The organism is Flavobacterium panacagri (genome assembly GCF_030378165.1).
In the GTDB taxonomy this organism is placed as follows: domain Bacteria; phylum Bacteroidota; class Bacteroidia; order Flavobacteriales; family Flavobacteriaceae; genus Flavobacterium; species Flavobacterium panacagri.
Genome location: NZ_CP119766.1, coordinates 4,152,349 through 4,267,691 on the forward strand (window position 1 = coordinate 4,152,349; position 115,343 = coordinate 4,267,691).

Annotated in this window: 89 protein-coding genes (1 of these 89 running past the window's edge); 50 read left to right on the forward strand and 39 right to left on the reverse strand. The window is 33.7% G+C overall.

Annotated elements, in window-relative coordinates:
* Positions 1-803 carry the 5' portion of an aminotransferase class V-fold PLP-dependent enzyme gene (locus P2W65_RS18355; RefSeq protein WP_289659867.1) on the reverse strand. It extends 685 nt beyond the left edge of the window, so the window shows 803 of its 1,488 coding nt (coding positions 1-803); the start codon lies at positions 801-803; its stop codon lies beyond the left edge, outside the window.
* A 182-nt stretch (positions 804-985) separates the two neighbouring features.
* On the opposite strand from P2W65_RS18355, the gene msrA reads away from it, so the two are divergent.
* Both msrA and P2W65_RS18365 read left to right on the forward strand, forming a co-directional pair.
* Positions 986-1,519 carry a peptide-methionine (S)-S-oxide reductase MsrA gene (gene msrA, locus P2W65_RS18360; RefSeq protein WP_289659868.1) on the forward strand — a complete coding sequence of 178 codons (534 nt, stop codon included), beginning with the start codon at positions 986-988 and terminating at the stop codon, positions 1,517-1,519.
* Positions 1,520-1,720: 201 nt separating this feature from the next.
* Complete coding sequence (locus tag P2W65_RS18365; protein WP_289659869.1) at positions 1,721-3,289, forward strand: protein adenylyltransferase SelO; 1,569 nt, start codon at positions 1,721-1,723, stop codon at positions 3,287-3,289.
* Positions 3,290-3,368: 79 nt separating this feature from the next.
* Here P2W65_RS18365 and P2W65_RS18370 read toward each other — a convergent pair whose 3' ends face one another.
* Entirely contained in the window at positions 3,369-4,340 is a 972-nt protein-coding gene (locus tag P2W65_RS18370) for a YpdA family putative bacillithiol disulfide reductase (protein WP_289659870.1), read from the reverse strand.
* Between the two features lies 1 nt (position 4,341).
* Complete coding sequence (locus tag P2W65_RS18375; RefSeq protein ID WP_289659872.1) at positions 4,342-4,815, reverse strand: CYTH domain-containing protein; 474 nt, start codon at positions 4,813-4,815, stop codon at positions 4,342-4,344.
* A 185-nt stretch (positions 4,816-5,000) separates the two neighbouring features.
* Here P2W65_RS18375 and P2W65_RS18380 point away from each other — a divergent pair, with 185 nt between their 5' ends.
* Positions 5,001-5,918 (forward strand): OmpA family protein, encoded by a 918-nt coding sequence (locus tag P2W65_RS18380; protein WP_289659873.1) that lies wholly within the window; start codon positions 5,001-5,003, stop codon positions 5,916-5,918.
* 19 nt (positions 5,919-5,937) lie between these two features.
* On the forward strand, positions 5,938-6,486 hold the full coding sequence (locus tag P2W65_RS18385) for a helix-hairpin-helix domain-containing protein (RefSeq protein ID WP_289659874.1): 549 nt from the start codon (positions 5,938-5,940) through the stop codon (positions 6,484-6,486).
* A gap of 173 nt (positions 6,487-6,659) precedes the next feature.
* Here P2W65_RS18385 and P2W65_RS18390 read toward each other — a convergent pair whose 3' ends face one another.
* The 6 genes from P2W65_RS18390 to P2W65_RS18415 all read right to left on the reverse strand — a co-directional run bounded on the left by P2W65_RS18390 (position 6,660) and on the right by P2W65_RS18415 (position 13,407).
* Entirely contained in the window at positions 6,660-7,697 is a 1,038-nt protein-coding gene (locus P2W65_RS18390) for an o-succinylbenzoate synthase (protein ID WP_289659875.1), read from the reverse strand.
* A gap of 87 nt (positions 7,698-7,784) precedes the next feature.
* Positions 7,785-9,023: a tetratricopeptide repeat protein gene (locus P2W65_RS18395; RefSeq protein ID WP_289659876.1), complete on the reverse strand. Its 1,239-nt coding sequence runs from the start codon at positions 9,021-9,023 to the stop codon at positions 7,785-7,787.
* A gap of 137 nt (positions 9,024-9,160) precedes the next feature.
* The gene (locus P2W65_RS18400; RefSeq protein WP_289659877.1) at positions 9,161-9,838 is read right to left on the reverse strand and encodes a metal-dependent hydrolase; all 678 of its coding nucleotides are present in this window, start codon (positions 9,836-9,838) and stop codon (positions 9,161-9,163) included.
* Between the two features lie 29 nt (positions 9,839-9,867).
* Positions 9,868-10,830, reverse strand: coding sequence for a 1,4-dihydroxy-2-naphthoate octaprenyltransferase (gene menA, locus P2W65_RS18405; protein ID WP_289659878.1), 963 nt, complete (start codon positions 10,828-10,830; stop codon positions 9,868-9,870).
* Positions 10,831-10,931: 101 nt separating this feature from the next.
* Positions 10,932-11,765 (reverse strand): 1,4-dihydroxy-2-naphthoyl-CoA synthase, encoded by an 834-nt coding sequence (locus P2W65_RS18410; RefSeq protein ID WP_111376371.1) that lies wholly within the window; start codon positions 11,763-11,765, stop codon positions 10,932-10,934.
* A 790-nt stretch (positions 11,766-12,555) separates the two neighbouring features.
* Positions 12,556-13,407, reverse strand: a complete 852-nt coding sequence (locus tag P2W65_RS18415) for a CvfB family protein (RefSeq protein ID WP_289659879.1) — start codon at positions 13,405-13,407, stop codon at positions 12,556-12,558.
* Between the two features lie 159 nt (positions 13,408-13,566).
* Here P2W65_RS18415 and P2W65_RS18420 point away from each other — a divergent pair, with 159 nt between their 5' ends.
* A complete protein-coding gene (locus tag P2W65_RS18420) occupies positions 13,567-14,916 on the forward strand; it encodes a M20/M25/M40 family metallo-hydrolase (protein WP_289659880.1) in 1,350 nt (449 codons plus the stop codon).
* Between the two features lie 32 nt (positions 14,917-14,948).
* On the opposite strand, the gene menD is transcribed toward P2W65_RS18420, so the two are convergent.
* Positions 14,949-16,610, reverse strand: coding sequence for a 2-succinyl-5-enolpyruvyl-6-hydroxy-3-cyclohexene-1-carboxylic-acid synthase (gene menD / locus P2W65_RS18425; protein WP_289659881.1), 1,662 nt, complete (start codon positions 16,608-16,610; stop codon positions 14,949-14,951).
* A gap of 178 nt (positions 16,611-16,788) precedes the next feature.
* On the opposite strand from menD, the gene P2W65_RS18430 reads away from it, so the two are divergent.
* Both P2W65_RS18430 and P2W65_RS18435 read left to right on the forward strand, forming a co-directional pair.
* Entirely contained in the window at positions 16,789-17,964 is a 1,176-nt protein-coding gene (locus P2W65_RS18430; RefSeq protein WP_289659882.1) for a thioredoxin family protein, read from the forward strand.
* A gap of 13 nt (positions 17,965-17,977) precedes the next feature.
* Positions 17,978-18,475 carry a GNAT family N-acetyltransferase gene (locus P2W65_RS18435; RefSeq protein ID WP_289659883.1) on the forward strand — a complete coding sequence of 166 codons (498 nt, stop codon included), beginning with the start codon at positions 17,978-17,980 and terminating at the stop codon, positions 18,473-18,475.
* A gap of 131 nt (positions 18,476-18,606) precedes the next feature.
* Here the strand turns inward: P2W65_RS18435 and P2W65_RS18440 are convergent, their stop codons facing one another.
* The gene (locus tag P2W65_RS18440) at positions 18,607-19,185 is read right to left on the reverse strand and encodes a glutathione peroxidase (RefSeq protein WP_289659884.1); all 579 of its coding nucleotides are present in this window, start codon (positions 19,183-19,185) and stop codon (positions 18,607-18,609) included.
* A gap of 908 nt (positions 19,186-20,093) precedes the next feature.
* On the opposite strand from P2W65_RS18440, the gene P2W65_RS18445 reads away from it, so the two are divergent.
* Positions 20,094-20,624, forward strand: a complete 531-nt coding sequence (locus tag P2W65_RS18445) for an RNA polymerase sigma factor (RefSeq protein ID WP_289659885.1) — start codon at positions 20,094-20,096, stop codon at positions 20,622-20,624.
* Positions 20,624-21,412 carry an anti-sigma factor gene (locus P2W65_RS18450; RefSeq protein WP_289659886.1) on the forward strand — a complete coding sequence of 263 codons (789 nt, stop codon included), beginning with the start codon at positions 20,624-20,626 and terminating at the stop codon, positions 21,410-21,412. Before P2W65_RS18445 ends, P2W65_RS18450 begins: the two co-directional genes overlap by 1 nt.
* A gap of 360 nt (positions 21,413-21,772) precedes the next feature.
* Here P2W65_RS18450 and P2W65_RS18455 read toward each other — a convergent pair whose 3' ends face one another.
* Complete coding sequence (locus P2W65_RS18455) at positions 21,773-24,988, reverse strand: cytochrome c biogenesis protein (RefSeq protein WP_289659887.1); 3,216 nt, start codon at positions 24,986-24,988, stop codon at positions 21,773-21,775.
* A 334-nt stretch (positions 24,989-25,322) separates the two neighbouring features.
* Here P2W65_RS18455 and P2W65_RS18460 point away from each other — a divergent pair, with 334 nt between their 5' ends.
* The 15 genes from P2W65_RS18460 (at position 25,323) to P2W65_RS18525 (ending at position 41,740) form a co-directional block, all read left to right on the forward strand.
* Entirely contained in the window at positions 25,323-26,084 is a 762-nt protein-coding gene (locus P2W65_RS18460; RefSeq protein ID WP_289659888.1) for a Rossmann-like and DUF2520 domain-containing protein, read from the forward strand.
* Positions 26,068-26,595, forward strand: a complete 528-nt coding sequence (locus P2W65_RS18465; protein WP_289659889.1) for a KdsC family phosphatase — start codon at positions 26,068-26,070, stop codon at positions 26,593-26,595. The genes P2W65_RS18460 and P2W65_RS18465 overlap by 17 nt, the downstream gene beginning before the upstream one ends.
* Positions 26,596-26,741: 146 nt before the next feature.
* On the forward strand, positions 26,742-27,668 hold the full coding sequence (locus tag P2W65_RS18470) for a geranylgeranylglycerol-phosphate geranylgeranyltransferase (RefSeq protein ID WP_289659890.1): 927 nt from the start codon (positions 26,742-26,744) through the stop codon (positions 27,666-27,668).
* Entirely contained in the window at positions 27,661-28,245 is a 585-nt protein-coding gene (locus tag P2W65_RS18475; RefSeq protein ID WP_289659891.1) for a Maf-like protein, read from the forward strand. Before P2W65_RS18470 ends, P2W65_RS18475 begins: the two co-directional genes overlap by 8 nt.
* Positions 28,246-28,256: 11 nt before the next feature.
* Positions 28,257-28,787, forward strand: coding sequence for a mechanosensitive ion channel domain-containing protein (locus P2W65_RS18480; protein WP_289659893.1), 531 nt, complete (start codon positions 28,257-28,259; stop codon positions 28,785-28,787).
* Positions 28,788-28,892: 105 nt separating this feature from the next.
* On the forward strand, positions 28,893-29,993 hold the full coding sequence (locus P2W65_RS18485) for an AI-2E family transporter (protein ID WP_289659894.1): 1,101 nt from the start codon (positions 28,893-28,895) through the stop codon (positions 29,991-29,993).
* A 78-nt stretch (positions 29,994-30,071) separates the two neighbouring features.
* The gene (locus tag P2W65_RS18490; protein WP_289659896.1) at positions 30,072-31,904 is read left to right on the forward strand and encodes a hypothetical protein; all 1,833 of its coding nucleotides are present in this window, start codon (positions 30,072-30,074) and stop codon (positions 31,902-31,904) included.
* 190 nt (positions 31,905-32,094) lie between these two features.
* Complete coding sequence (locus P2W65_RS18495) at positions 32,095-32,607, forward strand: hypothetical protein (RefSeq protein WP_289659898.1); 513 nt, start codon at positions 32,095-32,097, stop codon at positions 32,605-32,607.
* 218 nt (positions 32,608-32,825) lie between these two features.
* On the forward strand, positions 32,826-34,451 hold the full coding sequence (locus tag P2W65_RS18500; RefSeq protein ID WP_289659899.1) for an LVIVD repeat-containing protein: 1,626 nt from the start codon (positions 32,826-32,828) through the stop codon (positions 34,449-34,451).
* Between the two features lie 180 nt (positions 34,452-34,631).
* Positions 34,632-37,163: a PIG-L family deacetylase gene (locus P2W65_RS18505; RefSeq protein WP_289659900.1), complete on the forward strand. Its 2,532-nt coding sequence runs from the start codon at positions 34,632-34,634 to the stop codon at positions 37,161-37,163.
* A 114-nt stretch (positions 37,164-37,277) separates the two neighbouring features.
* Positions 37,278-39,002 (forward strand): sodium:solute symporter family protein, encoded by a 1,725-nt coding sequence (locus tag P2W65_RS18510; protein WP_289659901.1) that lies wholly within the window; start codon positions 37,278-37,280, stop codon positions 39,000-39,002.
* 9 nt (positions 39,003-39,011) lie between these two features.
* Positions 39,012-39,356 carry a DUF805 domain-containing protein gene (locus P2W65_RS25420; protein WP_434783343.1) on the forward strand — a complete coding sequence of 115 codons (345 nt, stop codon included), beginning with the start codon at positions 39,012-39,014 and terminating at the stop codon, positions 39,354-39,356.
* Between the two features lie 246 nt (positions 39,357-39,602).
* Positions 39,603-40,205 carry a hypothetical protein gene (locus P2W65_RS18515; protein ID WP_289659902.1) on the forward strand — a complete coding sequence of 201 codons (603 nt, stop codon included), beginning with the start codon at positions 39,603-39,605 and terminating at the stop codon, positions 40,203-40,205.
* Positions 40,206-40,272: 67 nt separating this feature from the next.
* The gene (locus tag P2W65_RS18520) at positions 40,273-40,899 is read left to right on the forward strand and encodes an MCP four helix bundle domain-containing protein (RefSeq protein WP_289659903.1); all 627 of its coding nucleotides are present in this window, start codon (positions 40,273-40,275) and stop codon (positions 40,897-40,899) included.
* 211 nt (positions 40,900-41,110) lie between these two features.
* The gene (locus tag P2W65_RS18525) at positions 41,111-41,740 is read left to right on the forward strand and encodes a DsbA family oxidoreductase (protein WP_289659904.1); all 630 of its coding nucleotides are present in this window, start codon (positions 41,111-41,113) and stop codon (positions 41,738-41,740) included.
* Between the two features lie 89 nt (positions 41,741-41,829).
* On the opposite strand, the gene P2W65_RS18530 is transcribed toward P2W65_RS18525, so the two are convergent.
* Positions 41,830-41,961 carry a hypothetical protein gene (locus P2W65_RS18530; RefSeq protein WP_289659905.1) on the reverse strand — a complete coding sequence of 44 codons (132 nt, stop codon included), beginning with the start codon at positions 41,959-41,961 and terminating at the stop codon, positions 41,830-41,832.
* Positions 41,962-42,164: 203 nt separating this feature from the next.
* Between P2W65_RS18530 and P2W65_RS18535 the strand changes: the two genes are divergently transcribed.
* The 6 genes from P2W65_RS18535 to P2W65_RS18560 all read left to right on the forward strand — a co-directional run bounded on the left by P2W65_RS18535 (position 42,165) and on the right by P2W65_RS18560 (position 50,460).
* Positions 42,165-42,488, forward strand: coding sequence for a hypothetical protein (locus tag P2W65_RS18535; protein WP_289659906.1), 324 nt, complete (start codon positions 42,165-42,167; stop codon positions 42,486-42,488).
* Between the two features lie 150 nt (positions 42,489-42,638).
* Entirely contained in the window at positions 42,639-43,649 is a 1,011-nt protein-coding gene (locus tag P2W65_RS18540) for a ligase-associated DNA damage response exonuclease (RefSeq protein WP_289659907.1), read from the forward strand.
* A 31-nt stretch (positions 43,650-43,680) separates the two neighbouring features.
* On the forward strand, positions 43,681-45,282 hold the full coding sequence (locus P2W65_RS18545) for an ATP-dependent DNA ligase (RefSeq protein ID WP_289659908.1): 1,602 nt from the start codon (positions 43,681-43,683) through the stop codon (positions 45,280-45,282).
* Complete coding sequence (locus tag P2W65_RS18550; RefSeq protein WP_289659910.1) at positions 45,283-47,742, forward strand: ligase-associated DNA damage response DEXH box helicase; 2,460 nt, start codon at positions 45,283-45,285, stop codon at positions 47,740-47,742.
* A gap of 6 nt (positions 47,743-47,748) precedes the next feature.
* Complete coding sequence (pdeM, locus tag P2W65_RS18555) at positions 47,749-48,384, forward strand: ligase-associated DNA damage response endonuclease PdeM (RefSeq protein ID WP_289659911.1); 636 nt, start codon at positions 47,749-47,751, stop codon at positions 48,382-48,384.
* Between the two features lie 135 nt (positions 48,385-48,519).
* On the forward strand, positions 48,520-50,460 hold the full coding sequence (locus P2W65_RS18560) for an oleate hydratase (RefSeq protein WP_289659912.1): 1,941 nt from the start codon (positions 48,520-48,522) through the stop codon (positions 50,458-50,460).
* 374 nt (positions 50,461-50,834) lie between these two features.
* Here P2W65_RS18560 and P2W65_RS18565 read toward each other — a convergent pair whose 3' ends face one another.
* The 7 genes from P2W65_RS18565 to P2W65_RS18595 form a co-directional block, all read right to left on the reverse strand.
* Positions 50,835-51,965 (reverse strand): efflux RND transporter periplasmic adaptor subunit, encoded by a 1,131-nt coding sequence (locus tag P2W65_RS18565; protein ID WP_289659913.1) that lies wholly within the window; start codon positions 51,963-51,965, stop codon positions 50,835-50,837.
* Between the two features lies 1 nt (position 51,966).
* Positions 51,967-56,343, reverse strand: coding sequence for a CusA/CzcA family heavy metal efflux RND transporter (locus tag P2W65_RS18570; RefSeq protein ID WP_289659915.1), 4,377 nt, complete (start codon positions 56,341-56,343; stop codon positions 51,967-51,969).
* A gap of 81 nt (positions 56,344-56,424) precedes the next feature.
* Positions 56,425-56,802, reverse strand: coding sequence for a hypothetical protein (locus P2W65_RS18575; protein WP_289659916.1), 378 nt, complete (start codon positions 56,800-56,802; stop codon positions 56,425-56,427).
* Positions 56,803-57,106: 304 nt separating this feature from the next.
* The gene (locus tag P2W65_RS18580; protein ID WP_289659917.1) at positions 57,107-57,526 is read right to left on the reverse strand and encodes a hypothetical protein; all 420 of its coding nucleotides are present in this window, start codon (positions 57,524-57,526) and stop codon (positions 57,107-57,109) included.
* Positions 57,527-57,547: 21 nt separating this feature from the next.
* Positions 57,548-58,069, reverse strand: a complete 522-nt coding sequence (locus P2W65_RS18585; protein WP_289659919.1) for a hypothetical protein — start codon at positions 58,067-58,069, stop codon at positions 57,548-57,550.
* Complete coding sequence (locus P2W65_RS18590; RefSeq protein WP_289659920.1) at positions 58,047-58,514, reverse strand: hypothetical protein; 468 nt, start codon at positions 58,512-58,514, stop codon at positions 58,047-58,049. The genes P2W65_RS18585 and P2W65_RS18590 overlap by 23 nt, the downstream gene beginning before the upstream one ends.
* 1 nt (position 58,515) lies before the next feature.
* Positions 58,516-58,965, reverse strand: a complete 450-nt coding sequence (locus P2W65_RS18595; protein ID WP_289659921.1) for a hypothetical protein — start codon at positions 58,963-58,965, stop codon at positions 58,516-58,518.
* A 272-nt stretch (positions 58,966-59,237) separates the two neighbouring features.
* Between P2W65_RS18595 and P2W65_RS18600 the strand changes: the two genes are divergently transcribed.
* The 3 genes from P2W65_RS18600 (at position 59,238) to P2W65_RS18610 (ending at position 62,498) form a co-directional block, all read left to right on the forward strand.
* Positions 59,238-61,229, forward strand: coding sequence for a sensor histidine kinase (locus P2W65_RS18600; RefSeq protein ID WP_289659923.1), 1,992 nt, complete (start codon positions 59,238-59,240; stop codon positions 61,227-61,229).
* A gap of 2 nt (positions 61,230-61,231) precedes the next feature.
* Positions 61,232-61,972 (forward strand): LytR/AlgR family response regulator transcription factor, encoded by a 741-nt coding sequence (locus P2W65_RS18605; RefSeq protein WP_289659925.1) that lies wholly within the window; start codon positions 61,232-61,234, stop codon positions 61,970-61,972.
* Between the two features lie 196 nt (positions 61,973-62,168).
* On the forward strand, positions 62,169-62,498 hold the full coding sequence (locus P2W65_RS18610; protein ID WP_289659926.1) for a DUF4870 domain-containing protein: 330 nt from the start codon (positions 62,169-62,171) through the stop codon (positions 62,496-62,498).
* Positions 62,499-62,673: 175 nt separating this feature from the next.
* Here P2W65_RS18610 and P2W65_RS18615 read toward each other — a convergent pair whose 3' ends face one another.
* Positions 62,674-62,967: a winged helix-turn-helix transcriptional regulator gene (locus tag P2W65_RS18615; RefSeq protein ID WP_289659927.1), complete on the reverse strand. Its 294-nt coding sequence runs from the start codon at positions 62,965-62,967 to the stop codon at positions 62,674-62,676.
* A 367-nt stretch (positions 62,968-63,334) separates the two neighbouring features.
* Between P2W65_RS18615 and P2W65_RS18620 the strand changes: the two genes are divergently transcribed.
* From P2W65_RS18620 to P2W65_RS18655, 8 genes are all read left to right on the forward strand, one after another.
* Complete coding sequence (locus tag P2W65_RS18620; RefSeq protein WP_289659928.1) at positions 63,335-65,689, forward strand: mechanosensitive ion channel family protein; 2,355 nt, start codon at positions 63,335-63,337, stop codon at positions 65,687-65,689.
* Positions 65,690-65,935: 246 nt separating this feature from the next.
* Positions 65,936-66,868, forward strand: coding sequence for a quinolinate synthase NadA (nadA, locus tag P2W65_RS18625; RefSeq protein ID WP_289659930.1), 933 nt, complete (start codon positions 65,936-65,938; stop codon positions 66,866-66,868).
* Positions 66,869-66,900: 32 nt separating this feature from the next.
* On the forward strand, positions 66,901-68,412 hold the full coding sequence (gene nadB, locus P2W65_RS18630) for an L-aspartate oxidase (RefSeq protein ID WP_289659931.1): 1,512 nt from the start codon (positions 66,901-66,903) through the stop codon (positions 68,410-68,412).
* 22 nt (positions 68,413-68,434) lie between these two features.
* Positions 68,435-69,166 carry an iron-sulfur cluster repair di-iron protein gene (gene ric, locus P2W65_RS18635; RefSeq protein ID WP_289659933.1) on the forward strand — a complete coding sequence of 244 codons (732 nt, stop codon included), beginning with the start codon at positions 68,435-68,437 and terminating at the stop codon, positions 69,164-69,166.
* A 208-nt stretch (positions 69,167-69,374) separates the two neighbouring features.
* Complete coding sequence (locus P2W65_RS18640) at positions 69,375-71,498, forward strand: ribonucleoside triphosphate reductase (protein ID WP_289659935.1); 2,124 nt, start codon at positions 69,375-69,377, stop codon at positions 71,496-71,498.
* Complete coding sequence (nrdD, locus tag P2W65_RS25425) at positions 71,479-71,646, forward strand: anaerobic ribonucleoside-triphosphate reductase (protein WP_353511544.1); 168 nt, start codon at positions 71,479-71,481, stop codon at positions 71,644-71,646. The genes P2W65_RS18640 and nrdD overlap by 20 nt, the downstream gene beginning before the upstream one ends.
* Positions 71,600-72,316 (forward strand): anaerobic ribonucleoside-triphosphate reductase activating protein, encoded by a 717-nt coding sequence (locus P2W65_RS18650; RefSeq protein ID WP_353511545.1) that lies wholly within the window; start codon positions 71,600-71,602, stop codon positions 72,314-72,316. The genes nrdD and P2W65_RS18650 overlap by 47 nt, the downstream gene beginning before the upstream one ends.
* 28 nt (positions 72,317-72,344) lie before the next feature.
* Positions 72,345-72,791: a copper resistance protein CopD gene (locus P2W65_RS18655; RefSeq protein ID WP_289659936.1), complete on the forward strand. Its 447-nt coding sequence runs from the start codon at positions 72,345-72,347 to the stop codon at positions 72,789-72,791.
* A gap of 1 nt (position 72,792) precedes the next feature.
* On the opposite strand, the gene P2W65_RS18660 is transcribed toward P2W65_RS18655, so the two are convergent.
* From P2W65_RS18660 to P2W65_RS18675, 4 genes are all read right to left on the reverse strand, one after another.
* Entirely contained in the window at positions 72,793-73,185 is a 393-nt protein-coding gene (locus P2W65_RS18660; RefSeq protein ID WP_289659938.1) for a hypothetical protein, read from the reverse strand.
* Between the two features lie 55 nt (positions 73,186-73,240).
* Entirely contained in the window at positions 73,241-73,621 is a 381-nt protein-coding gene (locus P2W65_RS18665; RefSeq protein ID WP_289659940.1) for a hypothetical protein, read from the reverse strand.
* Positions 73,596-73,799 (reverse strand): hypothetical protein, encoded by a 204-nt coding sequence (locus P2W65_RS18670; RefSeq protein WP_289659941.1) that lies wholly within the window; start codon positions 73,797-73,799, stop codon positions 73,596-73,598. Before P2W65_RS18670 ends, P2W65_RS18665 begins: the two co-directional genes overlap by 26 nt.
* 65 nt (positions 73,800-73,864) lie before the next feature.
* On the reverse strand, positions 73,865-74,584 hold the full coding sequence (locus tag P2W65_RS18675; RefSeq protein ID WP_289659942.1) for a beta/alpha barrel domain-containing protein: 720 nt from the start codon (positions 74,582-74,584) through the stop codon (positions 73,865-73,867).
* A 226-nt stretch (positions 74,585-74,810) separates the two neighbouring features.
* Between P2W65_RS18675 and P2W65_RS18680 the strand changes: the two genes are divergently transcribed.
* The 8 genes from P2W65_RS18680 (at position 74,811) to P2W65_RS18715 (ending at position 85,431) form a co-directional block, all read left to right on the forward strand.
* Positions 74,811-75,350, forward strand: coding sequence for a hydrolase (locus P2W65_RS18680; protein WP_289659943.1), 540 nt, complete (start codon positions 74,811-74,813; stop codon positions 75,348-75,350).
* A gap of 82 nt (positions 75,351-75,432) precedes the next feature.
* Complete coding sequence (locus tag P2W65_RS18685; protein ID WP_289659944.1) at positions 75,433-77,376, forward strand: glycoside hydrolase family 97 protein; 1,944 nt, start codon at positions 75,433-75,435, stop codon at positions 77,374-77,376.
* A 237-nt stretch (positions 77,377-77,613) separates the two neighbouring features.
* Positions 77,614-78,513 (forward strand): carbohydrate kinase family protein, encoded by a 900-nt coding sequence (locus P2W65_RS18690; protein ID WP_289659946.1) that lies wholly within the window; start codon positions 77,614-77,616, stop codon positions 78,511-78,513.
* Between the two features lie 365 nt (positions 78,514-78,878).
* Entirely contained in the window at positions 78,879-81,059 is a 2,181-nt protein-coding gene (locus P2W65_RS18695; RefSeq protein WP_289659947.1) for an HAD-IIB family hydrolase, read from the forward strand.
* A gap of 319 nt (positions 81,060-81,378) precedes the next feature.
* Positions 81,379-82,890, forward strand: coding sequence for a glycoside hydrolase family protein (locus P2W65_RS18700; RefSeq protein ID WP_289659948.1), 1,512 nt, complete (start codon positions 81,379-81,381; stop codon positions 82,888-82,890).
* Positions 82,891-83,233: 343 nt separating this feature from the next.
* On the forward strand, positions 83,234-83,755 hold the full coding sequence (locus P2W65_RS18705) for a PPC domain-containing DNA-binding protein (protein WP_289659950.1): 522 nt from the start codon (positions 83,234-83,236) through the stop codon (positions 83,753-83,755).
* Between the two features lie 314 nt (positions 83,756-84,069).
* Positions 84,070-84,660, forward strand: coding sequence for a Crp/Fnr family transcriptional regulator (locus P2W65_RS18710; RefSeq protein ID WP_289659952.1), 591 nt, complete (start codon positions 84,070-84,072; stop codon positions 84,658-84,660).
* A 75-nt stretch (positions 84,661-84,735) separates the two neighbouring features.
* Positions 84,736-85,431: a CPBP family intramembrane glutamic endopeptidase gene (locus P2W65_RS18715; RefSeq protein WP_289659954.1), complete on the forward strand. Its 696-nt coding sequence runs from the start codon at positions 84,736-84,738 to the stop codon at positions 85,429-85,431.
* A 330-nt stretch (positions 85,432-85,761) separates the two neighbouring features.
* On the opposite strand, the gene P2W65_RS18720 is transcribed toward P2W65_RS18715, so the two are convergent.
* A complete protein-coding gene (locus tag P2W65_RS18720) occupies positions 85,762-86,121 on the reverse strand; it encodes a hypothetical protein (protein ID WP_289659955.1) in 360 nt (119 codons plus the stop codon).
* Between the two features lie 63 nt (positions 86,122-86,184).
* Positions 86,185-87,075 carry a LysR family transcriptional regulator gene (locus P2W65_RS18725; RefSeq protein WP_289659956.1) on the reverse strand — a complete coding sequence of 297 codons (891 nt, stop codon included), beginning with the start codon at positions 87,073-87,075 and terminating at the stop codon, positions 86,185-86,187.
* A 129-nt stretch (positions 87,076-87,204) separates the two neighbouring features.
* Between P2W65_RS18725 and P2W65_RS18730 the strand changes: the two genes are divergently transcribed.
* Positions 87,205-87,762 carry a hypothetical protein gene (locus P2W65_RS18730; protein WP_289659957.1) on the forward strand — a complete coding sequence of 186 codons (558 nt, stop codon included), beginning with the start codon at positions 87,205-87,207 and terminating at the stop codon, positions 87,760-87,762.
* A 300-nt stretch (positions 87,763-88,062) separates the two neighbouring features.
* On the opposite strand, the gene P2W65_RS18735 is transcribed toward P2W65_RS18730, so the two are convergent.
* From P2W65_RS18735 to P2W65_RS18790, 12 genes are all read right to left on the reverse strand, one after another.
* Entirely contained in the window at positions 88,063-88,713 is a 651-nt protein-coding gene (locus P2W65_RS18735; RefSeq protein WP_289659958.1) for a hypothetical protein, read from the reverse strand.
* Between the two features lie 89 nt (positions 88,714-88,802).
* A complete protein-coding gene (locus P2W65_RS18740) occupies positions 88,803-96,089 on the reverse strand; it encodes a pectinesterase family protein (protein ID WP_289659959.1) in 7,287 nt (2,428 codons plus the stop codon).
* A gap of 251 nt (positions 96,090-96,340) precedes the next feature.
* Positions 96,341-97,138: a rhamnogalacturonan acetylesterase gene (locus P2W65_RS18745; RefSeq protein WP_289659960.1), complete on the reverse strand. Its 798-nt coding sequence runs from the start codon at positions 97,136-97,138 to the stop codon at positions 96,341-96,343.
* 7 nt (positions 97,139-97,145) lie between these two features.
* Positions 97,146-98,141: an alpha/beta hydrolase gene (locus P2W65_RS18750; protein WP_289659961.1), complete on the reverse strand. Its 996-nt coding sequence runs from the start codon at positions 98,139-98,141 to the stop codon at positions 97,146-97,148.
* 264 nt (positions 98,142-98,405) lie between these two features.
* The gene (locus P2W65_RS18755) at positions 98,406-99,407 is read right to left on the reverse strand and encodes a pectinesterase family protein (protein ID WP_289659962.1); all 1,002 of its coding nucleotides are present in this window, start codon (positions 99,405-99,407) and stop codon (positions 98,406-98,408) included.
* A 189-nt stretch (positions 99,408-99,596) separates the two neighbouring features.
* Positions 99,597-101,291 (reverse strand): glycoside hydrolase family 28 protein, encoded by a 1,695-nt coding sequence (locus P2W65_RS18760; RefSeq protein WP_289659963.1) that lies wholly within the window; start codon positions 101,289-101,291, stop codon positions 99,597-99,599.
* A gap of 22 nt (positions 101,292-101,313) precedes the next feature.
* A complete protein-coding gene (locus P2W65_RS18765; RefSeq protein ID WP_289659964.1) occupies positions 101,314-102,516 on the reverse strand; it encodes a glycoside hydrolase family 88/105 protein in 1,203 nt (400 codons plus the stop codon).
* A 142-nt stretch (positions 102,517-102,658) separates the two neighbouring features.
* Complete coding sequence (locus tag P2W65_RS18770; protein WP_289659965.1) at positions 102,659-104,308, reverse strand: DUF5123 domain-containing protein; 1,650 nt, start codon at positions 104,306-104,308, stop codon at positions 102,659-102,661.
* 11 nt (positions 104,309-104,319) lie between these two features.
* Entirely contained in the window at positions 104,320-106,212 is a 1,893-nt protein-coding gene (locus P2W65_RS18775) for a RagB/SusD family nutrient uptake outer membrane protein (RefSeq protein ID WP_289659966.1), read from the reverse strand.
* Between the two features lie 24 nt (positions 106,213-106,236).
* The gene (locus P2W65_RS18780) at positions 106,237-109,458 is read right to left on the reverse strand and encodes a SusC/RagA family TonB-linked outer membrane protein (protein ID WP_289659967.1); all 3,222 of its coding nucleotides are present in this window, start codon (positions 109,456-109,458) and stop codon (positions 106,237-106,239) included.
* A gap of 160 nt (positions 109,459-109,618) precedes the next feature.
* Positions 109,619-110,368 carry a hypothetical protein gene (locus tag P2W65_RS18785; RefSeq protein ID WP_289659968.1) on the reverse strand — a complete coding sequence of 250 codons (750 nt, stop codon included), beginning with the start codon at positions 110,366-110,368 and terminating at the stop codon, positions 109,619-109,621.
* 546 nt (positions 110,369-110,914) lie between these two features.
* A complete protein-coding gene (locus tag P2W65_RS18790; protein ID WP_289659969.1) occupies positions 110,915-115,249 on the reverse strand; it encodes a hybrid sensor histidine kinase/response regulator transcription factor in 4,335 nt (1,444 codons plus the stop codon).
* Between the last annotated feature and the right edge of the window lie 94 nt (positions 115,250-115,343).

Below are 115,343 nucleotides of genomic sequence, written 5' to 3' on the forward strand. Positions count from 1 at the left end.
AAAATTAACACACCAGAAGTTCCAGGACCACCTAAAAATTTATGAGGAGACATAAAAACAGCGTCCAGATAAGACTCAGGATCAACAGGATGCATATCTACTTCCACATAAGGTCCTGAACAAGCAAAATCTACAAAACAAACACCGTTATATTGGTGCATTAATTTTGCTGCTTCATGAAAAGGAGTTCTTAATCCCGTAACATTGGAGCAAGCCGTAATCGAAGCAATTTTAATGGTTCTATCGCTATATTTTTCTAACAAAGCTTCAAGACTTTCCAAACTAAAAAGTCCTTTTTCACAAGACGGAATAATTTCAACATCTGCAATAGTTTCTAGCCATGAAGTTTGATTAGAATGATGTTCCATATGCGAAATAAAAACGATTGGTTTCTTTTCGGCAGGAACATTTGTAAAGCTTTTCAAATTTTCAGGAATTTTTAAACCTAAAATACGCTGAAATTTATTAATAACTCCAGTCATACCCGTTCCGTCAGTAATTAAAACATCGTCACTATTTGCATTGGCATGACGTTTAATAATATGTCTGGCATGATGATAGGCTTTTGTCATAGCAGTACCAGAAACAGTAGTCTCAGTATGTGTATTGGCTACAAAAGGGCCAAATTCGTTCAATAATTTTTCTTCAATTGGACGATACAATCTTCCACTGGCAGTCCAGTCAGTATAAACGATTGATTTTCTGCCATAAGGTGACGTAAATTCCTGATTTATACCGACAATATTCTGTCTAAATTCCTGAAAATAAGTTTCAAGTGTGATGGTACTATTTTTGCTATTCATTAGTTGTGCCTTGTGTTTGACTGCAAATATATCGTTTTTTTATAAAATTGCGAATTTATCAATAGCAAACTTCAAACATTACATTCCTGTTGGATATATTTAGCTAAAAGAACTATTTTTTAACAAATTATCATAATATCCTATCGAATTAATAGGCAATAAACAAACAGAAAGTATTATTTATGGGAAATTTATCAGTAGCTACCTTTGGTGGTGGTTGTTTTTGGTGTATTGAAGCTGTAATTCAGCGTTTAAAAGGAATAGAATCAATAAAATCAGGTTATTCAGATGGGTTTATAAAAAATCCTGCGTATCGCGAAGTTTGCACTGGCAGAACTGGACATGCAGAAGTTATCCAAGTTACTTTTAATCCTGACATAATTTCATATCATGACTTAATTTTTATCTTTATGACAAGTCATGATCCAACAACATTAAATCGTCAGGGAGGAGATAGCGGAACGCAATATCGTTCTATCATCTTATATCATAATGAAGAACAAAAAGAAACTGCAGAAAAAGTTTTTGAAGAAGTACAGCCAGCTTATGCTGATCCAATTGTAACACAATTGAAACCTTTTGAAGTGTTTTATGAAGCAGAAGATTATCATCAAAATTATTATAATGAAAATCAAGAAGCTGGATATTGTCAAGTAGTAATTGACCCAAAAATTCAAAAACTTAAAAAAATGTACGCTGATATGTTAGTGGATTAATTTTTAGGTTAGTCATTGATTTAAGGGAGTAAAAAGATTTTCTTTCTTTTGCCACGACTCGAGCGATAGCGAACAGGCGAAGCAATTACACAAATTTCCACAAATTATTTTTTCTAATTCAACTAAAAAAAATTAGTGCAAATTTGTGTAATTCGTGGCCGTAAAAAAACTTTATAATCTGTGGCAAAATAAAAAAGTAAAATGAAAAATTTAAAAATAAACAATCGATTTACAGCTGAATTACCTGCGGATCCAGAATTAACAAATGAAATTCGTCAGGTAAAAAATACTTTGTTCTCGTATGTAAATCCAACAAAACCTTCTAATCCTGAACTAATACATGCTTCTGAAGAAGTGGCGGAATTAGTAGGGATTTCAAAAGAAGAAATTCGATCAGAAGAATTCGTAAATGTATTTTCGGGTAAAGATATTTTAGATAACACACAACCTTATGCATTGTGTTATGCAGGACATCAGTTTGGTAATTGGGCCGGGCAATTAGGAGATGGACGTGCTATTAATTTAACGGAAGTCGAAAACAATAATCAGTTTTATACATTACAATTAAAAGGAGCAGGAAAAACGCCTTATTCTAGAACTGCAGATGGTTTGGCAGTTTTACGTTCTTCTATCAGAGAATATCTTTGTGCTGAAGCTATGCATTATTTGGGAGTTCCTACTACTAGATCGCTTTCTTTGATTCTTTCTGGAGATCAAGTTTTACGTGACATCTTATACAACGGAAACCCTGCCTATGAAAAAGGCGCTGTGGTTTGTCGTGTCGCTCCATCATTTATTCGTTTCGGAAGTTACGAGATGCTGACTGCTAGAAACGAACTTAAAAATCTAAAACAATTTGTAGAGTATAGCATCAAATATTATTTTCCCGAAATTAAAGGTGAACCAAAAGAACAATATATTCAATTCTTTCAAAAAGTTGCGGATACTACTCGCGAAATGATCTTGCACTGGCAAAGAGTTGGTTTCGTACACGGTGTTATGAATACCGATAATATGTCCATTCATGGAATCACGATTGATTATGGCCCTTACGGCTGGTTAGAAAATTATGATCCAGATTGGACGCCGAATACAACAGATAGCCAAAATAGAAGATATCGTTTTGGAAATCAACCTCAAGTGGCACAATGGAATTTGTTTCAATTGGCAAATGCACTCTATCCTCTTGTGAATGAAGCCGCGCCTTTAGAAAAGATTCTAGATTCTTTTATTACTAATTTTGAAGAAGATTACAAGCTAATGTTTTTAAGTAAATTAGGTATATTTACTTCAAGTGATGCTGATGATAAAATTGTAAAAGGTCTTGAAGAAATTTTACAGTTATCAGAAACGGATATGACTATCTTTTTTAGAAATCTTAGCCAAATTAAGAAGTATGATTCCGTAGAACAAGCATTTGAAAAAATTGAATATGCATTTTATCTACCACAAGAAATAAAAGATACCATTTTAGATGCATGGCAGAAATGGCTTTCTGTTTATCTAAAAAGACTAAGTGTAGAAACGCTTTCAGATGAAGAACGTGCTTTAAAAATGAATCAAATAAATCCAAAATATGTGCTTCGAAATTATATGGCTCAATTGGTGATAGATGCGGCAGATAAAGGAGATTATTCTTTAGTTGAGGAATTATTCCAGCTACTGAAAAAACCTTATGATGAGCAGCCTGAATCTGAAAAATGGTTCGCCAAACGTCCAGATTGGGCAAGAACAAAAGTTGGCTGCTCAATGCTTTCTTGCAGTTCTTAATTTTTTTTTCGCCACGAATTCACGAATTTTTTTTTGACAATCTACTGAGTGAAAATTTGTGAATTCGTGGCGGAAAAAACTATTTAGAAGTAATGTAATCCAAAATCATACTAGCGTGGATTCTTGAATTTTCTATAAACCATTTGTGTGTCTGCATACCGCCGCAGACAACACCAGCCAAAAATAAACCTTCTACATTGGTTTCCATTGTTTCTGAATTATAGACTGGAATTTTTAGTTCATCATTAGAAAGCTGAATTCCCATTTTTTCTAAGAAATTCAAATCAGGTTTATAGCCTGTTAATGCTAGAACGAAATCATTCTCAATCGTTATTTTACCGTTTGGCGTTTCAATTTCAACTTCATTTTCACGTATTTCAGTAATATTCGATTGAAAATAGGCTTTGATACTTCCTTCCTCTATACGATTTTCTATATCTGGTTTTACCCAATACTTTACACGGTTATTGATTTCGTTTTTACGAATCACCATCGTAACCTCTGCTCCTTTTCTCCAGCACTCTAACGCTGCATCTACAGAAGAGTTGTTCGCTCCTACTACCAAAACTTTTCTAAAAGCATATTCATGTGCTTCTTTGTAGTAATGACGAACTTTAGGAAGGGTTTCTCCTAAAACATTCATCTCAATTGGAATGTCATAAAAACCAGTTGCAATGATGACATTTTTAGATTGATATTCTTGTTTATCTGTTTTTATATGGAAAATAGAATTGCTGTCTTTTTGTACATTATTAACTTTTTCAAAAAGATTAATATTGAATTTAAAATAACGATGAATGTTTCTGTAGTATTCTAAAGCTTCCTGGCGTCCTGGTTTTGGTGCCAAACAATTAAAAGGAATATCTCCAATTTCCAATCTTTCGGCAGTTGAGAAAAAAGTCATATAAAGAGGATAGTTGAAAATACTGTTTACTATCGCACCTTTTTCTATAATTAAATATCTCAGGTTTTTCTTTTCGGCTTCAATGGCGCAGGCAAGTCCAATTGGGCCACCGCCTACTATTATAAGGTCGTATATTGATTCTGTCATTTTATTTCTGCCAGTCTTTAAAAGGATTTTTACTTAAATAAGCATTGTAATATCTTTCATCATTGGTCACTTCTTCGCCAAGCCATTCTGGTTGTTCAAAAGATTCTGTTTCAGAGTTTAACTCGATTTCGGCCATTATCAAACCTTCATTTTCTCCATAAAACTCATCGACTTCATAAACATGATTTCCTGATTTTATTTCATAACGTGTTTTTTCAATTTTACCTTTTTCACATAATTTCAAAAGTTCTGTTGCCTCATCCAACGGAATTTCATTTTCCCATTCAAAACGAGACATACCGCCGCTCTGGCTTATTCCTTTAATAGTGATAAACCCTTTATTGCCTTTTATTCTGACTCTAACAGTTCGTTCTGGAGCAGAACTCAAATATCCTTGAGCAATTTTATTCTGAGTAAAAGCTTGATTCTTGAAGTCGTCAGATTTGACAAGAAATTTTCTTTCTATTTCGACCATTTTAAAATGTAAAATTATTTTAATGCAAGTTACTCATTTTAATCAAGTCCTTAAAAAGATAAAAAACGAAAATTATGTTAATTTGAATCTTTTACTTTAAAACAAAAACATTAAAATAACTGATTATTAATATATTACGTGTTATTTTTTTAGTTAAATTTGATAGAATCTTAACTTCATCATCTATGTCTAAAAAAGCACTTTATCTATTAGGCATTGCAATAACCATTATTTTAGGTACTTTTTTATACCTTAAATTCTGCTGCAACTGCTCTGAGAAAATTACAACGGATGATACTCCAAAAACAGTTTCAACACCTGTTCAAGAGCCTAATTTTGTTCCGTTTGTATTAAATGGTCCTGGAATTGAATATCAGACAAATGATAATCTCAAGTTCCTTAAAAACAGCGCAACTTTAATAATACCTATTAGTGATTCTGTCATAAGTGGTATTCAAAAATTAAAGACATTCTTGGTTTCAAACCCTCAGCAGAAAGTAACTATAACTGGCTATGCAACATCTGATGAAACAAATTCCACCACTTTTGAGAATTTAGGTCTGGCAAGAGCAAATGAAGTTAAAAACTATTTTGTCTCTGAAGGACTATCAGAAAAACAATTCAACACAAAAGGAGAAATTATAGACAAATGGAAAATGCGCGCCGACACACTTCTAGGGCCTGCAAATTATACCTTTGATACTATAGACTCTACTTCTACAACTGCAGCAACTGATGAATGGACTACTTTAAAGGATAAAATTAATGCAGATCCTTTAATTCTTCATTTCAATACGAATCAGTCCAAAGAAACTTTAACGACTCTTGAAAAACAGAAAGTTGCCGATATTGTGAAATATACTGAACACGTAAAAGATGCGGTAGTTTTAGCTGTTGGACATTCTGATAATGTTGGGAACCGTGATTCAAACATTGTTTTGGGACAAAAAAGAGCAGCATTTTCCAAAAATTATCTTTCTAAAAATGGTATTGCTCCCACAAGGATTGAAACACAATCCAAAGGACCAGATGAACCAATTGGAGATAACAATACTTCTGAAGGAAAAGCATCAAACAGAAGAACCGTAATTACTATCAAATAATTAATCAAAACATACGATCATGAATATACCTTGTATCTTAATACCTGTGCTAGTGGGATTAATCTGTGGAATTTTAGGTTACTTACTAGGAAAAATGAATTCGAAAAATGACGATTCTCTTGAATTGTCGCTGCAAGCAGATTTGGATGCGTGTAAAGCTAATACCCGAAATCTCAATGCAAGAATTACTACTTTAGAGGCTGATTTAGCAGCAGCAAAAGCCAATCCAGCTCCTCAATCATTTGCCGGAACCGCTCCAGCTGTGATTCCATTTAATAGCGAATTGGCTGCGACCGTTCTCGGTAAAAAAATAAAAGAAAATGATTTGAAAGTGGTAGAAGGAATCGGGCCAAAAATAGAAGCTTTGTTTAACGATGCCGGAATAAAAACGTGGTATGATCTTTCTCAAGCATCAACTGATAAATTACAATCTATTCTAGATGCAGGAGGTGAAAATTATGCCATACATAATCCAAGTACATGGGCCAAACAAGCATTATTCGCTTATCAAGGAAAATGGCAGGAATTGAAAGACTGGCAGGATAGTCTTTTAGGTGGAAAAGAGTGATTCTGTTAAGGTTCAGAGTGACAAAGTAACAAAGTTGCAAAGGTTTTAGCTTTTGTGCAGAAGCTTTGTCTTAGTTTACTTTTTTCTTTAATTAATTATACAAAAAAAGGTGCAAAGTTTTTACTCTGTACCTTTTTTGCTTTGTTACTTTGCTACTTTGTACCTCTGTCACTTTAAAAAAAATCCTTTTGCCATTCTTTTGTGGTGTTATACCACAACTTACCATTTTTAACTTCTAGGGGACAATCTATATTATTAGTATATAAAGCTCCAGTTCCTAAACCTTGTGGCATTTCTGAGTTTTGAATAAAAGTCCATTGTGCAATGGCATTCAAACCAATATTACTCTCTAAAGCTGAAGTAATCCACCAGCCAATATTATACTTTTCTGCGAGTGTAATCCATTCTTGAGTTCCTCTAAAGCCTCCAATAAAACTTGGTTTTAAAATAATATATTGGGGTTTTATTTCCTTCAGTAATTTTTCTTTTTCTTGAAATGTAAATACACCAATAAGCTCTTCATCTAAAGCAATTGGAAATGGTGTTTCTTTACAAAGTTTTTCCATTTCTGTTATATTACCTTTTTTAATTGGCTGTTCAATGCTATGTAATTGAAATTTATTTAATTGATCTAACTTATCTAAAGCTTCAGTTAAAGAAAAAGCACCGTTTGCATCTACGCGAATTTCTATCTCTTCAGGAGAAAAATGACTTCTAATGAATGCTAATAATTCCAATTCTTTCTCAAAATCAATAGCTCCGATTTTAAGTTTTATACAATTAAAACCATCGGCTAATTTATCTTCAATCTGCTGTTTCATAAAGTCAGGTTCTCCCATCCAAACCAAACCATTTATATTGATTGAACTCAAATTTTCAGTAAAATCAGACGGAAATAAAAGGTAGGGATCTTCATTATTTAATGATAAAAAAGCCATTTCAATTCCAAACTGGATTGATGGAAATTCTAACAAGGCTTCCCAAAGTGCTTTTTCTCCTAAATGAATATTATCACAGGTCCATTTTAGTTTTTCTTCGTAATCTTCACGATCATCAGCACTTAATCCGCGAAGAATGCCGCATTCTCCTATTCCTTTTCTGCCATTTTCTTCTAAGATTATAAACCAAGTTTCTTTTTCGGTCATAACTCCTCTAGAAGTCCCTGATGGTCTTTTAAATTCTAATAAATACTTGTGATAAGATGCGTTCATTTTTTTTAGATGCTAAGATACTAAGCTACTGAGATGCTAAGTTTTTTTTTAAACCGACTTTAAGAAGCAACTTTATATCTAAGAAACTTAATTGTATAATTTTAATATTTTTTCAAAATCTTTTGAAGGTAAACCTGCTTTTTCAAAAGCCTGAAAATCGAGTTTTGTTTTCTCAATCCAGCTCAAACTGTCTGTAACGTTCTGAGTTTGGTATTTTTTATAAATAGCTTTAGCTGCGCTGTAATCGTTACTCACTAAATAGGTATGTGCTAAATTCAATTTTACCAATAATTCTGTGTCATCTAGTTTTTCGCCATCTTGAAGCGCTTTTAGTGCTTTTGCATATTGTTTGGTCAAAAGATAACAATAACCAAGCGAGCTGTAATCTAAAGCTGTTGCTTTTCCTTCGTTAACAATAGTGTTTAATTTCGGAATTGCTTCGTTGTATTTCTGTGCTTTGATTAAAGATGATACTTCTTTTCTTAAATCATTAAAAACATTTTTAGAAATATCTGCATCTTTGTAACAAGCGTTTCCAAAATCTTTGTAAACTTTTGTTTTCTCAACAGCTAATAATTTCTGAAACTCATCATAACGATATTGTTTCATGATTTTATTTAAAATACAAACGCAAAAATCATCTGAATTGGCCATTTTTTGTGCCATTGTGGAAGTTTTACACAAACTGATTATTTCGTTCTTGTTGTCTTGGTTCCAACCACGGTTTAGTTTGATGTCAACCCAAGGCACAACTTCCAAAACTACTTTCTGGCTTAAAATCCAGTTTTTGCTTTCGAAACCAAACCAAATGGTGCTGATATTTTCTTTTAAGCAAGACGATCTATTAACAGATAATCGTTTAGCATCTTTACTTACAGGTTCTGCTTGAGAATAACAGGCATCATTTATTTTTCCATCTGCCACATATTTTTTAGCATTTTCATTTGAAGTAAAAATTGAATAAGTACATTCGTCGTCTCCAGAAATTTTTGACATCAAGAAAACAGCTCCTGCAGATCCCTGGCTTACTCCTGTTGGATCTGGAATAGTTTTAAGTAAAGAAACCAAGCTATTTGTCAGTTCTTGATTTTTATCTAAAAGTGTAATTCGGTAAACGATTTCTGTAGTTCCAACGGGAAGATCTTCTGTTGCAATAGAGATTCTATCGCGTGCCGGAACCAAAATTTCTTTTGTAGTTGCTCGTTCTTTATCCCAATAACCGTCTTTTTGAGCAAAAACGCTATAAGAAATTACAATAAAAAGAGCTAATAATAATTTTTTGAAAGTTGAATTTTGTGAGGATGTTTTAATTGCCACAGATTTCACAGATTAAAATGATTTTTTATTTTAAAAACTCCAGTATTTCAATAACATAGATTGTGCCAAATAACAATTTCTTTTTGCCTTTAAAAAATATAGCCGAATCAGGAATTATCTCCTTTCTTCGGCTATACTTAGGATATTTATAATTCTATCGATTCTCCGATTTCTAAAAGCATTAAATCTTTTCCTTTATCGAAAAATTTACGAATAGCTTCTTCGTGATTGATTTCAATGTAACCAAAAGTATCAAAATGATATCCTAAGATTTTGTCGCATTCTACAAAGTCTGAAGCAATGATAGCATCTTCAACATCCATTGTGAAATTATCTCCAATTGGAAGAATTACTAAATCTAATTCTGTACGAAGCGGAATCAACTTCATGTCATAAGTCAAAGCAGTATCTCCAGCGATATAAATATTTTTGTGTTCGCCTTCAATTACAAATCCGCCAGGATTTCCTCCGTAGGTTCCGTCAGGAAAACTACTTGAATGAATTGCATTTACATATTTTACTTTTCCAAAATCAAATTTCCAGCTTCCACCGTGGTTCATTGGATGCGAATTGAATCCTTTGCTTCCGTAATAAGTTGCGATTTCAGCATTTGAAACAATCACAGCATTTGTATTTTTTGCAATGGTTTCAACATCCAAAACATGATCTCCATGAGCATGCGTAACCAAAATATAATCGGCTTTTAAAGAGTTGATATCAATTCCTGAAGCTTTTGGATTTCCAGTGATAAATGGATCCACAATAATATTCTTTCCTCCTACTTCAATAGCTAAAGACGCGTGTCCGTAATATGTAATTTTCATTTTTGTCTAATTTTAAATTTATAGTATCCTTATCTTCCTCCTAAAAACAAGTTTACAATAATGTCTGAAATCAAAGAAATCATGCAAACTGTCAATAAAATAGAAAGTAAAAAAGTACTTAATGCTAATTTTTTTAATTCTGGATCTAACAGTTTAGGATCCTGATTTTTATAAACTGTAATTAAATGTTTAGTTAAAGGAATATATGCCAGTAAAAACAAATATTGGTCAAAGTTATAATCACTTAGAATAGCAAAAATTACAACCAAAAGCATTGCAGTAATAATTAAAGTATAATGATACACTTTTGCGTTTGCAGCGCCAATTTGTACTACAATAGTATTTTTTCCTGCTTTTTTATCTGATTCCTGATCGCGCATATTATTTAAATTCAAAACTCCTACACTCAATAAACCAATTGAAATGGCTGGAAGAATTAAAAGCGGATCTACTTCTTTAGCATATAAAAAGTTTACTCCTAAAGTACTTACTAATCCGAAGAAAATAAATACGAATACATCTCCAAATCCTCTGTAACCATAAGCAGCATTACCTACAGTATATTTTATTGCGGCAACAATCGCAGCAATTCCTAGTAATAAAAAGAAAATTGAATAGCCAAAATTATCTTTACCAAAGGCAAAATAAATCAAGATTATTGCAACTAATAAAGTTAAGATAGAAGTAATTATAATGGCCTTTTTCATTGCCTGCGGCGTAATTACACCACTCTGAATAGCACGTTGTGGGCCTACTCGATCTGCGTTATCGGTACCTTTTACTCCATCACCATAATCATTGGCAAAATTGGATAAAACCTGTAAACCTAATGTTGTTAAAAGTGCGAAACCAAAAATCTTCCAGCTGAATACTTCAGTTGGTGTATTAATAGTTTCTGTTGGATTTGATAAAGCATAAATACTTCCAACTATAATTCCAGAAACTGATAAAGGTAATGTGCGCAATCTTGCGGCTTCAATCCAATGTTTCATATTGTAATTTTAGATTTTAGAATGTAGATTTTAGATTATTGTATTCTGATTAAAAATAATAGATTGAGAATCTAAAATCTAAAATCAGAAATCTAAAATTATTATGGCAACCATTTATTTTCTCCGAAATTTGGTTTTCTTTTTTCTAAGAAAGCATTTCTTCCTTCTTTGGCTTCTTCGGTCATGTATGCCAAACGAGTTGCTTCACCAGCAAAAACCTGCTGTCCAACCATTCCGTCGTCTGTTAAGTTCATGGCGAATTTCAGCATTTTAATAGAAGTTGGAGATTTCTGAAGAATTTCCTGGGCCCATTCGTATGCAGTCGCTTCCAATTCATCATGAGGAATTACAGCATTTACCATTCCCATTTCAAAAGCTTCTTGAGCAGAATAATTTCTTCCTAAAAAGAAAATTTCTCGAGCTTTTTTCTGTCCAACCATTTTAGCTAAATAAGCAGATCCATAACCCCCATCAAAACTTGTTACATCAGCATCTGTTTGTTTGAAAATAGCGTGTTCTTTACTTGCAAGTGTCATGTCGCAAACTACGTGCAAACTATGTCCGCCGCCAACCGCCCATCCGGGAACAACAGCAATTACCACTTTTGGCATAAAACGAATTAAACGCTGTACTTCTAGTATATTTAAACGATGCTGTCCGTCGTCACCAACATAGCCTTGATGTCCACGTGCGTTCTGATCCCCACCGCTGCAGAAAGAATAAATTCCATCTTTTGTTGAAGGTCCCTCAGCAGAAAGTAAAACCACTCCAATCGAAGTGTCTTCTTGTGCATCATAAAAAGCTTGGTATAATTCTGAAGTGGTTTTAGGACGAAAAGCATTTCTAACATTTGGTCTGTTAAAGGCTATTCTCGCTACTCCGTTGCATTTTTTATAAGTTATATCTTCAAATTCTCTGGCTGTAATCCAATCCATTTTGATTTTTGTATTAAAATATTATAGTGTAAAAATAAGTCATTTTTACAATTTTACCTACTCAATTTGGGTTAAGTCTTGACGAAATCGATACGCAATGTTAACAATTGGTATTTACTTACAAAAAATAACATTTTTTAACATTAGTTTAGAAAAATAATAATTAATTTTACACCCTAGAAATCAATGAGATACATTTTATTTCACTGATTTCAGATTGATTTTCTTTCACTGATTTATTAACCTAAAAAATGATTTTTTTGAGAAAATTTAAAAAATTTGTCGCTCATTTTTTTAGGGTTTTCACTAACAAACCTCAAAGTAAAGAGCAAATGATTTATGTGTTTGTCGAAACTTCAAAAAGAAAAAAGTAACACCTAAGGTTAAAGGTTAGAATTGTATATAATTAGTATATAAATGATAACGAAAAGAGAAAAATACTAATTCACACTTTCTAAAAGTTATTTTAAAAACCAATGGAACAGCCGTGAAATTCTCTTTTTGATTTTAAGATATTTACATGAATTGTTTAAAAGACATACCGTCAATGGAATAATCTCTAAAATACGTAAAGCTATTATTCTGAGATGGATTCGAATTATTTTATTTCTGTTTTTTTTTAATTACAATTTTTTTTAAAACTAGAATAAAAAGCGAAAGGCTGCTCGTAATGAGCAGCCTTTTGTGTTATAATAACTTTACTTCGTAAATTGCAAAAAAATAAAAATTCCAAATTCCAGTTTTATTGTATTCAATCAAAGCTTGGAATTTGGAATTTTGATATTAGAATTTAATTAATTAAATAAATTCCGTCTTCTTTAATTTCAATAAGTCTCTCTTTATATAAAGTACCAATTGCTTTTTTAAATGATTTTTTACTCATTTTTAAAACGGTCTTGATATCTTCCGGATGCGAATTATCATTTAACCTTAAGAATCCTCTGCTTGCTCTTAGTTCGCTTAAGATTTTCTCTGCATTAGGCTCAACACTTTCAAATCCCTGTGCTTGAAGTGCAACATCTATTTTATTATCAGGGCGAATATTTTTGATATAACCACGTAATCTCTGACCTGTTCTAATTGAATCATCATAAACTTCATCTTTATATAAAAGACCTTTGTGACGTTCGTTTATAATTACATTGATTCCCATATCAGTAATATGAGAAACGATTAAATCTACTTCCTCGCCTTTTTCTACAGTCAAATCATCATTGCTTAAGAACTGATTGGTTTTACTAGAGGCAACCAAACGATTGGTTTGTTTATCCATGTATAAATAAACCAAATAACGTTTTCCTTTTTCCATTGGACGAGCTTGTTCTTTGAATGGAACAAGAATATCTTTTTCCATTCCCCAATCCATAAAAGCACCAACATTATTAATGTAATTGACACGTAAAAGAGCAAATTCATTCAATAAAATATAAGGAACTAAAGTTGTTGCAACTGGGCGCTGTTCGTGATCCAGATAAACAAAAACGATTAATTCTTCTCCTATTTCAAACTCTTTTGGAACATATTTATTTGGCAATAAAACATCATGAACACCTTCGGGATCGTTTTCAGGATCACCTAAAAACAAACCAACTTTAGTATCACGTAATATAGTAAGAGTATTGTATTTTCCTATTTCTAACATTTTTTTAATATTCTAAGTTGATTAAACAACTAAGTTTTGTGATGCAAAGGTACGAAGTTTGAAAATGGTAAAACGAAAAATGTTTTAGATAAAAACATTTTAAACTCTATTCGCTTTTTTAATTAAATTTGAAAGATATCCATAATTTATCCCAAATCAATGAAAAAGAAATTCCTTTATTTTATTTCTTCTTTTTTAGTCTTTACTCAACTTTCACTTTCGCAAGTTGCTGAAGATCCTGAAATAAGAAGAATGATCAGCGAAATTAAAACTGAAAATCTTCAAGCAACAGTCAATAAATTAGTTTCTTTCGGTACAAGGCATACCTTAAGCGATACTAAAAGCAAAACAAAAGGAATGGGCGCAGCGCAGCAATGGGTTAAATCAGAATTTGACAAAGCTGCACTTGAATCTAACGGAAGATTAACGTCTAGTATTGATTACTTTACTGCAAAGGCCGATGGAAAAAGAATTCCAGCAGACAGTTACATCGGAAATGTTATGGCAACTCTTAAAGGAACTGATCCAACAGACGATCGAGTTCTTATTATTAGCGGTCATCTTGATTCTCGTGTTACTGATGTAATGAATGCTAAATCCAATGCTCCAGGCGCCAACGACGATGGATCTGGAGTTGCCGCTATTATTGAATTAGTAAAGGTAATGAGTAAAAGATCTTTTCCTGCTACTATTATTTTTGTTGCTGTTACAGGCGAAGAGCAAGGGCTAATTGGTGCGCGCTATCTTGCAGAAAAGGCGAAAGCTTCCAATTGGAATATCGCTGCGATGCTTAATAATGACATGATCGGAAATAGTTTGTCCAGCGGTACTAACCTGAGAGACAATACACAGGTTCGTGTTTTTAGTGAAACTATTCCCTATTTAGAAACAGAGGAAGAAGCAAAAATGCGAAAAGCCACAAGTCGTGATAATGACAGTCCATCAAGATTATTAGCACGTTATATTAAAACTACTGCAGAACAATATGTAGATCAATTAACAGTTAAACTGGTCTATAGAAATGATCGCTTTCTTCGAGGCGGTGATCATACGCCATTTAGCCAAAATGGATTTACGGCCGTTCGCTTATGTGAAATGAATGAAAATTTTGATCATCAGCATCAGGATTTAAGAACAGAAAATAATACTGTTTACGGCGATCTTCCTGAATTTATGGATTTTGAATATCTAAGAAAAAACACTTGTGCTAACTTAGCCGTTCTTGCCAATTTAGCATCATCTCCAAAAAAACCTGTGAATGTTGGAATTGAAGTAAAGAAACTTTCGAATTCTTCCACGCTCATCTGGTCTGCTCCAGAAAATAAAGTTCCATATGGTTATCAAATCTTAATGCGAGAAACAGCTTCATCACATTGGGAAAAGACTTTTTTTACAAAAGAAACTCAAATTGAAATTCCATATTCTAAAGACAATTATTTCTTTGCTGTTCAGTCAGTAGACAATTTAGGACATACTAGTCTACCAGTATTTCCGATTCCAATTCGATAAAAATATAGAGCACTCAAGGTGCTCTATATTTTTTAAACTAATTCTTTAAAATATTGTTTCAGGATTTTATCATTTTCAAATGTTGGTGTAAAAACTTCTAAAATAACTGGATTATCATCATTTTGATACATTTCCTTAATACCGTCTTCTAATGATTTTACATCGGAAGCTTTTACATAATTAAAGTCATACATTTTGGACAAATGTTCTGCTGTTAAATGATGTGACGTTTCAAAATAAGTATTAAATACAGGTTTTTCTTGATGTCCAGGAAGAATCCTGAATATTCCTCCTCCTCCATTATTCACTAAAATAATTTTAAAGTTTTTAGGAATATAGGCATTCCAAAGCGCATTACTGTCATACAGAAATCCAATATCGCCAGTAATAAATACATTTTGTTTTGAATTACCGACTGCTGCACCAATTGCCGTTGAAGTACTTCCGTCTATTCCGCTGGTTCCTCTGTTGCAGAAAACCTCTATCGATTCATCAATATCTATTAACTGAGCGTAACGAATCGCTGAACTGTTACTGATCTGAAGCTGGCTGTTTTTAGGAAGTGATTCAATTACTTTCTCGAAAACTTTAAAGTCAGAAAAAGTAATTTCTTTTAGATATTCTTTTCTTTTTTCGAGTCTTTCTTTGTAAACAGAATTGATACTTTCAAAATAATCACTTTCTGTAAAAGATGTTTTTAAAAGTAAATCTTTAAAGAAATCATTTGGCTGCATTTCAAAATGCTGGGTCAGTGCGCCAAAGGTATCATAAGCTCGTAAAGTATCAATATGCCAATGATGTTCCGGTTTGTATTTTCGTAAAAAAGCTTTGATTCTCTTAGAGACAACCATTCCTCCAAAAGTGATTAAAACTTCTGGATTAAATGCTTCAAAATCAGAATCATCAAATGGCGTAATTAAAGTATCAATACTATTAATGAAATTTGGATGATGCAAATTAGAAGTTGTTTCAGTAAGAACAACAATCGAAGGATCAGAAGCTAAATTTTCGATAATTTCTTTTTCAATTGTATTGGCTTCATTAACTCCAACGAGAACTAATTTTCGTTTTGCTTTTTTCCAAATAGAAACAAACTCCTCGCTGTTTTCTATAGTTTTTGGACTATTATCTGAAATGAATTTGGCAATTATTGGTTGAATCGAAAGTTCTTCTGTAGTTTCGTATAAAGGCTCTTCAAAAGGTACGTTAATATGAACTGGGCCTTTTTTTAGAATAGCCGTTTCAATAGCTTGATTAATTTTTAGATCATTTTCTTCTGAAGCTTCTTCTGTAAGATTAGCATTGAAAACCGAATGATTCAAAAAAACATTTTCCTGACGAATTGTTTGACCATCACCAATATCAATTTTACTCTGGGGACGATCAGCAGAAATAACAATTAACGGAATCTGGCTGTAAAATGCTTCCGCGAAAGCTGGATAATAATTCAATAAGGCTGATCCTGAAGTACAAACCACAGCTGTCGGCTGTTTGGTTTGCTGTGCAATTCCCAACGCAAAAAAAGCCGCGCATCGTTCGTCTGCGATGCTGTAACATTTAAAATTAGGATTTTGAGCAAACCCAATTGTTAAAGGAGCATTTCTTGATCCCGGAGAAATTATAATATTAACAATGCCTTTGGCTGATAAAATTTCGATAATGCTTTGTGCAAGCGCTATTTTGGGGTAAATCATTCTGATCGTATATTACTTTTATAAAGAAAAATCCTTGATTTGATTTTTCTTAATCTTGCTTACAAAGTTACAAACTTCGCAGTTGATTTAAGTTATAATTAGGAATATATTAAGGCTCTTTCTCAAAAAAGGAGATATATTTGTAAAATCGAATTATTAATAAAAGCCTGACTTAATTATGCGTTTCTTTTTACTACTTTTTTTAGCCGTTACTTTTCAAACCATAAGTTCTCAAAATCAATTTGTTCCTGTTGACATTCCATATAAAACAGCGTTGGAAACTGCTAAAAAAGAAGGAAAACCGCTTTTTGTTATGCTCTATGCAGATTGGTGTCCGCATTGTAATTTGATGAAAACGGAAGTTTTAAGCGACCCTACTGTAATTGATTTTCTAAATAAAAACTTCGTATGTACTTATAAAAATATTGAAAAAGAAGAAGGAATCGCTTTAAAGACTAAATTCACTACCAAGTCGCTTCCTACTTTTTTGTTTCTTGATGCCAATGAAACCTTGATTTACGCCTTAAAAGGAGAAATGAAAAAAGCAGATTTTCTAAATGAACTTCGATATTCATTGAATCCTAAAATGCAGTTGCCTTATTTAGAAAAAGAATTTATGGCTGATCCAAGTAATTCAGATAAATATTTCACTTATTTGAACACTTTAAAGAAAGGAAAAGACAGAACGGAATTGTCTCCGGCAACACATACATATTTAAACACGCAATCCGATGCTCAATTGGTTAGTGAATTAAACTGGAGAGTGATTGCAAACGGTGTTACAGATATTAAATCCAGAGAATTCCAGTATGTTTTAAAACATCAAAAAGAATTTGCTGCTGTTGCTTCGCAAACTAGAATTGACAGAAAGATTGAAAGTATTGTAAATGAACTGTTGCGTCCATTGGTTGACAATTTAGATACTGTGAACTATTACAAACAAAGAGAAATAGCAAAATCAATTCGTTTACAGAAAACAGATTCGCTGGTTTTTAAATTTGATTTAACTTTGGCAGAAAGAACTGAAAAATGGGATTTTTATAAAAAAGTTACTCTTGAAGATACTGAGAAATTAGCTTGGAAAGATGCGAGCTTTCTTAAAGAAATTGGGAATACTTATTTCAAACATATTAATGATACAGAAAGCTTGAAAAAAGCTATTTTTTGGGTAAATCATTCTTTGGAATTAAATGATTCGTATGACGGAAATTTACTCGAAGCCAAACTGTATAACAAAATAAAAGACAAAAAGAAAGCTTTAGAATATGCTAAAGAAGCCAAAGCCATTGCAAAAGAAATGGGCTGGGATTCTAAAGATGTTGACGCTTTACTGGCTGAACTAAACAAAAAATAATTACATAAATACAATGAGTATCATTTTAAGACCAGCAACTGAAAACGATTTACAAAAAATTCTAGAAATAGTAAATCATTCCATCTTACATACAACAGCCAATTACAGCTATGAAATTCAGACTTTAGAAGTACAGCAAAAATGGTTTGAAAATAAAAAAGCTAAAAATCTTCCGGTTGTGGTTGCAGACTTAGATGGTGAAGTAGTTGGTTTTGGAAGTTATGGACAATTTCGCGAAAAAATCGGTTATCAGTATACTGTAGAACATTCGGTTTATGTGGTAGATAATATAATTGGAAAAGGAATTGGTTCTAAACTTTTAACTGAGTTAATTCGACTAGCAAAAGAACAAGGTTATCACGTTATGATTGGTGCCATTGATGCCGATAATGCTGGAAGTATTGCTTTTCATGAAAAATTTGGTTTTGTAGCAACGGGAACCATTCGTGAAGTTGGCTACAAATTTGATCACTGGCTGGATTTGGTTTTCATGCAGTTGATTTTGGTTTAACCGCTAAGAACGCAAGGAGCGTAAGCAAAGTTCGCAAAGTATTTTAAACTTTGTCTCTTTGCTACTTTGTATCTTTGAAGCTAAAAAAAAACTCAAATTTGAAATATTTCAAATTTGAGTTTTTTTTTGTTTTAGCTCTTTATCCAATTAATAACTTCTGGATCTGTTGGTAAAGTTCTTGGTTTAATTACTTTAACTAACTCTCCTTTTTCATTAATTAGGTATTTCTGGAAATTCCATTCCACTTCAGAATCTTGTAAACCATTTTTAGATTTCTGAGTTAGGAATTTATAAACCTCACACATATCGCTTCCTTTAACTGAAACTTTGTTCATCATCGGGAAAGTTACACCGTAGTTTTGCTGGCAGAAACTTTCAATTTCTTTTGCTGTTCCAGGCTCTTGAGAAGCAAAATTATTGGCCGGAAAACCTACAATTACGAAACCTTTATCTTTATATTCTTTGTAAATAGCTTCCAAATCTTTGTACTGAGGTGTTAAACCACATTTTGAAGCCGTATTTACAATCATGATTTTTTTGCCTTTTAAAGACGCAAAATCAAAAGTATCTCCTGATAAATCTTCAACTTTAAATTGATAAATGTTTTCTTTTGCCATAATTTCTTTTTTAGGTTTATGGCTCGTTTGAGCCTGAACTTGCGAGGCCATCATAAATAATGCACTGCAAACTAAAATTGCTATATTTTTCATCGTATAATTTTTTATAAAATTAGCTAAAATACACTTCACTAGAACTTAAATTTTATTAATCAAAAGTTAAATAAAAAAATGAAGCCTAACGTTAATCAGACGTTAGGCTTCCCCCCATACAAACAAATCAAACCATGAATTAATTATTATGCCTCTTTATTACTAAAATAATATATGTTTAAAATTATAGTTGATGACTCGGTTATACTGAAAATCTTTTTATCCCCCAATGCCTAACGCACTATCAAAATATTTTCAAATGGCTTGTATTGTATCAACTTGAATCTTACTTAACCGTCATGACATAATAAAAAGTCTTCGATTTGGAAGTCCGAGTACATCAACTATACTATTTTTTATATCTAAAATTTAAAGAACATATCCAATCTCACTGCTTATACAACTTGATAAACACCAAAATAAAAACCAGCAAATCGAAAATATTTATAAAATCCATAATCTTAAAAGTTTATCTATTTATAATGAATTCTTCAATCTCAACTAAATTTCAAATTGGCTTATAATTGTCGCTTCTTTTTTAAAGTCGTTCTCATTAAAAACGGTCATCGCCAACACAGTGGTTAATCCGACGATGAGTATTCTTATTATTTGCTTGCTATCCATAATATTGTTTTTTAAAGAACGACTTTAGATATACTATTCAATGCCTGTTATTTAGAATCAAATTATTATGATCTTTTTCTTACCTATAAAATCATTTACGTAATCGGATTGTTTTTGGTTTTAAAAAAAGTAAAAAAAATCATCTATTTTTTTAAATCCCTTATTTTTAAAGGCTTCAGAGTATGAAAAAAAATAAGAAAAATCAGAAAAAAATAATTTACCTTTATAAAAGAATACCGAATAACGCCTAACATTTTTTGTCTAAACTTTAAAAAGCCAAATCTATGAGTCAAGAAGAACTACTAGTTTTAATTTACAAAAAGGACGAAAAAGCTTTTACACATTTGTACGATATGTACTCTAAAAGTTTGTTTTCTGTCATTCATGTCCTAATCAAAAATCGAGAAGAAGCAGAAGATGTTCTCCAAGACGTCTTCGTAAAAATTTGGAAAAACATCGATTCTTACAATGAAAGTAAGGGACGATTTTACACCTGGATTCTTAATATTGCTCGAAATACTTCGATCGATAAGCTTCGTTCTAAAAACTTTAATAACAGTCAAAAAAACCTTTCCTCGGATAATTTCGTAAATCTGTTAGATGACAGTAATAAATTAACCAACAAAATTGATGCAATTGGTATTCAAGAGTTCGTTAAAAAACTGAAACCAAAATGTATTGAGATCATTAATTTATTATTCTTTAAAGGATATACCCAGCAAGAAGCTTCAGAAGAATTGGCACTGCCACTGGGAACTATAAAGACGCAAAACAGAAACTGTATTAACGATTTACGTAATTATTTAAAAATATAATGGAAGCACAAGAATATATAGAATCAGGAATTCTAGAGTTGTACGTTTACGGCTTATTAAGCGAAAAGGAAAACCTAGAAATAGCTGAATTAGCCAAAAAGAATCCTGAAGTAGATCAGGAAATTATTTCGATTGAAAAGGCTGTAATTGCTTTATCATCGAGCTTCTCTCCTTTCCATTCTGTGGAGAATTTTGAGAAGATTAAAGCACGTCTGGAGCTTAAACATGGAAAAGTAGTCGATATGAAACCAGCTTCAAACTGGTCTCAATATGTGGGCTGGGCTGCAGCAGTATTACTATTGTTAGGTTTAGGATATCAGACTTTGGAATTATCAAAAACCAAAGATGCTATTTCTACAGTTGGAAATGAGAAAAATAAAATTCAACGAGAATATGCTTTCTTAGACCAGCAGAATAAGCAGACAGAGAAAAACTTAAATATTGTTAGGGATATTAAAAATACTGGTGTTACTCTTGGCGGTCAGGCGGTTTCTCCAACTTCTTTTGCAAAAGTATACTGGAACCAGCAAACTAAAACGACTTATATCGATGCTGCTGGATTACCAACTCCACCAAAAGGCATGGTTTATCAGGTTTGGTCTTTAAAATTAAGTCCGGTTCTTACACCAACAAGTATCGGTTTATTGGATAATTTTGAAGGAAATACTCAAAAAATCTTTGCTGTAAGTCAGACGGATTCGGCAGAAGCTTTTGGAATCACTTTAGAGCCTGCTGGAGGAAGTCCAACTCCAACAATGGAACAACTTTATACTTTAGGAAAAGTTTAAAATCTAATTTTGTATAAAACTCAAAAAGAGGCTGTCTCAAAAAGGATAGCCTCTTTTTTGTAAGCTTCGGAGAAGTGGCATATTTATAGAAAGAATTAAATGCTTCCAATATAAAGCTCCAGCGGAGCGACATATTTTTTGCATGCTATAATATAATGTCACTCCTCCGGAGCTTTTTTAATTCTCTTATTGAAATTCTATAAATATTTGACCCCGCTGGGGTCTTTATAGACAAAAAGCTTTTTAATATTTAGTTCAGTGTAAAAGGTGCTGTTTCAAATAAACGTTATTAAAATACAAAAAAAAGCTCAGCATAAAAACTGAGCTTTTTCGATACGAATCAATAATTAATTTGATGATTTATTTTTTAATCTTTTTGGTTTTATAGTATTTTCTATATTTTGGATAAGTAATCGCTCCTATTAAAGAAATTGTTATCAGGCAATAATAAATCCAGCTTAATGAATGTGCTTCTCCACTAGCATAAGAGTGTAAACCAACCAAGTGGAAATTTACTCCATAATAAGTGAACAAAATCGATACAAAAGCATACATACTCATTAAATTGAAGAACCATTTGCCTCTTAAAGCAGGAACAAAACGAGCGTGAATTACAAAAGCATAAATCATAATCGAAATTAAAGCCCAAGTTTCTTTTGGATCCCAACCCCAGTAACGTCCCCAGCTTTCATTTGCCCATTGTCCACCTAGGAAGTTTCCAATCGTTAGCATGATCAAACCAATAGTTAAAGACATTTCGTTGATATAAGTGATCTCTTTAATGTTTAATTCCATTTTAGCTTTGTTTTTCTCTGTTGTAAAGAAAATCAATAATAATGACACAAAACCTAAAATCATTCCTAATGCAGTTGGGCCATAACTACCTACAATAACTGCAACGTGAATCATTAACCAATAAGAATTAAGAACTGGCTGTAAGTTCGCAATTTCAGGATCAATCCAGTTCAAGTATGCCGCCATTAAAATCATAGCAGTAACGAATGCAGATGAAGCAACTGTTAATTTTGATTTTCTGTCAAAAGCCAATCCGAAGAACATGGTTGACCAAGACACATATACAATAGATTCATAAGCATTACTCCAAGGTGCATGCCCAGAAATATACCAGCGCGCTATTAATCCTAATGTATGAAGCACAAATAACAATCCAATTATAATATGGAATCCGTTTATTGTCATACGCAGCCATTTTTTCTCAAAGAAAATATTGACAATAATAAGAATGAACATAAAACTTGCCGCTGTAATATACCAATACGATAATTTTTGAAAAACGTCATATTTGTTATAGGCAATCTCTGCATCAATTTTTTGTTCGCTAGGCATTACTTTGGCTCCAAATTTCTTTTGGAAACCATGAATACTTTCTACTAAATTATCAGCTGTATCAAAGTTCTTCGCGATCGAACCGTTATTCAAAGCACTAAAATATAAAGGCAGGATTTGTTTCACATAAGTTGAATCCATTCCTTTAAATCCAGCTCCTTCACGTTCTAAATACGAAACCCATTTATGATTTGGATCATTTGGAACTGGGAATATCTTTAAAATGCTACCGCTTAAAGCAGATTCCATTAAGTTTACTTTTTTATCTGTCTCAATATAATCTTTCTCAAACTGATTAGGATTTGCGGCTTTATAAGCAGCATCTAAATAAGGTGATAGTTTATAATTTCCTTGTTCATCAAAGAACTTTACAAATGGAGCATATTTATCTTTCGGATCAATACCAATAATTTTTCGGATACTGTCATTTCCTGATTTAATGTAAATTAAAGGAACCTGAATCCAAACCTGAGCATATTGTGTCATCGATAAAAACACCTGGTCAGAATTCATCTCGTTATATTTATCACTGTGGCTTACTTTACGAAGTAATTCAGATGAAAACGTATTAATCGGCTTCATTCTTCCTCCAGCATCCTGAATAATCAAACGTCCAAATTTTGCGGCATGTGCTTCTGGAGCTTTATAAATATTCAATAACGAATCTAACTGCTTTTTACTTGGCGGTGCAGTTACATGATTGGCGTGATCGTTTGGATCTGTTGCATGTGTATGGTCATGGTCGTGCGAGTGAACATGTGGTGTCTGCTGTGCAAAACCACTTAAACTTAACATTAAAACTAAAATCGTAATTAGTTTTTCTTTTTTCTTTTTAACAGCTTCCAGCTTACGTTTTAAATCGCCAAAACGAGAATGTTTTGTAAACATAATTGCCATTAAACCTATGTAAAGCATAAAGTATCCAAAATAAGTAATGTTAGTTCCCCAGAAATCATGGTTCACAGATAAAACAGTTCCTTTTTCGTCTGGATCAAATGAAGATTGGAAGAAACGATATCCTTTATAATCCAAAACGTGGTTCATAAAAATATCGGCATCAAAAGTTTCTGTAGAATCCTGAACGGTTACTTTACTTTTAAACGCAGAATAACTTTTTTCAGTTCCAGGATATTTATCAGCAATAAAGTCATTTAGTCTCACTTTGAAAGGTAAAACATACGCTTTACTTCCATAAAATAAAGAGTATTCAATGTTTCCAATTTTTACTGTTTTAGGTTCTCCAACCTGTCCTTTAGAACCAAAAAGCATTACTTCTTTTTCCTGTCCTTCGGCTTTTACTTTGACAACTAAAGCATCTGAATGCGTTTTAGCTTTATAATCATTATTAGATTCATATTCTACTTTTCCTTTCATTGCAGGATCTGGAAATACAATTCTAATATCTCCAATACTGTATAAAGAACGCATCATTAAAGGCTGTACATCATCTTTAGTAACTTTACCTTTAAGCTGATCGGCCATTCTCATAAATTCTCCTTCAAAAGGCGTTTGAATAGTGTATTTATCACCTTTAGTATTAATATTGATGGCTCCGTCTGTTTGTTTATTTAAAGCAAACAAAACATTATGAATGTTCTGAACTTCGCCTTCTTTTAAGTAATGTTCTTCACGTCCGCCGGCACCTGCTTCAACTAATTTAAGGTATAAAGTTCCGTTTGGATCTTCTTTGACCACTTCCTTTGCTCCCATGATATAATTAGCATAAGAAACTTCAAAAGGAGTTTCGTCAAATTTTCCAGAAATAGAAAAATCATTATTAGTTGCAGGAGATAATAAAAGACTCTTTTCGAAAACTCTTCGTTTCATTTCTCCTTTATATTCGCCATCGACAAAAATGGTTAAAAAAGTTTTATCAGAATATATTTGATTTTCAGCCGCTCCTTCACGAATCGGCATCATTCCTTCATAACTAATATATCTTGTAATAAAAGCTCCTATAATGATAAAAATAAAGGCTAAGTGAAGTAATAAAGTTGCCCATTTTTCTTTTTTAAGTAATTGATAACGCTTGATGTTTCCGAAGAAGTTAATAACGAAAACTACCATTATGGCTTCAAACCACCAAGTATTGTAAATTAGAATTCTGGCTGTATCTGTATTGTATTTACTTTCGATAAAAGTTCCAATACCCATTGCTGCTGCAAATGCAATAAAAAGAACGGCCATTAAACGTGTAGAAAACAAAAAAGAGAATATTTTTTTATCCATTTTTAAGGAATTACATTGTATATAAAGTGGCACAAAAGTACTTAAAAATGTTTATTTGAGACATGCGATATTTGTTAATAAAAACCAAATATATAACGGTGAATTTAATCAAATTCTCAAAAATGTACACTTATATTTACAAAACTATATCTAGAGAAATTTAACCGATTCTTTTCGCTGATTACAGTCAAAACAAAATAAATACGCTATTCAGCTTTCGTTTTGATAATTACAAAAAGAATTTCAGAAGCAAAAGAATCACAATCTCTACAATCTGAATCAAAACTTTTCGTTACAAATTATCTTTATAAAAAATAATACTAATTTTGCTTTTATGATTCAGATAACAATTATTGGTTCCGGCAATGTAGCACAGCATTTGATAAAAGCTTTTGATGGAAGTAAAACCGTTGAAATTAAACAGGTTTTTTCACGAAAGAAGGAAACGTTGCTGCATTTAGTTGACTATGAAAAAATTGTCACGGATTATAATGAAATCCAGCCGGCAGACTTGCATATAATTGCCGTTTCAGACAATGCAATTACAGCAGTTTCTGAACAGCTTCCTTTTAACAATCAATTTGTGGTTCATACTTCTGGTACCTCTTCAATTGATATTTTAAATCCTAAGAATCGTCGTGGTGTTTTTTATCCGCTCCAGACTTTTTCAAAGAATAAAGCTATTGATTATTCGATTATTCCCTTTTGTTTGGAAGCCGAAAATACAGCCGATTTTAAGTTATTAGAATCCATTGCTAAAAGTATTTCTACAGCAGTTCATTCTGTTAGTTCTCAACAGCGTAAAGCACTTCATGTTGCAGCTGTTTTTGTCAGCAATTTTACAAATCATTTATATTCTTTGGGACAAGAAGTTTGTGAAGAAAATCAGCTGCCGTTTGCTATTTTAAGACCTCTCATTCAAGAAACTGCGGACAAAATCAATACTCTAGATCCAATTGATGCGCAAACTGGTCCGGCTATAAGACACGACTCAAATACTACAGAAGCCCATATAGCCTTTTTACAAGACGAAAACAAAAAAAATATTTATAAAATCCTAACACAATCTATACAGCATAATGGCAAAAAGTTATAAAGAAATAATGAATGACATCACAACATTTGTTTTTGATGTAGACGGCGTATTAACAGACAGTTCTGTTTTTGTAACCAACGAAGGTGAGATGTTGCGAACAATGAATATTCGCGACGGATTTGCTTTAAAGGCTGCAATTGAAAGCGGTTATAACGTATGTATTATTTCTGGCGGAAGCAACGAAGGTGTTCGTATTCGTCTTCAAAATTTAGGTGTGAAAGACATTCATTTGGGAACTCCTGACAAAGTAAAAACCTTTAAAGATTATACCGAAATCAACAATATAAAGCACGAAAATGTTTTATATATGGGAGATGATATTCCTGATTTTCACGTTATGAAATTAGTAGGCCTTCCAACGTGTCCTCAGGATTCTACCCCTGAAATCAAAAATATCTGCCGTTACATTTCTCATGTAAAAGGCGGACGTGGAGCGGCAAGAGACGTTATCGAACAAGTGATGAAAGTACAAGGAAAATGGATGGAGTATTTTAATGGAAAACATGACTAAATTATTTTAGATTGTTGACTTTAGATTTTAGATTCCTGATTATTTAGCGTAATTAGCTTTGTCAAAGTTTTAAACTTTGACAAAGCTTGAGAGCCAATAAAACCTTTGAACCTTTGTTCCTCAGAACCTTTGCAACTTAAAAGAAAATGAAATTCCTAAAACTTATTCGATATAAAAATTTGTTAATGCTGGCTTTTATGCAGCTTCTTTTCCGTTATGCTTTTCTAAAACAGCAGAATATTCCGCTTGCTTTATCAGATTGGCAGTACAGATTATTGATTTTAAGCACCGTTTTGCTAGCAGCAGCAGGATATGTCATTAACAATATTTATGACGTGGCAACAGATAGTATCAACAAACCAAATGATGTAGTGGTAGGGAAAGGAATAACCGAAACAGCAGCCTATAATATCTATATTGGATTAAATATTTCAGGAGTTGCTCTAGGATTTATTCTTTCTAATATTATTCTGAGGCCAACTTTTGCATCACTTTTTATCTTAATTGCTACTCTATTGTATTTTTATGCTACAACCTTAAAACAAATCATGATTTTAGGAAACTTTGTGGTAGCGTTACTTCTTGCTTTAAGTGTATTAATTATTGGTGTTTTCGATATTTTTCCTGCAACAACTGCCGAAAATCAAGCGCAGATGGCTAGTCTTTTTTCAATTTTAATTGATTATGCTTTGTTTGCTTTTATGATTAATTTTATTAGGGAAATAGTTAAAGATATTGAAGATGTAAATGGCGATTACAATCAAGGAATGAATACTTTACCGATTGCTATAGGTGTTGGAAGAGCAGCGAAAATCGCTTTAGGCTTTGCCATAATTCCGTTTATTTTATCTGCTCTTTATGTAAATACTTATTTCATGGAAAATAAGCTTTATATAGCTGTTTTTTATGCTTTTGCTACAGTTCTCGCGCCTTTATTATACTTTATAGTAAAAATATTTGATGCCAAATCTCAAAAAGATTTTCATCATCTGAGTACTATTTTAAAACTAATTTTATTCTTTGGAATTCTATCAATCTTGGTTATTGCCTTAAACATCAAATACAATGCTTAAAGAAAAATTAAAGAAATATAAAATCATTCTAGCTTCGGGATCACCAAGAAGACAGCAGTTTTTTAAAGATTTAGATCTTGATTTTGAGATTCGTTTAAAAGATGTTGAAGAGATTTATCCACCTCAATTAAAAGCAGCTGAAATTACCGATTATCTTGCGGAACTAAAAGCGAAAGCTTTTGAAGGTGAACTAAAAGAAAATGAAATTTTAGTGACCAGCGATACCATTGTATGGCATCAGAATAAAGCTTTAGGAAAACCAAAAAACGCTGAAGAAGCTTTTGAGATGATTAAATCGATGTCTAATGCAACACACGAGGTTATTACTTCCGTTTGTTTTAAAACGAACCAATCTTCTACTCTATTGCATGATATTACCAAAGTAACTTTTAATGATTTGTCTGACGAAGCTATTTTATATTATATAGAAAACTACAAACCTTATGATAAAGCGGGTGCTTATGGCATTCAGGAATGGTTTGGTTTTATGGCAGTTGCAAAAGTTGAAGGATCTTATACCAATGTTATGGGACTTCCGACAGCAAAAGTCTACGAATTTTTGACTACATTAGTGTAAAAATTTTATTTATGTTTTCCTTTAAAGAGTATAGTCGCGAGATAATAGCAACCATAATTCTCATTCTAGTATTAATTGTACTTCGAATGGTAATTGCAAAACTGGTTAGAAGTTTTGCAGCTTCGAGTCAGTTATTTGAACATCGTACCAATTTAGTTATTAAGTACATTAATATTTTAATGAATATTTTGGTCACTACAAGTTTAATTATAATTTGGGGTGTACAAACTGAAGATATTTTTCTTACTGTTTCTTCTATTGCAACTGTAATTGGAGTCGCTATGTTTGCACAATGGTCTATCTTGAGCAATATTACTTCTGGAATGGTTTTATTTTTCTCTTTTCCATTCAGAATTGGAGATACTATCAAAATACACGACAAAGATTTTCCAATCGAAGCAGAAATTGAAGACATCAATACTTTTCATGTAAGCTTAAAAACTAAAGAAGGAGAAAAAATTGTCTTCCCAAACAATTTATTACTGCAAAAAGGAATTTCAATAATCCCTGCAAAATACGAGGAACGAGAGTTTTTTGACTAGAATTTAAAATGGGAATTGTATAACGCCGAGAAAAAAAGCTAGAACGCAAAAGAACAAATTAAGTGTAATATTTGTTTTATAAATCTAGCTTAATTCTTAAAAATAATGACTCGGCCCGTAACTTTACCTTTTTACGCAAAACTCGCTTTTATACTTGTAACTTTAATTTGTTTTGCCTTTATATTTTGTACTGGAAAAAATATTATTACACCAGTTTTACTTGCTTTTCTTTTTGCTGTTTTATTACTTCCTATTTTTTCTTTTTTTAATAAAAAGCTAAAATTTCCAAGACATCTTGCGGCAATAGTATGTCTTATTATTTTTCTTTCTTTTATAGTCGGAATTTTAATCTTTATTTCCTATCAGGTCACTTACATGGCAAATGACTTTGAAACCATAAAGAAAAATGCGAATACTTTTATCATTGAAATTCACAAATTTATAAGAGAGAATTTCCAAGTAAGCATTGGCGATCAGAAAAAATATCTCGATTCTGTTACTCAAGATTCTGTTAAAAGCGGACAAGCAAAACTGGGTTCTTTTATAATATCTGTAAGTGATGTTCTTTTTGACAGTATGATTATTGTAGTCTACACCTTTTTATTTTTAATCTATAAAGAGCATTTTAAACTATTTTTAGCGAAATTAATTAAGAGGGAGAATCACTCGGTTTTAATGGATATCCTTTCCCAGATTAAGGTTTCTATCAATAATTACATTGTAAGTTTAATTATTGAAATGATTGTTGTTTCAGTTCTGACCAGTTTAGGTTTATGGATAATCGGTATAAAATATTTTATCTTATTAGGATTAATAACTGGTATATTAAATTTGATACCTTATATTGGAATTACAATTGCTGGAATTATCACAATTTTAGCTTCTTTAACGGGATCTGGAGAAACATCTGTGATTCTAGGAATATTAATCGTCAATATCATCGTTCAATTTATTGATAATAATCTACTTGTACCTTTGATTATTAACTCTAAGGTAGAAATCAATGCTTTTGTGTCTATTATGGGAATTATTGTCGGTGGTGCCGCTGCAGGAATTTCTGGAATGTTTTTGGCGATTCCGCTTTTGGCAATTTTAAAAATTATTTTCGACCGTATCGAATCACTTGCTCCCTGGGGTTATCTCATGGGAAATCATGTGCCAAGGAAATTTACATGGCGTAAAAGAAAAATTGCAACAGAAAATTAAAATGGACGTTATGCTATAAAACCTCCTATTTATTCCTTACATTCATAAACAATAAAACTATTAGAAGAAAACTACCGAATGTCTTTAAATAAAAAAATACTATTTTTTATTTTGCTTTGCTTTTGTCTACAAAGCGGATATGCTCAGGTAGATAAAACTAAAAAAGAACCTAAAACCCAAAAAGATTCTACTGAAATCTATACCAAGATTCGCAATTATTCTAAGAAAAATAAGTTTACCCAAACGATGCATAAACTATTTTTTAGGTCGAAAAAACCAAAGAAGAAAGAAGAATTACTTGTACCGATAGATTCTACCCATTATGATGGCAAAATTATCCGCAACATAAATATCATCACTTTAGATCCTTTCGGACATTCAGTGGCTGATACTACTCAAGTACCTAAGAATTGGGGAGAACGAATGGGAAACAGGCTTCATTTAAAAACAAAAAAAATAGCCATAAAAAACCTCTTACTTTTTAGAAAAAATACACCTTATGATACTTATAAAGTTTTAGAGAGTGAGCGTTTGATCCGCGCACAGCGATATGTAACAGCTGTGCGAATCTCCAATCAATCTGTTGGTCAGGCTTCTGATTCTGTAGACGTTACCATACGTGTTTTAGATTCTTGGAGTACCATTCCGAGATTTTCAATTTCAAGTAGTCAAATGTCTATCGGTTTTAAAGAAAAAGACTTCTTCGGTTCAGGACAGCAATTAGAATATCGTTACACTAACCGATTTGATGATGGACGAAATGCTAACGAGGCGACATACACTGTTCCAAATATTAAAAATACTTATATTGGAACAGTACTTCATTATAAAATGGACATAGACAATAATTACATTAAAAGTATTGATATAGAACGAGATTTCTACTCTCCCTTAACAAAATGGGCAGGAGGTGTTTATGTTGATGAATTTTACAGAAGAGATACTTTACAAGCTCCTGATCTTTCCTTTGCCTATCAGCCTGTTAAATATGTTTCTCAAGATGTTTGGGCTGGTCATGCTTTTAAAGTTTTTGAAGACGACAATAAAGCAATTACAAATCTTATTACTACGGCTAGATTTTTAAATAAAAATTTTAGTGAAACTCCAACTGAAGTATATGATCCTGATCATTTTTATTCGGACGAAAAATTAATTCTCAGCGGGATTGGATTGAATACGCGAAAATTTATCAAAGACAGTTATATTTTCCGAAACGGACAAACAGAAGACGTCCCGATAGGAAGAATATACGGTATAACATTGGGATATCAATATAAAAATACTTTTTGGAGACCTTATGTAGGGGCGCAATTTTCGTTTGGCAATTATTATCGATTAGGTTTTTTAAGTATGAATTTTGAGGCTGGAACTTATTTTCATCAATCCAAAACCTATCAGACCGCTTTCTTATTTGAATCTAATTATTTTACAAAATTACATAGTATTGGAAAATGGAAATTGAGACAGTTCGTAAATCCAAGGCTGGTGATTGGAATAAACCGTGATAATATAATTGGAGATCAGCTAAATATTAATCAACAAAATGGTTTAGCAGGATTTAACACCGCTATCTACGGAACAAGTAAAGCTTTGTTATCACTCCAAACACAAACTTACTCCCCTCATGCTTTATGGGGTTTTCGTTTAAATCCTTTCTTTAATTATTCGGTTGCTGTTTTAGGAAGTCCTGAAGTTGCCATGACTAAAAGCAAACCTTATTCCAAGATTACTTTAGGATTACTGGTAAGCAACGATTATTTGGTTTTCAGCTCCTTTCAGCTTTCTATTTCTTATTATCCAAGCATTCCATTACAGGGAGACAATGTATTTAAAACAAATACTTTTGAAACTACAGATTATGGACTCCAAAGTTTTGAACTGGCAAAACCACGTGTTGTCGATTATAGGTAATTTTTTTTATCTTTTTTTTCGAAGTTCTGTTTTAAGCAAAAACCTTTAAAAACCAACATTTTACCCGTTAAACAAAATTTAAAATAATTCGACGAAATGCGTTTTTTACTCGACAAAATACATTGTTATTTTTTTTGGCACAGTATATGAATATCCCTAAACAAGATTAACATTAAAAAAAATAAAAAAGATGAAAACGATAAAATTAGCAATCGCCGGATTATTTCTAATGGTTGCAAGCGCCACGCAAGCCCAAGTATCGATAAACGTTAACATAGGAACTCCTCCAGCTTGGGGACCTGCAGGATATACAGATATGGAGTATTATTATCTTCCTGATATTCAAGCTTACTACGATGTACGTGCAGCTCAATTTATCTATTATGGAAGAGGAAAATGGGTAAGAACAACTTACTTGCCAAGACAATATAGAAACTATGATTTATATGGAGGTTATAAAGTAGTTTTAACTGATTACCATGGTAGAACCCCTTACGTTTACTATGATCGCCATAAAGTAAAATACTACAAAGGATATCATGGAGCGCCTCAAAGACCATACAAACCAAGACCTGTATACGGCTATAACGAGCGTAGAGATTACAAACGTTATGATAAACATGACAAGCACGATAAACACCGCGATAGACACGACGACCATCATCATCACGATGATCGCGATCACGGACGTGGAAGAAGATAATTGCTAAATAACTAATTTTCAGCATAAGAGAGTATCAAAAAAACGATACTCTCTTTTTTTTGCTTTTTTTGTTTTGATCTTTTTTCAAAAGATTGTAACTTTAGTATAAATCACTATTAAACAGCTTTTTAAATTAGCTTATTTTAAAAATTAACCTTTGTTTAATGTGATTATGATATATATTTGCACCGAATTTCTAAAACTCAAATCGAATCTTTATGAAAAAGAATGTTTATTTGCTTTCATTTTTAGCAATGTCCCTTTTAATAGGCTGTGACAGTAATGATGATAACAAAAATAACAATCAATCGTTAGACAACATTACGATTACTTCAGATCAAAACACTTTAAGCTTAAGGCTTGACTACACCAACTCTGGGGTAATTTCGATCGAAAATGGTTCTCAAACAGGAAAATCTGCTGAGAATACCGTTACTAATTTCCCACTTGTGCAAATTGCAGAGGTAAAACCTCCAGTTGACGCCAACGGAAGAACTTTACAAGCCAGCCATGTTACAGTAAACGGAAACTACGCTTATGTTTCTTATATCACTCGTGGTGATGTTTATTCTGGAGCAATTGACGTGATTGATGTTACTGATCCTTACAAACCTAAGTTGGTTACATCGGCTTTGATTCCAAATACTGATGTTACCTCTCTTACTTATACAAACGGAAACTTAATTATTGGTGCTGCAAAAGATATAGACAAAGATCCTTTGCTTAAAAATAATCCAGCTGTAGTTTACAACATGCCATTAAGTTCTGGACTTCTAACGGATAAAACAACTGCAAACTATTTAGAAAGCAGAGTTACTACAGATGTAGCAGCGAATACCAATGATTATTTTGCTGTTACTGGAGATAACGGAAGTTTATTCAAAATGAGTGCTTCAACAAAAGCCATAACAGGTAAAGTTGCTGTAGCAGATTTACGTTCTATCGCTTTAACTTCTGATAAAGTGGTTACTTTAAGCGGTACTAAAGGTGTTAATATTTACAATCAATCTACACTTGCTTTACAAAAAAGTTTTGCGACATCTACAGATGTAAGCGGTGCAAAAAGAACAATGGATATTGACGGAACAAAACTTTTAGTTTCTGAAGGGCCTAATGGTCTTGGTGTTTATGATATTAACAGCGGTTCAAAATTGCAGACTATTGCAATTCCAACTGCTGCTGAAGATAATGTTACGAATGCAGTTTCTGTAAATGATGGTTATGCTTTCCTTGCTAATGGAGCATTAGGATTAAATGTTTATCAATCAGGAACACAACTTGGTTTATTAGGTTCTTTAGGAATTGCTGGTTCATCAAACTATGTGAAATCTAGCGGTAATTATATTTATGTTGCCAGCGGAACAGGCGGTTTAAAAATCATTAAGATGGAAAAACCAAATACTACATTTGCAAGCTGTTCTTCATATCCGGTTTACAATCAAGGCAAAGATTTGATTTTAAATTCAAATGACATTAAATCGTATCAAGGCGCAACTGCTATTAATTCGGCTATTATTAATTCTGGAGCTGTATTAACACACTGTGGTTCTATTGCAATTTTGAATAATCTAACTTTAAACAGCGGTGGTACTTTTAACATGAGAGGAAGTTTATCTCAAGGTAAATATCAGCAATCAAACCCAACGCAATTAACTATTAACAGTAATGCAACACTACAAGTAGAAGGTTCTGTTGTAATTTGGGGAGATCTTCTATTAAACAGCGGTGCTAAAATTAATTTCATCGGTACAGGTTCTTCTATTACAATCTACGGAAAAGTTACTAAAAATAGTGGCGTAACCATTACAGGAAATTATACTGATACAGAAAACAAATTGAAATAACATTTCGTTTATTTCAAAATCAAAATACAAAAAAGCCGTTAGAACACATCTAACGGCTTTTTTTATTTTATTCCTTCTCAATTAAGGTACAATTATTGTGCGTTAACATTTCATTTAAATAATCTTCCATAAAATAATTAGTATTTTTGGGACAATTCTAAAAACACCTAACTTTTAATCATGCGAAAAATACAGGTACAAATCTTTCTTTTATTTTTTATAGGTTTTCAGATTTCGTTTGCACAGCAGCCACAAAAACCAAATTCAGTTGAAATTTACAATCAAATCAAAAAATTAAACTTTTTAGGTTCTGTCTTATATCTTGCGGCACATCCTGATGATGAAAACACTAGAATGATTTCGTATTTGGCCAATGATATGAATGCGAGAACGGGTTATTTGTCTTTAACTCGTGGTGATGGCGGTCAGAACTTAATTGGATCACAATTACGCGAATTATTAGGAGTTATAAGAACTCAAGAATTAATTGAAGCTAGAAAAATAGATGGCGGAGAACAGTTTTTCTCTCGCGCCAATGATTTTGGTTTTTCTAAAAATCCAAATGAAACCTTAGATATTTGGGATAAAGATAAAGTCTTAGCTGATGTGGTTTGGACAATCAGAAAATTTCAGCCAGACATTATCATTAATCGATTTGATCATCGATCGCCGGGAACAACACACGGGCATCACACTTCTTCAGCAATGCTGAGTGTTGAAAGTTTTAAACTAACAAACGATCCGAAAGTTTATCCTGAACAATTGAAATACGTAACGCCTTGGCAGGTAAAAAGACAATTTTTCAATCCGTCTTGGTGGTTTTATGGTAGTCAGGAAAAATTTGATGCTGCTAATAAATCAAAATTTACCAAATTAGAAACGGGTGTTTATTACACTGGAATTGGAAAATCGAATCAGGAAATTGCTGCTTTGAGTAGAAGTCGTCATCAATCACAAGGTTTTGGAAGCACTGGAGTTCGTGGCGACGAAACTGAATATTTAGAGTTGATTAACGGAGAAACTCCTAAAGACCGTGATAATTTATTTGACGGAATTGATACAAGCTGGAATCGTGTCAAAAACGGAAAACCAATTGGAGATTTAATTTCCTCTATTATTTCAAACTACAACTTCAGTAATCCATCTGCAAGTATCCCGGATTTAGTGAAAGCCTATTCGATGATAGAAGCTTTAGAAGATACGCATTGGAAAACCATCAAAGCCGAAGCAATTAAAAGTATTATTGCATCTTGTTCTGGTTTATATCTTGAAGCCGTTTCAAACGAACAGGAAGCTACTCCAGGAAGTACTATCAGATTAACTCTTGAAGCCATCAACAGATGTTCGGTTGATATGCAATTAGTAAGTATTACAACATTGCCAGACAATAAAACGACTGTTCAAAACAGTGTTTTAAAAAACAACAGCGATCAAAAAATTAATCTTCAGTTGCAGCTTCCAAATACTATTGAATATACACAGCCGTATTGGTTAAAAGAAAAAGCAACTGTCGGAATGTACACGGTTTCGAATCAAGAGATTATTGGAATTCCAGATATTATAAGAGATACTAAAGTTGTTTTTAACGTAAAAATTGCTGGTGTTGATATTCCATTTGAACGAACAGTTGTCTACAAATACAATGACGGCGTTAAAGGAGAAATGTATAATTTCTTGGATATTGTTCCAGAAGTTACGACTTCAATTTTAGAAAGAGTTTTGATTTTTAGAGATACTAAAAGCAAAATGATTCCTGTAAAAGTTCGTGCTGGAAAAGACGAGGTAAAAGGAAATTTACAATTGGATTTACCAAAAAGCTGGAGTGTAGCTCCAAAAGAAATTCCGTTTACTTTGGACAAAAAAGGAAATGAACAGATTTTTTACTTTGAAGTAACACCACCTGTTAATCCAGAAGAAGTTACTGCTAAAAGTATTGCAACAGTTGACGGCAAACGTTTTGATAAAGATCAGACGATTATTGATTTTCCTCATATTACTAAACAAATGGTTTTAAAACCGGCTGAATCAAAATGCATCAGAATTGATCTAAAAACTTCAGAAGATGCGATTGCTTACATTATGGGCGCTGGCGACGAAGTTCCTGAAAGTTTAAAGCAAATGGGATACAAAGTTTCAATTTTAAAACCTGAAGAAATTACGCCAGAAAAATTAGATTCATTCAGTACTGTCATTACAGGAGTTCGTGCTTACAATACCGTTAATGCTTTAGCTAACAAACAAAACATTCTTTTCAATTTTGTAAAAGGTGGCAAAAATATGATTGTACAATATAATACAAACGGAAGATTGGTTACTGATAAAATCGCGCCATATCCATTAAAATTATCGAATGATCGTGTAACCGAAGAAAATGCAAAAATCACTTTCTTAGCGCCAAATCATCCTGTTTTAAATACGCCAAATAAAATCAGTTCTAAAGATTTTGAAGGCTGGACACAAGAACAAGGTTTATACTATCCAAATGAATACGATTCTGCCTTCACTCCTATTATTTCGTCTCATGATAAAGGAGAATCTGCTAAAGATGGCGCTTTATTAGTCGCTCCATACGGAAAAGGATATTATATTTACACTGGTTTAAGTTTCTTTAGAGAATTACCAGAAGGAGTTTCTGGAGCTTATAGATTATTATCTAATATTATTTCGCTAAAACAACCTCTTGAAGCCCCAAAACAAGATATAAAGCAATAAAATATGGAAGCCAAAAAACAAAAAAAATGGAAGAAAAGCTATACCTATGTTTTGGTAGCTAATGCAATCTATATTGCCATTTTCTTTTTAATCATGCAATTATACTCATAACCTATGCAGCTATTTGACTGGATCGTACTTATTGTAACTTTATTATTTATTGTTGGATACGGCTCGTGGAAAACCAAAGGAAGTAAAAATGTTGAAGATTTCATTTTAGGAAACAACGAAACGCCTTGGTATACAGTTGGCCTTTCTGTAATGGCTACTCAAGCCAGCGCTATTACCTTTTTATCAACGCCAGGACAAGCTTATCATGACGGAATGGGGTTTGTACAGTTTTATTTCGGATTGCCAATTGCAATGATTGTGATTTGTTTGACTTTTATTCCGCTCTATCATAAAAGCAAAGTTTTTACCGCCTACGAATTTTTAGAAAAGAGATTTGACGTTAAAACACGTTCTCTTGCAGCTATTTTATTCTTGGTTCAAAGAGGTTTAGGAACTGGATTGACTATTTATGCACCAGCCATTATTTTATCTGCGCTTCTTGGATGGAATTTAACTGTAATGAACATTATTATTGGTGTAATGGTAATTATTTATACCTTTTCAGGAGGAACAAAAGCTGTAAACGTAACGCAGAAACAACAGATGTTTGTGATTATGTCTGGAATGTTTATTACTTTCTTTTTGATTCTTCATTATCTTCCAAATGACATGAGTTTTAATAGTGCGCTTCATATTGCTGGAGCAAATGATAAAATGAATATCGTAGACTTTTCTTTTGATCCTGAAGAAAAATACACCATTTGGAGTGGTATTACTGGAGGTTTCTTTTTAGCACTTGCCTATTTTGGAACAGATCAATCGCAGGTTGGTCGTTATTTATCTGGGAAATCGGTGCGTGAAAGCCAGATGGGATTAATCATGAACGGACTTTTAAAAGTTCCGATGCAGTTCTTTATTCTTTTAACAGGAGTTATGGTATTTGTATTTTTTCAGTTTAATCCTGTGCCTTTAAACTTCAATCCAAACAATAAAGCAACCATTGAAAAATCGGCTTTTAAAGGAGAATATCATAATTTGGAAGAAAAGTTAGTAAAACTTTCGGAAGACAAAAAAGTAATCAACTTATTGTATATTGATCAGTTGAATCAAGATTATGACAATCCGATTCTTCGCAAAGAATTAGTGGCATTATCCAATAAAGAAAAAGATCTTAGAGAAAAAGCCAAAGAAATTATCCTAAAAGCCGACAGTAATTCGGAAACCAATGATAAAGATTATGTGTTCTTTCATTTTATTCTAAATTATTTACCAAAAGGGCTTATCGGATTATTATTGGCTGTGATTCTTTCCGCTGCCATGTCATCAACAGCTTCTGGATTAACGGCATTGGCTTCGACAACGGCAATCGATATTTATAAACGAAATCTAAAAACCGAAAAATCGGAGAAGCATTATCTAAACGCTACAAAATTTTTCACGCTGTTTTGGGGAGTTGTAGCCATACTTTTTGCCTGCGTTGGAACTTTGTTTGAAAATCTAATTCAACTTGTAAACATTATTGGTTCTATCTTTTACGGAACCGTTTTAGGAATATTCTTAGTCGCATTTTATACTAAAAGAGTTCAGGCAAAGCCAATGTTTATCAGTGCTATTATCAGCCAGCTTACCATTTTCGTGATTTATTATTTTATGGTTTACAATCAGGAAAAGCTAGGTTATTTATGGTTGAACTTCATTGGCGCAATCTTAACTATTGTATTAGCAGTAATATTGCAATTTTTATTTTTTAGGGGGAAACCGGACGATAACGAATTTATAATAGAATAAATCATTACGATGAAACATGTAAAAAACATATTCTTTTTCTCAACATCATTTACGGAAAAAGCTGGGAGAACAGAATATGGAATTTACTTATTATTCAATCTTTTGATGCTGTATTTAGTAAGTTATTTAAACCAAAATATTAATTTAGACAATGATAAAATACTATATCTATTCTATATCTGCTTAATAATTCTACTAACTTTTGTTCCTATGCAGGCAGTAACGGCAAGAAGGTTGAGAGATTTAAATGCTAATTCTGCTTTTATTGTTTTTAACTTTATCCCTATTTTGAATATTGCTTTTATAATATTTTTAATCTTTACAGAAAAAAGAAGGTCAAATATCCATGAATAATTTTAGATCTTTTTATCCTAATTCCCTAGCCCTGATGGAAGCGGCATCCTTTTTCTGGTCTCGTTCCTAAAAACGAGACCAGGAAAAGATATAGCGGACAGCAGGATTAGCTCCTTAAAATTATTATAAAATCATCTCTAAATAATTCGCTTAGAATTGTAAGTAAAAAAATACTATTTTAGTCGCACGAAAAATAATCTTAAAAAGATCAGCCAAAAACAACCATCACAAAACCAAAAGTTGTAAATGAAAATTTCAGACGATTTAGAAAAATTATTGCCATTTGGTTATCTTTTCCTGATTTTAATGGGAATGTTAAAAGATAGTATCTACTATTATCAGCTAGGAATAAATATTTTAAAATTTTCCACCATTACTGATATTTTGATAAGTCCGATAGTCTATATCACTTCACACCCTATTATTTTAATCACAATTTTTTTATTATTTGCAAGCCATTTATATCTTCCAAAATTTCTATCAAAAAATAAAGACAAAAAATCAATTCAAAAAACGTTTGATTTAAAGCCTGACGAAGAATTAACTATTGAAGAAAGAAAAAGTTACTACAATCAAATTGCGATAAAAACACTTGCCGTTATTCTTTTATCTTTTTTCATGGGAACTGGATTAGCTAGCGGTTATATAACCTCTCAACGAATTACCAAAGGAGCATTAGATTATAATTATAAATTAAATTTTAATGACGAAAAGCCTCAAGAGGTTAATCTTCTTGGCACAAATAGTCTATATTGTTTTTATGTAGAAAAAGGACAAAGACATATCAAAATTGCGCCAATCGGATCAATTAAAAACATAGAACTGCTTTATGCAACTTCGAGCAAATAAGCATCATTAAAACTGTTTCTTTTTATTCAATACTTTATGGGTTTGTAATTTCTAATACTAAAAGTTTATGAAAGATTTAAAAAAATACAGCAACAAAACCAAATCTGCGTTTATTCTTTTGATCGTAATGCTTTTGGTTTTATTAGGAAACTTTAATACGCTTCAAAATTCTAAGAATGTAAATGATAATATTAATGCCATTTATAAAGACCGGCTGGTTGTGGCACATTACATTTTTCAATATTCTAAACAGCTCCATTACATTAGGGCTGAAGCTGAAAAGCTGAATTTGAGCGATAATATCAAAAAAAATGAAATCATTCATACCTTAGACATTATTCATACTATTGATGATCTTTATGGCAAAACAGTTTTAACAAATAAGGAAAAGGAATACTTTGATGCTTTCTTAATTTCCTGTAAACAGATCAATAATCAGCTTGAAAACAGAAACTGGACAGATATTATTAACACTAGCGAAGAAGCTTTAAAAACCTTAGAATCTTTATCACAAATTCAAATTGAAGAAGGAAAGGCTAAACTTGCTACAGCCAATGCGATGTATAGCAGAAATAATAGCATTGGCCAATTACAGATTGCTTTACTTATTATTTTGGGTGGCATTACTTTTTATCTGCTAATCAAAAAAATAAAAAAAACAGTTAAGATTCCAGAACCACCAAGTTTGAATTAAAATTCTAGATGCTTAAAAATTAACCGCTAAGAAGATAAGAATAACGCAAAGTTCGCAAAGTCGTTTTTACAAAACTTTGCGAACTTTGCGTTTTCTGTAGACTTTCTAAATCAAAAAACCTTGCGCTCCTTGCGGTAAAAAAACACAAGGCATATCACCGTGAAACCTGAAACATAAAACTTGCAACAACAATTTTCCTTATCTTTGCAATATGAAAATAGAAATTTGGTCGGACATCATGTGTCCGTTTTGTTATATCGGAAAAAGACAGTTGGAAACAGCGCTTGCAGTGTTTCCTAACAACGAATTTGAAATCGAATGGAAAAGCTTTCAGCTGGATCCTACTATTACTTCACAGCCTGATACAGACGTTTACACGTTTTTAGCAGAAAGAAAAGGCATGTCGCTTGAACAATCTAAAGAAATGCATAAAGGAGTTGCAGAACGCGCTAAAAGTGTTGGATTAGATTACAACTTTGATAAAGCAGTTATTTCTAATTCTTTAAATGCTCACAGAATTATTCAATTGGCTAAAACCAAAAATATGGGCGATCGAATGGAAGAAATTTTCTTCAAAGCTTATTTTACTGATGGCGAAGATTTAAACAACGGTCAGACTTTAATTAAATTAGGAATTCAGGCAGGTTTAGAAGAAAGCGAAATTAGAGAAGTGCTGGAAAGCGAAACTTTATTTATCAAAGAAGTAGAATCAGATATTAAAGAAGCTGGAGAAATTGGTGTTCAAGGCGTTCCGTTTTTTGTTTTTGATCGTAAATATGCTGTTTCTGGAGCTCAGCCAATTGAAACTTTTGTAAAAACAATTCAGGAAGTTTTAAAGTAAAATTTAAACTTATAAAAAATCTAAAAGCGTGCTGTCTATAACTAAACAGCACGCTTTTATTTTTAATTCTAAAATAGTATCAAAAAAAATTAATGTCCAGCTCTACCTTTTGAATCTTTTGATTTTGTTGTAGTGCTTTTTCCTCTAGAACCAGAAGTTGATTTTTGAGTTTTTCCAGAATCTTTCATTCCAGATTTCGAATCTTTTTTTGAAGTTTCCATGATATTTAATTTTTTAAATTATTGATATACAAAGTTGAACAATCCTACTTGATCTTTTTTACAGAATTATATTTGATTATTATAAAATAAGAATAAACAAATCATGTAAGATTAAAATTAAATCCTATAATCTTTTTAATGATCTAATTTTCAAATTTGTATATATCCAAAAGTTGAAAATTATCTAATTTAAAAGAGCAATTATGGAAACAATTGACAACAACTTAGATGCTGCAAAATTTAATGATTTTAAATGCAGTAAACCTGATCATATTGACACAGCTCATGAAAATGAAGCTATGGATGAAGAATTTACTACTGGACAAAATTCTGACACCAGTACTTATAGAAATGATTTTAGTTCGTTTGCTGATGATTCTTACGAAATCATAGAAAGCGGTTTAAATATTGCTGAAGATAACACGCCATTTTCAACTTATGATGAAGCCAATCCTTATGACAGTTATAATCTGGATCATGAGGATGAAAAATACAACTGCATCAATTACAAAAATTTCGAACATTAAAATCAGGAATCATTATGTCGTCAAAATATAAATATTCGTATGCAATGCTTCATTTTATAAACGTCTTTACGTTTGTATTGAGTATTTCGCTGATTACTTATCTTGTAATGGCAACAAGATAGTAAAACTATAATTATGTAATTCTAGAAGATGAATCCACCTTTACTACAATTTAACGATAAAGGCATTTATTGTCAGCAGGCAGATGTTTATCTTGATCCCTGGAGACCTGTTAAAAATGCCATTATTACGCACGGTCATTCTGATCATGCAAGATGGGGACATCAAAATTACATTACGCATCATACCAATGTGCCCATCATAAAATACCGTCTTGGCGATATTAATGTTACCGGAAAAGAATGGAATGAAACGTTTACTATAAATGGCGTGAAATTTTCTTTTCACCCAGCAGGACATATTATTGGTTCTGCTCAAATAAAAGTAGAATACAAAGGAGAAATCTGGGTATTTACGGGAGATTACAAAACAGAAGATGATGGAATTTCTGTTCCATATGAAGTTGTAAAATGTCATTCTTTTATTACCGAATGTACTTTCGGACTTCCCGCATTCAAATGGGAACCGCAAACTGATGTAATGACGGAAATAAATAATTGGTGGGCTGAAAATCGCGCAGAAAGAAAAACTTCAGTTCTCTTTGGATATTCTTTAGGAAAAGCACAACGATTATTAAAATATCTCGATCCCCATATTGGAACAATTTACACGCATGGTGCAATCGAAAACATGACTGAAATTGTTCGTCCCTTAATTGATTTACCTCCAACAATAAGAGTGACTACAGAAACTAAAAAAGAAGATTTATTAGGAAACATTGTAATTGCCCCGCCAAGCGCACACGGAAGTACCTGGATTAGAAGAATGACTCCTTTTGTAACGGGCTCTGCAAGTGGCTGGATGGCTTTTCGCGGAGCAAGACGGAGACGTGCCGTTGACCGTGGTTTTGTTTTAAGCGATCATTGTGATTGGACAGGTTTATTAGAAAGTATCAAAGCTACCGGCGCAGAAAGAGTGATTTGTACACACGGATATTCGGACATATTTTCAAAATACCTTAGAGAATTGGGTTACGATGCCAGAACTGCAAACACACAATATGAAGGAGAAACGAATGACGTAATTAATGATGAATTGTAAATTATTAATTAAACAATAAACCAAAAAAAGCATGAAAAACTTTGCCGAGCTTATAAAAACCTTAGATAGTTCTAATAAAACATCGGTAAAAGTGGATGCTTTGACAAACTATTTTCTAAAAGCAAGTGATGAGGATAAAGTTTGGACAATCGCTATCCTTTCACATCGCCGTCCTCCCCGACCTGTTAATACTACTTTATTACGTTTATGGGCGAATGAATTGGCTAATATTCCGCTTTGGTTGTTTGAGGAAAGTTATCATATTGTGGGCGATTTGGCCGAAACGATTGCTTTGGTTATTCCCACTACAAAAGAACATTCTGATAAAAGTCTGACTGAGTTTTTACAGGAAATCATTGCTTTAAAAAAGAAAACCGATTCAGAAAAAAAAGAATATCTACAAACCAATTGGCTGAACTTGAATTATTACGAAAGATTCGTTTTTACTAAATTAATAACAGGAAGTTTTAGAATTGGTTTAAGTCAGAAATTAATGACCCGTGCACTCTCTAAAGCTGAAAACATAGACGAAGACACGCTTGCTTATAAATTAATGGGCGATTGGAATCCGAATACGATTACGTTTCAGGAATTGATTCTGGATGAAAGAAGCAGTGATTATTTATCAAAACCTTATCCGTTTTATTTGGCTTATCCAATTGAAGGCGAAGTTTCTTCTTTAGGAAATCCGGAAGACTGGAGTGCTGAACATAAATGGGATGGGATTCGTTCTCAAACCATTATTCGTGATAATGAAATTTACGTTTGGAGCCGTGGCGAAGAATTAGTAACCGACAAATATCCAGAGTTTCAATCTTTCATCGGAAATATTCCAGACGGAACTGTTATTGATGGCGAAATTCTTCCTTTTATTGATAATCAAATTGGAACATTTAATGATTTGCAAACTAGAATTGGCCGTAAAAATGTTTCTGCTTCTGTTTTAAAAAATTCTCCTGTAATCATTAAAGCTTATGATTTATTAGAATGGCAGGGAAAAGATATTCGGAATCTTCCTTATGAAGAACGTCGAACGTTACTAGAAGAATTATTTACCACTTTGATTGGAAAAGAAATTCCGTTGCAACTTTCAGAAAGACTTAATTTTTCTACTTGGGAAGATGTCACAAACGAAAGATTAAAATCTCGTGAAATGAAAAGTGAAGGTTTAATGTTAAAACGAAAAGATTCTCCGTATTTAGTGGGAAGAAAAAAAGGCGATTGGTGGAAATGGAAAATAGAACCTTTAACCATAGATGCTGTTCTAACTTACGCAATGCGAGGTCATGGTCGACGATCGAATTTATTTACCGATTATACTTTTGCCCTTTGGCAGGAAAATGAGAATAACGAACGAGAACTAGTAACTTTCGCGAAAGCATATTCTGGTTTAACCGATGCAGAATTTAGAATGGTAGACGATTTTATCAAAAAAAATACTTTAGAACGATTTGGCCCCGTACGAAGTGTAACTCCAAAATTAGTTTTTGAAATTGGTTTTGAAGGCATTGCACTTTCCAAAAGGCACAAAAGCGGTGTTGCAACCCGTTTTCCGCGAATTTTAAGATGGCGTCATGATAAAAAAATCGATGAAGCCAATTCGATAGAAGATTTAAAAAATTTAATTGTATAAATGAACAGAGAGCAGTTATTTACGATTGCCAGTGACTGGTTTGAAAGTCAGGGATGGAAACCTTTTCCGTTTCAGACTCAAACCTGGACTGCTTTTTTGCAGGGAAAAAACGGTTTGTTAAATGCTCCAACCGGAAGCGGTAAAACCTATGCGCTCTGGCTTCCAATCATTTTAAATTATATCAAAGAAAATCCGAATTATAAAACCAAGCATAATTCAGGATTAAAAGCTATTTGGATCACACCTTTAAGATCTTTATCTGTTGAAATCAAGCAAGCGGCAGAACGAGTGCTTACAGATTTAGATATTCCAATGACTGTCGGAATTCGATCCGGAGATACTTCTGCATCAGAAAGAGCCAAACAAAAAGGGAAAATGCCCGATTTGCTGATTACAACTCCTGAAAGTCTGCAATTACTTTTGGCTTCAAAAGGATATGCGGCAACTTTTAAAAACTGCAGTTCAATTGTCATAGACGAATGGCATGAATTACTAGGAACCAAACGCGGAGTTCAGGTAGAACTGGCATTATCAAGACTTAAAACGATAGCAAAAAACATTCGGATTTGGGGAATTTCTGCCACAATTGGAAATCTGCAACAAGCGCAGGAAGTTTTGCTTGGAGTAGATTCTGAAGCTTACCATAATTCTGTTTTAATAAAAGCGATTATCAATAAAAAGATAAAAGTAGTCTCTATTATTCCAGAGAAAATGGATGCTTATCCTTGGCGAGGGCACATGGGATTACATTTGATTGATGAAGCGGCAAAAATTATAAAAGCCAGCAAAACGACTTTAATTTTTACGAATGTTCGTTCGGCCTGCGAAATTTGGTATCAGAGATTATTAGAAAAATATCCTGAATTTGCAGGAGAAATGGCAATGCATCACGGAAGCATTGATAGAGAAACGAGACTTTGGGTAGAAAATGCTATTCGAAATGAAGAATTAAAAGTTGTAGTCTGTACTTCTAGTTTAGATTTGGGTGTTGACTTTGCTCCTGTCGAATCGATTATTCAGGTTGGAGGCCCTAAAGGCGTTGCTCGTTTTATGCAACGCGCAGGACGAAGCGGGCATCAACCTGGGAAAGAAAGTGTTATTTATTTCCTAGCTACTCACGCCATTGAATTAATCGAAGCTTCGGCACTTAAAAAGGCTGTCGAAAACAGTGTTATAGAAGATCGCGTTCCGTATTTAAACAGCTGGGATGTTTTGGTTCAATATCTTAATACACTTGCAGTTTCTGACGGATTTTACCCAGATGAAATTTTCAAAGAAATTCAGGGAACTTTTAGTTATCAAACCATTACAGCTGAAAACTGGAACTGGATTTTGAATTTTATCACACAAGGCAGTCAAAGTCTTCATGCTTATGACGAATTCAAAAAAGTTGAAATTGATGAAAATGGCTGTTACAAAATCAACAGCCGAATGATTGCCATGCATCATAGAATGCAAATTGGAACTATTGTTGGCGACGCGGTAATGAATGTAAAATTCATGAGTGGCGGTTATATCGGAACGATTGAAGAATGGTTCATTTCGAAATTAAAACCTGGCGATACTTTTATCTTTGCAGGAAAAAAACTCGAATTATTCCGTATTCGAAATATGCAGGTTTTAGTCAAAAAAGCGAGTCCGAAAAAAGAATCTAAAATTGCCAGCTGGATGGGCGGTCGTTTGGCACTGTCTTCTCAAATGAGTGAATTATTACGGCAGGAATTGTACCGCGCCAATACCGACAATCTTTCGCCAGAATTGAAAGCTTTACAGCCTTTATTCAAAAGACAGCGAAAAGAATCTATTGTACCAAGTTCAGATGAATTTCTCATTGAGACTTTTAAAACCCGAGAAGGCTATCATGCTATTTTTTATCCGTTTGAAGGACGTTTTGTGCATGAAGCTTTAGCCAGTTTACTGGCATTCAGAATCAGTTTACTGCAATCTATCACATTTTCTTTGGCGTATAACGATTATGGATTTGAATTGCTTTCTGATCAGGAAATTGATATTGAAGCGGTTTTAGATAATAATTTATTTTCTACAGAATACGTCCATCACGATTTGCAGAAAAGCTTAAATTCAACCGAAATGGCAAGACGCAAATTTAGAGACATTGCTGTAATTTCTGGATTGGTTTTTACTGGTTTTCCGGGAAAAATGGTTAAAACCAAACATTTGCAGAGTGGCTCGCAATTGTTATTTGAAGTTTTTAGGGATTTTGAACCTGATAATTTGTTATTGCATCAGGCGTATAGAGAAACCTTTGAACATCAATTAGAAGAAGGACGTTTGATTTTAGCTTTGGAAAGAATTGCAGGCCAGAACATAATTTGGAAACAATGTTTAAAACCAACGCCTTTTAGTTTTCCAATCATTACAGATCGATTGAGAGAAAAACTTTCGAGCGAAACTCTGGCTGAAAGAATTCAGAAAATGACCGCATCTTACATGAAATAAATATTTATGAATATCCAATTAAAAAACGAAAACTTTATACTTCATTCAACTGGTGCCGTCTTTTGGGAAAAACAAAAAACGGTCATTATTTCTGATGTGCATTTGGGAAAAGTAACGCATTTTAGAAAACACGGAATTGCTATTCCGCAAAATGCTGTTTCAGAAAATTTTAGAAAAATCACAGCAGTTTTGGATCATTTTCTTCCTGAAAAAATTATTTTTCTGGGAGATTTATTTCACAGCACTAAAAATGCAGAATGGAATTTATTTGAAGAATGGCTTTCTAATCACAAACAAGAAACCTATTTAATTACTGGAAATCATGACATTATTGATGAAAGTCATTATAAAAAAATTGGAGTAATTGTCACAGAGATTTTAGAAATTGACGCTTTCTTTTTTACGCATCATCCCACAGAAAAAGAAGACTTATTTAATTTTTCAGGACATATCCACCCGGGAATTGTCTTGCGTGGCTTGGGTTTACAAAATTTAAAGTTGCGTTGTTTCTTTTGCAAACCCAACCAAATCATTCTTCCTGCTTTTGGCGAGTTTACTGGAAAGTATTTTCTAAAACCCAGCTCAGAAGATACAGTTTATGCCATCGCAGGAAATGATGTTATTCAGATCAATAAAGAATAAGATAACCTTTGGATAAATTTAAAATCATATCTAATTAACAATCAATAAATTATACAAATATATTCTCAAAAATAAAAGAATTATCTTTCAAATTTTAAGCTTACATTAGTTGAATTAACTTCTAAAGCTTTGAAAATGAAGAATATTACATCAAAATTTGACAAAGTCCTAAACAATTCTACAACCTACGGAAATGTTAATCACGAACCAGATTCGAGCACAGAAACACAGTTAAACACCCCAGAAAAATCAATGCCTTTTTCGGATCAAATTGGAAATTACCAACGTAATATTGGAATTCCTTTAAAATCGCATGAAAACAGCAAAATCTATATTGTAGGAAGTGGTATTGCTGGAATGGCAGCTGCCTACTATTTTATTCGAGATGGTCGAATTCCTGCCAAAAACATCACTTTTCTGGAACAGCTTCATATTGATGGTGGTTCACTCGATGGCTCAGGAAATCCCAAAGAGGGTTATATGATTCGCGGCGGTCGTGAAATGGATATGACCTACGAAAATCTATGGGATATTTTTCAGGATATTCCAGCTTTAGAACTGCCTCCACCCTACACTGTTTTAGACGAATATCGATTGATTAATGATAACGATTCGAATTATTCTAAAGCAAGGTTAATTCATAAAAACGGAGAAATAAAAGACTTCAGCAAATTTGGTTTGAATAAAAGAGATCAACTAGCAATTGTAAAATTGCTGTTGAAAAGAAAAGACGAACTAGACGACTTGACTATAGAAGATTATTTTAGTGAATCGTTTTTAGAAAGCAATTTCTGGACGTTTTGGAGAACCATGTTTGCTTTTGAAAACTGGCATAGTTTATTAGAACTAAAATTGTATATGCATAGATTTCTTCATGCAATTGATGGATTAAATGATCTTTCTTCGTTAGTATTTCCTAAGTACAATCAGTATGATACTTTTGTTACACCGCTGCGAAAATTCCTTGAAGAAAAAGGTGTCAATATCAAATTTCATACACTGATCAAAGATTTAGTCATCCAAAGTAATACTGAAGGTAAAGTCGTTGAAGGAATTATTACAGAGCATGAAGGCAAAGAAAATAGAACTCCAATTGGCAAAGATGATTTTGTAATTGTTACCACAGGTTCAATGACCGAAGATACTTTCTATGGAGACAATAAAACTGCTCCAATTATTGGTATCGACAACTCTACCAGTGGTAAAAGTCCGGGCTGGATGTTATGGAAAAACTTAGCAGCGAAATCTCCTATTTTTGGAAAACCAGAAAAATTCTGCACCAATATTGAGAAATCTTCCTGGGAATCGGTTACGCTGACTTGCAGGCCTTCTGCTTTTGTAGAAAAACTAAAAGAATATTCTGTAAACGATCCCTATTCTGGAAAAACAGTTACCGGAGGAATTATTACCATTACCGATTCTAATTGGTTAATGAGTTTTACCTGTAACAGACAGCCTCATTTTCCAGATCAGCCAGACGATATTTTAGTGCTTTGGGTTTATGCCTTGTTTATGGATAAACCTGGGAATTACATAAAAAAAGTAATGCCCGAATGTACTGGAGATGAGATTTTAACTGAATTATCTTTCCATCTCGGAATTTTAGATAAACTGGATAATATCATAGAAAACACCATTGTACGAACCGCTTTTATGCCTTACATCACTTCGATGTTTATGCCGAGGGCAAAAGGAGATCGTCCGAGAGTTGTGCCTGAAGGATGCAAAAATCTTGGCTTAATTGGACAATTTGTTGAAACGAATAATGATGTGGTATTTACTATGGAAAGTTCGATTAGAACGGCTAGAATTGCGGTTTACAAATTGTTGAATTTAAATAAACAAGTTCCGGATATTAATCCATTGCAATATGATATTCGACATTTATTGAAAGCAGTGCGAACGCTTAATGATGGAAAAGCGTTTTTAGGCGAAGGCATTCTGCACAAAGTTTTACGAGGCACTTATTTTGAACATGTTTTACCGCCCATTGAAGAAGATAAAGAAGAACATGAATCTTTCTTTTCGGAACAGGTTAACCGATTTAAAGATTGGATAAAAGGGATAAAAGATTAATTTAAAAAATTAATTCACATTATCTTAAATATCCTTATTTAAAGTAATAAATTATATTCCGTTAGGAATATCTCGTCGGTAAAAAATGGGGTTTTGAATTATATTGTGTCCTGTAGGAACACCTAATTTTACGAAAATAAAATCTGACCAAATAATCAAACGTTCCTTTGGAACGTATAAACCTAATTCAAATTTCCGTACACCGTCGAAACGTTCCTACGGAACGTATATATTCAAACCATTTTTTTTCTACCGATGAAACATTCCTACGGAATGAAATTGCAAACGAATAGTTTCTTTATTAAAAGCCCAGTAAAACTAGTTTTACCGGGCTTTTGTGTTTTACTCTAAACTTGTAATCAAAGATTTAAGCTCTATTGTTCGTCATTATTCATGGCAGACATCAATAAAGTGTAGGCATTTTTTACAACGATTTTTGAAGAATTATCCAACTCGTTTGAAGTAATCTGGCAGAAACCCTCGTTTTTAACTCCAGCTTTTACTTCCACCATTTGAAACTGATTATTTCCAAGGGCTGTAAAAACAAAAAACTTACCCTGCCAGCGCACTACAGCATCTTCAGGAACCGTTAAAGCTTTTTGATTTTCTACTTCGACTTCCGCATTTATAAATAAACCTGGCAAAAGAGCCGGATTATAAGCATTAACTTTACAAATAATCTCTGCTGCTCTATCTCCGTTTAAACTCTGATTAATAAAAGCAATCTTTGCAGGATATTTTTTTGCATCTGAATTATTTGCAAAAGCCATAACCGTTTGACCGATTGATAAAGAAGCAACATCTTTCTCAAAGGCATTTAAAGTCAATACAATATCTTTTTTATCAATCAATTCAAAAAGCATGTCGGTTGGGTTTACATATTTTCCAACATTCACATTTACTTTTGAAACCAATCCATTAATAGGCGAAACGACTTTTACTGTATTGCTGATTGTTGAAACATTCAGTTTCTTTACATTGATTCCTAATAAAGTCAGTTTATGTTCCAAAGAAGACATTGTAATACGCTGCGTACGTGTTTCGGTAGTAATCTGTTCTAGAACTTTATCACTGCTGGCTTTGCTTGCATTAAGTTCTTTTTGTCTTTTGTATTCATTCTGAGCCAGTTCAAACTTTTCTTTCGCCATAAGATAATCCTGCTGCAATTCGATAAACTGCATGTCTTCTAAAACGGCTAAGACCTGCCCTTTTTGCACATTCATTCCCGCAATTAAATTCGTACTTTTTACATATCCGCCTAAAGGAATACTGATACTGACCACACTTTTTGGAGGCACTGTTACCGTTCCTTGAAGCTGTAAAATCTCTTTTACATTTTGAAGCGTCGGATTTCCAGTTTGTAAATCAGCATTTTTGATTTGTTCGCTGGTCAATTTTATAATATTAATGCTCTTCACTTCAGCATTTTTATTTTCTTCATTTTGTTTCTTTCCGCAAGAAAACAATACTAATGCGCCTGCAAACGCTGCTATATATTTTTTCATTTTAAATATTATTAAGATTCTGCAGTGTAACAACTGCTTTGTTGTAAGCGTTCAATGCGTCTAGATATTCACTTTTAATTGTAATGGCTTGATTTACGACCAAAACCCACTGCAGATAATCAATATCTCCATTGTAAAGCTGACTGCTTGAAGCTTCGATAATCGTTTGAGCATTTTTTAATCCTTCTTTTTCATAATACTCTAAACTTTCCTGATACTTTTTCACTTCCCTATCCGCATTCTCAATAGCAGTTTTCACTTCAATTTTAGCGGCTTCGGAAAGTGCTTCATAACTTTCGTATTCTGCTTTTGCGGCACGTTTGCGTTCAGACTGACTCGTAAAGAAAATTGGAATAGACAAACCAGCATTGATGTAATTAAATCTTTGTGAACTATCATAATAAACTTCCTGACCTGAAGTATTAGTTTGAGTCCCGATAATACTCAAATTATTATAACCTAAAGTGATTTCAGGAAGCAGTTTGGCACTTTCTGTTTTCCATCTCCATTTTGCTGCTTCCGATTCATATTGTGAACGCTGTACAATAGGTAGATTTTCTGCTTTCAGATTTTCAACTAAAGACTGATTTAAAACCGTTTTTGATTTTTCATTTTTAGGAGCATATTCAACTTTATCCTGAAGAATCGCATTAAATGAATTTAAAGCAATTTCTAAATCACGATTTACCATTACCAGCTGATTGCTGTAAAATTGTCGGGCAGATTGTGAAGCACTTTTTTCTAAAACATTTGCTTCTCCTGCTTTAAATCTTAAATCCGATTTCTTTTCCATAATTCGGTAAATCGAATCGGCATAGACTAAAAGTTCTCTTTTACTTTGAAGCCATAAGTAATCGTAATAAATATTTCTGACTCTGGTTTTAATTTCCTGAGAAGTCAGCTGCACTTCTGTCTTGGCTTTATTAAAATCAGCCTGAAGTGCTTTTTTCTGATTGCTGTAAACAGTGGGAAAAGCAAAAGTCTGACTGATTCCAAATCTAGTATCTTTTTGAGCACTATTAAACTGACCGTAATCGGCATCGATTTGTGTTTGCGGAAGATTATATCCCGTTTTTTGCAAATGACTTTTTGACTGTTCGTTTAACTTAGCCGATTTAACCGTTCTGTTATTCTGAATCGCAACTGAAATCGATTCATCCAGCGAGATTGGTAATTGCTGTGCATTTGCCATATTACCAATAAAAAGGATAGTCAATAAAATGGTTAGATTATTCATATGTTTTTTTCTTTTTTTAGAAAATCCTTTAGCATGATACGTCATCAAATAAATAGCCGGAAGTACAAAAAGCGTTAAAAGAGTAGCTGTTACCAATCCGCCGATCACGACAGTTGCCAGCGGACGCTGTACCTCTGCTCCTGCTCCGTTGCTTAATGCCATTGGAAGAAATCCAAGCGAAGCAACCGCCGCAGTCATTAAAACAGGACGTAATCTATTTTTGGTTCCTAAAAGGATAATATCAAAAGGATTTGTGATTTCACCGTGTTTTTGTATTCTATTGAATTCAGAGATTAATACAATTCCGTTTAATACCGCAACTCCAAAAAGCGCAATAAAACCAACTCCAGCCGAAATACTAAATGGCATATCTCGCATAACTAAGGCAAAAACACCTCCAATTGCAGATAACGGAATAGCGGTAAAAATGATAATTCCTTCTTTAAATGATCTAAAGGCAAAATACAACAAAGCGAAAATCATTAATAAAGCAGCTGGAACAGCAACTCCCAATCTTGCTTTTGCCTGCTGTAAATTCTCAAAAGCACCACCGTAAGTAATATAATAACCTGGATCAAATTTAATTTGTTTATTGACCTTCTGTTGTAATTCTTCTACAATAGACTGCACATCTCTACCTCGAACATTAAATCCAACGATGATTCTTCTTTTTGCATTTTCACGCTGAATCTGATTTGGGCCTTCCACTTCATCTACTTTTGCTACTTGATAAAGCGGAATCTGCATACCTGAAGGAGTTGCAATTAACAGATTACGAACATCTTCAATTCCTTTTCTGCCATTGTCTTCCACACGAACCACCATATCGAAACGTTTTTCTCCTTCATAAATGCTTCCCGCAACGGCCCCTGCAAAGGCGGCATTAATCGTAGCATTTACATCGGCAACTCGTAAACCGTATTTTGCCATTTCTGCCCAGTTATAATCGATTACGATCTGTGGCATTCCTGTAACTTTTTCAACATAAAGATCCGCTGCACCTTGAACAGTTTTGCTAATTGCGCCTAACTTTTCGGCATATTCTGAGAGTTTCTGTAAATCTTCTCCGTAGATCTTACAAACCAAATCCTGCTTTGCTCCTGTCATTAATTCGTTAAAACGCATTTGAACAGGAAACTGAAAACCAGTTGTCACTCCAGGCGCAATTCGTTTAACAGTCTTGGTCATTTTATCGGCTAATTCAGGAAACGAAGAAGCACTTGTCCATTCTGATTTGTCTTTTAGAACAATAATCATATCCCCACCCTCGATTGGCATTGGATCGGTTGGAATTTCCGCGCTACCAATTCTGGAAACTACTTGTTGTACTTCTGGAAATTCTTTTTTCAGTTCTTTCGATATTTTTTCGATTGTTTCAGTTGTCGTAGAAAGGTTGGTTCCTAATAACAATCGAGTTTCAACTGCAAAATCTCCTTCTTCCAATTGTGGAATGAATTCTCCTCCCATTCTTCCAAACAAAACAACAGCAATTCCGAAAAGCACAAAAGCTGAAATAACAATAGCTTTTCTAATGCCTAATGCTTTAGTCAGCCAGCCTTCATAAGCATTTTCTAACCTTTCCATAATTCGGTCTGAAAGATTCTTTTTATGACTTATTTTTTTACTTAGAAATAAAGCGCTAACCATTGGCACATAAGTAAGCGACAGAATAAAAGCTCCCAAAATGGCAAAAGCAACAGTCTGTGCCATTGGCTTAAACATTTTACCTTCGATTCCCTGCAACGAAAGAATTGGCAGATAAACAATCAGAATAATGATTTGCCCAAAAACGGCGGCATTCATCATACGTGCGGCAGATCCTGTGACTTCTTTATCCATTTCGTCCTGCGAAATAGAATCGATTACTTTGTACTTTTTAGAACTATGAAGATGATGCAGAATAGCTTCTACAATAATTACAGCTCCATCGACTATTAATCCAAAATCTAATGCGCCAAGACTCATTAAGTTACCGCTTACGCCAAAAGTATTCATCATAATAATGGCAAAAAGCATCGCTAATGGTATAACCGAAGCCACAATAAATCCGGCTCTAAGGTTTCCGAGGAATAAAACTAAAATCAGAACAACAATCAAAGCACCTTCAATTAAGTTCTTTTCGACAGTTCCAATGGCATTATCCACCATTTTGGTTCTGTCCAGAAATGGTTCGATTTTTAAACCTTCTGGAAGGATTTTTTCGATTTCGGCGATTTTGTCTTTTACGTTAACAATAACATTATTGGCGTTTTCTCCTTTCAACATCATTACAATCCCGCCGACAGATTCTCCAAACTCATCAGTAGTTAAAGCACCATAACGAATGGCTGAAGAAATTTTGACATCGGCAATATCTTTCACTAAAATCGGAAGACCGCCTTGCGTGCTTTTCACTACAATGTTTTCAATATCTTTAATGCTTTTCGCTAAACCTGTACTTCTGATGTAAGATACAGTTGGGCCTTTTTCAATATACGCTCCTCCAGTGTTTTCGTTGCTGCTGTTTAAAGCCGTAAAAACTTCACTAATGGTTAGATTTTGCGCTTTCAATCTCGCAGGATTTACGGCAATTTCATATTGTTTTAACTTCCCTCCAAAAGTCGAAACATCAGCAATTCCAGCAGTTCCTAAAAGCTGTCTTCTGATTGTCCAATCTTGAATTGTTCTTAAATCTTCTAAAGAATATTTTTCTTCAAAACCTGGCTTTGGTTTTAAAACATATTGATAGATTTCTCCTAAACCAGTTGTAACTGGAGCCATTTCTGGTCGATTGGCATTTCGGTCAATTTCTACTTGCTGGAGTCTTTCTGTTATCTGCTGTCTTGCCCAATACACATCGGCATCGTCTTCAAAAACAACGCTGACTAATGAAAGTCCGAAACGCGAAATACTCCTGCTTTCTTTAAGATGCGGAATATTGCTAATGGCTTGTTCTATTGGGAAAGTGATTAGTCTTTCTACGTCTTCAGCACCAAGTGAAGGCGCTGTAGTAATAATTTGCACCTGATTGTTTGTGATGTCCGGCACGGCATCAATTGGTAATTGGGTAACCTCATACACACCGTAGATAATCCACAGCAATGTAAAGATTCCAATTGCCAGTTTGTTCTTAACTGAGAACTGAATTACTTTATTAAGCATAATGTATTAATTAAAAAAATAATAAATGAGCCACTGGAAACGATACGTCTCAGTCACTTCAATAAAAATTTTAAAAAATAATTATGCGATTGGAGGTCTAAAAAGGGAAAGCAGATTTGGATCTGAAAAAAGATCAGATCTGTAAGTTGGTATTTTTAATTGTGGTAATTCTGGATTGAAAGGAAGCGGCAATAAATCTTTGTCGTCTAAAATAAATACAAAGTGAAACGAACTGCTGCTGATTGTTTTAAAAGGAAGCTGCATATCACGATCATCATCATTATCATTTAAATCTTCTCCCCAATAATGCATCGATAAGAAATCAACAAAACTCACGTTTTGCAGTTTTTTGTGCTCTTGATAGTGCTCAATCAGTATTGGTAATTTATAAAACTGCTGTACAAAACTGCTGTTTGAGGCAATAAGAAGGATAAATATGTAGACAATTGTTTTTCGCACGAGGCAAATTTAACTTAAATTCTATAAAACGCCACTATTTAAAGAGAATTGAATGTTTCTTTTAACGATTTAGAAATATTGAAAGGCATTTTTGTAGAATTACATTTTATTTCAATACTATTTTATAGAGTAAAAGAAAAAACGAGCTAAATTCTTAAAGATTTCAACCCGTTTTCTAGTTTTTAAAATTTTCTGTATTCTACTCCATTTGCATCGGCATACGGAAGAAGTAAATCCATCATTTTTGATTGCTTTTGATCTAAAATTATACCTTTTGTATTGTCAAGCTTTTTGGCGGCTGCATCTATTTCTTCATCGCTTTGCCTTCATCAATCATTCGGGCAATCATCATAAAGTCTTTGTTTTGAATTTCGTCTGCATATTCAAACAATTCGATTCCAGCTTTTATAATTGGTTCTGCTTCTTCTGTTGAATTTAAGTTTTTTATTCTTCGAATATCTTCTTTAAAAGTATTGGCATAAGCATATTTTACCACTTCTACACAGGTTGCTTTTTTCATGCTTTTTCCATCTTCTGTTGGGAGCTGTAAGGTTCCATTCACCTTGTGCTGGCGGAATTCTTTAAAGACTCTTTCAAAACTTGACGGAATTTTATTGGCATTTAATCCAATTGTATTAAAAATCTGGTCTGGGCTATCATTGCTAAGTTTACATGAAATTCCAGTAATCAAAACTATTAAAAATAAAAAGCTTTTGGTTTTCATGAGAGTCTATCTTTAGATGGTTTAGTTTTTAAGCTCTAAATGTACCGCATCTATGAGCTTATCTATTTTTTGTAATACAAAATTCTCGTATGCTGCTTGAATTTCTACACTTATTCGTCCAGAACTAAATCCTTCACTTATTCTGTAATTTTTCACAAAGTGGCTTTTATTAGCTCCTAAAGCATAATACCAGCTTCCCATTTCTGATTGCACAAATATAACAGCTTCATCGAGTTTCATTATTTTCTTTTTCGAAAATAACGGACTCTGTTTGTAAACTGCATTTTGTGTAACTACAAAAGTATACTGGATTTTTGATCCAATTTGAATATCATATAAACTGTGTAAAACGAAATATATTATCAGTACATAAATAACACCTCGCATCACATCATCAAAATAATGATCCAAAAAAAGTAAAGCGATAATGCAGGCTGTAATTCCAGCCAAAAACCACTTTGACAACTTTAGTGTTGTTTTATTTGGATACAAAGAAAAAGAATTTTGAGTTTCCTCGATATTATATCTTTCGCGAATGTTCATTTAGTTTTACAATTTCATTGATTTCATTAATTAATCGCTGGATTGATCTTGTGGTAAAAGCTTGAGCAATTCCAGTACATTTTTCTTTATTGTTTTTCATATAATAAAGATTTAAACACACATTGGTCGTAATTAGATAGTGCTTGATTTTTACCAATTCAAAATTTACAAAATCAGAAAACAGAATCTGAACAGGTTTATTAATCAATCCGTTTTTTATAATAAATTCATTTCGGTCTAAATCTATAACAAAACGCTGTGACCAGATTGAAATAAAACAAAGAACTGTTAGAATTCCAAAAATCCAGATTACAGCTGTGTTCTTATAATAAATTCCCCCAATTGTAAACGCTAACATACCGCCAACAACCAACAGACCGAAACCATATTGTCTTTTCATGGTATACTGATTTCCGTCTTTCACAAATTCCTTTAATGTTGTCATCTTAGTCAATTTTAACGCCATCAATAACCAAAGTATCACAGATAAGCGACATATAAGCACTGTTATAATCTGCTGTGATCTGATCACTTAGAGAATCGATTTTTCCTTTTGTAAAATCAAATTTTCTAGTTGGCTGTTTTCCATAAGTATCTGTCATGGTTATTTGCCCGTCAATTCCAGCTTTGTTTTTCATGAAAGCAGCCAATAAAGCAATATCTTGTTTTTCAAAATCAAGAGAAAAATAATAGTTGTTTTTAATTTCGTTTGTTTCGGAATTGATTACTGATTTTGTAAAAGAAAAAGTAGCCGATCTAACCGCACCTTTTACCACTTTGTTCCCATCTTTCAGAGAAATTTCAATTTTAATACGTTTATCTTCCTGCTGTCCATACGTTAAAGCAGATAAAAATAGACAAGCTATAAGCAGTGATGTAAAAATTTTCTTATTCATAATTTAAGGGTTTAAAAAAAAATTAATAACAACAAGATTACTACTAAGATCGAGCTGCTACAATTCGGAATTGGCAAATGGAGTCTTTAGATTTTTATTTGGTAATGCTATGCTTTTATCAAGAAAAGAAATTTTAGAAACAGCTTAAAAAACAGGACTTCACAAGACTTTTCTATTAAAAAATGACGGCTCTTTTTTTTGGTCAGTCAATTCTCAATTTGTACTTTGGCTATAATTACCACTATATGTACATAAAAAATACTTTTAATCTGATGAATAACAGCCATTCAAAATGGTTATTTTTCCTATTTATTTTATTCTTTTCTTATTCTAATGCTCAGGAAGTTTCTTCTATAGAAAAAATAGTGGCTTACGGCTATTCCAAACGTTTTTCAGATTCATCTGCCAGCAAAAAAATACAGCTTCAGGCTTTGGAACTAGCTAAAAAAAGAAAAAATATAGACGATGAAGTAATTTGCTATTCTTATCTGGCACTTACACAAAGACGTTTGCTCCATTTAAAAGAATTTGCCCGTTATGCAGACACCGCTTATATTCTAGCCGAAAAAACAAATAAAATACGAGTTAAAGCTTTTGCTTCTTTGGCCCAAGGAGCTTTAAAATCTTATATCGATGATAAACCTCAAGCACTGGAAAATCTTTTAACAGCTTACAAACTTTTTGCTAAAATAAAGGCTCACGACCAATGTGCTAAGGTTGCTTCGGATATTTCGTATCTATTTTCTCCAGCCTCACCAGAAAAAGTAAGGAAATATTCTTGGGAAGCTTTAGAACATGCTGCAAAAGCAAGAGATCCTGAAAGTCAATTGTATGCCCGACTTGCTTTTGGCGGTTATTTGACTGATCGATTAGAATTAGGATTTAAAGAAGAATGGAAAGCTGCTTTAAACTTCTTTAAGGAAACCGTTACTTATGCTGAAAGAAATACTCACGATATCATCAGTAAAAGCAACATTGGAATTGCTTACGTTAATTTGGCAGATCTTTATTCAAAAGGCCCAAAACCTATTGATGAAAGTGCAATGTTGGAAAACCTAGAAAAGGCAACTGCAATTGCACAAGAATACAATATAAAAATCATTTACAGAAGTGCTATTGGTCTGCAGGGAATGTATTATACCGAAAAAGGAGATTATACAAAAGCTGAATTATTATTTATTGAAGGAATTAAATACCAAAAAAGTCTTCCTTATACTGACAATTATTTATTAGCCACCTTTTACAATTGCCTTAAAGAGGTTGCTGTTAAACGACAAGATTACGAGGCCTATTATTCTTATGATACTTTGTATACTAAATACAATCAGTTAAAATACAATGAAAGCACCCAGAAGCTTTTGCAAAATGCCGATGCGAGATATGAATCTTCCAAAAAAATAGAACGAATCAAACAGCTTGAACTTGAAAATGAACTAGAAGAGCAGAATAAACTTTTAGGTTATGGTATAGCAGGCGTTTTATTGATCGGGCTTGTCTTTATGTTTCGTTCCTACTATTTCAGGCAGCGTTATTACTTAAAAAGAGAAGAAATTCTAAAACAGGAACAGGCCAATAGTGAACTTAAGGTGCAATTAATGGAAAAAGAAACAATTGAAAACCTTGCTGCAAGACTTTCATTGGAAAGAAGATTGCTGCGTTCGCAGATGGATCCGCATTTTATCTTTAATGCTTTAGGAAATATTCAAAGTATGATTCTGCAAAAAGATACTATTCCAGCGGTTTCTTATTTAAATAAATTTGCTAAACTCACACGCCAGATCTTGGAACAATCGAGAAAAGAAACTATTTCTCTGGAAGAAGAAATTAATACTCTTAAAAATTATATTGAGTTACAGCAGCTGCGTCTTAATAATAGTTTTGAATATAACATTGTATGCGATGAATCGGTGGAAGATGGAATATTGATCCCGCCATTATTAATTCAGCCCTTTATAGAAAATTCAGTCGAACATGGCTTAAAGCCAAAGCCAAAAGAAGAAAAAGGATTATTGCAGCTTAATTTCACACAGCAAACCGATCAGAAAAATCTAATTTGTGTTATTAAAGATAATGGAATTGGTCTCGCTGCTTCACGTAAACTTAAAATAAAAGAAAACCATCAATCGCTGTCTACTACTATTACAGACGAAAGATTAGCTAAAATGCAAAAAGAATATCCATCAGCGGGATTTCAGGTTTTAGAAAAAGAATCCGAAAACGGTGAAACCGGCTGTATCGTTATTATTAACATTCCAATCCTATAAAAATGTATAGAACTATAATTATTGAAGACGAACAACGCATACGCGAAGCTTTATCGATTATACTTGAAATGGTGGCGCAAGATCAAATTCAGATTATCGCTTATGCGGAAAGTGTTGAAGAAGCCGTAAAATTAATTGATCGCTTAAAACCCGATTTAGTTTTTATGGACATTATGCTCCAAAACGGAACTGGTTTTGATGTTTTACAGCAAATTTCATTTAATTCGTTTCATCTTATTTTTACAACGGCTTACGAACAGCATGCTATAAACGCGTTTAAATACAGCGCGATCGATTATCTTTTAAAACCAATTGATCCCGAAGAACTTAAAACAGCTATTGATCGTATCGCTCTTTTACAAGAAAGAGTTTTGGAAAAACAACAGCTAACAGAATTGCAACAGAATCTCACCAAAACACCAGATCGAATTATTCTCCCAACTCAGGAAGCAATGTATGTAGTCAAATTAGAACAAATTTTAAGATGTGAAACTTCGGGTTCATACACCACTTTCTTTTTGACTGATGGCAGAAAAATAATGGTTTCAAAACCGCTGAAAAATTACGAAGACATGTTAGAGCCTCCAATGTTTTTTAGAGTTCATCAATCCCATTTAATCAATGTAAATTCAATTGTAAGCTATTCTCGTGAAGGAATGGTACATATGAATGATAAGTCGGTGGTTCCAATTTCTAGAGGAAAAAAAGAACAGTTTTTTAAATTGATGAAGGAGGAAAATTGAAAGGTTAAAATCCAAAAGAATAAATTCCAAATTCCAGGTTTCAGTTACTTACGGTAAAGCATAAACAACAAACCATAAACAATCAACCATTAACAATCAAAATCTTCCTAATACCAATTCAAAACGCCCATAGACAAAACAAGTCTTTCAGCATCGGTTTGTTGCTTCTATTTTTGAAGTAATAAATACTAAAACGATGAATAATAAAACCCTTTCTATTTTAAGCTATATCACTATTATTGGATGGATTGTAGCATTTGTTAAAAGTAAAGATTTAACTCCTAAAAGTGATCTAGTAAATTACCATTTAAAGCAAGGTTTTGGAATCTTTTTGGTTTCATTAGCCATAAATATTGCTTTATCGATTGTGGTGAGTATAGTTCCTGCTCTTTATTTCTTAAGTTACGTTGGATATGTAATCTTGATTTTATGGATCTTCGGAATTATTAATGCTGCAAATGAACAAAAGAAACCAATTCCTGTAATAGGAAAAATCTTCGAAGATAAATTTGGTTTTATCAATTAATCTGTACTCGCCTTTTAGCTGACGTTTTTATTTTTTGGATGTAGGATTTGATTCTCAAAGAATCTCAGTGGTTTCCGTGGGGTCACACTGAGTAGTACTTGGGGATCTTTTCTACTTTAAACAGACTTTTTCTTCCCAGATAATCTATATTCTATTCTCCATATTCTATTCCTCACTAAGATAACCCTTCCAATTGCTTAAAAACAGGAATCAAAGCTTTTCCTTTTTCGGTAAGATTATATTCAATATGAAGCGGTTTTAACTTAATTGTTGTTTTTTCCAAAAGTCCTTCTTCTTCCAATTCCTTTAAGGCAGTGGCCAAAGATTGTTTATTTGATCCTTGAATTTGTCTCAGCAAAGTATTAAATCGCAAAGGCGATTCTACTGACAAACGAAAAATTTCTGCTTTCCATTTTCCGGATAACATTTTTAAAAGCCTTTGTGCCGGACAAGTTTCTACTTCTTCCATAGTTTTACAGGGTAGTCAAAAAAAATTGACCTATTGTTTTGGATTCTTTTTTAATTAAATTTTGTGCAGATTGTAATGTAAAAATAGAAAATGAAACGAAAGAAACCAAGTGAAATGAGCATGGAAGAACTGCTTAAAGCCCAAAAAACAATTAATATTGTTATTGTTTTCTTGGTGAGCGCATCATTACTGCTGTTTTTTATAATTCTATTTTTATTTTAAAAAAAATCAGTTGAAAAATCGAGTCTGCAGCTTTATAAAGTAAATCTGACGATTAAATAGAGAGATGTGTCTAATTTAATTTTTTGTTGATAAAAAGTTTTATAAAAAAATTTAAATTTGGTCTCCCTAAATAAGCTCATAAATTATGATTTTTCAAAAAAGACCTATTTATTTTTTATCGCTGTTTTTCTTTCTTTTACTTTCTCTACAAAGTAATTCTCAAGAACAGCAACTTACTAAAAAACAAACTCCAGGAAGACTTTTCAATGACAGTACTGCAACTGACAGTGATTATTTAATGTCAATTGAAAAAGCAGAAGAAGTTCTCGAATCTGCCTATAACGATATTGATTTTAAAGGCGACACACACCATCTTTTTGGCGACATGAAACGTACCGAAAGTAAACTAAACCTTATTCTGGCAAGTTTAAAAGGTGCTAATCCAAATGTACGTAACCAACAGATGTATCGCATAGTACTGCAGGAAATCCAGCAGGAATTAGAAGATCAGAACAAAGCTGTAAATGAACACAATCTGAATCTCGAAAACATAAAAAAACGTGTTATTGAACTTCGTAAAGATAAAACTTTAGTCACCTTAATACGAGATACTATTCGCCGTAAGCAATTCAAAAAAGAATTTGCTAATCTGAAAAAACACTACGTTGGCACAGATAGTTTAATGACTACTAATCAGACTGTATTAAACACTAAAAAAAGACTAATTGTACAACGCCGAATTGCCGTTTCAAATGCTTTGGTGACTGTTGAAAGCAAACTTGAAAAGTCTGGAATAAATATTTTCAACAAAGAATATCCTTCTTTATGGCAGATTAGCGATTCTGCTGCAAACAAAAAAGTAACGCATAATATTAAGGCAAAGATTATTATTGAAGAAAATGTTGCGGCCTATTATGTTGGTTATAAAGCCGGCGCTTTAATCACGCTTTGTTTTTTCATGGGATTATTATTTTGGTATATCTCCAGAAATATAAAATACCTTAAAACAAACGGGCATTTCGAAAATCTTTCGCAGCTAAACTTTAAATATTTAAATCGTGGTGTTATTGTTCCAGTAATCGTGATTGCTTTAAATATCGTTGTGGTAACCAACTTATATGCTCCTGCCCTTTTTCTAGAATTTATGCAGCTTATTTTACTTGGAGCTTTGACAATACTTTTCAAAAATCAGTGGTCAGGAGTTTCAATGCGTAACTGGCTTATGCTTTTAGGATTATTCTTTGCGCTTTGCTTCCTTGATTTATTTATAACGATTGGTTTGTTGCAGCGATTTGCTTTTGTTGCCATTAATGTTCTGGGAATCCGTTATGGCTTGGTACAAATCAAAACATTAAAAGAAGAACTTTATATAAAAGCTTTCTTTAAATGGGCAAGCATCCTTTTTATTGCTTTAAATGTTTTGTCTATTCTTTATAATGTATTCGGAAGAGTTTCGCTTTCTAATATGCTAAGTTTAACAGCATTTATTTCTCTTACACAGATTGTTGCTTTGAGTGTATTATTGAAGATTATTCTTGAAATTATTCTGTTGCAGATTTACACCACAAGAGTAAAAAGAGGCATCGTAAAAATGTTCGATTACGAAAATTTATCTGACACTTTAAAGAAGCCATTTATCATTGTAATTAGTTATATGTGGCTGATTGTTATTGCTTCCAACTTGAATATTTGGGAATCACTACGTGCCGCTTTTCAAAAGTTATTAAGTCATCCAAATACTATCGGAAGTATTACCTTTACTTTAGGTAATATCGTTTTATTCTTTATTATCATTTGGGCAGCACATTTACTTCAAAATTATGTTGCGTATTTCTTTGGTGAAATTGATGAAGAAAACGAAGAAAATATCAACAAAAGACAGCATTCTAAATTATTAATTACCAGATTGGTCGTTTTAATAAGTGGTTATCTTTTAGCTGTTGCTGCGTCTGGAATGCCTTTAGATAAATTGAGTATTCTTTTAGGCGCTTTAGGTGTAGGTGTCGGACTTGGGCTTCAGAATATTGTAAACAACTTTGTATCGGGCATTATTTTAATTTTTGATAAACCAATTCAGATTGGCGATGTGGTGGAAATTAGTTCAGAATCAGGCCGAGTAAAATCGATGGGACTTAGAACAACCAAAATCAATGCCCCAAATGGTGCAGAAATCATTATTCCGAATGGTAATTTATTATCGCAGAATATTACCAACTGGACGTATACCGATAATTACAAATTAGTTGAAGTAACTTTTGAGATCGTAGGAGAAACGGTTCCAGAAGAAATTAATTTAATAGTAAACGAAACATTGGCAAATTTACCAATGGTAAACAGTTCAAAACCATCACAAATTTATTACAGTGCTATTTCTGACGGAAAATATAAACTTTTAATCAAATTCTGGTGCAGTATCTATAGAACTGAAGAAACGATAAGTTTAGCCAGACAAGAACTTTACGTGAGTTTTAAAAATAAAGGTTTGAATTTCTCTAGTTAATTAGAAGTAATATTTCTCATCAATAAAAAAGCTGTAACTATTCCAGAGTTGCAGCTTTTTCTTTTCTACTAATTCTGCACAAAATAATATTGTCAAAAAACTCTTCGACCGCGTAATATAGAAAAATAAACTTTTAACAGTATGATTTGAATCATGTTTTGAACGAAATGATGATAATACATTTACCCTATTAAAATTATATGCTTAAACGCACTTCCAAACCAACATTTTATTAGGATTATAAAAATGGATAAGAACTTTCTAATACAAGAAATAACCCGATTGAAACAGGAAAAAAATGCTGTAATCCTAGCTCATTATTATCAAGATGAGAACATACAGGAAATAGCAGATTTTATTGGTGACAGTCTTGAATTGGCTAAAAAAGCTCAAAATACCAATGCAGAAATCATTGTATTTGCGGGAGTTCATTTTATGGCAGAAACAGCCAAAATTTTAAATCCTAATAAAAAAGTGCTGTTGCCAGATTGGGAAGCTGGATGTTCTTTGGCTGATGGTTGTGATCCGAAAGATTTCAGCGAATTCAAAAAACAATATCCTGATCATGTAGTGGTAACTTATATTAATTGCTCTGCCGAAATAAAAGCCATGAGCGATTTGGTTTGCACTTCGGCGAATGCCAAAAAAATAATAGAATCGATATCCGACGAACATAAAATCATTTTTGCTCCAGATGAAAATTTAGGTAATTATCTTCAAAAGGAAACCAAACGTGACCTCGTCTTATGGAAAGGCTCGTGCGTGGTACACGAGGCCTTTTCATTGGACAAACTAATCGAATTATACAACAAAAATCCGACTGCAAAAATTGCAGCACATCCAGAGTCTGAAAGTCATATTTTAAAAGCAGCGCATTTCATCGGCTCAACTTCGGGTATTATTAATTTCATTAAAACGGATCCTGCTGCCGTTTACATTGTGGCTACAGAAGCCGGTATCCTGCATGAGCTTTCAAAAGCTGTACCGAACAAGACGCTGATTCCGGCTCCTTCCACAGAAGACAATAGCTGTGCCTGCAGCGAATGTGCTTTCATGAAAATGAATACATTGGAAAAACTGTATTTGTGTCTTAAAAATGAAAGTCCGGAAATGCTGGTAACAGAAGAACTGAGAATTGAAGCCTTAAAACCAATTGAAAAAATGCTTCAATTATCTTAAAAAAAATTGCAACAACTCTAAATCAAAATAACATGCTTACAACAGATATATTAATCATCGGTTCAGGTATTTCGGGATTATTTTTCGCCATGAAAACGGCTCAAAAACGCCCAGATTTATCTATTGTTATAATGACTAAAGAAGCAGCCAGAAATACTAATACACAGCTTGCACAAGGCGGTATTGCGGTGGTGACAGATCTTATAAAAGATAGTTTTAACAAACATATACATGATACGCTTCGTTCTGGTGGCGGACTTTGTGATAGAGACATCGTTAATATGGTCATTACGCAAGCTCCAGAAAGACTTAAGGAATTAATCGAAATTGGAACTTCATTTGACAAAGATGAAAAAGGCCGATGGAATTTAGGTCTGGAAGGCGGGCATTCACAACATAGAATACTACATCATAAAGACAGTTCCGGATTGGAAATTGAGCGTAAACTGCTCAAAATAATCAAGAAAATGCCAAACATAGAAATTTGGGAAAATCATATGGTTATTGACTTGAATACCGAAACCAAGAAAAATAAAACAACTTGCACCGGAGCTTTCTTTTATGATAAAAAACAGAATAGAATAAAATACATCAGAACCAGAACCACTGTTTTAAGTACAGGTGGATGCGGCCAGCTTTTTGAAAATACTACCAATCCTAAAATTGCTACTGGCGACGGACTTGCAATGGCGGCACGTGCAGGAGCAGAAATCGCGGATATGCAGTATATACAGTTTCATCCAACAGCTTTATATGCGAGTAAAGAGAATCCATTATTTTTAATCTCTGAAGCCGTAAGAGGTTTTGGTGCACATATTGTAAACGAAGATGGAAAAAGATTCTTGTTTAAATATGATATTCGAGGCGAATTGGCGACACGAGATATGGTATCCAATGCCATCAGCAAAGAACTTCTATTGAGCGGAAAAGATCATGTTTACTTGGATTGCAGGCATTTAAATAAAGCTGAATTCTACTCTAATTTTCCAATAATTGCAGCACACTGTAATGAATTTGGAATACAACCTGAAAAAGATTTAATCCCAGTTGTTCCTGCAGCGCATTACCAATGTGGCGGTATCAAAGTAGATCAAAATGGAGCAACCGCAATTCCAAATCTATATGCTATTGGTGAATGTGCTAGAACGGGACTTCATGGTAAAAACCGCTTGGCTTCCAATTCACTTTTAGAAGCTTTAGTATTTGCGCATCAAGCATCAGAAAATGTTGACAGAACGATTGCTGGATTTCTATTTTCAAACAGAATCTTAATTCCAAAGTTTCCAAAAGCACATCAAGTTGATGATTATCTAGCTTTTGAAATACTAAAAAAAGAATTACAAAAACTCGTTACAGCTTTTTATACCAGCGAAGAACGAGATGCCGATTTGGCTTTTGAAAAAATAAAAGAGCTTCATAATTACGCCGTGTCACTTACACAAACACACGAAATTACCATTCCGTTTATAGAATTTTCAAATATGATTGCGGTGTCTTTAATTATCGTTAAACAATGCAAGGCATCAAACAAAGAAATGTGCTGAAACCAATAAATCCCCAACTAATATGAAACTAACAAATAAAACCACGATTGGCGAAATTGTAGCAGATGATTTTAGAACAGCGGCAATTTTCACAAAATACCACATCGATTTTTGCTGTAAAGGATATCGAACCATTGAGGAAGTCTGTAAAAAAAGAGACATTGAGCAAAATGAACTTATCGAACATATCGAAAAAGCCAGAAACAGTTCTGCCAACCAGTCCTTTGATTACAAATCATGGCCAGCAGATATGATTGCGGATTATATTACCAAAACGCATCATCGATATATTGAAGAAAAAGCACCGATCATTATTCAATATTTAACCAAATTGTGCGGTGTTCACGGTGCTATTCATCCAGAACTGCATGAAATACATACTATTTTCTCTAAATCGGCTTTGGATTTGACGGCTCATATGAAAAGGGAAGAATTGGTAGTTTTTCCTTTCATTAAAAAAATGAAAGCAGCTCAGAATAAAGGAACTTCGTTTGACTTACCACCATTTTTCAGTATCGAAAATCCGATAACAAGCTTAAGAGAAGATCATATTACCGAAGGACAGCGTTTCAAAAGAATTGCCGCTTTAACCAACAATTATACGCCACCGGTTGAATCGTGTACAACTTACAAAGCTGCTTTTGCCATGCTCGAAGAATTTGATAAAGATTTGAAAAAACACATTCACATGGAGAATAATATTTTATTCCCTAAAGCAATCGAACTCGAAAAAACTTTTGAAAAAGTGTCATAAATATACCTGTTGAGTGTAATATAAAAAGTACAATTTAACACATAGAAAAATAGATTTTTATAAAAAAAGAACACTAAAGAAACCAGTTTCCACACATAACAAAACTATGTGCATTTAAATTAGTGAAACGCCTTTTTTAATCTTCAATAAACTATGTTTCTATGTGTTAAAAAATATCACCAACGAGTTTATAAATTAAGAATAAAAAATGGAAAAATATGTCATCAAACGCAATGGAGATTATAAACCTTTTGAGGCTTATAAAATTCATGATGCGATTCAAAAAGCTTTTCAAAGTGTCAATAAAACTTTTGATAAAAAAATCTATAAAATTGTCCTTTCAGGTCTTGAGGTTAAGTATTCCTGGCCTGTAGAAGAAATTCAGGACATGATCGAAAGAGTGCTTTTTGAAAATGGCTATTTCCAAACCATGCGTTCGTTTATCATCTATCGACATACCAGAAAATTACAGCGGGAACATGTTAACGGTTTAAACGATGACACTACTTTCATAGACAGTACACAAACTGTTGAGGAATACATCAATCAGTCAGATTGGCGAATTAATGCCAATGCGAATATTTCGTATTCAAACGCGGGATTGGTCAGTAATACCGCTGGAAAAGTTATAGCCAATTACTGGCTGGATAAAATATACAATAAAGAAGAAGGATCTGCTCATAGGAATGGCGACATACATATCCATGATTTGGATTGTCTTACCGGATACTGCGCTGGGTGGAGCCTGCGCGTGCTCTTGAACGAAGGATTTAACGGCGTGCGCGGCCGTGTCGAGAGCAGACCTCCTTCTCATTTTAGAGAAGCATTGGGACAAATGGCTAATTTTTTAGGAATTTTGCAAAGCGAATGGGCAGGCGCTCAGGCTTTCAGTTCTTTTGATACTTACCTGGCTCCTTATGTTTTTAAAGATCAACTTACCTATGATGAGGTTTTAAAAGCCGTTAGAAGTTTTGTTTACAATCTGAATGTTCCAGCACGCTGGGGTCAGTCGCCTTTTACCAACATTACTTTGGACTGGAATGTACCAGATGATTTAAAAGAACAAATTCCAACGAAAAATGATCTGCATTTGTTTTTGAATGTTACTGATGAAAATCTGATTCACGAAGCCCAAAAAAGAGGCGTTTCTAAACTGGAAAACCTAAAGTATACTGATTTTCAAACAGAAATGAATCTCATCAATAAAGCATATTATACCATTATGACTGAAGGTGACGCCAACGGACAACCGTTTACCTTCCCTATTCCAACAGTTAATATCACAGAAGATTTTGACTGGAATGGCGAAAATGTTGATTTGTTGTTTGAAAACACGGCTAAAATTGGGTCGTCTTATTTTCAGAATTTTATTGGAAGCCAATATCTTTTGGATGATGACGGAAACCGAATTGAAAATCCCAACGCTTATAAACCAAACGCTGTAAGAAGTATGTGCTGTCGATTACAACTCGACTTAAGGGAATTATTAAAACGAGGCAATGGACTTTTTGGAAGTGCAGAAATGACGGGGAGCATTGGAGTTGTGACTATCAATATGGCACGTTTGGGTTATTTGCACAAAGGAAACATCATCAATTTATTTGCTCATTTAGATGAATTGCTCACTATTGCAAAATCGACTTTAGAGAAAAAAAGAAAGTTTATTCAGGAAATGTATGACCGTGGTTTATATCCGTATACACAGCGTTACTTAAAGCATTTTAAGAATCACTTTTCTACCATTGGCGTAAACGGAATGAACGAAATGGTAATTAATTTTACAGAAGGAAAACAGAATATAACTGACAATTCGGGAATTCATTTTGCTACTGAAATTCTGGATTACATCCGATTACGAATGAAAGAATTTCAGGAAGAAACCGGAAATCTATATAATCTAGAAGCGACACCAGCTGAAGGTACAACGTATCGTTTTGCAAAAGAAGACAAGAAACGTTTTCCAGAAATTTTACAAGCGGGACACGACAAGAACATTTATTATACCAATAGTTCACAAATTCCGGTAGATTATACCGAAGATCCTTTTGAAGCCTTATTGCTTCAGGATGAATTACAATGTAAATATACTGGTGGTACAGTTTTGCATCTTTATATGAGAGAAAAAATAAGCAGCCCTGAAGCCTGTAAAAACTTTGTCAAAAAGGTTTTAACCAACTTTAAACTGCCTTATATAACCGTAACACCAGTTTTCAGCATCTGCCCTATTCATGGGTATTTGAACGGAGAACACGAATACTGTCCAAAATGCGACGAAGAATTACTGCATGCCAACAACCAAAAACATTTAGCTTATGAAAACAAAAACGCATAAAATACTAACAGAGAACAACAGCAAAAGAAGCAAGTGTCTTGTTTACACGCGAGTAATGGGTTATCACAGACCCGTAGAAAGTTTTAACATAGGAAAAAAAGGTGAACACCAACAGCGTACACATTTCGAAGAAGCAATTATCTACTAAAGGAATATTTAGCCTCACGCCTTTTACTTTATTAGATTATCCGCATAAAACGGCCTGCATTGTGTGGTTTGCAGGCTGTAACATGCGGTGTTTATACTGCTATAATCCAGAGATTGTTTTGGGAAAAGGAAAAATGGATTTTGACTCCATCCTTTCTTTCCTTAAAACCCGAAAAGGATTATTGGATGGCGTGGTATTGAGCGGCGGAGAGTGTACGCTTTCTAAAAATATTATTTCTTTTATCAAAGAAATCAAAACAATGGGATTTGCTGTTAAAATAGATACTAACGGCTCTAACCCAAAAATACTGAACAGCCTGATTCATAATCAATTAATTGATTATGTCGCGTTAGATTATAAAAGTCTTCCTCATACCTTTAAAAAAATAACGCAGTCAGGCTTATTTTCTCAATTTGAAGAAAGTCTGAAACTTTTAATTCGGTCTACTATTCCGTTTGAAATTCGGACTACTTTTCATTCTTCCTTAATTACAGAAAATGATTTTGTTCAAATGATTGAATACCTCGAAACACAAAATTTTGAAGGCAATTATTATGTGCAGCATTTTATGAATAATGTGCCAACGCTTTCAAAATTAAATGATTCCCATAAAGAAATAAGAGTAAAGAATTATTCTACCTCAAAAATAAAAGTTGTTTTTAGGGAATGATTTCTATCAGAAAATTTAATAGTCAACTATGACTTTACATCATTTTATATTAACTATTCATCTTTTGGCTGCGACAGTTTGGGTTGGCGGTCATTTACTTTTAAGTATCGGTTATCTTCCAAAAGCTTTAAAGAAAAAAGACCCAAAAATTATTCTAAATTTTGAAAAGAAATTTGAAGCTCTCGGAATGTCTTCTTTGGCTTTATTGATTGTAACAGGAATCTGGATGGCCTACGATTTTGGTGTTACTATCGAAACCTGGTTTGATTTTTCAGGTGGTTTCGAAACTGTAATTTCAACCAAACTAGTACTGTTATTCTGTACTTTCGTTTGTGCTATTTGTGCACAATTGTATTTTATTCCAAATCTTGATAAATACAATATCAAGATAATGGCATTTATTATTTTAACCGTTACTTTAATTGGAGTTGCGATGCTGGTTTTGGGATCTACGCTGCGTTATGGCGGGATTTGATCTATTGAATTATTCTTTCTTGCCTCAAATAAAATAACCTTCTAATATCGTCAGTAAAATAAACCATAAAATTGTCACCTGTTTTCCAAATAACCTTATTATCAATAGCAATTTGAGGAGATGCAGTACTTGGAATACCGCGTGTTAAAGAATTCAATAATAAAGTAAGTACATATCGTTTACCCAATTCAATTTTACATTGTTTTTTATCTTCTAAACTATCATTTTTTGGTGTAAGAATTAGTCCTTTCCATTTTTTATTTTTCACATTAATTAAATAAAAATTTGGGGTGGAATCAATTTTTAAAACTTTAAATTCTCCATAAATTTGAGCAGAGGACTGAAAAGTTTGTAACAGTAAAAATATTGACATTAAAAAGAAACTTGCTTTCATAACATTTATTTGCATATAAATTTAAATCTCGCGCTAGCAGAAGATAATATAGAATCTAGTTTTCTGATTTTTGTTTCATTACATTTTGAAAATAGATGTTATAATCAAATACTTGTTTTAGCTTATTGTTTTTGTATAAATTAATATAGGCCTGTCCTTTAGTTTTGACTATTGAGTCTCCAATTTCTACTTTGTCCCAAAAACTATTTTCTAATGAAACACTTAAATTTTGGGTAAATTTTAGCATTGGAGTACAATGTTGAGATGAATCAATATACTTTTCAATCACAATACCTGAATATGATTCTTCTTTCCTATTTTCAAGCGCATTTTTATAGAAATCTTTACTGCCAGAAAGATACTTAGCCCAAATAAGCATCATAATGAATAATACTATAAAAATCAATAATTTAAAAATATTCTCTTTGTTCTTCATTTCTTTTATTAAACTCCACTTTCATCAACAGGAAATAGTCCGCCATATGTTCATTTTCAGATGGTTCAGCCAAATAATCAAATTTGTAAACAATATCACCAGAACTTCTCATATCCCAGTTTCTTTCAATAATCGATCCTATATTAAGGTCTTTCCAATACAATTCGAATTTCTTCATTTTTTGATTAGTTTAAGAAAGAGCTAAATAATTATTAAAACAAATATAGAAAACGATTAATTAAATCAAAAAGTATTCAAACTGCTTCTATATTTATCCATGATACTTTTGAATAAATCTTTATTAGAAGGCGGAGAAAGCACGATTGCTTTAGAGCCAGCAACTATTGATTCTTCAATATCTTTTAAACTTTTTCCGCCAGTTGCCATAATAGGAAAATCAGGAAATTTAGCTTTAATTTCACTTACAATTTGATTGGTTTTCATGCCTCCCGATACATGAAAAACGTTCACTCCTGCTTCAATTCTCTTTTTTAGGAAGTCAAAATCAGAAGTTGCTACAGTTGCTATGATCGGAAGCGAAACTTTTTGTCTAATCCTTTTAATGTCTTTATTCTCAAATGGGATGTTTACAATAATACCTGATGCTCCCATTTCTTCAGCATAAATTGCCATTTCTAGAGATTTTTTGCCTTTTGTTTTTCCTCCTCCAACTCCGCAGACAACTGGTTTTCCCGAAAAATCAATTAGTGTTTTTATGATTTTTGGAGAAGGCGGAAAAGGATAAACAGCCAAAATTGCATCGGCATCATTATTTTCAATTAGAGCCATATCGGTAGAGAAAAGAAATGATTTTAAATTATGCGTTCCTAACGATAATCCTTGGCAATTCTTCTCAATGATATCTGGTGTACTCAGCTCTTTGCTGATGATTTTATCTCTTCTAAATAATTTGTCCCAGAACGAAATTTTCTTTTTGCTTCCCCAAATTGAATTGATCTGCATACTTCTATTTTTATTACATTTTGACCAAATTTAGCATACTGGAATTTATTTGTTTTATAAAATACAGCCTAAAAGTTACATCTTGTAATGAGTTAAGGAAAATTTGTAGTAAAACCAAAAATTCAATATTTTCAATATTCAAAATTGAATTGTTTTCTACCTAAAGAAGTTCTTTTTGCATGTCTTTTTTGAGTAAATTAGATAGCTAAATCTTAAACAAAAATATATGCTGACACAAGAAAACACAGGTTTAATAATCGTTGATATACAAGGCAAACTCGCACGTATTGTGTACGAAAGTGAAAAAATGATTAGCAATCTTGAAAAACTAATCCTTGGCTGTCAAGTACTTTCTATACCTATAATCTCTCTAGAACAAAACCCAAACGGATTAGGAAATACTGTACCCGAATTAAATAAATTACTTGAAAATCAAAAGCCGATAGAAAAATATACTTTTAATGCATTTGAAAACGAAGAATTTCGTCAAGCTGTTCTAAAAACAAATAGGAAACAATGGCTCGTTTGTGGCATTGAAACGCATATCTGCGTTTATCAAACTGCTATGGGACTTTTTACAAATAATTATGAAGTGGAAATTGTAACAGATTGTGTTTCTTCTCGTTCTAAAGACAGTATAGATTTAGGCCTTCAGAAAATGCAGGGCAAAGGAATTGGAATTACCAGCGTTGAAATGTGTCTTTACGAGTTAGTTAAAGATTCTAAAAATGAAAATTTTAGGGAAATACTGAAGTTGATTAAATAAGTAATTCTTTTATAAAAGTATATTTTTTTTATTTTAAAGTGTTAAGTTTACACTTAAACTTATTAACTTTAAAAACCACATTATGAGATTAATTCTATTCGTCTTGCTTTTTCTCTCCTATTCCAATTCGTTGAAAGCACAAACTACAGCAGTATTAAGTCCTGATAAAAATCTAGAACTAAAAGTATCTGTTATATATGGAAAAGTCTTCTATAGTTTATTCTATCAAAAAGAAGAATTTCTAAGCCAATCGCCTTTAGGACTTTTAAGTTCAGCAGGAGATTTTACAAAAGAACTAAAATTAATTGGTAAAACTTCCTCTAAAATTCAAGAATCCTATAAACTAAACCGCTCAAAAGTCAGTCAGGTAAACTATCTCGCAAATGAATCTAAATTTACTTTTACGAATAAACAAAAAGATACGATTAGTATAATTTTCAGAATTTCTAATAGTGATGTTGCTTTTAGCTATTTAATTCCAAAAACTAAAAAGAATAATGGGGACTGCATTGTCGAAAAAGAAATCACTGGTTTCAAACTTCCATCAGGGACAACCACTTTTATAACGCCACAGGCGCCTCCACTAAGCGGATGGGAGAAAACAAAACCATCTTATGAGGAGGAATATACAAGAGAAGAGAAAATTGGAACAAAATCACAATACGGATTAGGTTTTACTTTTCCGGCACTTTTTCATTTAGGAAATAAAGGCTGGTTGTTGATTTCTGAAACTGGAATAAGCGGTAATTATCCCGGAACAAGATTAAGTGATGTTGATTCAGACGGTATTTATACCATTAGTTTTCCTCAGGAAGGAGAAAATAACTTCAATGGAGCAGTAACAGCCTCTTCTACTCTGCCAATGCAGACATCATGGAAAACCATTACACTGGGAAAAACACTAAAACCAATTGTAGAATCTACTGTTTCCACAGATGTTGTAAAACCGCTTATTAAATCCTCAAAAATATTTGATACAGGCCGCGCAAGTTGGAGCTGGATTGTATGGCAGGATGAAAGCTGCAACTATAACGACCAAAAAACTTTTATCGATCTTGCATCAGACCTAAAATGCGAGTTTATTTTAATTGATGCTCTTTGGGACGTAAAAATTGGTAAAGAAAAAATAACCGAATTGGTAAATTACGCCAAATCAAAAAATGTAGGCGTTATTTTATGGTACAACTCCAACGGGAACTGGAATACAGCACCACAGACTCCAAAAGATAAAATGAATACAGCAGAAGCCCGCAGAAAAGAAATGCAGTGGTTACAGCAAATTGGAGTAAAAGGGTTAAAAATTGACTTTTTTGGAGGCGATAAACAAGTTACCATGAAATTATATCATGATATACTAACTGATGCAGCTGAATTCGGTTTAGGAATTAATTTTCATGGCGCTACACTGCCACGAGGATGGGAAAGAATGTATCCCAACTACATGACAAGTGAAGCAGTTTTAGCTTCTGAGAATTTAGTTTTTCAGCAAGGATTCAGTGATCGATATCCTTCAACAGCAACCATTTATCCTTTTACTAGAAATACAGTTGGAGCAATGGATTTTGGGCCTGTTTTCTTAAATAAACGTCTGCATCGTGATCCGAACAAAGGAACCATAAGAAGAACAACAGATGCTTTTGAAATGGCAACTGCTGTAGTATTCTTTTCGCCTGTCCAGCATTGGGGTTTAACTCCTGAAAACTTAAAAGAAAAACCGTCTTACTTGTTTGATTACTTAAAAAATGTACCAACCGTTTGGGATGAAACAGTATATATTGACGGTTATCCTGGAAAGTATTGTGTAATTGCCCGTAGAAAAAATACAAAATGGTATGTTGCTGCAATTAATGGAGAAAATGTACGCAAAAAAATTACGGTGAATCTGCCAATGTTAAAGGGGAAAGAAATTTCTATAATCGCTGACGGCAACGATCAAGAATCTAAATTTAGCACTCAAAAATTGCAAAATACAACTTTCGATTTTGATCTTTCTGCAAATGGAGGAACGGTCTTGTTTACACCATAAAAACAGGAAAAATCACATTATATAGATACCTTATAAAAAGCTGAATGTTATATTCAGCTTTTTAGTTTAAACCAATTAATCCTTGCACTAAAAAATGCTTCGATAAATGATCTAATTAATAATTAATCGTTATTTCATGCCAGAATCCTTTGGGAATGCCGACAATCTTTACTATTTTTATAAAATCGTGTGGTTTTAAAACTACAAAATGACAATTTTATAAAAGACAAATTTAGAATGAACAACGACAAAAAACTTAAAGCTGTCGCTTTCGGAGAAGTACTTTGGGATATTTTTGACAACATAAAAAAAATTGGTGGAGCGCCTCTTAATGTGGCGCTTCGCATGAAAGCTTTAGGAGCCGACGTCAATATGATAAGCTCTGTTGGCAATGATTCAGATGGCGAAGCGATTATCAATGAAATTAAAAAATTAGGGCTGGATACACAAACTATCTTGAAATCAGATAATTATCCAACTGGATTAGTAAATGTAATTTTAGACGAAAGTAAATCGGCTACTTATGAAATCCTTTATCCTTCGGCTTGGGACAAAATTATTTTAAACGATGCAGCTAGAGAGTCCGTTCAAAATGCTGACGTTCTTATTTATGGAAGTTTAGTCTGCCGAGATGAAGTTTCAAGACAAGCACTAGAAGAATTGCTTCATTCAGACACTTACAAAGTTTTTGATGTCAATCTAAGAAAACCACATTATAATTATGAAATTTTAAAACAATTAATGGATGCAGCCAATTTCATCAAATTTAATGATGAAGAATTAATGGAAATCAGTGCTGCTTTCGATTCTCCTTACACCACTTTGGAAGAAAACATGAATTTTATCTGCTCTTTTACCAATGCCACAGCCATCTGCGTTACAAGAGGAAAAGACGGCGCTTTATTATTATGGGATAAACATCTTTATGAAAATACAGGTTATGTCGTAAAAGTAGAAGATACTGTGGGAGCGGGAGATTCTTTTCTAGGTGCTTTGGTAACTTCGCTTTTGACAGATAAAGAACCGCAGCAAGCTTTAAATTTCGCTTGTGCAACTGGAGCTTTGGTTGCAGGATCTTCTGGAGCAAATCCTGAAATTCTTTTGTCGAGAATTGATGATTTGATTAATCAGAATTAAATAATATCCTAGATTAGTTTCACGCAGATTTTGCAGATTTAAGCAGATTTCTTTGTTTTTTTTTATAAAAAATCTGCGTGAAAATTTAAAAGCTCAGTGGAGCTATATATTCTCACAAATATTTAATCAAATTGAAGAAATCAATCAAATTAAAAATCTGCTTAAATCTGCAAAATCTGCGTGAAAAACAAATAACATGAATCTTTCGATAAAAAACAACAAACTGACTTCTTTAGCAAATTTTTATAATTTAAACATCCAAAACACACTTCAAACATGGGAAATATGTAAATTTTAAATGGAATTATTTCTTCCTAATCTTTATGGGTGCAGTAACTTGCGAATTCTAAATAATTTAAGGAAGAATGATGAAAAAATTACGAATTTCTCTTATCAATATACATGGACTCTTAAAAGGTTCTGGACTCGAAATCGGTCGTGATGCCGATAACGGCGGACAGACTAAATATATCTACGAATTAGCCGAATTTTTATCACAACACGAAGATGTCGAACATGTACATCTTTTCACAAGATTAATTGACGATCCTCATCTTTCTCCTGAATATGCTGTTCCAGTTGAAATTATAAATGATAAATTGGATATTAGGCGAATTCCGTTTCTAGGAAAAAAATACAAAGCCAAAGAACAGCTTTGGGAAGGTCTGGATACTTTTGTGAATGGCGTTGTACAGCACATCAAACAACATAATATTTTTCCCGATTGGATTCATTCCCATTATGGAGACGCTGGTTACGCCGCAGCCGAATTATCTTCCATTTTAAACATACCTTTTGCACATACTGGGCACTCTTTAGGTTTTTACAAGAAGAAAAAATTACTTGAAAGCGGACAAACTGAGGAAGAACTCGAAAAGAAATTCAAATTCGCCGCCAGAATTGCCGCCGAAGAACGAACACTAGAACTTTCCGAATTTATTGTAACTTCTACCGAACAGGAAATTGAAACTTATAAAGTTTATAAGAATTTTGAATTAGCCAAATACCACGCTATTTCGCCGGGAATCGACACTAGAAAATTTGTTCCTTATTATTTTCAGGAAACCGATTCGGAAAAAAACATGGAAGAAATACAAAGAAAATACTGGGTTTCGGAAAGTATTTCAAAATTTCTTACCAATCCTCATAAACCTATTATTCTGGCGCTTTCGAGGCCTGACCGCCATAAAAACCTAAATACTTTAATCGAAGTTTACGGAAAAGACAAAGAGCTTCAAAGCATTGCCAATCTGGTCATTTTTGCAGGAATTCGAAAAGATATTGCCAAAATGCCCGAATCAGAAAAAAACGTTTTAACCGATTTGCTTCTGCTAATGGACAAATACGATTTGTATGGAAAAATGGCAATTCCTAAAAAACATGATGTCGAAAATGAAGTTTCTATCATTTATCGTTATGCCGCCGAAAAACGAGGTGTTTTTGTCAATTTAGCTTTGCATGAAAACTTCGGCTTGACCGTAATAGAATCGGCAAGTTCGGGACTTCCGGTTGTAGTTACCAAAAATGGTGGACCTTCAGAAATTATTCCGGTTTGTCAGAACGGAGAATTGGTAAATCCACAGGAAGAAAGTCAGATTAAAAAATCGCTAAGGAATATTTTAACCGATGAAAATCAATGGAAATATTATTCGAATAATGGTGCCATTAATATTCAAAAACATTACAGCTGGGTTAGTCATGTGAATCAATATGTAGAATTGGTCAATGAAAATCTTTCACTTTCTTCAGGTGCTGGAATCAAAAAACAGCATTATCCAAATATTAATATTGGCAGACTAAAAAGAAATATCGATCATTTATTGGTTTCTGATATTGACGGGACTTTGATCGAACCTAAACTGGCAAATCCTGGATTAAAAGAGTTAAAAACACACCTTATCAATCGAACCGAAAAAATGGCTTTTGCAATGGCTTCCGGCAGGAATTTAGAGTTGGTTAAAAAAGTAATCGACGAAGAAGAATTTTCCCTCCCCGATTTCATTATCTGTTCTGTAGGAACTGAGATTTATTATACCAACGGTAAAGATTACATTCTTGATAAAGGCTGGGCAAAATTCTTAGCAGGAAGATGGAAAAGAGACGATATCGTAAACCGATTGAAAGCTGTTAAATGGATAAAACTTCAGGAAGACGAAGCACAAAATCCTTATAAAATCTCTTACTATTATGAAAAGGAGCATTACAATCATGACGAATTAATTGAGACTTTGGGAACAGGCTGGTATAAAGTAAATATTATTCCGAGTCACGGACAGTTTCTGGATTTCATTCCTAAAAGAGCTTCCAAAGGAAATGCAATAAAATTTTTATGCCGAAAATGGTCGATACCGCTTTCGAATGTAATTGCAGCGGGAGATTCAGGAAACGATGTGGATATGTTTAGAGGGCCAATAAAAGGAATTATTGTCGGCAACCGAAGCGCAGAATTAGCAGATTATGAAACAACTAAAAGTATTTATGTGGCAAAAACATTTGCTTCAGAAGGAATTTTGGAAGGTTTAAAGCATTATAAGATTATAAAATAAACACGGATTTCACGAATTTCCACAAATTTCTAATTAGTGAAAAATTAGTGGAATTAGTGGCAAAAAAAATTAAACACATAGAAACATAGATTTTTATTCTGAACTAAAAAAGAATAGAAAAAGAAACTAGTTTCTAACACATAGCCCACACAATTTGTCATCCTGACGAATGAAGGATGACAAGTTTTTATAGTAAGATAGTAATAGTGAAAGCTATGTTTTTTATTAGAAATGAAATGCCTTTCAAGACAAAGTATAACTATGTCTCTATGTGTTTAAAAAAAATAAAAAAATAGTAACAGATTAAAAAAATAATAAAATGTATTCAGGTTCAGGATTTAGCAACTGGGAAATCGGAGATGTTGATGTATTTATAGATGAAAAAGGAATTCATCATTTGTTTCACTTAATTATTCCAAACCACGATTATATTGCTCATGCGATATCTAAAGATGGTCTTTCTTGGAAACGTGTCAAAAACGCTTTGTTTGTTGGCGATCCAGGAGAATGGGACGACGATATGCTTTGGACGATGCACCTCAGTAAAAGATCGGAAGGAGACGGTTATGAAATGTATTACACTGGCCTAAAACGTCAGGATAAGGGAATTGAACAAAAAGTGGGAAGAGCCATTTCTGCCGATTTATTAACCTGGAAAAAAGAGAATTTGTACGGACTTCCTTTTAAAAGCGAAGCACCACATTATGAAAGCAAAAATAATAATCCGAGGGAATGGATTAGTTTTCGAGATCCGTTTAAATACCAATACAAAGGAGAAGATTATTTATTAATTTGTGCCAGAAGTGCTTCGGGTCCAACCTATAGACGCGGCTGTATCGGAATTGCCAAAAGAGAACCAGAAGGTTATGTTTTACAGAAACCGCTTCATATTCCGTATGTATATGATGATGTGGAATGTCCTTGTGTTTTTGAAATTAAAGGAAATCATTATTTACTAGGCTCCATTCGCGAAGATATAAAAGTTCGTTACTGGTCTTCTGCAGAATTTAGAGGAGAATATTCTGCCTTTCATAATAATGTCTTGATGCCACAGGGAAATTATGCGGCAAGAGTTGTTAAAGACGGAAAACATTATTTGGTCTATAACTTTTATTTTGCTGATGGAAATGTCAATACACACCGCGTTATTCCGCCTCCAAAAGAATTGGATATAGATAAAAGCGGTCGCCTTTTGTTAAAGACTTATTATTACTGGGAAAAACTCTATAAAAAAACTATTCTTCAAAAAGATTTACCACAGCCCATGCCTATTCTGGGAAATCCTTCTGCTGAATTTGTTCAGGAAAATGAAAACAAATGGCGATTTGGATGCCGAAGTGGTTATGAAATTTACGGCTTCGAAAAACCTTCCAACGATTTTGTCTGGGAAGGCACTTTTTCTGTTGAAGGAATGGGAAAAACAGGTTTTGTTATTGAATGTGATAAAGAAGGAACAGGTTATTATATTTCAATCGATTTTATGAATGGTTTTGTTCAATTCAGAGCTTGGGGATTTAATGAAAAGGATGTGAAGAATAATTTTATCTTTGAAAATATTCAGACTAATCAGTTTGAAATTAGTGAAGAAAAGCAGATTTCTTTTAAGATTATCCGTTATGGAAATTACTACGAACTATCGATTAATGAAATTGTAAAACTGACTTTATTAGATTTTAAATACAACGAAGGAAAAGTCGGTATTTATGTATGTTCGGCTGTTATTTCGATTAGCGATTCTAAAATTCATGTTATTCCAGAACCTGAAAATGAATATGCAGCATCCGATCCTGAAAAATATGATAATGAATTACAACCAAATTCTGTTGTTTGATTCTTCATTATATAAATAATCAAATCAATACCAATAAATTTAAACACATAGAAACATAGATTTTCATTGTCTATAAAGGCATTTCACTTTTAATAAAACACATAGCGTTATGTTTTAAAAAGCCACAACCCGAGCAATAGCGAACAGGCGAAGCAATTTCACAAATTTTTACAAATTTTTAATTCGCGGAAATTTGTGAAATTTGTGGCAAAAAAATAAACACATCGCACTATGTGTTAGAAACTAGTTTCTTTCTATAATCTTAAAAGACAATGAAAATCTATGTTTCTATGTGTTTAAAATCTTTTTTTTATTCTCAAATACAATTCTAATATAAATTCTTATGAATACTCAAACCTCTAAAATCTTTATTGCATTTTTACTTTTACTGACTTTTAATTTATCTCATGCTCAGCAAAACGATAAAGAAAAATGCCGTTATACTAAAACTCCAAATGGCTATTTGATGGTTCTTCGCGAAGGCGATAATGTGTTAGCTTTGATTGAAAATCTGGCGAAAGAACAAAATATTCCTTCTGCTAATTTTACCGGAATTGGTTTTGCGCAGGACGCTACATTTGGTTTTTATGATTTCAGTCAAAAGAAATTTCATCCAAAAACTTTCAATAAGGTTGAAATGGGAAGCATTACTGGTTCTATAGCCTGGAGCAGCGAAAAACCTTCAATTCATATGCATGGCGTAGCAACAGATGATAAATTTGATGCTTACGGCGGTCATATTTTGGCACTGAAAGTCGGAACAGGTTCTATGGAAATTTATATTACAGTAAATAATGAAAAACTGGAACGAAAAGTGGAACAGCCATTGAATGCTAATGTTTTACAATTGCCTTGTTTGAAGTAAACTTCGAGTATAATTTTTTTAAACACATAGAAACATAGATTTTCTTTGCGCGAAAAAAGGCATTTCACTTATAATAAAACACATAGTCTCTTGTGCATTAAACTTTGTCAAAGTTTTGAACTTTGACAAAGTTGCCTCACCGTTTATACAAAGCTATGTGTTAGAAACTAGTTTCTTTCTAAACTCTTTTATCAAGTTTTATAAAAAATTCTATGTTTCTATGTGTTTAAAAAAATTAATTCTCAAGTTAATACAGTTGTTTTTATTTTGAAAGATAAAACTTATATTGCCTTCTTCAACTGATAGTAAACAACATGCCACAAAGTCCTTCCCCTGAAGATGTAAAGAACATTTTTGAAACCTATTTTACCGCAGATATGACTATCTGGAAAGGATTCTCGGAGAAAATTAAAGTACGGGAATTTGAAAAATCAGAAATCATAAAAGATTACAATGCTGTAGAAAGATATCTCAACATTGTTATAAAAGGATCGGCAGGATTATTTGTTTGGGATGGGAAAAGAGATATCTGCATTAATCTTCTTTATGAAAAAAGTTTCATCAGTGATTATATGTCTTTCTTAAATCAACAGCCTACTGTTATCAAAACAGAAGCTTTGGAAGAATTGACTTTATGGTCTATTTCTCATTCTGATTTAAACGAATTGTATCAAAGATCTGAAACAGGTTTACGAATTGGAAAAGCAATTTCTGAAATGCTTTATGTACGCAAACAGCAGGAGCAAATTAATCTTTTAACGCTTTCTCCTCAAGAACGTTATTTAAAACTTATAGAAGGCCGTCCGGAAATATTCCAGAGAACTCCTTTGAAAATCATTGCTTCTTATCTCGGATTAACGGCAGAAAGTTTAAGCCGAATTCGAAAAAGAGTTATGGAAAAATGATTTCTTACCCAAAGTCAATTTTATTTTCATTTGAGCTCGCTAAGTTTGCTTCACTAAATCAAACGAAAATAACTTATGAAAACTAAAATCAACTTTGGCGCTATTATAGTTTATTATGTAATCGCAGTAATCTGCAGATATGCAGCAGTAAAAACTAATTTATTATCTGGAATTGAAAATCCATATTTCGTAATTCTTCTTCGTGGTGTTGGCCCTGCTTTGGGTGCCTTGGCAGCGATAAAAATATTCTCTCTTGAAAATCCAATGTCTTTAAAAGGAATTTACAAAAATGCTTTAGTTCCATTAGCTGTTTATTGGCTATTGCCAGCATTTTTAATTGCAGGAACTTATTATTTCGTTATGGGTAAATTCCCAATTCTATTAATGTTTACGGTTTTAGTTTACGGACTATTAGAAGAAATTGGATGGCGAGGATTTTTGCAGGAACAATTAAAATCACTTCCTAAATTTACTTCTATCTTAATTATTGCTGTTCTTTGGTTTGCATGGCATTTAAACTTCGAAACTACTCCAAGCAACATGGTTTTCTTAGGCATCATTTTCTTTGGAAGCTGGGGAATTGGAAAAGTATACTCTTCTACAGGTTCTTTATTAGCAGTTGCCGGAGTGCATTCTCTAAATAATTTCTTCCGCAATGGTTTGCATGATACGGAATTGACGCTAATCGTAACTTTATTGATTATCTGGGTGGGCTTTATTATAATTTATAACAGAAGAAATAAAAAAGCATTAAACCCAATTGTTGAATAATTATAAAAAAATTAAACACATAGAAACATAGATTTTCTTTACGCTAAGAAAAGTCGTTTCACTTTTAATAAAACACATAGCATTATGTTTTAAAAAGCCACAACCCGAGCGATAGCGAACAGGCGAAGCAATTTCAGAAATTTTCACAAATTTTTAATTCGCGGAAATTTGTGAAATTTGTGGCAAAAAAATAAACCCATAGCTTGGCGTAAGATTCGGAATGAACTTTGACAAAGTATATAACTCACAAAACTATGTGCATTTATGAAAGTGAAACGCCTATTTAAGGCTCCTAAAAACTATGTTTCTATGTGTTTAAAAAAAGTAACTTTAATTCAATTGCTCTGAACTTTCTATTCTTAAACAATGTTCGGCTCCAAGATAAAGTGGGTTTCCATGTTTTTCAGACCAAAATCCGTCAAGAACATCTTTTGTAATACAACGATAAACTGCAACTCCTTTGTACGTTTTATTGTCATCTCCTTTATAACTGAAATTGATAACCAAAATATTGTCTTTAAAGAAACCATGTCCTTTTTGAACTTGTGAATTATTGATGAGCCAATGCGCCACAATTCGGTTATTCTTATCCAGATTTAAAGTCAAAATACCTTTATAGGTTATTTCGTTACTCTCGTCCTGATTGCTTCCAGAAATGGAATATTGGCCAACTAAATCTTGTATTGTCATTTACTTTCTTTATCCAAATGAGGATTTATGAGGGCAAAGGTACAAATTCAGTGTTTTTTAATTTTACTCATTTCTGTAAACTTCACTCTTTTTCAATAAAATTTCCTGAAAAAGCACTAGCGATTTTTTATGATAAATTCCTTTTGAAATTGCTAAAGTGGCTTCTCGGACTGTATTTTTTCCTTCTAACGGAATTGCTTTTAATTCTTTAAAATCAAATAAAGAAGTATGCATCAAAATAGTTGACCATTTATTGGTATTCGCTAACTGAAGCAAACTATGAATATCGTTAATTTCCATTTTTGTATGAAGCTGAATTCCTTTGTCATCAAGTAATTTATCCAACAAGTTTCTAATGCTGTAACTCTGTGAAGGAAGTGCCAGAGGTAATGCTGTAACTTTTTCAAGCGCTACTTTTTTCAGTTTAGCCCAAGAATGAGATTGATGAACAATTAAGGAAAGATGAGCCGAAAAGAGTTTATTTATCATAAGTTCATTATGTCCAGATTCCGGCATAAACGAAAGCATGCAGTCTATTTCATAATCCAGGATTTTTTGAAGCAAATCGGTCGTAGAACCATATATAATCTGAATTTCTATATCAGGATATTTTTCGTTGTACTCCACAATCGATTCCATTAATAGTTCTTGCAATCCGTAAGTCGAACCAATAATTATTTTCCCAGATTTCATATTGTTTAAATCGAGTAAAACCTGTCTGCTTTCTTCTGCCTGTTGAATCGTTTTTCTGGCATATTGAAGCATAACTTCTCCAGCTTCCGTCAGTCGGACACGTTTGGCTATTCTGTCAAACAGAAGTGTATCCAGCGAATTTTCAAGTTCTTTAATCTGATGTGATAAAGTGCTTTGTGTAATGAATAAATCTTCTGCTGCCTGAGTGAAATTTAAAAGTTCTGCTGCTCGGACGAAATATTTTAACTGACGAAGTTCCATACTTTATTATTTTTTCTAAAAGTACAATTTTATAATCGAAATTTTCGATTGATTTCATCTAAAAATATCATTTCCACGATTGAATTCTATTACGGAACTTTGACTTAAATAATTAAAAAACATAAAATCATGGAAATTATACAAACTTCAGAAAATGCATTATCAGCCACAACGGTTTCAGCTGTAATGAATGTGCCAATTGAAAAAATTAATATTGCAGACTGGCTTTTAAATCTGCCTGATGCAGAATACCAACGTTGTTCTGTAAATCACATTGCGGCCGGAATTACTTCTAATTTTGAAGGTGTTCCAATGTCAATCAACGTAGAATATGTGGGAACTGCTCTTGTAGTACAACATTATATTTTTGATCAATATCGTCCAGAATATTGCAGAATGCTTTCTGTCTCTGATACTATTACCGCAAGCGGAAGATCTAAAGTACAAGTACTTTGGGAATTGAGAGCTGAAAAAATCGATGATCAGACTTCTATGTTCACCAATACTATTCATGCCACTGCAACACCCGAATTTCTTGAATTTATTAAAGAGCGTGGCATTTCATTAGCGGAAGCAGCAAAAGCCAGACAAGAAGCTTCTGATGCCCATAATCATGAAGAAACACCGCTATTTGCAAAAAGTATTGAAAATAAAGCTTTGTATGGAAAATATAATCTTCCTTTTTAATTGATTATAGTAAAATACAACAATGAGTTTTTTATAAAAACATTTCGTATTTCATTTTTACATCAAGCTGTCATTCCGTAGGAATGTCTCATTGGTAGAAAAATTAGCCCATCATTTATTTACGTTCCGTAGGAACGTTTGATATTGTAGATTGTTAAAAATGGCATCAAAAATCAAATGTTCCGACGGAACATAAAACGACGACGACAACAAATTTTCTACCAATGAGATGTTCCTATGGAACATTAAAAAAGGCTGTCTTTCGACAGCCTTTTTTTCTCCAAAAAAATATTCTAAAAATCAATTAAAAATTACTGCGTGATCTTTTTCTACCCTTAACAGAGAATTAGATTTTTTAGCTGTAAAATTCTTTGCTTCGGAACGACTAACATTTCCTTTGTACTGCATTACAAAACTCACGTCATTCTGGGTCGAACTTAATACTCCGTCTTTGTAGTAACTCGCAGTCCCTTTTCCTATAAAACTGACTTTATAATTATCTCCGTTTTCACTAACTTTAAAAGTACCGCTGGTTGGTTTTATACTGACACCATTGGTTACCGACATCCCGCCTTTTTCTGCATTGATGTTTTTCCCTAATAATGATTGCCCCCATTTTGTAAAAGTATAAGCCGTTGCTTCAGAATATCCTCCAAAAATATAATCGCCTTTTGCTAAATTATTCTTTAATGAAGAAAACAATTCAAAGTACGCTACTGCTCCATCTTCCTTATCCGAAATGGCTTTTGATCGTAACGAAAAATCTATGTTATAAGCATTTCCCCTTACCCCGTAATTTTCAAGATATCCCTGCGATAATTCTACCGTTTGGCTTCCAATTTTCAGATAACCTTTGTTTGCATTCGTATCCTGATCACTTTCATTATCACTTGAACAAGATGATAATAAAGTAATGAAAACCAGCATTATTAATTTAATACTATTATTCATATCTATAATGATTTATTTTTTATACTGATGAATTTGTGTTCTAAATCAGGGATGAAAATCGAAAACTTCCATCCCATGATTCTATAAACTTATTTAACTATAATTCTAGCCGTTTCTCCTGTTTTTAAACTTTTGATAAAGTAACTTCCAGAAGCTAAATCAGAAATTGAGATGTCAGTCTCTAAACCAATCACATCTATTTGTTTAACCAAAAGTCCATTCATACTGAAAATTACCAAACGATCGAATTCTGTGCTCGATCTTAAAGTAATCTTACCACTAGCAACAGTTGGGAAAACTAAAAACTCTCCCAGCTTTTTCCAGCGTCCGTAAACCGTTGCATTTTCCTTTTGAGTAGTACCGAAACCTGTTACTTCTTTTCCGTATAAAGCATCAGCATACCAACCCAAGAATCGGTATCCTGTAGCTTGTGCTTCTTCTAAAACAAAAGCTGTTCCTGTTTGTACACTTGTTTTGTTTGGATTAACGGCTCCAGATGGCAGATTCAAATAAGAAATACTATAGAATGTCGGCGGAATTACCTCATCTTTTTTGTTATTCCCGTCAACTCCCCAAAAAGCATAAAAGGTTTGATTACCTGTTGCTGTAATTGCAATTTCTTTAATCGAATTTGGTGTTGTTGCAGAAGTTGACCATCCGAAGAAAGTATAATCCTTTAAAGTTGGAACTGGTAAAGTCAGTACAGTACCTTCTGTATATTCAACAGGAGTTAATCCAGAGATAGCTTTACCATCGATTGAATTCATGTAGGCAACTCCCGATTTCACAGCAGGTTTTGGATCTGGTTTATTGTTTCCTCCTTCTCCCCAAAAAGCATAAAACGTTTGATTTCCTGTTGCTGTTGCCGGAATGGTTTTGAGCAATCCTGGTGTAGTTGTAGAAGCTGACCAACCAAAGAAAGTATACCCTTCCAATTTTGGTGTTGGTAAATTGGTTACCGCTTCTTCCATAAATTCAGATGGAGATAATGTAATGGCTTTTCCGTCTATCGAATTCACATAATTAATTACTGAAAACTTAGCATCTGCTTTTAACCATCTTGGATCTCCAAGTACTCCGCCTTCCAATGAAGCTTTTGCTAAAGGAGAATTTTTAGAGAAACTAAAATCTCCCGAAACAGGATTTGGAAATGACAGTGATAATAATCCTAAACTATTAATTGTTTTAATATTAGTTTCAGTAACCGTAACTGTTCCTTTAACTGATTGTGAAGTTACTCCAACCAAAAGATTATTATCTAAAACTGCTTTTCCTGCACCACTCGCATGATTCAAATTGAACATTAAAATCGCTTTTGGATTCTCACGTTCGTCCTGCATGATATTGTTTTTAAACGTATAAGTTGAAGTATTGCTGTACTGATTGTTGATAAACACAAAACCATCTTGACTTCCCGAATTATGAATAGTATTATTTTCAATCGTAACATTTAAGCTTTCATTGACAGCATCTTTTTTCTGCAGCGCAATAAAACTATTTCCTTTTTTATAATTAAAAACAGTCGAATTTTTAACCGAAATCGTATTTACAATATGTGAATCGGGTTGAATAAAACTCGCGCTTTCTGAAGCCGTTCCATCAATAATACAATTCTCCAAAATTATTTTAGAAATTGGATGATCGCTCGCACCTTCCGTTACGAATAAACTTTGTTTAATTCCTTTAATAGAAGCATTTTTTATTTCAAAAGCTGATACTCCAGAACCATTTTTAAACTGAAATACATTCGAATAAGTATTCGTTAAATCAAAATCAACCCCTGTAAAACTGAAACTTCCTGAAAAAATTTCTGCTTGATCAGATGAAAATGAACCTGCAAAAACGGGTTTCGCATTTTCGTCAGGAACGAAAGTGTATTTATGATTTTTAACCGCAAGTGCTGTAGTTGTAGTATAAGTACCGCTTGCCATTATAAACTTTGAACCATCTTCTGCAGCGTTGTATTTCTCTACAAAATTCTGCGGATTTACATAAATATCCAAACTTCCGTTTTGAACCGCTGTAATGTGATTGACTAAACTGTTGATATAAACTTCAATATTTGTATAAACACCGTCAACTGTTTTTAGATTTCCGTCGGCCGCGCTTGCAGGATTTAAACCTTTTTCCGTTTCCCATTTATCTGGCATTCCATCTCCATCTGTATCTAATGGAGCTTCGCCAGTAGGCAGAACCGGCCATCCTCCAGTTGCCGATGGTGTATCAATATAACCGTTTGTACTTCCGTTACCTCCATTCATAATACTTGCTGTTCCAGAACGAGTGTCATCTACCGCTCTTTTGTCAACTGCATCTCTAAAAAGATTGGCTCCAGCATTATCCAGAACCAATTGATACGCTTTTGTAGCACTATGTGTTGTTATTTCGCCCGGTGCATGAGGTGCACTTATTTTGATGGCCGCTTTATCAGCATCGCTTACAGGAAGCTGACTTCCATGAAACTGACTATACACTCCATACGTCCAGTTATCCTGCGTAGCTCTTTCAGAACCTACCACGTAATTTCCATCCACAAAATATTTACCCCAAATTCCGTATAAAGGCGAAGTAGTATCTAAACTTCTTCCTGTAGATAAAATACGTTCTTTGGTAGAATTCGAAGTTCCAGGACCCGGTTTCCAATAATTGTTAACCAAGTTTACATTCATGGCATCTCCGCCATAACAGCTGTTTCCTCCCCAGTTATAGATTACGTTATTACGAATATCAACTAAATCGGTTTTTGCAAAAATATCATTGGCATATTCTCCTAGTCTTGGATTTCTACTATCATGATGCGCTAACAAATTATGGTGGAATGAAGCATTTTTGCCTCCCCAAACACCTCCGTAACCGTGCGCTCCTTTGGCATGAACAGAGTTTCTAAGACTTTCAGAAATAATGCACCACTGCAGCGTAAAATTTTCATTTTGATAAAAAGATACACATTCGTCTGTTGACCAGCTCATCGAACAGTGATCTACAATAATGTTCTTTTGAAAACGCCCGCCTAAGGCATCATTTTCCACATCATTAGTGTCTCCCATTCTAAAACGTAAATAACGCAGAATCACATTATTTCCTCTTACCTTAACGTTGTAATCTTTTAAAGTAATACCACCGCCCGGCGCTGTTTGTCCCGCAATTGTGATATTATCGGTAACATTTAATTCGCTTTTCAGTTCAATATTACCCGATACTTTAAAAACAACAATTCTTGGCCCAGCCTGACCAATAGCTTCACGAAGCGAACCTGTACCAGAATCATTTAGATTGGTAACATAAATCACTTTTCCGCCACGTCCTCCTGTTACATATTTTCCGTAACCTTCTGCGCCTGGGAATGCAGGAACAGTTTCAGTTCCTCCGCCTGTTGCTTCTTTCTTGACTTCGATCTTTCCTTCTCCAGTAAAGAACGCTGGATGGCTAGTTTTATCGTAAGTTCCTTCTTTAAATTCTACTCCGTTAATAGTCAGTTTTTGTACATTTAAAACGGTATTTAAAGAAGCTTTTCCGTTCTCTATTATATTTAAAGTTAAATTAGAACCAGCAGCTCTTTCGTGGCTAAAAACGACATAATTATCCTGACCAATTTTTATCGTTCCAGAACCAAAAGCATTTGCCGAAGCTCCTTCAATTACAGTTGGATAATTTAAGGCTGGAAATTTGGTGCTTTTCTGCGTTACATCCCAAGTACCAATAAACTCGCTGTTATCTCCTTTCAGTAATAAAGTTCCTGTATTGGCATTTACTCCTTGACCTGTATTAAGCGGAGAAACTATTCCATTTCCTGAAATTGGCCCGCTTAAAGTCAATATCGTTTGATTGGCAATGCCTGAAATCATTTCAAATTTTACATTTCCAGAAATAATCATTGGTGCTTCTAAAGTCATTCCTGCACCGCTTGTATTGTAATAAACTCTTGTTCCGTCTTTGAACGTTAAATTTCCTGTGGCTTTATGAGCGCCTCTTAATCGAAGTGTTCCTGCACTTAAAAAAGTCATATCGGCTGGAAAAACGGTTGCTGTCGTTTCTATTTCTTTGGTACAAGAAACGGTCTTACCTGCAGCAGGCAATTCGGCAGGACTAAAGTTGGCTGCATTATCCCAGTTTTTATTTACAGCTGCTGTAAAATCGTAATCGAAACTGCCTGGAGGCATTACTTCATCTGGTTTATTATTCCCCGCCGTTCCCCAGTAAGCATATACCGTTTGATTTCCTGTTGTTGTCGCGGCAATTTCTTTAAGTGTATTGGGAACTGTCGCAGAAGCTGACCATCCGTAGAAAGTATAACCGTTTAAAGTCGGCACTGGTAAAGTTAGGGCCGTTCCTTCTGTATATTCTACAGGAGTTAGTCCAGCTATAGCTTTTCCATCAATCGAATTTAAATAAGAAATAGAAGATTTCATAACTCCGCCATTAATCGTCATACTGATACTGCTGATTTCGCTCAATCCTCCATATTCATTTGCTGCCTGAACGGTGTAAGTATAAGTTCCCGCTTTTGTGTCTGTATCTGCATAAAGTACATCTGTTGTAATAGCTAAGATTTTACCGTCTTTGCTGATTACATAACACATCGCATATTTATTTTCATCCCATTTTAAAGTATTCTTGTCAGATACTAAAAGATTAGAAGGTTTTGTAACTTGTTCTACTATGGTACGCGGATCCCATTTGTCTGTACCACTCAGTACATTTTCTATAGTGTATTCATCAGCCTGAGCTTTTGTCAAAACTGGATTGTAATTTCCTGTTTTGGCAACGCCGTCAACAGTAAAGGTATTGGTTCTGTTATCGGTGTTAACAGCAACTCCGTTTCCGTTTACGCTGTTGTACTCTGCGAAAAGTGCTGGATACGTTCCCATATTTGCCCAACCTAATATATTTGGTTCGTTGATCATTTTAGTGTTTAAATAAACCGCTCTAGGCGAATTCTGCCAAGGACGACCTAAATAATAACTTGTAGCTGCAGTGATTGTATTGTTATTGAAAATATAACCGTATTGCGTTGCTGCATCATGATTTGGCGCTACGATATAACCTGAAGCTACCGAAACCAGTTTACATTCTTCAAACCAATGTGTTCCGCCTCCGCAGATGAAATCCACATCGCCTTCAATTGTTGATTTATAATAGAAACTTCTTTTTCCTCCTGTAACTTGAGTGTCTTGCTTACTTCTTAAACGCACTCCGTTATACACATTTCGATCTCCGGCTGGATTAAGAGCTGGTCTTTGACCTGATGTTGTAATTCCATCTTTATGCTCGATCGTTACATTTTCCATGTACAAATCATTGGCTTCAATAGAAAGAACCGCATTTTTGATTCCCCAGCCTGGATTTCCCTGTAGAATTACCTTATCCTTAGATTGCGCAATTAAAGAAACATTGTTCTTTCCTGCTGGAAGTTTCAATACAATATCCTGCGGATTTGTTCCGTCTCCACCCAAATTATAAGTTCCGTTTGTAATCAAAACCAAAAATCTGGAAGCCGAATTGTTTGGAGCCAAATTAAATGCCTCTGCTATCGTTTTGACATATTTTTTTGAAGCAATTTGTTCATCCGTTGCATTGGCATCAACAATCAAATCAAAATTACGTTTAACAGGAACTGGTTTTTCCATTGTTTTAAAGGAAAGAGTCAATGCAGGCCCGTTGTTTCCTGAAAGATCTTTTACAAATCCTGCCGGAATAGTAAACGTGTATTGTTTATTATATTCTAATCCGAAGTAACTGAATTTTACCGTTTTATTGATAAACTCCGCATTCAGATTTTTTCCGTTTAAAACGGCTTGTCCTGCACCAAATTGAACTTGTTCATTATAATTCAAAATGATGTTTCCATTTGCCCCAACTGAACTGGCCAATTCTGCAGGCAATGAAGATTCTAAAATAGGTGCATTCGTATCAACAACCAAAACCTCATCGGCTTTAATCATCAAATTAGAAATAATTGTTGCGGTAACATCAACACCAGATCCATGTTTTGGTCCATTAATGTTAGGAAACCATCTTAAATAGATCTTTTCTTTTCCTTCTGCTTCGGCAGGAAGAATTCCGCCGATAGAAGTGATCGTATTCGTGTTTATAGTTGTTAATGCCGAAACATTCACAAAATTTACTCCGTCTAATGAATATTGGAAAGTCCATTCATCTGCTCCATAATAATAACCAAGAAGTCCAGAGGCAACATTAATGTTCTTATATCCTACTGTAGAAAGTGTCGTCATAAAATAATAGAAATTCCCTCTTTCTGTATTCCATACACAAAAACCATTTTTTCCGCCTCTGTTTTGAAGTCTTACGTTTGGAGCCAAAACATTATCGGCAACATTATACGCCATTAACTGCGGTCGGTTTTCAATCTTAGAATACAATTCGGCTACTCGTGGATTCGCATATTGATCGGTTTTAAATGTCCATCCCGCAATAAAAGTCTGATTCGCAAAAGTTCCGGTAACCGTTTGGTTTTGATTCATCACTACAGAAGTATTTAACGACGTAGAACCATCCGACCAATTACTGAACTTTACAATATCATTTTCAACTGCCGTTATCGTAACATTTGTACCGTTTTCATAAACCGAAAAAGCACCGTCTTTACCCGCAGGAGCAATAGTATAATCTCCAAGACCAAAAGCTCCGTTTGTATTTACTGTTAAAGTATAAGTTGAAACAGCATCATACTGCGCAATTAGAGTCGCATCGGCATTTATCGTATAAGTTAACGGATTTGCTGTTGAAACTATAGCGCCTTTTTCATCTACCCATTGTTTAAAGTTATAACCAAAGTTTTTATTCGCTGTCAGCTTAATTTCAGTTCCTTTTACAAAAGTAGTTCCCGCAGGATTCAGCGTAATCGTTCCTGCTGATGCCGGACTAATACTAGTAGTCAGTTTATGCGTTACAGCGTTTGGATTATCTGTTACTTTTTCGAAATAATCAAGATTAAATAAATATCCGGTATTGGTTGGATGTTTAAAAAGAAATACCAAATCATAAGTTCCTGTTGTGGGCTGAATTGCCACAGAAAACTTCTTATAATCTGTAAAACTTGTACTTCCTGAAACAGTTGCCGTTCCAATTAAAGTTCCTGTATCTGAACCTAATCTCAATTCGATAGTTCCACCCGTTGCTCCCGCGGCGGCGATATCAAAGCGAGTTACAAATTCGGTAAAATTAATGCCGTTGAATTTAATCCAGGTATTGTTTTTAATATACCCGACATTTCCTCCTCCCGAAAGAGAAGCATTTGTTTCGGCTCTGGCTCCCGAAGCCTGATTGAATTTTTCGGCTTCCATTCTCTCAATGGTCTGAGAGTACCCCATCACTGTAAACAGTATGAGGAATAAGTGAATAAATTGTTTTTTCATTTGGTTTAAAGTTGGTTTTAGTTAGTAAATAGTTGTCAAAAGGACTTTTTATCTTCACACTCTTTTGACGGTTTTATAAAAATTTTAAAATGTAAGCTGTAACTATATTTTGACGCGGATGAAACGGATTTGCTATCGCAAAAACGCTGACAAAAACGGATTTATAAAATATTTAAAAGATCAGTGTAAATCCGTGTTTTCGTTATAACGAATCTGTTTCATCTGTGTTCCAATTTGCGCAAAGTGTGTTTTTAATTTAATTCTTTCATTCCTTCAAAAACTAATCTGGCTACTTCTACAGCGCCTTTAGTCTGAAAATGCGTATTGTCTTTCTGTCCGTTCGGATAAGCTTCATACAAGCCGGCTGGGAAATTCATAAAATAGTTTTCACTTACATAAGGCTGACCTTTCTTAGTAAAAAAATCCATTGATTTTTGGTTTAAATCAATTAGCGGTACGTTTAGTTCTTTGGCTATTTCTTTTACCGCGTCAGGATATAAACCATGAACATTTTGAAGTTTTCCTTCCTTCCATGGAAAGTTTCTGGCAACCGGAGTTAACAGGATTGGTTTAGCTCCTTTCGCTCTGGTCTGTTCTATAAAAAGTCTTAGAAATTCTTTATAGCCTTCTATGTTTACGTATCGTTCTGTTTTGTCTTCAGCGCCATCGTTATGACCGAATTGCATTAGAACTAAATCCCCTTTTTTAAGATTTTCATAAACCGAACGCCATCTTCCTTCCTGGAAAAATGTACGCGTGCTTCTACCGCCTCTTGCCCTGTCATCTACAAAAGCGCTATCGGTTTTAATTAGTTTATCGATTTTCTTTAGACTGTCTTTTACCAAAAACTGCTGAAACACTTGTCCCCAGCCTGTAACAGGATAACGGGTTTTCATATAATCTTTTCCTTCTTCGTAATTGTTGGCATAATCAGCCACGGTCGAATCGCCAATTAAGTAAACTGTGGTTCTCGATTTTGGTTTTATAAAAGACATAATAGCAAAGGCTAAAGTCATACAGAGAATGGAAATAATGAATCTTGATTTCATAATTATTTTATTTAAAAACTTTCGTTAAAAATGTATCGATGTATTGAATAGTCGGATCAAACCAAGGATTGAAAAGACAGAATGAATGGGGAGAATTTTCAAACTCATGCACTTCTGAATAGATTCCGTTTTCAGTCAAAATCTTTCTGAAATCGTCTCGTCCTGCATGCATTCTTGGAATTGAACTATTGATGAATAATGTGGGCGGAGTTGCTTTACCTGCATAACTCAAAGGAGAAGCCGTTTCCCAAAGTTTCGGATTTTCTTTTCTGGAATATCCAAACCAATAGGTTCCTGCCGAAATGTTTTTTTCATCATTGCCTTCACTACTTTCTGGATGTACAAACGATAATGTGCCGTCAATATCCACTATGGCATTGATCTGAGATTTCGAATCTGAATTGGTTGTCATTCCTTCAAATAAAGGCATATTTCCTGTTACGCCCATAAAAACGGCTAATTCTCCTCCAGCTGAAAATCCTAAAGAAACAATTCTGTTAGGATCAACATTGTATTTCGAAGCATTTTCCCTTACCCAACGAATTGAAGCTTTTATGTCATAAACTCCCGCAGGAAAAAGAGCTTCTGTCGAAAGTCGGTATTCCGGTGTAAAACAGACGTAGCCTAAACTGGCCAGTTTCTGCGCCATTTGATGATGCTGTTCTTTACTGCCCGAACGCCATCCGCCACCATGAATAATGATAATCGCTGTTTGTTTTTCTTTTTTATTTTTATTGAAAAAAACATCAAGTTTCATTTTACGTTTTCCGTAACTCTGATACACAATATTATTTTTCTGCTCCACAAAATCAAAATGCATTTCGGGAACCAAAGCGGTATTTGGGAAATATTTTAATGTCTTTTTGAAAGCACTTTTATTATTGAAGGAAGTATCTCTGACTTGAGTAATTCCCTTCAAATACTGTGCATCCATCTTTTGAAACAATAAGATGAAAACCCCAATAAATACTGCTTTTAATTTTCTGTTTTGAATTATTATCATTTCTATTAATTAAATATCGTTACGCTTTTTTTTACCATTAAGATATTAAGAGAGTTAAGCTAAGCTTTGTGTTAAACCTTAACTGGCTTAATCTCTTAATGGTAAGAAGAAAATTAAGCACTCTAGTTGTTGTACCATTAAGATATTTAGAGAGTCAAGCTAAGCTTTGTGCTAAACCTTAATTAACTTAATTTCTTAATGGTAAGAAGAAAATTAAGCTTTGTGTTAAAACTTAATTACCTTAATCTCTTAATGGTAAAAAACTCAATTCGGTTTCCAATCTTTAAAAATCGCTTTTATTGCATAATCCTTTTTGAATTGTTCCGATGAAAGCTGATGCGACCAGCTTACTCTCGCTTCTGTATTTGCTCCTTTTCCTGTGGATTGATATTCGGCATAAAAAGCTGTTTTCTCAGCTTCATGTTTTCCCCAATTATGCCAACCCAAAGGTTTTATGTGTGAACCCATTTCGCATTTTATAAATACCGTTCGGGCATAATTTCTCCAGGGTCTTCCTAAGAAATAAGAACTATCTCCCGAATTCGTTGTTAGCTTACAGTTTAGAAATACAAATCCGTATGGGTTTGATTCTGGTGTGTTTGCGGCCGTGATATAAGAACCTCCTTTTTTAGCGAAGATTTCGCATTGATCAAATATCACTGTCGAACCTCCGAAAATAAAATCGGTTGTTCCTTCGATATAACAATTCTTATAGTATTGTCTGCTGTTACTTTCTCTTGGATATAAAGTATCCTGAAAACCTAAGAATTTACAGTTATCAAAAATCACTCGATCTCCATCAATTCGAACTGCAACGGCTTGTCCAACTGGCCCTGATGCATTTTCAAAAGTGATATTCTGGGCTTTAAAATCATTTCCGGTAATAACAAAACTAGCTGAACCGGAAGTTCCAATTGTCCCGCCTGCTCCATTTGACTTGGAAGCATAATCATCATAAGTCAGAATTACTTTTTCTTTGCTTTCTCCAATTATAGTAATGTTGTTTTTATCTAAAGGCAATTCTAACTTTTCTTTGTAAATGCCGTTTTTTACGAAGATTTTGGTTTCAGTTGTTTTCAATGAAGGAACTGAATTAAATGCTTCCTGAACGGTTTTGAAATTTCCAGTTCCATTGACATCTACGACAATATCATATTTAGATTTTACATCGTCTGTCTTTTCTTTATACTGAATTTCGTTAGAATTTCCATTTAAAGAAAAATTGACAAAGAAAACTACCGTCGCTAAAAAGTTTAAAATCATCATTTTGCTATTCTTGATTATTACTCTTTTGAAAATATTTAAAACACATAGAAACATAGATTTTGCAACCTTGAAAAAGGCGTTTCACTTATTTAAATGCACATAGTTGGCTATGTGAAAGAAATATGTTTCTCTCTTGCATTCTTTATTGCACTAAAAGTCTATGTTTCTATTTGTTTAAGATTATTCAGCTTAATTAATTTTCACTTCATTTTTAACCGCTTCTAAGACTTTTACGTCTTTATCCCATACCATTTTCTTGCCTTCGCTATTTAATGTGATGTCTTTTGTGGCAGTTCCACCAACCCAGAACATTTGGTTTTCGCCTGTTGATTTAAAGCCTTCAATATTTACGTTTTGACTGTTTGAAAAACTCACAGCAATTCCAGGTTTATCTAGTCTTAAATCCAAACCTTTAAAGTCGATTTTACTGGTATAATTCATTTGAATACCAACATCTGCGCGAATAATCATATTCTCGAACTGAATATTTGCAACAGGCATTTCCGGAATTCCCATAATTTTCATTGCCTGAGAGGCTCCGTTTACATAAATGTTTTTGAAGTACATATTCTTAAATGCAGGCGTTTCTTCAGAAACTGGTTCTTTTGCCACTGCTACTTCTCCTGTCTCTTTATCCTCTGTCAGTGATTTTCCGAAATAATACAAGTTGAAATTGATGGCATCTGTTGGAATATTGTTCATTCGGATATCTTCCATCCAAATATTTTCAACAACTCCGCCACGTCCTCGAACAGATTTAAAACGAAGTCCGCAGTCTGTTCCGTTAAACGTTAGGTTTTTGGCATAAATATTTTTAACTCCTCCCGACATTTCACTTCCAATCGTAAAACCGCCGTGTGCGTGATACACTACACAATCGGTAATGACGAAGAATTCAGTTGGTTTTCCACGGTCTCTGCCTTCTTTGTCTTTTCCTGATTTAATGCAAATTGCATCGTCTCCAACATCAAAACGGCAATTGGTTACCGATCCGATTCGGCAGGATTCTAAATCCAATCCATCGCCATTCTGAGAATACCACGGATTTCTAATCGTTAAGTTGCGTAAAGTAAGATGTTCGCACATTAACGGATTGACATTCCATGCAGGAGAATTTTGAAACGTAACGCCGTCTAAAAGCAGTTTTTTACAATTTACAAAATTGACCATAACCGGACGAAGTGCTTCTTTATAAGGCTCCATATTTTCTACTGTCTGTTTTTTAGGCAGTTTATCTTTTTCTTCATTCCCCAAATAAGCTCCTTTTGACGGATACCAGATTTTACCGTCTTTGGATAAAACACCACCCGATTTTACCAGTTCATCCCATTGTCCGGCAGTCATTTTTCCAATTTTAACCGGTCTCCATTTAGCGCCGTTTCCATCAAAAATTCCTTCGCCTGTAATGGCTATATTTTCTAAATCGATTCCCATAATCGGCGATTCACAACTAATGACTTTACTGCCTTCAAAATAAGATTCAATCAGTTTGTATTGTTTTAAATCGCTTGTAAAAGAAATAAAAGCGCCATTTTGCGTATGGAGATTTACATTACTTTTCATTTTTATTGGCCCTGTTGTCCATAAACCAGCCGGAATTAAAACAACGCCTCCTCCAGATTCAGAACATTTGCTGATTGCATCGTTAATGGCTTTGGTACACAATGCTTCAGTATTTGGAACTGCGCCAAAATCAACAATATTTAAAGTATCATTTTTAAAAGTCGGAATTTGAATTTCGGGCATTTTAAAAGGAATTTTTAAAGATGCCAGATTTTGTCTGTTTTCTGAACTTGTTTTAACCGATGTCACTTTACTATTCGTACAGGAAAACAGAGTACATAATGCCATTCCGATAAGTGCCGTTTTTTTAATTTTTATCATAACCAATTTGTTTTGGGAAACATTATTTTTTGTCTAAAACTTTTTGCAATTCGATACCTGCCATAATGAAAGGGCCAACTGCTTTTGCATCATCATCTCTGATGGGTTCCGAAATATAATATTCAAATGAGCCGTCACGGTCTTTAGGATTTTTTCCGCCTAATCCGGCTACGGCACAGCATTTCGTTATAGAAATAGTTCCGTCAGGGTTTTCTTTGATGAACTCTTTCTGAATTCCGTTAAAACCAATTCTAGCCGACTTCAGAAATTTTTCTCCTACATACCCTTTGTTATACGCTTTTGCGAAAGCATACACAAACATGGCAGAACAGGTTGATTCCAGATAATTTCCAGTTCTTCCTGGCTGATCCATAACCTGCCACCAAACTCCTGTTTTCTTATCCTGAGCTTTTAGAACAGCTCCATAAACTTTTTGCAGAATTTTTATTAAGTCTTTTCGTTTTGGATGATTCTCAGGAACAAAATCTAAAATATCGACCAATGCCATACAGTACCAACCTTGCGCACGTCCCCAAACATGCGAAGAAGTTCCTGTTTTTTTATTCGCCCAAAACTGAACTTTCTTTTCATCATAACCATGAAAGTTTAAACCTGTTTTAGGTTCATAAGTATGTTTCTGAATTAATTCTGCCTGCAAAATGGCATCATCAATCGCTTTCGGATCATTAAAAACTGAACCATATTGTGCCGAAAAAGGATCTGCCATATAAACACCGTCAAGCCACATTTGCCACGGATAACTTTTCTTGTGCCAATAACCACCATCTGAATTTCTTGGATGTCCTTCGAACTGTTTGTGAAGCATGTCCATTGCTATTTTATAGCGCTCGTCTTTGGTTTTAGTATAAATCTCAAAAAGTATTTTGCCTGAATTGATTAAATCCAAACTGTATTTATCGAGTTCGTAACCTCCGCCAATTTTTCCGTCTTTATCAATAAGCTGTTCGGCATACGAAAGTCCGTAATCCCAATATTTCTGTTCTTTGGTATAATCATATAACTGCTGATTGGCAAGCGTTACCAAACCATTGGTATAATTCCATTTTGGAAATTTCACGCCATCCAGATAAACCGGATTTGGAACTCTTTTTTGATCAGAATCTGCCATTTTCTTAGCCCATTCAATCGGTGTTATTTGGGATTGACCAAACGAAACCAGATGAACCAACAAAACGAGAAGGCAATATTTTATTTTATGTGTCATAATTCTTTAATTTTCTTCTACTCTAAACCAATCATAATCCGCACAACTTTTGTTCCCGAGGCAAAAAATCAGTACATAGAAGTATCCCCAACCACAAGGATACTTCCTGAGTACTGAAACCACTTAACTTAATTAACAAAATTTATGGTAACCATCTTGTATCTCCTACTCTATTGGTCACAATTGGAGAATTAGAATCTTTAATCATCAGATTTCCATTTGCCGGATCGACAAATAAATTCTGTGCGCTGACTCCTAATTCGGTTCCCTGTATAGCAGAAGCTCCTAATAGATAATTTGTTGTTGTATAATTATTACCGTATGTAGAAGTTGTATTGGCTCCAATCGCCTGAATCACTTTACCGCAGGCAGAAGCTAACAATACATTTTTGAAGATCAACGTAGATCCGACAGCAGACGGAATATTAATTAATGCTCTGTTATAAGCGTAATCGTAAATCGTAATATTTTGATATTCCAAATGAATTGGATAAGCCGATGTACCGTAATCCCAAAGGTTTTTAAAGTTTCGGTTTTGATCTGTTGTCTGATAATAATCTCTCATAAACGTACAGTTTGAGAAAACCGCTTTTTTCACATTATCAGCTCCGGCAGAACCAAAGGCAAATGTTCCGTAAGGCCCTGTATGTCCTCCAACCTGATCGAATGTGCAATAACTCATATCAAAGTTTCCGATTTCTTTGTATTTACCATTCCCCTGATGTCTCCAGAAACCACGTTTAAAGTAATTGAAAACACAGTTATAGAAAGTAATCTCATCAATTTTCCAGGCTGTTCCACTGTTAAAGAAATAACTCGCATCGATAGTTTGATAGAAACGGATATTCTCAAAAGCAAGAGAAGACAAATAAGAACCTTCGGCAATATTCCAGTTTCCGTTCATTTCAATCTGAGGGCGTTCTCCCTGCGTTCCTCCAGTCAGTTTAAATCCTTTTGAGATAGTAAACGGAGTAATTTTAAACAAGGAACCTGCTTCAAGGAAATATTCTGTTCCTTCCGGAATAGTTGGATCGTCATTATTGGTTCTCAATAAAGCATCTAGATCCATTCCTTTTGCTACAATAATAGTAGAAGCTGAAGGCCCTGCAGAACGGAAAGAAACCTGATTGTATGGTTTATCATAACGTCTAGGCTTAATATTATCGAAAATGTTTAAGTTATATAAAGTATTCTTTTCTAAACCGGTAACTGTTGCTTCTCCTTTAGATATTTCATCCGCAGTTAATTTTCGTCCGATAGCAGGAAGTTCTAATGACTGTGCCGGCTGTACCGAAATACTGTCTACAGGATTTTTAGAAGAAACTGCCCAGGTTACTGTAACATCAGTTTCGGTAATATTGACTCTTTCTACAGCATTTAAAATAGGATCAAATGGCGGACGATCTTCTGTCAGGGCGTTTGTATAAGCCCATTGTGAATTGTGTGCTCCGTTTACATGATTTGATCGTACTCTGATATAAAACTGGGTTTTATACGGAATATCATCCATTAAAATCTGTGTGTCTGTTGTGGTATATGATTTGTACAAACTTTTGTAATAGTTGTCCAAATGCAATTCTATTGTATAAGAGGCCGCGTCGTTTACTTTGTACCAAACCACAGCAATGGAGTTGCTTTTTACCAAAGGTGCTGTAAGAACAAATTTTGGCTGAAATAAATCTTCCACAGGTTTATAGCGAAATTCGTCATTGTCGCAGGACTTAAGTATTTCTCCAAAAACAATTAATCCGATAAGGGATAAAATATAAATTAGTTTTTTTGAATTTTTCATGATTGATTCAATTAAAAATTAAAACCATAATAATTTTGAATGGCTCCGCGATGATCTGTAATCACCTTTGATGGATAAGGACATAAATAACGTAACGGATTATTTGGTGAAACCGATGACGAGTTATTATAATTTATAAATCCTCTAAAACTCCATTTGATTTCGTTTATCGGTTCGTAACTCGCCGTATCATTATTTAAGGAATACCAGCTTATCGCGAACGGATGCACAGTATAACCAGCCGGATTTGCCGTCAGAATTTGATTAATTCCCTGTATATCCAGAATTTTTCTGCTTGAGTTAGCAGGATCCGTAACCAATTTATAGTAGACATTGCCCGGAACCTGATCGATTCCCGGAACATACGCTCCGTTTGCTACACGTCCCCAGTTGAATAATTTGTAATATTGGTTGTAAACCACTTCACTGTATTTATTCCAGCGTGCTAAATCGAATTTACGTTTGCTTTCTCCTCCAAACTCCCATTTACGTTCGTCCATAATTGCTTTAAAGAATAATTCTGGCGAAGATTGAGCGTTTACATAATTATCTACTTTAGCTCCCCAATCGGCTTGTGCGAAAGCTCTCCTTCTTACACGTCTTAGACATTCTTTGGCATCTTCGCGTGGACCAAAACGTTCGTTTACAGCTTCAGCATACATTAATAATACATCTGCAAAACGCATCCAGGAATAATTTACTCCAGTTCCTTTTTCACTAGTACCTCCTAAAGGACTGGTCATGTATAGTTTAGACCATTTTCCAACAGCCAAACGAGCTATGCCCAAACGCATTTCCTGATTTAAATTTAAATCGTAACCATAAGGAGCACAAGTAACATCTCTCCTTAAATCTTTATTATCAAATGAAAAAAGATATTCACCGCATAAACTTAGATTTCCAGAAGCTGATCCATAAGGATGATTTCCAGACGCAATAGGAATTCCTGCAAAATAACCGTATTCACCAGAAGAGTTTTTCAACATGGCGATAGAGAACATCACATCATCATTAACCGGAGTTTCCCAATTGTTTTGTTTGATCCAGAATTCTCTGAAACCTAATTTCAAATCGTGTTGTTTGCCCTGAATTACTTTATCTAAATATTGAATAGCAATGTCATAATATTGCTCATAGTTTTTTCCTCTTTCCATGTTGCCGATGTTCGCTGGATTATTTTCGTCCGGGCGAAGTGTCCATCCACCGCGAGTTAGAGCCAATAAACCAATTAATCCCTGATTGAAACTTCTTGAAGCACGTTCTACGCCATAATCTAATTCGCTGGCATTTTTCATTAAAGGTTCAACTGATTTTAAATCGTCAATAAGGAATTCTAAAATGGTATTTCTGTCGGTAACTCCCACAGCAAAATTCTCATCTCCTGTTGAAGATTTAGTTCTAAAAACAACATCTCCCCAGATACGAATCATATCCAAATAAACCATCGCACGAATAGTTTTAACTTCACCGTACATCTGCATTACATTAGAAGGTTGCGTTTTTGGATCTGTTTTGTATAAATCCGAGCTTTCAATTCCTTCAATAACATCATTCGCCATATTGATAATTTTGTACATGGCGCTCCAGGTTGAGTTTAAAGTTGTCCAATAGGGTTTTGGATCATAACAGGCAATATCAGAACCGTTTCCGTTTACTGTATTGGTTCCAACACCAGCCATTTCAACATCGGTATTGGTATTAAAAACAAAAGCAACACGGTTGGAATAGGCATCTTCTGCAAGCATCAGGGTATAAACTCCTGCAACAGCAGACTGTATGTCTTTTTCTGATTTAAAAACTTCTGCCTGAGTAAAACCTGATCCGGGCTGTACATCTAAGTACTCTTCACACGCTGTAAAAGTCAGTGCAAAGATTAACAGAAAACTTAATACTATATTTTTCATCATTTTGTGATTTAATTCGTTTAATTAAAATGACAGCTGTACTCCAAAAGCGTAGTTACGCGTTCTTGGATAAGCGTTGTAATCTATATTTGGTGTAAGACCAGTTTCTAAATTGATATCTGGATCGTATCCTGAATAATTCGTCCAAACAAACAAGTTACTTCCTGTCGCATACAATCTTACTCTGCTTAGACCAATTGCTTTACTTTGCTGTTTTGGGATTGTGTAACCAATACTCAGCGTATTTAATCTTAAGAAAGAACCATCTTCAACAGCATAAGACATCGCAATAGGACGACCAATACTTACCGGATTCCACATCGTAGCATTTTCGTTTTGTTTTGCTAATAATTCTGGAGAATAACGAAGATCATTCCCCATGTCGTCATAATTTCTCCAGCGTTTATCCAGTCCTACTTCCATTCCAAAGTTGTTTTGGTTATTGGAGTAGAAAGAGGTCATCATAATCTTGTTGGCGTTGTACACATCAAAACCATACATGAAATTGAAGAATGCTGTTAAATCGAAGTTCTTCCAAACTGCATTAACACCAAATCCACCAGAAAAATCAGGATTTGTATCTCCAATCACTTTTCTGTCTTTGTCCCCAATTACATAACTATTTGGATCAGAAGGGTCAACAGGAGTTAATTTTTTAAACTTAGCATTTCCCGGAACCGGTTCTCCTGAAAGGTTTTTCGAATTGGCTACACCTTCTTTTAATTTCCACACTCTGGTTACAGCATCAAAAGATTCGAAATCATCCATTGTATAGAATCCGTCATTTACGAAACCGTAAATCAAACCTTTTGTTCCGCCTACATACGCACGGTAATCATCGTCATTTAATAACTGCGTTCCTGCCCAGCCCGAACTTAAAATCCATTCCTGTTCTCCGCTTGCCAGTTTGTCAATTTTATTTTTGTTGTAACCAATGTTAAAAGTCAGGTCAACCTGAAAGTCTTTTTTTCTAATTACACTTCCATTAAGCGCCAATTCAACTCCTTTATTAGAAGTCTGTCCAACATTCGTCATCATTTTGGTAAAACCAGAAACTGATGCGATATCAGAAGGCACCAATAAATCTTTTACTTTATTATAATAGAAATCAAGTGTTCCGGTTAGTCTTTCTTTGAAGAAACCAAAATCAAGACCTGCGTTTGCCGTATAAGTTGTTTCCCATTTTACGTTTGGATTGTTCAGATACTGACTGTTGTAAAAATTATAGTAATATTGATTTTCTTCGCCCCAACCTATAGAACGATCTCTTGAAACACCATAATATTTCGCATACAAATCGGCTTTGATTCTGTCATTTCCTGAAGCTCCATAACTCAAACGAAGTTTAAGATTAGAAACCGTCTGACTCTCTTTTAAGAAACTTTCGTTTGAAATTCTCCACGCAAAAGCTCCCGCAGGGAAAACGCCCCATCTATTATCAGGGCCGAATTTTGTAGAACCGTCGGTACGAACCGTGAATGTAAATAAGTAACGATCATCGTAACCGTAATTGGCTCTTCCAAAAAAGGAAGCAATTCTGTTTGGAGATTCAGCCAATGAACCGTTATCAAAAGGAGTTCCTAATGCCAAGTTATCTAAAGCTTTTGGGCCCGAAATATCATCAGGAAAATAACGGGAACGGTAAAATTTAGCCTTAGATTCCTGATCTTTTATCTCCTGTCCGATCATTAACTGAAAATCGTGACGCTCTTTTAATTTGAATCCGTAGTTCAATACGTTATTCAACTGCCAGCGTGGCGATTGTGTCATCGACCAATATACTACAGGAAGATTGTTATTATCGGTTGCAGTACGCGTATCGGTTCCCCAGAAACGTCCGTCTTCTGCATATTTGTATTCGTAACCAAATGAAGAACGTAATGTCAGTCCTTTTTGGATTGTCCAAGTCAAGGCTCCTTGTGTATTGAAGATTCTCGTAATACGTTTACGGTAATTTTTTTCTGCTTCTTCTAATGGGTTAAAACGAGGTTTTGTTTGATAATCTTCCGGATCAAAATAGGTGTTGTCATCCGGTAAAGTCATATAATCTTCCAAACCTCCTGTTGGCGCTTCACGTAAAGCTCTAAGCAGACTCACGCCATCTGTACCAGAACCGTCAATAGTCTGATTGGTTAAACGCGTTTGATATTCAAACAAAAGGTTATCCGTCAGCTTGGTATTCATAATCAGGTAAACATAATTCTGACGCATTCCAGTTCCTACCAAAGCTCCTGGCTGATCCTGATTTACAAACGTGAATTTGAATTTTGTTTTTTCGCTTCCTCCGTTCACATTAATATCTGTATATCTGGCAATTGGGTTGCTTCCGAAAATTTCATCTTGCCAATCGATACCTTTATTTCCTTTATAAATATATAATTCGTTAGCTTTTCCATATTGATTATAAAATCCGGTTGGATTAGAACTTCCTTTACGCGCATTCTCATACTGCAACATCACAAATTCATATGGATCCATTACATCCAAATGATTGGCAAGCGTTTTAATTTGCGTATAATTATGAATGTTTACCTGAACTTTTCCTGCTTTTGGCACTTTAGTGGTAACTATAATAACTCCGTTTGCTCCTCGCGCACCGTAAACCGCTGTTGACGCCGCGTCTTTTAAAACTTCTACCGATTCAATATCAGTTGGTGGAATATCATTTAAATTGGCAACTTCAAATCCATCTACTAAAATTAATGGTGAATTATCTTCTGTAATAGATCCTCCTCCACGAATTCTAATTTTCACCTCTGCTCCAGGCGAACCGTCAACAGTAGTAACCTGAACCCCAGGAAGTCTTCCTGTCAAAGCTTCGGCTACGTTTGCTGTTGGCACTTTTGCCAGTTCCGTTCCTTTTATACTGGCAACGGCTCCTGTTAAGTTTTTACGTTTTTGAGTACCGTAACCAATAACTACTACTTCATTCAATTCACTGTTCGATTCTTTCATTTGAACCGTAATTCCGGAAGTACGTCCTTTTACGGCTACCGTCTCATCGGTTAAACCAATAAATTTGACAATCAAAACTGCTGTTGCCGGGTCATTAACAGCAATACTGAATTTACCGTCAAAATCGGTAACAGTATTGGCATTTTCATTTTTTACAATAATAGTTGCACCTGGTATAAGTCCCATATTATCCCTTACTGTACCGCTCACAGTAACGCGCTTCTGAGCATAAGCACCAAATGTCAAACATAAGACCGCTAAAATGCTCCAGATATATTTTTTCATCTTCATAACTAGAATATTTCTTTAATTATTTTAAAAGCCAATTATTGGATTTGTTAAGGAACAGCAAGAAGTTACTATGCCAATACACCGTACTGCATGTTCCTGCCTTTATGAAATCCATCAAAGAGGCTAATTATATTTTGCATGTATTTTAGAAAGCAGCATTTTAAAGTGCGTTCAAATAGAAATCAGCATTTGTAACTTTACTCGCTTCAATGGCAAAAGTTCCTTCGATCTCTTTTGTTTTGACGATCTGCTGATTTTGATCTAAACATTCGATTTTAATACGGACATTATTTGCAGGATCACCCGTTTGAAACAGAATAAAATCTTCTGCATAATTAACGCCACCACTGGTTGTAGCTTTGCTTCTGGTTACAAACATGTCTTCGTTGATATAAGTACCGTCTATAACTTTATAACCGCTTCGTTTTATGGAAATGGTAGTTTTAATAGTCGTATAACTTCTATCCGCATTTACATCCAAAGATTTTAAACGAAGTATTCCTGTTCTAGTCTTAATATTCAATGTAAGCGGTTGATCAAAAGGCGAAGCATAAGGCATCGCGTCCGAAAGATTCACATGCTGATTGGCTAATGCCGGTTGTGGCACAATAAGGTCATTCAGATTTGTTGGAGACGGAATCATCTGTTCCGGATAATCTGAGGCTACAAATTTGTATTTTCCATCATCTAAAGAAAAAGGATAAAGTGAACTGTAGTTGGCAAAATACTCTCCGTTGTCTTTGTACACAAAAAGCGGTCTTGTAGAAATTCCGACATTCAGGTTCCAGGGCACATCATTTAATTGAAAATCTAATAGTTTTACTGTAGAGCTTTCGTATTTAAAATCGTCACTTGAACAAGAACTTAATATTGAAAGCAATACTCCTGCTCCAAATATTAATTGTTTCATGATTTTCATAACAGCAAAATTTAAAGATGACTACTATTTTGCTTTTCGAACTTTCTATAACTACAGTTTGTAGATTTTGGTTTTGAGAGTTGAGTTAAAAATTTGGTTTGGTTCATAATTTTGGTTTTAAGGTTAGTTAGTAAAATCATTTCCGATTATGAAGCAAAACTAGATATAGCGTATTGTAATGAGGGGTAAATTTTGCTTTTCGAAAAGGGTTAAATCGCTATTTCACCTTAAAAACATATGTTTTTATTAATTATAAATGCGATTTTTTATTTTATGTAAAAAAATATTCACAAATAAAAACACATATCACAACAAAGAAACTCTTAAAAATAAAAAAACTCGTTACTACAAGTAACGAGTTCAAAAATCAATTTTTAAACACATAGAAACATAGATTTTCTTTGTCTAAAAAAGGCGTTTCACTTTCATCAATACACATAGATCTATGTGTTAAATGATTTGTCATTTTTTTATATACTTAATCAATCTAGCGGAAAATTCTATGTTTCTATGTGTTTAAATTTTATCACACTATTTTCAGCGAAATTGTCGTCGATATTCTGCAGGAGTATAATTGTATTTTGATTTAAAACATTTTCCGAAATACTTCAAATCACTGAAACCGACTTCAAAGCAGACTTCTTTAATTAATAAATCTTCATTTTTCAGAAGATTCGCCGCCTCATTCAATTTCATGTCTCTTATAAAAACAACCGGAGAAACTCCTGTAACATCTTTCAATTTATTAAAGAAACTGGCCCGTGACATGCACATTAATTTTCCTAATTCATCTACAGAAAAATCAGTTTTAGAAATGTTTTCTTTTACAAGCTCTATCACTTTCAGCATAAACTTATTGTCTTTATCTGAAATCTGTAAAGGCTCTTCTTTTGCAATTTGCGCAATACTTCCTGTTGAATACAACTGCTGTAAACGAATGCGCTGTTCCAAAACATTCTTTACTCTTGCTTTTAAGAAACTCACATTAAAAGGCTTTGTAATATAATCATCTGCACCATATTCCATTCCGGCTAATTTACTTTCAATCGCTGTTTTTGCACTTAACAGAATAACCGGAACATGACTGATTGCAAAGTTGTTTCGAATAATTTTAAGCATTTCGATTCCGTCCATTTCAGGCATCATAATATCACTGATTATAAAATCCGGCGATAATTCTTCAGCTTTTACATGGCCTTCTTCTCCATTTTCAGCGGTGTAAATCGTATAATCCTCTTTTAAAATAGAAAGAATAAAGTTTCTCAATTCGGGATCATCTTCTACTATTAAACCAACTGGTTTTTCTCTTATTTCTTCTGTAACCAATTCTTCAGTTACTATTTCATTTGGTTGAATATCTTCTATAAAATGTTCCTCTGTTTCATCAAAATGAATTTCTACATCATCAGAAAAATGATCATAGCCTTTTTGGAAATTAATTTCAAAACTGCTTCCTTTTCCTAATTTGGTTTCAACTGAAATTTCCGCTCCGTGTTTTTCTACTGAATCTTTTACAATAGAAAGTCCGATTCCTGTACTTGGATTAAAAGGGTTTTCGTTATAATTAGAAAAACGGACAAATAGTTTCTTCTGAACTACAGCACTAATTCCAGGGCCGTTATCAATCACTTTTAAGCAGACATTCTTCTCTGTTTCTTCTACTTTTACTTCAATAACATTTCCCTTTTTACAATATTTAAAAGCATTGGAAAGCAGATTGACCAAAATTTTATCCAGACTATCAGGATCTGCCCAAATATGTGGTTTGCTCTCGCCAATACTCACTTTCAGCTGTATATTTCGGCGCAGGCTGACTTCTGTAAAACCTTCACAAACTTCCGTAACAAATTCACCTAAATCAATTTCACGAACTTCTAACTTTCTATCCTGCATTCTTCTAAAATCCAGAATCTGATTGACTAAATTCAATAATTTATTACTGTATTTTTCAATAATTTTAAGTTGTGATTTTGCCGATTCATTCAACTTATTATCAGAAAGCATCACTTCTAAAGGAGCAGTAATCATCGTAAGCGGTGTACGGATTTCATGTGAAATATCAGTAAAAAAATTAAGCTTTAAAGCACTAACTTCTTTTTCTACCCGTACATCATTTCGCAATTTTAAGATTGTTGAAATCGCGCGTCTCACTAATAAAAACAAACCTACAGCCAATACCAAATAGCAGAAATAAGCGAAATAAGTTCCCCAAATAGAAGGCTTAATCGTTATTTTAATCTGTCTTTCGTTTTCCAGCCATAAATTGTGTCCGTTTGTAGAAGATACTATTAAGATATAAGTTCCTCTTCCTAAATTGGTATAATTAATCGACTGACCACCTTTAAGATAATTCCAGTCTTTATCGATTCCTTCCAGTTTATATCGGTAAACAATATTTTCATTTTTGATATAATCTAAAGCTGAGAACTGAACTCTGAAAAAATTCTGATCGTGTTTTAAGACAACTTCTTTCAAAAGATCTGGATTTTTTGGTGTTTCAGGATTTACCTCAAATAATTCTTTATTGTTGACCAAAAATCCAGAAATCGCTAAATAAGGTTTGAATTTTGAAGGTTTAATCGCATCTGGTTTAAAATAAATTACTCCATCAGAATAACCTGCTGCGATTTCACCATTGGATAATCTACATTTGGTTGCTTCTGAGAATATCTCGGTTCCTATAATAGATTTTAATTCAGGAAAAGTTTCACTGCTGTTATTATTAGGATCAAAACGTACAATCTGATTATCACCCATGAGCCATATTTTCTCAAATTTATCTTCCGCCATACCCACGACACCTTCTAATGGAAATCCGAAATTTTCGCTCCAAAATGTTTTTGCTTTAACCTGATCTTGTTTATTGACATCAACCAGAATCATTCCTTTCCCGTTTGTTGATAATGCCAATCGACCGTTTGAAGTCACGATAATATCCAAAATATCATTTCCTGAAGCTTGAAAATGGTCTTTAAACTGCATTTTGTCAGCTGACAGCTTTTCTCCTGATATAGAAAATAATCGGTAAGATGAAATAAAGAAAATTCTATGGTCTTTGGTCTCCACAACCGAACGCACTTTATCTGCTCTGCCTATTGGATAATTTTTCAGTTCATTTCTGTAACTTATAAAATTCGCTTTGCCAGCAGATTCTTTAATCAAATTAAGTCCGCCTCCCCAAGTTGCAAGGTAAATCTGCCCGTTTGATGCCTGAAAGATTTTGTAAATATCATCACAACTAATACTGTATTTATCGTCTTTATCATATTTATATTGTTTGACGCTGAAACTGAAAGAAAGCGGTTTTGGGGTCAGACAAAAAACACCATTTCCTCTTGTTCCAATCCATATTCGACCTTTGGCATCCTGCATCATACTGTAAATATCTGCTCCCCAGCCTGGACTGTTTGGAGACAAAGTACCATCAGATCCTAAATTTCCTATTCTTCTTTTTTGAGAATCAAAAATTTCAATTTTCTCGTCACGACTGGCAACCCAGAGATTTTTCTCTCGGTCTTCCATCAAACTTCTTACATTGTGCTTTTTATGATTTCCTGACGCACTTAAATTTAATTTTAGAAAATTACTGTTATTAAAAACGATTAAATCTAAACCTTGTTTATGAGAACAAAACCAAAGATTTCCCAATTTATCAAACGCAGCGGTATGCATTACATCTGAAAATGTTTCTTTGGATTCTTTGATACATCTGATAACAGAAAACAATCTGTTCTGTTTTTCATCCCAATACGAAAAAGCACCTTTACCAGACTGAAGCCAAACGGTTCCATTTGGAGAAGTCAGCAGAAAACTTTTTTGTCTGCCCGCTGCCGCAGAAGGTTCGCTGGGATCTACTTCTAGTTTCTTCAAGTTTTCGGTCATCAGATCAAACATAAATATTCCTGAATTTGGGGTATCAAACCAAAATCGGCGTGAATCTGTAAGTCCTAAAAAATTGATGCTTTCTTGCGGAAGACCCACTAGTGTAGTGCTATTGTAATTATTGAATTTCCCTGTTTTAATATCGTAATTACAGAAACCACTATTCTTTTTTACAATCAAAATTTTGCTATCGCCTATTTCTTTTAACAGTAGAATATCATCTTTAATTCCTAAATCCAAATCAAAGAAAGTAGCTGATTTTTTATTGTATCGGATAAATTTTCCCTGATCTCCTCCAAACCAAAGATCAGCTTTAGTTTCGACAGCTATATTAAACGAATTTGCTTTTGTTGCTTCTTCAGATGCATTAGTAAAGAAATATTCGGGCTGTTTATTTCCTTTATATAATCTGCTAATTCCGGAGTTTGTCAAGAACCAAGTTGTTCCTAATTTATCTTCCAATACATCTATGATCTTTCCGAAATGTTTAGCATTATCAAAATTGACTTTCCTAATCTGCTTGTTATTTTCAAATGCAATCATATAGTTTTTATCCTTTGGAAATAACCAGGTTCTACCCGAACGCATAATTTTGAATTGCTCCAAAACAAGTTCATCTGATTTACCTTCAATCGGATTATGAAATTTTAATTCATTGGTATCAAAATAATAAACATCATTTTTCTCTGACTGAATCCATATTCTTCCATTGTTATCAAAAATAAATTTGGAAACACGATTGGATTGTATGTTTAATGGAGTATCATCTTGTCCGACTTTGAACTTTCTAAAAGTATTTCCGTCATAACGAATTAAACCATTAAAAGTCGCCAGCCACATAAATCCTTTTTTATCCTGCTGAATTCCTAAAACTCTTGACTGGCTTAACTTGCCATCATTCGAAAAATGAGTCAAAACGCCCTGAGGCTGAGCAATAGCTTTGGTGCAGAAAAAAGAAAATAAAAAGACGAGTAAAGTGTGTTTCAACATGGTAAGTTTTTCATTTTGGCAGGAATAACAAAAATATCAAAATTCTTTACCTAACCTAGAACTGAGGGCTTAAATAGCAGAATGCCCACCTTTA

Bases quoted from the DNA above. Each gene is read 5' to 3' on its own strand.
- msrA (WP_289659868.1), top strand. From the start codon at position 986: ATGGGAAATTTATCAGTAGCTACCTTTGGTGGTGGTTGTTTTTGGTGT.
- P2W65_RS18365 (WP_289659869.1), top strand. From the start codon at position 1,721: ATGAAAAATTTAAAAATAAACAATCGATTTACAGCTGAATTACCTGCG.
- P2W65_RS18370 (WP_289659870.1), bottom strand. From the start codon at position 4,340: ATGACAGAATCAATATACGACCTTATAATAGTAGGCGGTGGCCCAATT.
- P2W65_RS18375 (WP_289659872.1), bottom strand. From the start codon at position 4,815: ATGGTCGAAATAGAAAGAAAATTTCTTGTCAAATCTGACGACTTCAAG.
- P2W65_RS18380 (WP_289659873.1), top strand. From the start codon at position 5,001: ATGTCTAAAAAAGCACTTTATCTATTAGGCATTGCAATAACCATTATT.
- P2W65_RS18385 (WP_289659874.1), top strand. From the start codon at position 5,938: ATGAATATACCTTGTATCTTAATACCTGTGCTAGTGGGATTAATCTGT.
- P2W65_RS18390 (WP_289659875.1), bottom strand. From the start codon at position 7,697: ATGAACGCATCTTATCACAAGTATTTATTAGAATTTAAAAGACCATCA.
- P2W65_RS18400 (WP_289659877.1), bottom strand. From the start codon at position 9,838: ATGAAAATTACATATTACGGACACGCGTCTTTAGCTATTGAAGTAGGA.
- menA (WP_289659878.1), bottom strand. From the start codon at position 10,830: ATGAAACATTGGATTGAAGCCGCAAGATTGCGCACATTACCTTTATCA.
- P2W65_RS18410 (WP_111376371.1), bottom strand. From the start codon at position 11,765: ATGGATTGGATTACAGCCAGAGAATTTGAAGATATAACTTATAAAAAA.
- P2W65_RS18415 (WP_289659879.1), bottom strand. From the start codon at position 13,407: ATGTTAGAAATAGGAAAATACAATACTCTTACTATATTACGTGATACT.
- P2W65_RS18420 (WP_289659880.1), top strand. From the start codon at position 13,567: ATGAAAAAGAAATTCCTTTATTTTATTTCTTCTTTTTTAGTCTTTACT.
- menD (WP_289659881.1), bottom strand. From the start codon at position 16,610: ATGATTTACCCCAAAATAGCGCTTGCACAAAGCATTATCGAAATTTTA.
- P2W65_RS18430 (WP_289659882.1), top strand. From the start codon at position 16,789: ATGCGTTTCTTTTTACTACTTTTTTTAGCCGTTACTTTTCAAACCATA.
- P2W65_RS18435 (WP_289659883.1), top strand. From the start codon at position 17,978: ATGAGTATCATTTTAAGACCAGCAACTGAAAACGATTTACAAAAAATT.
- P2W65_RS18440 (WP_289659884.1), bottom strand. From the start codon at position 19,185: ATGAAAAATATAGCAATTTTAGTTTGCAGTGCATTATTTATGATGGCC.
- P2W65_RS18445 (WP_289659885.1), top strand. From the start codon at position 20,094: ATGAGTCAAGAAGAACTACTAGTTTTAATTTACAAAAAGGACGAAAAA.
- P2W65_RS18450 (WP_289659886.1), top strand. From the start codon at position 20,624: ATGGAAGCACAAGAATATATAGAATCAGGAATTCTAGAGTTGTACGTT.
- P2W65_RS18455 (WP_289659887.1), bottom strand. From the start codon at position 24,988: ATGGATAAAAAAATATTCTCTTTTTTGTTTTCTACACGTTTAATGGCC.
- P2W65_RS18460 (WP_289659888.1), top strand. From the start codon at position 25,323: ATGATTCAGATAACAATTATTGGTTCCGGCAATGTAGCACAGCATTTG.
- P2W65_RS18465 (WP_289659889.1), top strand. From the start codon at position 26,068: ATGGCAAAAAGTTATAAAGAAATAATGAATGACATCACAACATTTGTT.
- P2W65_RS18470 (WP_289659890.1), top strand. From the start codon at position 26,742: ATGAAATTCCTAAAACTTATTCGATATAAAAATTTGTTAATGCTGGCT.
- P2W65_RS18475 (WP_289659891.1), top strand. From the start codon at position 27,661: ATGCTTAAAGAAAAATTAAAGAAATATAAAATCATTCTAGCTTCGGGA.
- P2W65_RS18480 (WP_289659893.1), top strand. From the start codon at position 28,257: ATGTTTTCCTTTAAAGAGTATAGTCGCGAGATAATAGCAACCATAATT.
- P2W65_RS18485 (WP_289659894.1), top strand. From the start codon at position 28,893: ATGACTCGGCCCGTAACTTTACCTTTTTACGCAAAACTCGCTTTTATA.
- P2W65_RS18490 (WP_289659896.1), top strand. From the start codon at position 30,072: ATGTCTTTAAATAAAAAAATACTATTTTTTATTTTGCTTTGCTTTTGT.
- P2W65_RS18495 (WP_289659898.1), top strand. From the start codon at position 32,095: ATGAAAACGATAAAATTAGCAATCGCCGGATTATTTCTAATGGTTGCA.
- P2W65_RS18500 (WP_289659899.1), top strand. From the start codon at position 32,826: ATGAAAAAGAATGTTTATTTGCTTTCATTTTTAGCAATGTCCCTTTTA.
- P2W65_RS18505 (WP_289659900.1), top strand. From the start codon at position 34,632: ATGCGAAAAATACAGGTACAAATCTTTCTTTTATTTTTTATAGGTTTT.
- P2W65_RS18510 (WP_289659901.1), top strand. From the start codon at position 37,278: ATGCAGCTATTTGACTGGATCGTACTTATTGTAACTTTATTATTTATT.
- P2W65_RS25420 (WP_434783343.1), top strand. From the start codon at position 39,012: ATGAAACATGTAAAAAACATATTCTTTTTCTCAACATCATTTACGGAA.
- P2W65_RS18515 (WP_289659902.1), top strand. From the start codon at position 39,603: ATGAAAATTTCAGACGATTTAGAAAAATTATTGCCATTTGGTTATCTT.
- P2W65_RS18520 (WP_289659903.1), top strand. From the start codon at position 40,273: ATGAAAGATTTAAAAAAATACAGCAACAAAACCAAATCTGCGTTTATT.
- P2W65_RS18525 (WP_289659904.1), top strand. From the start codon at position 41,111: ATGAAAATAGAAATTTGGTCGGACATCATGTGTCCGTTTTGTTATATC.
- P2W65_RS18530 (WP_289659905.1), bottom strand. From the start codon at position 41,961: ATGGAAACTTCAAAAAAAGATTCGAAATCTGGAATGAAAGATTCTGGA.
- P2W65_RS18535 (WP_289659906.1), top strand. From the start codon at position 42,165: ATGGAAACAATTGACAACAACTTAGATGCTGCAAAATTTAATGATTTT.
- P2W65_RS18540 (WP_289659907.1), top strand. From the start codon at position 42,639: ATGAATCCACCTTTACTACAATTTAACGATAAAGGCATTTATTGTCAG.
- P2W65_RS18545 (WP_289659908.1), top strand. From the start codon at position 43,681: ATGAAAAACTTTGCCGAGCTTATAAAAACCTTAGATAGTTCTAATAAA.
- P2W65_RS18550 (WP_289659910.1), top strand. From the start codon at position 45,283: ATGAACAGAGAGCAGTTATTTACGATTGCCAGTGACTGGTTTGAAAGT.
- pdeM (WP_289659911.1), top strand. From the start codon at position 47,749: ATGAATATCCAATTAAAAAACGAAAACTTTATACTTCATTCAACTGGT.
- P2W65_RS18560 (WP_289659912.1), top strand. From the start codon at position 48,520: ATGAAGAATATTACATCAAAATTTGACAAAGTCCTAAACAATTCTACA.
- P2W65_RS18565 (WP_289659913.1), bottom strand. From the start codon at position 51,965: ATGAAAAAATATATAGCAGCGTTTGCAGGCGCATTAGTATTGTTTTCT.
- P2W65_RS18570 (WP_289659915.1), bottom strand. From the start codon at position 56,343: ATGCTTAATAAAGTAATTCAGTTCTCAGTTAAGAACAAACTGGCAATT.
- P2W65_RS18580 (WP_289659917.1), bottom strand. From the start codon at position 57,526: ATGAAAACCAAAAGCTTTTTATTTTTAATAGTTTTGATTACTGGAATT.
- P2W65_RS18585 (WP_289659919.1), bottom strand. From the start codon at position 58,069: ATGAACATTCGCGAAAGATATAATATCGAGGAAACTCAAAATTCTTTT.
- P2W65_RS18590 (WP_289659920.1), bottom strand. From the start codon at position 58,514: ATGACAACATTAAAGGAATTTGTGAAAGACGGAAATCAGTATACCATG.
- P2W65_RS18595 (WP_289659921.1), bottom strand. From the start codon at position 58,965: ATGAATAAGAAAATTTTTACATCACTGCTTATAGCTTGTCTATTTTTA.
- P2W65_RS18600 (WP_289659923.1), top strand. From the start codon at position 59,238: ATGAATAACAGCCATTCAAAATGGTTATTTTTCCTATTTATTTTATTC.
- P2W65_RS18605 (WP_289659925.1), top strand. From the start codon at position 61,232: ATGTATAGAACTATAATTATTGAAGACGAACAACGCATACGCGAAGCT.
- P2W65_RS18610 (WP_289659926.1), top strand. From the start codon at position 62,169: ATGAATAATAAAACCCTTTCTATTTTAAGCTATATCACTATTATTGGA.
- P2W65_RS18615 (WP_289659927.1), bottom strand. From the start codon at position 62,967: ATGGAAGAAGTAGAAACTTGTCCGGCACAAAGGCTTTTAAAAATGTTA.
- P2W65_RS18620 (WP_289659928.1), top strand. From the start codon at position 63,335: ATGATTTTTCAAAAAAGACCTATTTATTTTTTATCGCTGTTTTTCTTT.
- nadA (WP_289659930.1), top strand. From the start codon at position 65,936: ATGGATAAGAACTTTCTAATACAAGAAATAACCCGATTGAAACAGGAA.
- nadB (WP_289659931.1), top strand. From the start codon at position 66,901: ATGCTTACAACAGATATATTAATCATCGGTTCAGGTATTTCGGGATTA.
- ric (WP_289659933.1), top strand. From the start codon at position 68,435: ATGAAACTAACAAATAAAACCACGATTGGCGAAATTGTAGCAGATGAT.
- P2W65_RS18640 (WP_289659935.1), top strand. From the start codon at position 69,375: ATGGAAAAATATGTCATCAAACGCAATGGAGATTATAAACCTTTTGAG.
- nrdD (WP_353511544.1), top strand. From the start codon at position 71,479: ATGAAAACAAAAACGCATAAAATACTAACAGAGAACAACAGCAAAAGA.
- P2W65_RS18655 (WP_289659936.1), top strand. From the start codon at position 72,345: ATGACTTTACATCATTTTATATTAACTATTCATCTTTTGGCTGCGACA.
- P2W65_RS18660 (WP_289659938.1), bottom strand. From the start codon at position 73,185: ATGAAAGCAAGTTTCTTTTTAATGTCAATATTTTTACTGTTACAAACT.
- P2W65_RS18665 (WP_289659940.1), bottom strand. From the start codon at position 73,621: ATGAAGAACAAAGAGAATATTTTTAAATTATTGATTTTTATAGTATTA.
- P2W65_RS18670 (WP_289659941.1), bottom strand. From the start codon at position 73,799: ATGAAGAAATTCGAATTGTATTGGAAAGACCTTAATATAGGATCGATT.
- P2W65_RS18675 (WP_289659942.1), bottom strand. From the start codon at position 74,584: ATGCAGATCAATTCAATTTGGGGAAGCAAAAAGAAAATTTCGTTCTGG.
- P2W65_RS18680 (WP_289659943.1), top strand. From the start codon at position 74,811: ATGCTGACACAAGAAAACACAGGTTTAATAATCGTTGATATACAAGGC.
- P2W65_RS18685 (WP_289659944.1), top strand. From the start codon at position 75,433: ATGAGATTAATTCTATTCGTCTTGCTTTTTCTCTCCTATTCCAATTCG.
- P2W65_RS18690 (WP_289659946.1), top strand. From the start codon at position 77,614: ATGAACAACGACAAAAAACTTAAAGCTGTCGCTTTCGGAGAAGTACTT.
- P2W65_RS18695 (WP_289659947.1), top strand. From the start codon at position 78,879: ATGATGAAAAAATTACGAATTTCTCTTATCAATATACATGGACTCTTA.
- P2W65_RS18700 (WP_289659948.1), top strand. From the start codon at position 81,379: ATGTATTCAGGTTCAGGATTTAGCAACTGGGAAATCGGAGATGTTGAT.
- P2W65_RS18705 (WP_289659950.1), top strand. From the start codon at position 83,234: ATGAATACTCAAACCTCTAAAATCTTTATTGCATTTTTACTTTTACTG.
- P2W65_RS18710 (WP_289659952.1), top strand. From the start codon at position 84,070: ATGCCACAAAGTCCTTCCCCTGAAGATGTAAAGAACATTTTTGAAACC.
- P2W65_RS18715 (WP_289659954.1), top strand. From the start codon at position 84,736: ATGAAAACTAAAATCAACTTTGGCGCTATTATAGTTTATTATGTAATC.
- P2W65_RS18720 (WP_289659955.1), bottom strand. From the start codon at position 86,121: ATGACAATACAAGATTTAGTTGGCCAATATTCCATTTCTGGAAGCAAT.
- P2W65_RS18725 (WP_289659956.1), bottom strand. From the start codon at position 87,075: ATGGAACTTCGTCAGTTAAAATATTTCGTCCGAGCAGCAGAACTTTTA.
- P2W65_RS18730 (WP_289659957.1), top strand. From the start codon at position 87,205: ATGGAAATTATACAAACTTCAGAAAATGCATTATCAGCCACAACGGTT.
- P2W65_RS18735 (WP_289659958.1), bottom strand. From the start codon at position 88,713: ATGAATAATAGTATTAAATTAATAATGCTGGTTTTCATTACTTTATTA.
- P2W65_RS18740 (WP_289659959.1), bottom strand. From the start codon at position 96,089: ATGAAAAAACAATTTATTCACTTATTCCTCATACTGTTTACAGTGATG.
- P2W65_RS18745 (WP_289659960.1), bottom strand. From the start codon at position 97,138: ATGAAATCAAGATTCATTATTTCCATTCTCTGTATGACTTTAGCCTTT.
- P2W65_RS18750 (WP_289659961.1), bottom strand. From the start codon at position 98,141: ATGATAATAATTCAAAACAGAAAATTAAAAGCAGTATTTATTGGGGTT.
- P2W65_RS18755 (WP_289659962.1), bottom strand. From the start codon at position 99,407: ATGATGATTTTAAACTTTTTAGCGACGGTAGTTTTCTTTGTCAATTTT.
- P2W65_RS18760 (WP_289659963.1), bottom strand. From the start codon at position 101,291: ATGATAAAAATTAAAAAAACGGCACTTATCGGAATGGCATTATGTACT.
- P2W65_RS18765 (WP_289659964.1), bottom strand. From the start codon at position 102,516: ATGACACATAAAATAAAATATTGCCTTCTCGTTTTGTTGGTTCATCTG.
- P2W65_RS18770 (WP_289659965.1), bottom strand. From the start codon at position 104,308: ATGAAAAATTCAAAAAAACTAATTTATATTTTATCCCTTATCGGATTA.
- P2W65_RS18775 (WP_289659966.1), bottom strand. From the start codon at position 106,212: ATGAAAAATATAGTATTAAGTTTTCTGTTAATCTTTGCACTGACTTTT.
- P2W65_RS18780 (WP_289659967.1), bottom strand. From the start codon at position 109,458: ATGAAGATGAAAAAATATATCTGGAGCATTTTAGCGGTCTTATGTTTG.
- P2W65_RS18785 (WP_289659968.1), bottom strand. From the start codon at position 110,368: ATGAAACAATTAATATTTGGAGCAGGAGTATTGCTTTCAATATTAAGT.
- P2W65_RS18790 (WP_289659969.1), bottom strand. From the start codon at position 115,249: ATGTTGAAACACACTTTACTCGTCTTTTTATTTTCTTTTTTCTGCACC.